Origin of the sequence: Pseudomonas sp. RV120224-01b (genome assembly GCF_003208145.1) — a bacterium.
GTDB lineage: Bacteria > Pseudomonadota > Gammaproteobacteria > Pseudomonadales > Pseudomonadaceae > Aquipseudomonas > Aquipseudomonas monteilii.
In genome coordinates, this window is sequence record NZ_QKMQ01000011.1 from 113,608 (window position 1) to 195,804 (window position 82,197).

Here is an 82,197-nt window from a genome sequence, read left to right on the forward strand (position 1 = left end):
CACCGACATGCAGGCTGCCTGCGCGTTGGCACAGATGGACCGGGTGGATGATTTCATCGCTGCACGCAAACGTAACTTTGCCTGGCTCAGCGAGCGTTTGTCCGGGTGTGTAGACCAACTGATCCTGCCACACGCTACGCCCAACAGCGACCCGTCCTGGTTTGGTTTCCCGCTGACACTGCGTGATGGTTGTGGTGTGGAGCGGCTGGATCTTTTGCGTCATCTCGATGCGCAGAAGGTGGGTACTCGCCTGCTGTTCGCCGGCAACCTCACCCGACAGCCCTACATGAAAGACCAGCAATACCGCGTAGCCAGTGACCTGACGGTGACCGACAAGATCATGAAGGACACCTTCTGGGTCGGCCTGTGGCCCGGGCTTGGCGAAGACCACCTTGAGCATGTGGCCGGCAGCATCGAAGCCTATGTGCGGAGGCTGCGCTGATGAGCGCCTTCGCGTGTGAACGAATTGCCGGGCGCGGCCACAGGTTGTTCGCCCGAGCCAGCGGCGCACGCCCGTCCATGCCACATCCAGGATGCAGCTCGTGAGCACTCAGCACTATCCGCCATTGCACGTTGCGTCGCCGCGCCCGTATTACATCGTTGCGCCCGCCTACCGGCATAACTCAGCCGGTATCCGGGTGATGCACATGTTGTGTCACCTGTTGAACCGGTGCGGCCAGGACGCCTACCTGTACAGCTCCACGACCAACCCGATGTGGCACACGCCCCTGCTCACCAATGAGTTGAAGCAACAGCATGAGCAGGCTGGGCGCCAGCCTATCGTGGTGTACCCGGAGGTGGTGTCAGGTAACCCGACCAACGCACGCTCGGTAGTGCGCTACCTGCTCAACGTACCGGGGTTGATCGCAGGGGATACGGAGTTTGCCGATTCGGAAATGATCTTTGCCTACGGTGAGCATCTGCTACCCAAGGGCGCGGGGGCTGAGCGCATACTGTTTCTGCCGCCGATCGACACATCGTTGTTCAACAACCTTGACAACCCCCATGACGGCCATCGCAAAGGTTGGCTGATCTACCCGGGGCGCCATACCCACGCGCTTCAGGAGCACCCCGAGCTGGCGGCGAGGTGCACGCTGATTACCAACGAATGGCCAGCTACCCCTCGGGAAATGGCAGAGCTGTTCCGGCGCAGTGAAGGTATCTACTGCTTTTCTTCCACCGCAACTGGTATGGAAGCGATGTTGTGTGGTTGCCCGGTCGTAGTGCTCAGATCCCCCTTTTTTGATGGGACGCCGCTAAATGTTGGCGAATTCGGCACGTATGGGTTGGCCTTCGAAGACTCGCTCGAGGCAATTGAGCATGCCAGGAGCGGCTTGGCCATCGTCCAGCAAAAGTATGCTGATTTACAGGTCCGGTTCTGGGAACAATTGGCCAGCTTCATCGAGCAGACCCAGGCCATGCCTTGCACCGACCTGCAAGCAGACACTATGCAGGGGGCTACAGGTCGGCCGGATGCACAGGTTGCCCAGTGGTTGCGCTCCCGTCGCCCTAGTGATGCGCAGGCCGCGTTGATCGCCCAGCGTCTGGAAGACAGGCGCATGGACTTGCCCAGGTTCGATTTCGTCATCCTCCCGGACGGCCCGTCAGCTGCGGTCGAGGCCACGCGTAAAAGCCTGCAAGGGCAGATGTATCAGCAGGTCGCCGTCCATTTGCCGGCTGATTGCGCGCTAGCCACGCTTAACCAGCTGGTCCTGCAGCAAGGGACCGGGCAGTGGATCTGCTTTGTTCGTGCGGGTACCACGTTCACACCGTTCGGGTTGTTGATGCTCGCGCTGGAACTGCTCGAGGGCGACCAGGTGCGTGCGGTGTATGCCGATGAGCTGGTAACCACCCCGCAGAGCATCCAGCATGCGCTGCTGCGCCCCGACTTCAATCTGGACATGCTGCTGGCCAGCCCGGCCCAGCTAGCGCGGCATTGGTTCTACCGACGTGAGGTATTCATCGAGGCGGGCGGTTTCGACCTGGACTGCGCGGGGGCGGCCGAGCTCGCGTTGCTGTTGCACTTGATCGAAGATGCCGATGGCCTCGACGGGCTGGCTCACGTCAGCGAACCCGTGTGCATATCGCCCAGCGAAGCGCCTGTCCACAGCCCTCAGGAACAGGCGGTGCTGCTGCGCCATTTGCAGCGGCGCGGCTATACCCAGGCGCAGGTGCGCATGCATCGGCCAGGCATTCATCGTATCGATTATGGGCACGCCGAGCAGCCATTGGTTTCGTTGGTCGTGCCATGCAATGGGCGTCTCGATCACGTACAGCGCTGCGTGCATGCGTTGATTGAAAAGACCCGTTACCCCCACTTCGAGATTCTGCTGGTAAACGATGGCGGCAGTAGCCCAGCTACCCGTGCCTGGCTGGATGGCCTTGTGGCGCGGGAGCAAAACCGGGTCAGCGTACTGAGTGATGCGTCGGTACGTGACCATGCCACTGCCTGTAATCTGGCGGCCAGGCATGCGCAGGGCGAGTACCTGGTGCTGCTGCACGAGGATACCGTGATCGTGCACGATGACTGGCTGGACGCGTTGCTCAATCACGGGCAACGGCCGGAAGTAGGCATCGTCGGCGCGAGGTTGATGCACCCCAATGGCATGGTCGAACAGGCTGTGCAGGTGCTGGGCTTGAATGGCCCGGGCAGCTCGGCGTTTTCCGGGCTGCCGCAGGATGAGGGGTACATGCGCCGGCTTGAGCTGGATCAGAACCTGAGTGCCGTGTCTGGCGCTTGCCTGCTGATTCGCCGGGCGCTTTACCTGGATGTGGGTGGAATGGACGAAGGCCTGGCGCAGCGCACCGGTGCCAGTCTCGATCTTTGCCTCAAGGCGCGGCAGGCCGGTTATCTCACGGTGTGGACGCCCCATGCTGTGCTGGTGTGCGAAGGGCAGGGCGAGCTCGTGCCTGCCGAAGCGGTCGAAGCCGAACAGGACGCGTTGTATGGCAAATGGCTGCCTGTCATCGCCCGCGATCCGGCCTACAACCGCAACCTGTCTTTGCAGGGGGCTGGTTTTGAGCTTGAGACTGACCCGGGCCTGTCGTGGAACCCCTTGAGCTGGCGGCCGTTGCCTGTGCTGCTGAGCATGCCGGGCGAACTTGCCGGCGCTGCTCGCAGTCGGGTTGTCGACCCGGCGTTGTCCATGAGTATCGCCGGCCTGGCGGATGTCCGCCTGGCTTTGCGGCCTTATCTGCCCGCTGAGCTGGAGCGGCTGCAGCCCGACAGCTGGGTGATGCGGCGGCCGGCCAGCGAGGCCCAGATTGACGCGTTGCGTCGCAATGCCCGGTTCAGCCGCGCATTCAAGGTGGGCGACGTGAATGCCGACTTGCCTGGCCTGGCTGAAGACGATCTTGCAGGGGCGCTGCGGTGGTCTGTCGGCGTTGTGGACAGGCTGGTGGTGCCAACCCAGGCATTGGCCGAAGCGCTGCAAGGCTTCTGTTCCGATATTCGTGTCATGCCGGATCGTCTGCATCCGGCGCGTTGGGGGGCGTTGGCCACTCAACGGCAGCCGGGTAGTCGCCCTCGTGTCGGGTGGGTGGGTGATCAGTTCGATGCACGCGTTCAGCACCTGATGCTGGAGATTGTTCAGGCCTTGCGTGCCGATGTGGACTGGGTCTGCCTGGGTGAATGTCCGCCACAGCTACAGCCTTACCTGCGCGAGCTGCATGGCCCGGTGCCATACGATGAGTATCCGCAGAAACTCATGTCGCTGGGGCTCGATCTGGCGCTGGCTCCGCTTGGCGATGGCTGGCTTGATGCGTGTCGCAGCAATGTGCGGCTTCTGGAGTATGCCGCCTGCGGTTATCCGGTGGTGTGCAGTGACGTATTGCCCTACCAAGGGTTGCCCGTGACCAGGGTCAGGAACACGGCCGGCGACTGGGTCAGTGCTATCCAGGCGCACCTTGCCGAGCCTGCTGCCAGTGCAAAGGGTGCGCAAGCGTTGCGCGAGCAGGTGCTGGCACGGCACATGCTGGATGAAGGCTATGCACGCCAATGGCTTGACGCCTGGCTGCCAGGGTGAGGGCAGACCAGACACCGATAGCGAAGAGTCAACTATTCCAATAGCCGCCGGGTACGTCCCAGGGCGGCGTGCAATGCCGGCATAGCCGCACATAGAACACAGCATGCTTTGGCGCCACATCGACCCGGCGCATGGCAATCAGGGGAGTATCCGGTGAAAACCATTAGTCAGCGTGACAAAGATCTGTTTGAAAACCTGTTCGTACTGGAACTCGCCAACAATCATTGGGGCAAGCTGGAGCGCGGCCTGAAAATTGTCCGCGACCACGGCACGATTGCGCGTTACAACAACGTCAAGGCTGCCATCAAGCTGCAGTTCCGTGATGTCGACGAGTTCATCCATCCTGATTTCAAAGGTACTGCAGACCTTCGCTATGTGAAGAAGACCGAGGACACTCGCCTGACCAAGGCGGAGTTTGCCCGCATGGTGGAAGAAGTCCGCAACCTGAGCTGCATTCCTATGGCGACGCCGTTCGACGAAGCCTCGGTTGATCTGTGCGTCGAATTCGACATGCCGATCATCAAGATCGCCAGTTCCGACATGAACGACTGGCCGCTTATCGAGAAAATCGCGTCTACCCGCCGGCCGACCATCATTTCCACCGGTGGCGCATCGGAAAAAGACCTGGACGATATCGTTCGCTTTTTTGAAAAGCGTGATATCCCGTTGGCCATCAACCATTGCGTTTCGCTTTACCCCAGCGAGGACGACGAGCTGCAGCTCGACCAGATCGACTACCTGCGCAACCGTTACCCTGGGCATGTCATTGGTTTGTCGACCCATGAGTACCATGACTGGCACTCTTCCATGCTCATTTCCTACGGCAAAGGTGTACGTACCTGGGAAAGGCACATTGATATCCAGTACCAAGGTGTGCCGGTTTCCAACTATTGCTCGCTCCCGGAGCAGTGCGACGCCTGGTACAAGGCGTTCCACAAGGCCAAGGAAATGTGCGGGGGTGTCAGCGGCACTCGACGCATCATTTCGCGCAAGGAAACCGAGTACCTCAACGCACTCGTGCGCGGTGCCTACGCACGTCGGGACCTGTCGCCAGGCTACGTACTGAACCGGGACGAGTTCGAAAAGGACTTCTACCTTGCCATCCCGTTGCACAAAGGGCAGCTGTCCTGCCGGGAAGTGATGAACGGTGAAACGCTGCTGCGGCCGATCAAGGCAAACGAACGCCTGACCATCGACCACATTGACGGGCCATACAGTGAAACCCCGGCACTGAAAGAACTGATCCTGGGCCGAGGGCTGTGATGATGGCGACTGTATCTCAGCAAATTGCGCAGTGGCTGGTTCAGCAGGGGGTCGAGCAGGTTTTCACCGTTACCGGTGGCGGTGCCATGTTCCTCAACCAGGCCTTGGGTGGCCATGAGCAACTGCGTTGCACGTTCATGCACCATGAGCAGGCTTGTGCCATGGCTGCCGAAGGTTATGCGCGCATCACCGGCAAGCCGGCCGTGGTGATGTTGACGACCGGCCCGGGCTCTATCAACGCGCTCAATGGAGTGCATGGGGCGTTCACCGATTCCATTCCCATGATCGTGCTGTCTGGCCAGATCAAGCGCGAGACCTGTGTGTCTTTCCAGGATGTGCCTGGCCTGCGCCAACTGGGTGATCAGGAGGGGCCGACCATCGCCATGGCCAGCCCGGTCTGCAAGTATGCGCAGATCGTGCGTTCGGAGCAGGATGTGGAGGTCATGCTGCCCAAGGCCTTCGCCGAAGCAGTGGGCGGTCGGCCCGGGCCTGTCTGGCTCGATATTCCACTGGATATCCAGCAATCCAAAGCACCGCTCGATATCCCCGCGCCATCGCTGGTCCAGCCGCCTCGGGCCGAGGGTTTGCGCGCGGCTTGCCGTGATATCGTCGGCAAGCTGTTGCAATCGCACCGTCCTGTGGTACTGGGCGGCACTGGCGTACGCCTTTCGCGCACCGAGCAACGGCTGCTGGCGCTGGTGGAGCGCTACGGCATCCCCCTGGCGACCGCCTGGACCCATGATCTGATTGCGTCCGATCACCCATTGTTCGCCGGCCGTCCTGGCACTATCGGTACCCGTGCCGGCAACTTCTGCTTGCAGGCGGCTGACTTTGTGCTGGTGCTGGGGTCGCGCCTTAATGTTCGCCAGACCAGCTACAACTGGCAGGCGTTCGCCAAGCACGCCTGGGTGGCTCAGGTCGATATCGACGCCGCCGAGCTGAACAAGCCCACCGTGCGCCCGGACTTCGGCGTTGCTGCCGACCTGGCAGACTTCCTCGATGTCTTCGAGCAAGAGCTGGCAAAGGCTACCGTTCAGAGTTTTGCGCCGTGGGTGCAATGGTGCCAGCACATAGGGCGTACCTATCCTGCAGCGGCGGAGCACACGCAAAAAGCCGATGGGCCTTTGAACCCGTACCTGATGGTGCAGCGCATTTTTGCGCAGATGCGTGCGGATGACATCGTGGTGTGTGGCAACGCGTCAGCCTGCATCCTGCCATTCCAGATCGGCGCCTTGCAGAAGGGCCAGCGCCTGTTCAGTAACTCCGGCTCCGCGTCGATGGGCTATGACCTGCCAGCGGCCATTGGTGCGGCGACGGCAGCCAAAGCGGAAGGTGCACGCCGGGTGATCTGCTTTGCCGGCGACGGCAGCCTGCAGATGAACATTCAGGAACTGCAAACGCTCAAGACCCTCGGCGTCAACGTGATCGTGATCGTGCTCAACAATCGAGGTTACCTCTCGATCTGGCAAACACACGAAAACTTCTTTGGTCGGGTGATCGGCGCCACGCCTGAATCAGGCGTGGATTTCCCGGACTTCACTGCCGTGGCCAGTGCTTATGGCCTGCGCGCCGAAAGCATCGCTACGCAGGGCGACCTGGCGCGGCTCGATACGCTTCTGGAAAGTGATGGCCCGATGTTGATCGACCTGCATGTCGACCCGCGGCAGGAGTTCGTGCCGCGTATCAAGTCGCGGGTCGATGCCAACGGTGCGTTCGTCACCCCGGAGCTCGATGACATGCACCCGTTCCTGGAGCCGGAAACCATGGCGCGAATTCGTGCAGAAGCTGCAGCGCTGCGTGCTGTCCCTATCACCGACACGACTGGCGATTGACATGGCTGACACAACGTGGCGCTTCGAAGACTTCATGGCTCTGCGCGACCGGGCGAACGACGTGAAACCGGCGCACATTGATCCTCGTCGACCGCTGTGGATCTTTGGTGCGGGGAATTTCGGCCTTAGCCTGGCAACGGCGATGCAGCAGCAAGGCTTTGTCGTTGGGGGCTTTGTCGAGACGTCACCGCGATCTGACAGGGTTGCAGGGTTGCCGGTGGTGAACTGGCAACAGCTGTCGCAAGATGCCCCAACGGCCCAGGTCGCGCTCGGAATACTCAATCGTGATACGCCCTACGATGCGTTGCTAGGCATCGCTGCGAAAGCAGGTTTTGCCAACCTGTTGATGCCGTGGGATCTGTACGAGCAGTTCTCCGAGGCTTTGGGCTGGAGGTTCTGGTTGGGCGCTCGCGCCTCTCTGTTGGGTGCAATGGAGCGTATCGGGCGTGTTGCCGAAGGGCTGGCTGACGATGAGAGTCGCAAGATACTTTATCGGATATGCGCTTTCCGCCTTGGGCTCGATATGCAATACGCCAGCTTTTCTTCGGGCGAGGCGCAGTACATCAATGAGTTGACCGTGCCTGCCTTGACAGGGCGCGCGATCACCTTCGTCGACTGTGGTGCCTATGATGGCGATAGCTATGAGGCATTGCTGGCGCGGCCTGAGGTTTCCTGTGGGCAGGCGTTTCTGCTTGAGCCTGATCCTGGCAACTTCGTCCGGCTGGTCCAGCAGGTCTCGGCCAAGGGGCGCAATGCCGTCTGTTTGCCCCTGGCTGCCGCTGAGCGCCACAGCCTCTTGACCTTCAACGCTGGCCAGGGAGAAGCCTGCGCTATCAGTGATCAGGGTGACGGAATCTCGATTGCTGCGGTGGCGTTGGATCAAATGTTGCCCGCAGTTCCGGTAGACCTGATCAAGCTTGATGTGGAGGGTGCTGAGGCCGCTGTTTTACGCGGTGCTGCAGGTATCATTCGGCGAAATCGGCCGGTGCTCGCGGTGTCCCTCTACCATAATCAGCAGGATCTATGGGAGCTGCCAGAGCTGCTGTCAGCGCTGTGCCCGAGCTATCGGCTTCATATACGGCAGCATGCATCGAACACGTTCGAGTCTGTCCTGTATGCGGTTCCGGGCCAATGAAGGTGCTATTGACCGGTGGCACCGGTTTTTTTGGCAAGGCGTTGCTGCGGCACTGGATGGCGGCCGCCAATGCAGGTGCCGCTGTCCCTATGGTCACCGTCCTGAGCCGCTCTCCAGAAAGCTTTCTTGAGCGGTATCCAGAATTTGGCATCCATGACTGGATACGCCTGTATCGTGGCGACATCCTGGATCCTGAGTCTTTGCCAGAGGGCGGGGATTTCAGTCATGTACTGCATGCTGCGGCCGACTCGACTGCAGGGCCACAGCTGTCTCCGTTACAGCGCTACACCCAGATTGTCGATGGCACTCGAAATTTGCTGGACTATGCAGCCCGGCATTCTATCCCGCGCTTCCTGATGATCAGTTCCGGTGGTGTGTACGGCCCCCAGCCACAGGGGCTGGAGCAGATCCCCGAGGATTACCACGGGTTGCCCGACCCGCTGGAACCTGCCCATGCCTACAGCGTTGCCAAGCGCTGTGCCGAGCATCTGTGCATCCTGTACCAGCAGCAGTTTGGCCTGGAAGTGGTCATCGCCCGCTGTTTCGCGTTTGTCGGCAGGGACCTGCCGCGCGATGTGCACTTCGCGATAGGCAACTTCATCCGCGACGCGCTTGAGTCGCCTGCCATTCGCGTCAGTGGGGATGGAACGCCCGTGCGTTCCTACATGGACCAGCGTGATCTGGCTCACTGGCTGGATGTGATGTTGCGCCAAGGGCGTGCGGGCACTGCTTACAACGTCGGCTCGGATGAGGCGGTGACGATCGCTGAGCTCGCGCATCAGGTGCGTGACGTGCTGTCCCCCCAAAAAACGGTGCACATTGCAGCCGCTCAGGCTACTCCGGGGAGTTTCCGGAACCGGTATGTACCCTGCATCGACAAGGCGCGCTCGGAGCTCGGGTTGCAACTGCGCCATGGCTTGCAGCAGTCGATCAAGGACGCGGCGATTTAGCTGGCCGCTCGGTTGAGCTGGCCGAGGTGTAGTACTCTTTTTTGACTTGGGCTGCGGTAATGAGTCCTTTGGGCTGCGTGAACACCATGCAAAAGCAGCCCCGGCATTGCGGCATTCGCAGCTTTGGTCGTATAACCGTGACTTGGCAGTCGAAACGTGCATCTTTAATCTATCAAGTCAGCGGGCAGCCACGTCGATGGCCTGACGAGGCCAGTTTCAGGCCCGATCCCGCACTATCCGCCATGTCAACCGGGAAGCCACAATGATTGGCATTAAAAGCATCGCCAGTTACGTACCTGTGAATGGTGTAGACAACTACGCCCAAGGTGCGAAATTCGGCAAGGATCAAGAGTTCATTTTCGGCAAGATCGGCTCCACCTTCTTGCCGCGCAAGGATGCCAACCAGGAAACATCCGATCTTTGTGTCGAGGCAGCCCAAGCATTGTTTGCCGCCAACCAGTCGCTGGATCGTGCTGCCATCGATGCCGTGATCGTGGTCACCCAGAACGGCGATGCCGAAGGGCTGCCGCACACTGCGGCGATCGTTCAGCACAAGCTCGGGCTGTCCACCGCCGTCGCGGCCTTTGACATTTCCCTGGGCTGCTCGGGCTATGTGTATGGCTTGTATGCCATGAAGGGTTTCATGGAGGCCGCGGGCCTTAAAAACGGCCTGCTGATCACTGCCGACCCTTACTCGAAAATTGTCGACCCGGAAGATCGCAATACCACCATGCTGTTCGGTGACGCCGCTACCGCCACCTGGATGGGCGAGGGCGCTGCCTGGCAATTGGGCAAGTCGTTGTTCGGCAGCGATGGCGCTGGTGCCGAGCACCTGCGTACCACCGATGGCAAGTTCTTCATGAATGGTCGGCAGGTCTACAACTTTGCCTTGGTCAAGGTGCCGGCGCACTTGCAACAGCTGCTTGAGGCCAGCGCACTCCAGGCCGAGGATATCGACCTGTATTGCCTGCACCAGGGCAGCGCGGCGATCGTCGATGCCGTTTCGTCGCGCTTCGATGAAGGCGAGCACAAGCAGAAGTTCGTCAAGGATATGGTCGAGACGGGCAATACCGTGTCGTCCAGCATACCGTTGCTGCTGGAAAAGCACGTGCTTGGCTCCAGCTTCAAGCGCGTGGCGCTGAGTGGCTTCGGGGTGGGCTTGTCGTGGGGCTCGGCCATTATCGAGCGTTGTGACTGACCGTTCGTCGCCTCCACTAACGCCGTCATCATCTGACGGCGTTTTACTTTCTATCCTGCATCAATGTGGCGCCTGTAAATTGGCGTCAACTCCTTGATTTCATTGGGCTGGCACGGTGCCAGCAAATTTTTTTGAAATTACGCTAAAGCAAGCCGCCCTGACGACGATAACTATTACGAAGGTTCTCTGTGCCACCTCCGGCGAATTGCCAAGGCCGGAAGCCGTAGTACCCAATCCAACGAGGAATTCGTCATGGCTTTGACTGTAAACACCAACACCACCTCCCTGGGCGTTCAGAAGAACCTGAACCGGGCTTCCGATGCACTGGGCACCTCGATGACCCGTCTGTCTTCCGGCCTGAAAATCAACAGCGCCAAAGACGACGCTGCCGGCCTGCAGATCGCTACCCGCATGACTTCGCAGATCCGTGGCCAGACCATGGCGATCAAAAACGCCAACGACGCCATCTCCATCGCCCAGACTGCTGAAGGCGCGATGCAAGAGCAGACCAACATCCTGCAGCGTATGCGTGAACTGGCTGTTCAGTCGCGAAACGACAACAACAGCGAAGCAGACCGCGACGCACTGGATAAAGAATTCCAGTCGATGCTCAAAGAGATCGACCGTATCGCCGGTTCGACCCAGCTGAACGGCAAGAACCTGCTGGACGGTACCGCCAGCGACATGACCTTCCAGGTCGGTTCCAACACCGGTAGCGACAACCAGATCACCATCAGCCTGAGCGATGCCATGAACACCACTGGCGCGCTGAGCGGCCTGAGTGGCATGAGCATCACCGGTGCCGACAGCGCCGCTGCCGAAGCGACCTTCACCGCCGCCCTGAGCGCCATCGATGACGCACTGAACGCGATCAACAGCACCCGTGCCGACCTGGGTGCCGTTCAGAACCGTCTGACCAGCACCATCAACAACCTGCAGAACATCAACGAAAACGCCGAAGCCGCCCGTGGCCGTGTACAGGACACCGACTTCGCCGCTGAAACTGCCCAGCTGACCAAGCAGCAGACCCTGCAGCAAGCTTCCACTTCGATTCTGGCCCAGGCCAACCAACTGCCATCCGCCGTACTGAAGCTGCTTCAGTAATCGCTGATGGTGATCGGCGGGGGAGTGCATTCTAAGGCGCTTCCCCGCCTTTTCGTTATGAGGTGGTAGACATGGACATGAGCGTCAAGCTGAATCTGTCCTACCCGGCATCCCGCCCCGCTGAACAGGCTGGCGAAAAACCGGTTGCCCGCACCGAGCAAGCGTCGCGTAGCGGCAGTGACACGCTGGTACCCAATGCCATCAGTGCTGCCGAGCACAGCAATGATGCCGAAAAAGTGAAAAACGCTGTTTCGGAAATCGAAAAGTTTCTCAGCTCCACCCGACGCAACCTGGAATTCTCCACGGACGAAGAATCCGGAAAGATCGTCGTCAAGGTCATCGCCAGTGAAACCGGCGAGCTGATCCGCCAATTGCCTTCTGAAGAGGCTTTGCGGATTGCGCATAACCTGAGCGATGTAAACAGTATTTTGTTCGACGCCAAGGTCTGATCGGCGGAGAATGTGCTAAGGCAGGAATCACGTCGGGCTTGCAGGAGCAGGTGCTGACGGTCAACAAAGAGGGATAACTGTATGGCGAGCACCCTGGTTTCCAGTATCGGTCAAGGTACGGGGCTGAATATCACCGAAATGGTCGCGGCGTTGGTCAATGCCGACACGGCAGCCAAGAAGGCGCAGATCACTCGGCAGACCAGCAACAATACCGCGATGATTTCCGGTGTGGGCTCGCTGCGCAGTGCCCTGACGGCGTTTCAGGACGCCATGGCGAAGCTGAACAGCTCCACCAGCCCTGCGTTCAATGCATACGCCGCCAAGTCGGCCAATGAGTCAGTGGTCAAGGTGACGGCTGGCAACACGGCAGTGGCCGGCAGCTACGACATTGTGGTCAACAAGCTGGCGACCGGCTCGAAAGTGGCCAGTGCCCCGATCGCTGGCGGTGCGGCTGCAACGGTGACGGGCGGTACGCTGACCATCGAGCAGAACGGCAACACCTATGAGCTCGAAGTTGAAGATGGCGCGTCGTTGCAGTCCGTGCGTGACCAGATCAACAAAGAGCTGGGTGTTCAGGGTATCTCTGCCAACATCGTGAACGGCAAGGACGGTGCGCGGCTGGTGTTCAGCTCCACCACCACCGGTGCCAAGACCGACCTGATGGTCAGTGGTGTCCCTGAGCTTGAGATCGACGGTACTCAGCAGATGTCGGACACCGGCGCCGGGTTCATTACCGCCAAGGCGCAGGATGCCGAGCTGACCATCGATGGCCTGGTGGTCACCAGCAAGAAGAACACCATCACCGACGCCATCAGTGGCATCACGCTGGAGCTGACGGGCGTCAGTGCCAATTCGGGCGCCGGCGGTGTCCCAACCAATGTTGCGGTGTCGCAGGACAATACAGGTCTGCAAAAGTCGATTCAGTCGTTCGTCGATGCCTACAACACGTTGCAGAAAACCATTACTGCGCTGACAACGTCCACGCGTGACGAAGATGACAACCTGTCGCTCGGCCCGTTGAGCAACGACCCGACCACCCGTTCGCTGGTCAACGATATTCGCAAGGTGCTGTCCGAGGTAGGGGCGGGCGACCAGCTGACGACCCTGAGCCAGCTGGGTATCAACACCACGAAAGATGGCACCCTCGAATTCAACTCGACCAAGTTCACCGCGGCGATGAACGACAAGAAGCTGGGCTCCGAAGTTCAGGAGTTGTTCACCGGCTCCAATGGGTTGATCGAGCGCATGAACAAGGCCATCGATCCGTACAACTCCACGGACGGCAGCCTGGCCACGCGCAAAAGCAACCTGGACAAGGTGGCGAAGAACCTGGCAGACCAGCAGACCGCGCTGGATCGTCGCACCGAGGCTTTGACCGAGTCGCTGACCAAGAAGTGGGTGGCAATGGACACCGCTGTGGCCAAGTTGAATGCCCAGGCCGACCAGATCAAATCGGTTTTCGACGCTATCAACGCGCAGGCCAAGAACTCCTGATCGTTCTCGCCTTTTGCCACGTAAAAAGCCCGGCAGCGCCTCGTGTCGCTCCGGGCTTTTTGCGTTGGCACTAAAGTTTTTTGACGCTCAGGCGATACACAGGTACAAGCAACCTTTTCGCTGCAACGAGGTAGATCCATGAACCCGATGTTGGCCCTTCGTCAATACCAGAAAGTCAACGGCGTGGCGCAGACGTCCGAAGCCAGTCCACACCGCCTGGTACAGATGCTCATGCAGGGCGGCCTTGATCGTATGGCCCAGGCCAAAGGTGCCATCGCGCGTAATGACATCGCGCAGCGCGGTATTCTGCTCGGCAAGGCCATCGACATCATCGGCGGGCTGCGTGAAGGGCTGGACCTGGAAAACCATGCTGACAACCTGGCTGAGCTGGATAGCCTGTATGTCTACATGAGCCGCCGCCTGACCGAAGCCAATCTCAAGGGCGACCCGGCCATCATCGACGAGGTCGCGCGCCTGCTGATCACTGTGAAGGAAGGTTGGGACGCAATCGGCGATCAGTCGTCGGCTTCCTGATAAAGGAGCATGACATGAGCGAAGTAATCGCCCGCATCGAACAGACCCGCGACATGCTGCTGGCGGCGCTGGCCGAACGCGACTGGGAAGCGGTGGGGGAGCTGGACCTGGAATGCCGCTTGCGCATTGGTGACATGGTGTCCGAAGCCAAAGGCAATGAGGCGGATGTCAGTGCCAGCCTTGAGCAATTGTTGGCCGTTTACCGCCAGCTAATCGAGGTTGCAAGTGGCGAGCGTCAATCCTTGGTCGACGAAATGACGAAAATCCGTCAGGCGAAGAACGCGGCAAAGGTATACCATTTGTTCACCTGACCACCGATGTTGCAAAAAGCCGTGCGCCATTAATTTGACTGACCGGTGTTTTTTGACTTTACTAGTGGCTGTTTTCGAATTTCAGACGTCCGAACACTGACCATTCAGTCGGAATGATGTCGAGCACGCCCACAGGGCGCCGATATGACTAGGGAAGTTGCTATTGCATGTGGCGTGAAACCAAGATTCTGCTGATCGACGACGACAGCGCACGCCGCCGTGACCTGGCGGTGGTGCTCAATTTCCTCGGCGAAGAAAACCTCGCTTGCTCAAGCCAGGACTGGCAGCAAGTCGTCGAGCCGTTGTCTTCCAGTCGCGAAGTGTTATGTGTGCTCATTGGCACCGTGAACGCATCGGGCAATCTCCTTGGGCTGCTTAAGACAGTGGCTGCCTGGGATGAGTTCCTTCCGGTTCTGCTTTTAGGTGAAATTTCTTCGGCCGAGCTGCCGGAAGAGCTTCGCCGCCGTGTGCTTTCCAACCTGGAAATGCCGCCAAGCTACAGCCAGCTGCTGGATTCGCTGCACCGTGCCCAGGTCTACCGTGAAATGTACGATCAGGCGCGCGAGCGCGGCCGCCAGCGCGAGCCCAATCTGTTCCGCAGCCTGGTCGGCACCAGCCGTGCCATCCAGCATGTGCGGCAGATGATGCAGCAAGTGGCCGACACCGATGCCAGCGTGTTGATCCTGGGCGAGTCGGGTACGGGCAAAGAGGTGGTGGCGCGTAACCTGCACTACCACTCCAAGCGCCGCGAAGCGCCGTTCGTGCCGGTCAACTGTGGCGCGATCCCGGCCGAGTTGCTGGAAAGCGAGCTGTTCGGCCACGAGAAGGGTGCCTTTACCGGTGCGATCACCAGCCGTGCCGGGCGTTTCGAGTTGGCCAACGGCGGTACCTTGTTCCTTGATGAAATTGGCGACATGCCGTTGCCGATGCAGGTCAAGCTGCTGCGTGTGCTGCAGGAGCGCACCTTCGAGCGCGTGGGTAGCAACAAGACCCAGAGCATCGATGTGCGCATCATCGCCGCGACGCACAAGAACCTCGAGACCATGATCGAGGACGGCACCTTCCGTGAAGACCTGTATTACCGCCTGAACGTGTTCCCCATCGAGATGGCGCCGCTGCGTGAGCGGGTGGAAGATATCCCGCTGCTGATGAACGAGCTGATCTCGCGCATGGAGCATGAGAAGCGCGGTTCCATCCGCTTCAACTCTGCCTCGATCATGTCGCTGTGCCGCCACGGCTGGCCGGGTAACGTGCGTGAGCTGGCCAACCTGGTCGAGCGCATGGCGATCATGCACCCGTACGGTGTGATTGGCGTGTCCGAGTTGCCGAAGAAGTTCCGCTACGTCGACGATGAAGATGAGCAGATGGTCGACAGCCTGCGCAGCGACCTGGAAGAGCGCGTGGCGATCAATGGCCATACGCCGAACTTCAGCAACCATGCCATGCTGCCGCCAGAAGGGCTCGACCTGAAAGACTACCTCGGTAGCCTGGAGCAGGGCCTGATCCAGCAGGCGCTGGATGATGCCAACGGTATCGTTGCGCGCGCGGCTGAACGTTTGCGCATTCGCCGGACCACCCTGGTCGAGAAGATGCGCAAGTACGGCATGAGCCGCCAGGGCGGCGAGGACCAGGCAGAGGACTGATGTCGCCTGATCCGGCCTCTTCGCGGGTAAACCCGCTCCCACAGGTACTGCACAAGGCTTAAGGCCTGCGCTGTCCCTGTGGGAGCGGGTTTGCCCGCGGAGAGGCCCCACAGGCAACTCAATTCCCTATCTCCGGCACGGCTATTGCTACACCGCTGGGAACATACCGTTTTTATGACGGTCAGCCACGCGAGAGAGCACGATGCCCCAGGCCGCCCACGTATCCCTAGCCCCCGACCAGCAGGGGCAAACCCCGGTGGAACAGGAAAGCCGCCAGGGTGTCGAGCAAGCCTTCGCCTTGTTCAATCAGGTGTCCAGCCAGTTGAGCCAGTCCTACAGCCTGCTCGAAGCCCGGGTCAGTGAGCTCAAGGGTGAGCTGGCCGTGGTCAGCGCCCAGCGCATCGCCGAACTCAGCGAGAAGGAGCGCCTGGCCAACCGTCTGCAAAACCTGCTGGATCTGCTACCCGGCGGGGTGATCGTGATCGACGGCCAGGGCCTGGTGCGTGAAGCCAACCCGGCTGCCTGCGAGTTGCTCGGTGAGCCGCTGATCGGCCAGCTGTGGCGCCAGGTGATTGCCCGCAGCTTTGCCCCGCGCAAGGACGATGGCCACGAAGTCTCGTTGCGCGACGGCCGTCGCCTGTCGATCGCCACCCGTTCGCTGGACGCCGAGCCCGGCCAGCTGGTGCTGCTCAATGACCTGACTGAAACCCGTCGCCTGCAAGACCAGCTGGCGCGCCACGAGCGGTTGTCGTCGCTTGGGCGCATGGTCGCTTCGCTGGCGCATCAAATCCGTACGCCGCTGTCGGCAGCCATGCTGTACGCCAGTCATCTGGCCGATAGCGAGCAACAGCTGAGCGCGGAAACCCGCCAGCGCTTTGCCGGCACCCTGAAGGAACGCCTGCACGAACTGGAGCACCAGGTGCGCGACATGCTGGTGTTCGCCCGTGGCGAGCTGCCGCTGGGTGATCGGGTTACTCCGAAAGCCTTGTTCCAGGCGCTGCAGCAGGCGGCCCAGGTGCATGTGCAGGGGCATGCCGTGCGCTGGCAGTGTGACAGCCACCTGGGTGAGCTGCTGTGCAACCGCGACACCCTGGTGGGGGCCTTGCTCAACCTGGTCGAAAATGCCCTGCAGGCCAGCGACGGGCCGGCACGGCTGAAGGTGCACGTGTACCGCCGTGAACACACCTTGCACCTGTGCGTCAGCGATGCTGGCTGCGGTATCGATGCCGATTTGCTCGGCCGCCTGGGTGAGCCGTTCCTGACCACCAAGGCCACCGGTACCGGTTTGGGCCTGGCCGTGGTCAAGGCCGTGGTGCGTGCGCACCAGGGCAGGATCAACCTGCGCTCGAAAGTGGGCCGTGGTACTTGCGTGCGGGTAGAGCTGCCCTTGATCGACGGGCAATTGGCGGAGGGGGTGTGATGGCAATCAAGGTGCTGCTGGTCGAGGACGACCGCGTATTGCGCCAGGCGCTGGGCGATACCCTGGAAATCGGCGGTTTCGCCTACCAGGCGGTGGGCAGTGCCGAAGAAGCGCTGGACGCCGTGCTGGATGACGCCTTCAGCCTGGTGGTCAGTGACGTGAACATGCCCGGCATGGACGGGCACCAGTTGCTCAGCCAGCTGCGCCGCCAGCAACCGCAGTTGCCGGTGTTGCTGATGACCGCGCACGCCGCCGTCGAGCGTGCGGTCGAGGCGATGCGCCAGGGCGCTGCCGACTACCTGGTCAAGCCGTTCGAGCCCAAGGCGCTGCTCAGCCTGGTCGAACGGCATGCCGCCGGGCGCGTGACCGGCGAAGAAGGGCCGGTGGCCTGCGAGCCGGCCAGCCGCCAGTTGCTGGAGCTGGCCGCCCGGGTGGCGCGCAGTGACTCGACCGTGCTGATTTCCGGCGAGTCCGGTACTGGCAAGGAAGTGCTGGCGCGCTACATTCACCAGCAGTCGCCCCGTGCCGCGCAGCCCTTCGTCGCGATCAACTGCGCGGCGATCCCCGACAATATGCTTGAGGCTACTCTGTTCGGTCACGAGAAGGGCGCCTTCACTGGCGCTATCGCTGCCCAGGCCGGCAAGTTCGAACAGGCCGAAGGTGGCACGTTGCTGCTCGACGAAATCTCGGAAATGCCCATGGCCTTGCAGGCCAAGCTGCTGCGTGTGCTGCAGGAACGCGAGGTGGAGCGGGTAGGCGGGCGCAAGCCGATCAGCCTCGACATTCGTGTGCTGGCCACCACCAACCGTGACCTGGCAGGCGAGGTGGCGGCCGGGCGCTTCCGCGAAGACCTGTACTACCGCCTGTCGGTGTTTCCGCTGGCCTGGCGCCCGCTGCGCGAGCGCCCAGGCGACATCCTGCAACTGGCTGAGCGCCTGTTGGCGCGGCATGTGGCCAAGATGAAGCATGCCCCGGTGCGCCTCTCGCCCGCGGCCCGGGCCTGCCTGCAGGCGCACGCATGGCCAGGCAACGTGCGTGAACTGGACAACGCCCTGCAGCGGGCGCTGATCCTGCAGCAGGGTGGGGTGATCGAGGCGGCGGATTTTTGTCTGGCAGGCGCCATTCCATTGTCGGCCGGCACCGAGCCCTCGCCTGAGGTGATTGTTGAGGCAAGTGGGCTGGGTGATGACATGCGTCGCCACGAGTACCAGATGATCATCGACACCCTGCGCGCCGAGCGCGGCCGCCGCAAGGAGGCAGCCGAGCGCCTCGGGATCAGCCCGCGCACCTTGCGTTACAAGCTGGCGCAGATGCGTGACGCCGGATTCGATGTAGAAGCCAGGCTGTTCGGCTGAAGAGCAACTTTTCCGCAGTTGGCGCGGCCCCCTGTGGGAGCGGCCTTGTGTCGCGATAGGGCCGCAAGGCGGCCCCGGCGATCTTTGCGGCGAAGCTGAATAACTGGGGCCGCTTCGCGCCCCTATCGCGACACAAGGCCGCTCCCACAGGAATTGTGCGACCTCTGGGGAAATCAGTCGCAAAGGCTGGCACCTTTGTTGCTTTAGGTAGGCTATCCGCCGCATGAACGTCAAAAAAATGCGGCTGCAGGGAGAGAGAAGGGTCATGAGCCAAGGTGTTGAATTCAATCGTCTGATGTTGGACATGCGGGCCATGCAGGCTGATGCCATGTCGTTGCCGAAGGTCGCTGCCGCACCAGAGCTGGCGCCGGGGCAAAGTACCTTTGCCGACATGCTCGGCCAGGCCATCGGCAAGGTGCATGAGACGCAGCAGGCCTCGACCCAGCTGGCCAATGCCTTCGAAATCGGCAAGAGCGGCGTCGACCTGACGGACGTGATGATCGCTTCGCAAAAGGCCAGCGTGTCGATGCAGGCCCTGACCCAGGTACGCAACAAGGTGGTCCAGTCGTACCAGGACATCATGCAGATGCCGGTTTGAGGACGGATGTAAACCATGGCTGAAGCAGTCGTCGACAACCCCCCTGCCAAGACTGGCGCGCCAGCGGCCAAGCGGCCGCTGCCCGGTATGTCGTTCCTGGAAAACATCGCACAGATGCCCATGCTGCGGCAGATCGGCCTCATGGTCGGCCTGGCGGCCAGCGTGGCGATCGGCTTTGCCGTGGTGCTGTGGTCGCAACAACCCGATTATCGTCCGTTGTACGGCAGCCTGTCGGGCATGGACACCAAGCAGGTCATGGACACCCTGGCCGCTGCTGATATCCCTTATAACGTGGAACCCAACTCGGGTGCTCTGCTGGTCAAAGCCGACGATCTCTCCCGTGCGCGCCTGAAGCTGGCCGCCGCCGGGGTGGCGCCGAGCGACGGCAACGTGGGTTTCGAGCTGCTCGACAAGGAGCAGGGCCTGGGCACCAGCCAGTTCATGGAGGCCACCCGCTACCGCCGCAGCCTGGAAGGTGAGCTGGCGCGTACTGTTTCCAGCCTGAACAATGTCAAGGGTGCACGCGTGCACCTGGCCATCCCGAAAAGCTCGGTATTCGTGCGCGATGAACGCAAGCCCAGCGCCTCGGTGCTGGTCGAGCTGTACCCGGGCCGTGCCCTGGAAGCCGGACAGGTGATGGCCATCGTCAACCTGGTCGCCACCAGCGTGCCAGAGCTGGACAAATCACAGGTCACCGTGGTCGACCAGAAGGGCAACCTGCTGTCCGAACAGATCCAGGACTCCGCGCTCACCCAGGCCGGCAAGCAGTTCGACTACAGCCGCCGGGTGGAAAGCATGCTCACCCAGCGTGTGCACAACATCCTGCAGCCAGTGCTGGGCAACGACCGCTACAAGGCCGAAGTGTCGGCGGACCTGGACTTCAGTGCGGTGGAGTCCACCTCCGAGCAGTTCAACCCCGACCAGCCAGCGCTGCGCAGCGAGCAATCGGTCGATGAACAACGCGCCAGCAGTCAAGGCCCGCAAGGTGTGCCCGGCGCACTGAGCAACCAGCCACCCGGCGCGGCCTCGGCCCCGCAAACCACCGGTGGCGCTGCCACCCCGGCTGCGGCCATTCAGCCTGGCCAGCCGCTGGTGGATGCCAACGGCCAGCAGATCATGGACCCGGCCACCGGCCAGCCGATGCTCGCGCCGTACCCGTCGGACAAGCGCCAGCAAAGCACCAAGAACTTCGAACTGGACCGTTCCATCAGCCACACCCGCCAGCAACAAGGGCGTATGACCCGTCTGTCGGTGGCCGTGGTGGTGGACGATCAGGTCAAGATCGACCCGGCCACTGGCGACAGCACGCGCGCGCCGTGGGGCGCCGAGGACCTGGCGCGCTTTACCCGCCTGGTGCAGGACGCCGTGGGCTTCGATGCCAGCCGTGGCGACAGCGTGACAGTGATCAACGTGCCGTTCGCCGCCGACCGTGGCGAAGAAATTGCCGACATCGCCTTCTATCAGCAGCCGTGGTTCTGGGACATCGTCAAGCAGGTACTGGGCGTGGTGTTCATCCTGGTGCTGGTATTCGGTGTACTGCGGCCAGTGCTGAACAACATCACAGGGGGCGGCAAGCAGGCTGCCTCGGATAGCGACATGGAGCTGGGCGGCATGGTGGGGTTGGATGGCGAACTGGCCAACGACCGCGTCAGCCTGGGTGGCCCGACAAGCATTCTGCTGCCTAGCCCGAGCGAGGGTTACGAGGCACAGCTCAACGCAATCAAAGGCCTGGTGGCCGAAGACCCGGGCCGTGTCGCCCAGGTCGTGAAAGACTGGATCAACGCCGATGAGTGATAACCGAGCCGTTACCGCCAAGCTGAGCCGCGTCGACAAGGCGGCGATCCTTCTGCTCTCGCTGGGCGAGACCGATGCGGCCCAGGTGCTGCGGCACATGGGCCCCAAGGAGGTGCAGCGGGTAGGTGTGGCCATGGCGCAGATGGGCAATGTGCACCGTGACCAGGTGGAACAGGTGATGAGCGAGTTCGTCGACATCGTCGGCGACCAGACCAGCTTGGGCGTGGGGTCCGATGCCTACATCCGCAAGATGCTCAACCAGGCCTTGGGCGAGGACAAGGCCAATGGCCTGGTCGACCGCATCCTGCTCGGTGGCAACACCAGTGGCCTGGACAGCCTGAAGTGGATGGAGCCGCGTGCTGTCGCCGACGTGATCCGCTACGAGCACCCGCAGATCCAGGCCATCGTGGTGGCGTACCTCGACCCGGACCAGGCCGGTGAAGTGCTGAGCAACTTCGACCACAAGGTGCGCCTGGACATCGTCCTGCGCGTGTCGTCGCTGAACACCGTGCAGCCAGCAGCATTGAAGGAACTGAACCAGATCCTCGAGAAGCAGTTCTCGGGCAACTCCAATGCGGCGCGTACCACCTTGGGCGGCATCAAGCGTGCTGCCGACATCATGAACTTCCTCGATAGCTCGGTGGAAGGTGCACTGATGGACGCGATCCGCGAAATCGACAGCGACCTGTCGGAGCAGATCGAAGACCTGATGTTTGTCTTCAACAACCTGGCCGACGTCGACGATCGCGGTATCCAGGCGCTGTTGCGCGAAGTGTCGTCCGACGTGCTGGTGGTGTCGCTCAAGGGCGCCGACGAGCGGGTCAAGGACAAGATCTTCAAGAACATGTCCAAACGTGCTTCGGAGCTGCTGCGCGACGACCTGGAGGCCAAGGGGCCGGTACGGGTCAGCGACGTGGAAACGGCACAGAAGGAAATCCTTACCATTGCCCGACGTATGGCCGAGGCCGGCGAGATCGTGCTCGGCGGCAAAGGCGCCGAGGAAATGATCTAGGTTTTTCGCGATCTACCCGCCTACGCAGTCCCCTGTGGGAGCGGGTTTACCCGCGAAGGCGTCAGGCCAGGAGATAGAGGTTGTCGCTGCCGACGCATTCGCGGGTAAACCCGCTCCCACAGGGATTGCGACGGCTGCGCATGGTTTTGAGTACCTGAAAACATGTCCAGCAAAGAACATCACCCCAGCGACCTGATCCGCGCCCGCGACCTTGAGGGCGTAGACGTGTGGGCGCTGCCCAGCTTCGACCCGGAACCGGAGCCCGAACCGGAGCCTGAACCTGAACCCGAGGTCATCGAGGAAGTCGAGGAAGTGCCGCTGGAAGAAGTCCAGCCGCTGACCCTGGAAGAACTCGAAGCGATCCGGCAAGAGGCCTACAACGAGGGCTTTGCCACCGGTGAGCGCGAAGGTTTTCACAGCACCCAGCTCAAGGTCCGACAGGAGGCCGAAGAGGCTCTGAAGGCCAAGCTGGAAAGCCTTGACCGGCTGATGGCCAACCTGATGGAGCCGATCGCCGAGCAGGACACGCAGATCGAGAAAACACTGGTGCATCTGGTGGCCCACATGACTCGCCAGGTGATCGGCCGCGAGCTGCGCAGCGACTCCAGCCAGATCACCCAAGTGCTGCGCGAAGCGCTCAAGCTGCTGCCCATGGGTGCAGACAATATCCGCATCCACCTCAACCCGCAGGATTTCGAGCTGGCCAAGGCCCTGCGCGAACGCCATGAGGAAAGCTGGCGGCTGTTGGAAGACAGTGCACTGCTGCCAGGTGGTTGCCGGATCGAGACGCTTCACAGCCGTATCGATGCAACCATGGAAACGCGCATCGAAAAAGCCGTGGCACAACTGTTCGACCAATTGCACGACCACGCACTGCACCCGGCAGCGCCGGATATGGCGGTAGATCTGGCCAGCCCGGTGGATACCCCTGATGCGCCTTGAACGCACCAGCTTCGGCAAGCGCCTGGGCAGTTATGCTGAGGCCATCGAGCTGCCGGCCCAGCCCGTCGTCGAAGGCCGCCTGCTGCGCATGGTCGGGCTCACCCTGGAGGCCGAAGGCCTGCGCGCCGCAGTGGGCAGCCGTTGCCTGGTGATCAACGACGACAGTTACCACCCGGTGCAGGTCGAGGCCGAAGTCATGGGCTTTGCCGGGCCCAAGGTGTTCCTTATGCCGGTGGGCAGCATCGTCGGTATTGCGCCGGGCGCACGGGTGGTGCCGCTGGATGACAGTGGCCGCCTGCCCATGGGCATGAGCATGCTCGGTCGGGTGCTGGATGGCGCCGGCCGCGCGCTGGATGGCAAGGGTGGGATGAAGGCCGAGGACTGGGTGCCTATGGACGGCCCGGTGATCAACCCGCTCAACCGCGACCCCATCAGCAAGCCGCTGGACGTGGGTATTCGCAGCATCAATGGTTTGCTTACCGTTGGCCGTGGTCAGCGGCTGGGCCTGTTTGCCGGTACCGGTGTGGGTAAATCGGTGCTGCTGGGCATGATGACCCGCTTCACCGAAGCCGAAATCATCGTGGTCGGGCTGATCGGTGAGCGGGGCCGCGAAGTGAAGGAGTTCATCGAGCATATCCTCGGCGAAGAGGGCCTCAAGCGCTCGGTGGTGGTGGCGTCGCCGGCCGACGATGCGCCGCTGATGCGTCTGCGCGCGGCCATGTACTGCACGCGCATCGCCGAATACTTCCGCGACAAGGGCAAGAATGTGCTGCTGCTGATGGACTCCTTGACCCGTTTCGCCCAGGCCCAGCGGGAAATCGCCCTGGCCATCGGCGAGCCGCCGGCCACTCGCGGTTACCCGCCATCGGTGTTCGCCAAGCTGCCCAAGCTGGTGGAGCGGGCGGGCAATGGCGAGCCGGGCGGTGGATCGATCACGGCGTTCTATACCGTGCTGTCAGAGGGCGACGACCAGCAGGACCCTATCGCCGACTCGGCGCGGGGCGTGCTCGACGGTCACTTTGTGTTGTCGCGTCGGTTGGCCGAGGAAGGCCATTACCCGGCCATCGACATCGAAGCGTCGATCAGCCGGGTCATGCCCCAGGTGGTCGATGCCGACCACTTGCGCCAGGCGCAGAAGTTCAAGCAGCTGTGGTCGCGCCTGTCGCAAAGCCGCGACCTGATTAGCGTGGGTGCCTACGTGGCCGGCGGCGATCCTGAAACCGACCTGGCCATTGCCTTGCAATCGAAGCTGGTGGAATTCTTGCGCCAAGGGCTGAGCGAAAACGTGGGCATGGCACAGAGCCGCGAACAGCTGGGGGCGATTTTCACGCCCCCGGCAGGCTGATAGGCCATGGCGCTGCCCGGACGCGCCGCGCGCTTGGCGCCGGTGGTGGACATGGCCGAAGAGGCCGAGCGCAAGGCTGCTCAGCGCGTTGGGCACTTCCAGCAGCAGGTGACCACGGCCCAGGCCAAGTTGGCCGAACTGGAGCGTTTTCGCGAAGACTACCAGCTGCAGTGGATCAACCGTGGCGGGCAGGGCGTGAATGGCAGCTGGCTGGTCAACTACCAGCGTTTTCTGGGGCAGCTGGAAACGGCCATGACCCAGCAGCGCCAGAGCCTGGTGTGGCACCAGAACAACCTCAACAACGCCCGTGGTACCTGGCAGCAGGCCTATGCCCGGGTGGAGGGATTGCGCAAGCTGGTGCAGCGTTACATGGACGAAGCCCGGCGAGCCGAGGACAAGCGTGAGCAGCGGTTGCTGGATGAGCTGTCCCAGCGCTTGCCCCGCCAAAACCATCTTTAGCCTGTACCGGCCCTATCGCCGGCAAGCCAGCTCCCACAGGTACTGCGCAGGATTCAGGCCCTGTGCAGTACCTGTGGGAGCTGGCTTGCCGGCGATAGGGCCGGTACAGGTATGACCTTGCCACCCATGCCATCGCCTGCTAAACCTTAATGGAGTTGCATCCGCCATCATCGAAGGAATCGCTAGCATGGCAGTCGAGACTGACTTTTCGCAGGACGGGAAAAAGCTGACGATCAAGATCAAGGGGCGCTTCGATTTCGGCAAACATCAGGAATTTCGAGACGCCTACGAACGTCAGCCCGATCGCCCCGATTCGGTGATCGTCGACCTGAAAGACACCACCTACCTCGACAGTTCCGCGCTCGGCATGCTGCTGTTGCTGCGCGACCACGCGGGTGGCGATGAGTCGGACGTGCGGGTGGTGCATGCCAGCTCCGACGTGCGCAAGATACTCGCCATCTCCAATTTCGAAAAACTCTTCGATATCAGTTGAGCGCCGACATGCCGGCCGAACAGCCGTTGACCGTGCTGGTCGCCGAGGACGGTGCCGCCGACCGCCTGCTGCTGGCGCAGATCGTCCGTCGCCAGGGCCACCAGGTATTCACCGCGGAAAACGGCGAGCAGGCAGTGGCCCTGTTTCAGGAGCGGTGCCCACAGCTGGTGTTGCTGGACGCGCTGATGCCGGTAATGGACGGCTTCGAGGCAGCGCGACAGATCAAGGCCTTGGCCGGCGAGGCACTGGTGCCGATCATTTTCCTGACGTCGTTGAACGAAGAGGAAGGCTTGGTGCGCTGCCTGGAAGCGGGTGGCGATGACTTCATGGCCAAGCCCTACAGCGCGGTGATCCTCGCTGCCAAGATCCGCGCCATGGACCGGTTGCGTCGGTTGCAAGCCACTGTGCTGGAGCAACGTGACCAGATCACCCGGCACCATCACCACCTGCTCAACGAGCAGCGAGTGGCCAAGGCCGTTTTCGACAAGGTGGCCCACTCCGGTTGCCTTTCTGCGCCCAACATCCGCTACCTGCAGTCGCCGTATGCGCTGTTCAACGGTGACCTGATGCTGGCTGCGTTCACTCCGTCCGGTGACATGCGCGTGCTGCTGGGCGACTTTACCGGTCATGGCCTGCCAGCGGCGGTTGGCGCCATGCCGCTGGCCGAGGTGTTTTACGGCATGACCGCCAAGGGTTACGGCATGGCGCCGATCCTGCGCGAGATGAACGCCAAGCTCAAACGCATCCTGCCGGTGGACATGTTCTGTTGCGCGATACTGCTCAACCTCAGTGTGCAGCGCGGTTCGGTGGAAGTGTGGAATGGCGGTATGCCCGATGGCTATCGGCTGTCGGTGGATGGCCAGGTGCTGTCAGCGCTGAGCTCGCGGCATCTACCGCTCGGTATTCTGGCGGCCGAGCGTTTTGATGACAGCGCCGAGGTGCTTCCGTTGGCGCCGGGTGAGCGCCTGTTGCTGCTGTCGGACGGCGTGCTCGACACGGCTGATGATCAGGAGCGTCTGTTCGGTGTGCAGCGCCTGCTGGCGGTGCTGGCCGACAACCGCGACCCGGTGCGGTTGTTCGACGAAGTGATGCAGGCCCTGGAGCGCTTTGGCGGGCACCCGCGCGACGACATCAGTTTGTGTGATATTCGCATGTTCGGCGCCGAGGAGCGGGTGCCGGCGCCGATGATCTACGCTGATAGCGGTCGTTTCAGCCCGCAGGACTGGTCGCTGGGCTTCGAAGTGCGCGGCGAGAGCCTGAAGTGCTTTAACCCGATCCCTTACCTGGTGCAGTTGTTGCAGGAGATTCATGGGCTTCGTGCGCGTACCGGCAGTCTGCACAGCGTCCTCAGCGAGTTGTATTCCAATGCCCTGGAGCATGGTGTGCTAGGGCTGGACTCGCGGCTCAAGCGCGATGTGCAGGGTTTTGCCGACTATTATCAGGAGCGTGCCCGGCGCCTGGGCGTGCTGACAGACGGCTTTGTACGCATCGATTTCAAGGTTGAACCGCTTGCCGATGGCGGGCGTCTGAGTATCGAGGTTCGCGACAGCGGTGCGGGTTTCGATGTGCAGCGGGTGCTGTCGCGGCCTTCGCTGGACCAGGGGCTGAGCGGGCGTGGCCTGAACCTGGTGCGGCGGTTGGCCAGCGATGCGCGCTGGAGTGAAGGCGGGCGTTGCGCGCATGTGGCGTTCGTATGGTGAGCCACTGGCTGGCTCGGGCATAATCTGGCTTGATCAAGGAGTGAACAAGTGACTGACATGCATATTGACCACAAGGTGCTCAGTGACCTGCGTGAGGTCATGGAGGATGGCTACCTGCAGTTGGTGCAGACGTTTCTCGACGATTCCGAGCGGCGGCTGGGCCAGTTGCACGCGGCCAAAAGCGCCGAAGAGCTGGGTGCGGCCGCCCACAGCTTCAAGGGTAGCAGCAGCAACATGGGGGCTGTTGCCCTGGCCGGCCTGTGCCAGCAGCTGGAGGAGCGCGCACGGCGGCCTCCGCTGTACGGTATTGAAGACTTGATCAGTCGCATCGACCAGGAGTTCGTCGAGGTGCAGCGCTTCTACCGTGGTGAGCAGCAACGTATTTCAGCAGGCTGATACACAACTTGGCGCGAGTCTTGCCTGTCTCTGAGCGGATTATTTTTTTGTTTCTGGCGCGGAGACCGCTCGATGCCTGTCGCACCCAACCCTTTGTTGCAAGCCAACGCCATTGCCAGTGCCTCGCGCTCTGCCACCGCACAGGCGGACAAACCGCTGCAGGCGCTGGGCGACAAGGGCGACGGCTTTGGCCAGGTGATGGCACGGCAGGGGCGTGACAAGGCAGCCTGGCAGGATGACAAGGTCGCCCAGGCCAAGCCCAAGGACAAACCTGAGGCGCCAGCGCACGGCAAGAAAGACCCGGCTGACAAAACGGCTGTTGCCGATGACGGCAACAAATTGCCAGCAGACGATGCGTCCCAGGCCGATACCGGGGTGCGTGATGCCAACCTGGTGGCCGGCCAGGTCACCGACGCCCAGCCCGGTGCGCAACTGATCCAGGCCCAGGCCGAGGCGATGGCGCCGGTGCTGCAGGCCGCCACGGCGCAGGTTGGCGCGCTGCCCGAGGAGCCTTCCGCCGAAGAGGCTTTCGACCCGGATGCAGACCCTCTGGCCAACCTGCCGACCTTGCGCCTGGCGCTGGAGCAGAGTGCGCAAGCCAAGGGGGCTACGTCGGCCCATGCCCTTGACCCTTCCCAGGCGCAGGGCGAGGAGGGCCAGGCCGCCGTCAATACCTTGGCGAATCTGATCGAGAGTGCCGAGGGTGAGGCGGGAGAATCTGGCGACAAGGCCTTTGGTGCCTTGCTTGAGGATGGCCTGAAGGACACCAAGAGCGCCAGCAGCGACACCCGTGTCGATGATTTCGCCAACCGCCTGGCCAGCCTGACCCAGGCTGCCACGGCCAAGACCGCCAGCGCCGTGCCGGCCAACGCCAGCCCGTTGCACCAGCCGTTGCCGATGAACCAGGGGGCGTGGGCGGAAGGCTTGGTCAACCGGGTCATGTACCTGTCCAGCCAGAACCTGAAATCTGCAGACATCCAGCTGGAACCCGCAGAGCTGGGCCGCCTGGACATTCGCGTCAATGTTGCGGCGGACCAGTCGACCCAGGTCACCTTCATCAGTGGCCACGCCGGTGTGCGTGACGCCCTCGACAGTCAGGTGCACCGCCTGCGCGAGCTGTTTGCCCAGCAGGGGCTGGCCCAGCCGGACGTCAACGTGGCCGACCAGTCGCGCGGGCAGCAACAGCAGCAGGGGCAGGCGCAGGGCAGCAACCTGTCCGGCGTGGCCGCGCGGCGGGCGGAGCAGGGTGGGGGTGAGGTTGTAGACAGCGCCAGGCCTGTGGAGCAACAGGTCGTTATTGGTGACAGTGCGGTCGATTACTACGCGTAGATCTCGATTGGCCGCACTGGCTTCTTCGCGGGCGTGCCTGCGAAGAAGCCAACACTGCAAATCCTGCTGAAACCCATCCTGTGCAAATTCTGGCATAACACTTGCTCAAGCCAAGCCATCCTCCCTTGAACCCCCGATGGACGACGGATTATTGGCATGGCGAAGAGCGAAGCAGTCAAAGACCCCGCCACTAAAGGCAAACTCAAGCTGATCCTGCTGGCTGTCGTCGGCCTGTTGCTGGCGATCGGCCTTTCGGTGGGCGCTACCTGGTTCATCATGCACAAGAGCGAGCCGGCCCCGGCCGCCGAGCCTGCGGCCAGCAACGTCAAGCCTGCGGCCATCTACGAGGCGCTGACCCCGGCCTTCGTGGTCAATTTCAACCAGAACGGCCGCCAGCGCTACATGCAGTTGAGCATCACCCTGCAGGCGCGCAACCAGGCCGACCTGGATGCGCTGAAGGTGCACATGCCGGTGATTCGCAACAACCTGGTGATGATGTTCTCCGGGCAAGGCTTCGACACCCTGGCCAGCAGCCCGGTCGGGCAGGAGATGCTGCGTCAGAAGGCCACTGCGGTGGTGCAGGAAGTGGCCCAGAAGGAAGTCGGCAAGCCGGTCATCGACCAGTTGCTGTTCACCAATTTCGTATTGCAGTAGGAGTCCGCAATGGCCGTACAGGACCTGCTGTCCCAGGATGAAATCGATGCCCTGTTGCACGGCGTCGACGACGGGCTGGTGCAGACCGAGAGTGCATCCGAGCCTGGCAGTATCAAAAGCTACGACCTGACCAGTCAGGACCGTATCGTACGGGGTCGCATGCCGACCCTTGAAATGATCAACGAGCGCTTCGCCCGTTACACCCGTATCAGCATGTTCAACCTGCTGCGCCGTTCTGCCGACGTGGCCGTGGGCGGTGTGCAGGTGATGAAGTTCGGCGAATACGTGCACTCGCTGTACGTGCCCACCAGCCTCAACCTGGTCAAGATCAAGCCGCTGCGTGGCACCTCGCTGTTCATCCTCGACGCCAAGCTGGTGTTCAAGCTGGTGGACAATTTCTTCGGCGGCGATGGCCGCCACGCCAAGATCGAAGGCCGTGAATTCACGCCTACCGAGCTGCGCGTGGTGCGCATGGTGCTGGACCAGTGCTTTGTCGACCTCAAGGAAGCCTGGCAGGCGATCATGCCGGTCACCTTCGAGTACATGAACTCCGAGGTCAACCCGGCCATGGCCAACATTGTCGGCCCCAGCGAGGCGGTGGTGGTGTCCACCTTCCACATCGAGCTGGACGGCGGCGGCGGCGACCTGCACGTAACCATGCCGTACTCGATGATCGAGCCCGTGCGCGAAATGCTCGACGCCGGTTTCCAGTCCGACCTGGACGACCAGGACGAGCGCTGGGTCAAGGCCCTGCGCGAAGACGTGCTGGACGTGGCTGTGCCCATGACCGCCACGGTCGCCCGGCGCCAGTTGAAATTGCGCGACATCCTGCACATGCAGCCTGGCGACGTGATCCCGGTGGAGCTGCCCGAGCACCTGGTGTTGCGCGCCAATGGTGTGCCGGCGTTCAAGGCGCGGCTGGGTTCGCACAAGGGCAACTTGGCCCTGCAGATCATCGACCCGATCGAACGCCGCTGACGGCGTGCCGGTCGCTCATAACGAATTGAATGCCTGTCGAGGAAACCATGGCTAACGAAAACGAGATCACCTCCCCAGAGGACCAGGCGCTGGCCGATGAGTGGGCCGCGGCCCTGGAAGAAACCGGCGCGGCCGGCCAGGCCGATATCGATGCACTGCTGGGCGGTGACACCGGCAGCGCCAGCGGCCCGGGCCGCCTGCCGATGGAAGAGTTTGCCAGCTCGCCGAAGCCGAACGAAAACGTCAGCCTCGAAGGCCCGAATCTGGACGTGATCCTGGACATCCCGGTGAACATTTCCATGGAAGTGGGCAGCACCGAGATCAACATCCGTAACCTGTTGCAGCTGAACCAGGGTTCGGTAATCGAGCTCGACCGCCTGGCCGGCGAGCCACTCGACGTGCTGGTCAACGGCACGCTGATCGCCCATGGCGAAGTGGTGGTGGTCAACGAGAAGTTCGGCATCCGCCTGACCGACGTGATCAGCCCCAGCGAACGTATCAAGAAGCTGCGCTGAGTGAAGGGCACGATGCGCGCCCTTGCGGCGTTGGCGGTGCTGCTGGCCAGTAGCGTGTGCCTGGCCGCGGCCACGCCGGCCGCTACCCCGGCGACACCGCCTGGCAGCCTCGGCGGGCAGCTGGCGCAGATGGTCTTCGGCCTGCTGCTGGTCGTGGGCCTGATCTTCTTTCTGGCCTGGATGCTGCGGCGCCTGCAGAGCACGGCGGTGAAGGGCGGGCAGGTGATCGAGATTGTCGGCAGCCGGGCCATTGGCCCGCGTGACCGCCTGTTGCTGGTGCAGGTGGGCAAGGAGCAGATCCTGATCGGCCATACCCCGGGCAGCATCGAGGCCCTGCATGTCATGGCCGAACCCGTGGATGTGCCGGACGGCGCTCGTCAGGCGACGCCGGAGTTTGCTCAGCGGCTGATGGAGCTGATGGGCAAAAACCCTAAGGACAACAAGTGATGAGCGGCGCGCTGCGTACGTTGTTGACTCTGGCGCTGCTGCTGGCTGCGCCGCTGGCCCTGGCTGCCGACCCGCTGTCGATCCCGGCCATTACCCTGTCCAATACCCCGGACGGGCAGCAGGAGTATTCGGTCAGCCTGCAAATCCTGCTGATCATGACTGCGCTGAGCTTCATCCCGGCGTTCGTCATCCTGATGACCAGCTTTACCCGCATCATCATTGTGTTCTCGATCCTGCGTCAGGCTCTGGGCCTGCAGCAGACGCCCTCGAACCAGTTGCTCAACGGCATGGCGCTGTTCCTGACCATGTTCATCATGGCGCCGGTGTTCGACCGCGTGAACCAGGATGCCCTGCAGCCGTACCTGAAGGAGCAGATGACTGCCCAGCAGGCCATCGAAAAAGCCCAGGGGCCGCTCAAGGACTTCATGCTGGCGCAAACCCGGCAAAGCGACCTCGACCTGTTCATGCGCCTGTCCAAGCGTACCGACATTGCCGGCCCCGATCAGGTGCCGCTGACCATCCTGGTGCCGGCGTTCGTCACCTCCGAGTTGAAGACCGCGTTCCAGATCGGCTTCATGATCTTCATCCCGTTCCTGATCATCGACATGGTGGTGGCCAGTGTGCTGATGGCCATGGGTATGATGATGCTGTCGCCGCTGATCATCTCGCTGCCGTTCAAGATCATGCTGTTCGTGCTGGTGGATGGCTGGGCGCTGATCATGGGCACCCTGGCCAGCAGTTTCGGCGGCGTCTGACGCCGTCAAGGAGAGCCGCCGATGACACCTGAAGTTGCTGTCGACCTGTTCCGTGATGCCCTGTGGCTGACCACCCTGCTGGTCGCCGTGCTGGTGGTGCCGAGCCTGTTGGTGGGCCTGATGGTGGCGATGTTCCAGGCCGCCACGCAGATCAACGAGCAGACCCTGAGCTTTCTGCCGCGCCTGCTGGTAATGCTGATCACGCTGATCATTGCCGGGCCGTGGCTGGTGCAGAAGTTCATGGAGTACATCACCAGCCTTTACACCAGCATCCCGCAGCTGATTGGTTGACGTGGCGATGCTGGAACTGACCGATACGCAGATCGGCACCTGGGTCGCCACCTTCATTCTGCCGTTGTTCAGGGTAACTGCGGTGCTGATGACCATGCCGATTTTCGGCACCCGCATGTTGCCGGCGCGGGTGCGCCTGTATGTGGCGGTGGCGATTACCGTGGTGATCGTGCCGGCATTGCCACCGCTGCCCGAATTCGACCCGCTGAGCCTGCGCGGTATGCTGCTGTGCGTCGAGCAGATCATCGTTGGCGCGCTGTTTGGGCTGGCCTTGCAGTTGCTGTTCCAGGCCTTCGTGATCGCTGGTCAGATCGTCGCGGTGCAGATGGGCATGGCTTTCGCCTCGATGGTCGATCCTGCCAACGGCGTAAACGTCACGGTAATCAGCCAGTTCATGACCATGCTGGTGAGTGTGCTGTTCCTGTTGATGAACGGGCACCTGGTGGTGTTCGAGGTGCTGACCGAGAGTTTTACCACCTTGCCGGTGGGGAGTGCGCTGGTGGTCAATCACTTCTGGGAGCTGGCCGGGCGCATGGGCTGGGTGTTCGGTGCCGGTCTGTTGTTGATCCTGCCAGTGATCGCTGCGCTGCTGGTGGTGAACATCGCCTTTGGCGTGATGACCCGTGCGGCGCCGCAGTTGAATATCTTCTCGATCGGCTTTCCGTTGACCTTGGTCATGGGCATGGCCATTTTCTGGGTCGGCCTGGCCGATATCCTCTCCCACTATCAGGCATTGGCCAGCGAAGCGCTGCAATGGCTGCGTGAATTGGCGAGGGCGCGCTGAGCATGGCGGAAAGCGAGAGCGGTCAGGACAAGACAGAAGAACCCACCGAAAAGCGCAAGCGCACAGCCCGCGAGAAGGGCGAGATCGCGCGCTCCAAAGAGTTGAATACCGTGGCGGTGACCTTGGCCGGTGCGGGTGGCTTGCTGGCGTTTGGTGGGCATCTGGCCGAGACCCTGCTGGCCATGATGCGCATGACCTTCAGCCTGACCCGCGACATCATCGTCGACGAGCGCGCCATGGGTGCCTTTCTTCTGGCTTCGGGCAAGATGGCCATCTGGGCGGTACAGCCGATACTGATCCTGTTGTTCGTGATCGCGTTTGTCGCACCCATTGCCCTGGGTGGTTTCCTGTTTTCCGGCAGCCTGTTGCAGCCGAAATTCAGCCGCATGAACCCGTTGTCGGGGATCAAGCGCATGTTCTCGGTGAATGCCCTGACCGAGCTGTTGAAGGCGCTCGCAAAGTTTTTCGTGATTCTGGTGGTGGCGGTAGTGGTGTTGGTCAACGACCGCCAGGCGTTGCTCTCCATTGCCAACGAGCCTTTGGAGCAAGCGATCATTCACAGTGTTCAGGTGGTCGGCTGGAGTGCGCTGTGGATGGCGGCCGGGTTGTTGCTGATTGCGGCGGCGGATGTGCCGTTCCAGTTGTGGCAGGCGCACAACAAGCTGAAGATGACCAAGCAGGAAGTGCGCGACGAATACAAGGACACCGAAGGCAAGCCCGAGGTCAAACAGCGTATTCGCCAGTTGCAGCGCGAGGCTTCGCAGCGGCGCATGATGGCGGCAGTGCCGGATGCGGACGTGATCATCACCAACCCGACGCACTACGCGGTGGCCTTGCAATACGACCCGGAGAAGGGCGGGGTGGCGCCACTGTTGCTGGCCAAGGGTACCGATTTCATTGCCTTGAAAATCCGCGAGATTGGCGTGGAGCACAAGGTCCAGATCCTCGAATCGCCAGCGCTGGCGCGGGCGATTTATTACTCCACCGAAATCGAGCAGGAAATCCCCGCAGGCCTTTACCTGGCGGTGGCGCAGGTGCTGGCCTATGTGTTCCAGATCCGCCAGTACCGTGCGGGCAAGGGCAAGCGGCCAGAGCCGCTGAAAGACGACCTGCCGATCCCGCCGGACCTGCGGCGCGACAGTTGACCGGCTGATCTGAGTGCGCCACTGATATTTCTGCCAGTTGCTGCTGATGGGAAGGGAGGGTGAACATAGTTGCTTGTTCAATAGGGAGGTTTCTCCATGACCGAGCGTCGAAGCGAGCCTGCGGCTTTGTTAGCGGTTGTTCAGTCGAATTCTCTTCACCGCGCCGATCATTCTGGTGGGCGGCAAACTTTCGCATTTACGCCGTACGGTTTCGAATGGGGTGTGCCTGTTGCGCATTTGTCGTTGGCACTCAATGGTCAGTTACCAGATGCGCTAACGGGGTTGTACTTATTGGGTGCGGGCCACCGGGCTTATAGTCCGGTTCTGATGAGGTTTATTAGCGTGGATCAGGCTAGCCCGTTTGGTGCAGGAGGCATCAATGCTTTCGCATATTGTGAAGGCGATCCTGTTAACTACAATGACAACTCCGGGCGTACCCGAGGCGGGAACCCACCTCCACTTCCACGTGCGCAGTGGATGAGTCGCCGTTTCGTGGAGGGCGGGCTTCAAAACAGCGGTAGGCCAGAGGCCAGGCCTTATCGGCTCGACCAGCGCCGTCATTCGTTTAATGGATTTGATCGACCGGCATCGAAATCGATCGTCGGCTATCATGCAGCGAAAACCGAGTATGCGCAGGCGCTGACTGGAACATTATCCGGTCGGAAGGACGTGCTGAAGACGCCGCTTGGCCAACATAAGAGATTCGGCGTCGATCCGTATTACTTCAAGGCTGATAACGAGTTTGGAGCAGCCCATTACGGTGGTGAATTATCCGTTGCTGAATTTTATGCAGGCAAGCGGAGTGTTCAGAGCCAGGCTTCTACCACCATATTTACCGTCTTTGTGGACAATGCTGAAGGTTTGCTGCCTGGCTTGGACTATCATGCGGGGCTGCTGAAACATCCAGCGAAACCGCCCTATCCTGAAACGCCTTACTTTTTTCAGTTCGGATTGTTGCCAAGGGTGATATCGCGCGTCTCGCTTCAAGTGAAAAGTGCGCGTGATACTGCCGTTCAGCCGCTGCGGTCTGCCGAAGTGTGAGGCTGTCAGGGTAGCCGTGCGGTGTTAAAGGTGGCCTGCCAATTCCGCCAGGCCTGCGACGCGAAACCTGGCCTTGCGCTGGGGCGTCTGGCCCTTTCGCGTCTAAACCCGCTCTCGCAGAACAAAACTCATTGCTTTAACAGGGTCTCTGCAGGAGCGGGTTTACCCGCGAAGAGGCCGGCACAGGCAACATAAATTCCCCGCCGAGCAAAGTTGGAAAGCTTCTTGCAAAGCCACGCCCAGGCGCCCCCTGTGCGTCAAAGTTTTGCATCAAGAGGACTCCCGGTGGATCGCACTCAGTTAATCAGCAACGCCCGTAACAACCTGGCCGGGCTCGGCCGGGGCAACCTGGGTGTGCCGCTGTTGCTGCTGGTGATGTTGGCAATGATGATGTTGCCGATTCCGCCGTTCCTGCTCGACGTGTTCTTCACCTTCAACATCGCATTGTCGATCGTCGTGCTGCTGGTGTGCGTGTACGCCCTGCGCCCGCTCGACTTCGCCGCATTCCCGACCATCCTGCTGGTGGCCACGCTGTTGCGTCTGGCCCTGAACGTGGCCTCCACGCGTGTGGTCATGTTGCACGGCCAGGAGGGCCATGGCGCCGCCGGTAAAGTGATTCAGGCCTTCGGTGAGGTGGTGATCGGCGGCAACTACGTGGTCGGTGCCGTGGTGTTCGCCATCCTCATGATCATCAACTTCGTGGTGGTGACCAAGGGTGCCGGGCGTATCTCGGAGGTGAGTGCGCGTTTCACCCTCGACGCCATGCCCGGCAAGCAGATGGCCATCGATGCCGACCTCAACGCCGGCCTGATCGACCAGGCCCAGGCCAAGCACCGCCGTGCCGAGGTGGCGCAAGAGGCCGAGTTCTACGGTTCGATGGACGGTGCCAGCAAATTCGTCCGTGGCGACGCCATCGCCGGCCTGTTGATCCTGTTCATCAACCTGATCGGCGGCATGCTCATCGGCATGCTGCAACACGGCATGAGCTTCGGCGACGCCGGCAAGGTGTACGCCCTGTTGACCATCGGTGACGGTTTGGTGGCGCAATTGCCATCACTGCTGCTGTCCACCGCCGCCGCGATCATGGTCACCCGTGCCTCGGGCTCCGAGGACATGGGCAAGCTGATCAACCGGCAGATGTTCGATTCGCCCAAGGCGCTGGCCGTGTCGGGCGCGCTGATGATCGTCATGGGCCTGGTGCCGGGCATGCCGCATGTGGCATTCCTCAGTCTCGGCTTGCTGGCCGGTGGTGGCGCCTACCTGGTGTGGAAGAAACAACAGAAGACCAAGCTGCAGGCGCAGCAGGAAGCGCAGCGCCAGCAGGACCTGCTGCCCTCGCCACAGCGTGCGCTGGAGACCAAGGAGCTGGGCTGGGACGACGTCACGCCGATCGACATGATCGGCCTGGAAGTCGGCTACCGGCTGATTCCGCTGGTCGACCGCAACCAGGGCGGCCAGTTGCTGGCACGGATCAAGGGGGTACGCAAGAAGCTGTCGCAGGACCTGGGCTTCCTCATGCCGACCGTGCACATTCGTGACAACCTCGACCTGCAACCCAGCGCCTATCGCCTGACCCTGATGGGGGTGATCCTGGCCGAGGCGGAGATCTACCCGGACCGCGAGCTGGCGATCAACCCGGGGCAGGTCTTCGGCACCCTCAACGGTATTGCTGCGCGCGACCCGGCGTTTGGCCTTGAAGCGGTGTGGATCGACGTTGGCCAGCGCTCGCAAGCGCAGTCGCTGGGGTATACCGTGGTCGACGCCAGCACGGTGGTGGCCACCCACCTCAACCAGATCCTGCAGAAGCACTGCCACGAGCTGATCGGCCACGAAGAGGTCCAGCAATTGCTGCAGGTGCTGGGCAAGGCATCGCCTAAACTGGCAGAAGAGCTGGTGCCGGGTGTCATTTCCTTGTCGGGCCTGCTCAAGGTGCTGCAAGCGCTGTTGTCGGAACAGGTGCCAGTGCGCGATATTCGCAGTATTGCCGAAGCCATCGCGAACAACGCTGGCAAGAGTCAAGATACCGCCGCGCTGGTAGCGGCAGTGCGCGTCGGATTGTGTCGCGCCATCGTGCAAAGCATTGTCGGCGTTGAGTCGGAGCTACCAGTGATTACCCTGGAGCCAAGGTTGGAACAGATTTTGCTCAATAGTCTGCAAAGGGCCGGGCAGGGTCAGGAAGAGGGTGTTCTTCTGGAGCCTAGCATGGCCGAGAAGCTGCAACGTTCGCTGATCGAAGCGGCCCAGCGCCAGGAAATGCAGGGCCAGCCGGCCATTCTTCTGGTCGCCGGCCCGATCCGCGCCATGCTGTCGCGTTTCGGTCGCCTGGCTGTACCGAATTTGCATGTTCTGGCGTATCAGGAAATACCGGACAACAAGCAAGTCACCATCGTTGCCACCGTGGGCCCTAACGGCTGAGGTAGTGGATAATGCAAGTTAAGCGATTTTTCGCCGCCGATATGCGTCAGGCCATGAAACTGGTCCGTGATGAGCTGGGCGCCGATGCCGCGATCATTGGCAACCGCCGTATTGCCGGTGGTGTCGAACTGACGGCCGCGCTGGACTACAAGCTGTCCGCCCTGGCCCCACGCGTGCCCAACGCCGAGCTGGAAGAAGAGCTGCGCAAGACGCACACGCGCATCGCCACGGCCCAGGCCGAGCTGGACCACCGCCAGGACAGCAGTGACAACAACCGCCAATTGTTCGCCGGGCAGTCGCTGACCGCCGCCGAGCCATTGATCGAGCCGCACGTCGATGCCCCTGAGGCCGCTGCTGCCCCGGCCGCTGCGCCAGTAGACCCGCGCCTGTTCGATGCCATGCGCTCCGAGCTGTCGGGCCTGCGCGAGTTGCTGGAAGTGCAGCTCGGCTCGCTGGCCTGGACCCAGTTGCAGGGCAGCAAGCCGCAGCAGGCCAACCTGTGGCGGCGCCTGCAGCGCATCGGCCTGTCCGGCCCGATTGCCCGCGAGCTGCTGGACCTCACCACCGAGATCGAAGAGCCACGCCAGGCCTGGCGCATGCTGCTGGCGCACCTGGCGCGCATGATCGAAATTCCGGAAATCGAGCCGATCGAAGAGGGCGGGGTGATCGCCATGGTCGGCCCGGCCGGCATGGGCAAAACCACGACCCTGGCCAAACTGGCCGCCCGCTACGTGCTCAAGTACGGCGCGCAGAACCTGGCGCTGGTGAGCATGGACAGCTTCCGCATCGGCGCCCAGGAGCAGCTCAAGACCTTGGGCCGCATCCTCAACGTGCCGGTGACCTACGTCGACCCGGGGCAGTCGCTGGCAGCCGCACTGGAACCGTTGCTGCGCAAGCGCGTGGTGCTGATCGATACCGCCGGCCTGCAGGCCAGCGACCCGGCGCTGCGCATGCAGCTGGAAACCCTGGCCGGGCGTGGCATTGCTGCGAAGAACTACCTGGTGCTGGCCACCACCAGCCAGAAGCAGGTGCTGACCGCCGCCTACCACAGTTACAAGCGCTGTGGCCTGGCCGGCTGCATCCTGACCAAACTTGATGAAACGGCAAGCCTCGGTGATGTGCTGAGCCTTGCCATCAGTCATGAACTGCCTGTGGCCTACCTCACCGATGGCCCGCGCATTCCTGACGACCTGCACCTGCCGCGTGGCCACCAGCTGGTCTCCCGCGCAGTCAATGTGCAGCAGCAGGACGAGCCCAGCGAAGAGGCCATGGCCGACATGTTCGCTGATCTCTACCACAACCCACGGCGAGCGGGTTGACCATGAAGCGTGTGCAAAGTAGCTATGCCAAGGGGTACGCAGAATTGCCCCGCGTGTGGCCTGAGTCCCAGCGAGACAAGGTAAAGAACAGACATGGGTAGCATGCATCCCGTACAGGTGATCGCCGTGACCGGTGGCAAAGGTGGCGTCGGCAAGACTAACGTTTCAGTGAACTTGTCCCTGGCGCTGGCCGAGCTTGGCCGCAGGGTCATGCTGCTTGACGCCGACTTGGGCCTGGCCAACGTCGACGTGTTGCTGGGCCTTACCCCCAAACGTACCTTGGCCGATGTCATCGAAGGGCGCTGCGAGCTGCGTGACGTGATGCTGCAAGGCCCTGGCGGTGTGCGTATCGTGCCGGCGGCCTCGGGCACCCAGAGCATGGTGCACCTGGCCCCGGCCCAGCATGCGGGCCTGATCCAGGCGTTCAGCGAAATCGGCGACAACCTCGACGTGCTGGTAATCGACACGGCTGCGGGTATCGGTGACTCGGTGGTCAGCTTCGTTCGCGCTGCCCAGGAAGTGCTGCTGGTGGTGTGCGACGAACCCACCTCGATCACCGACGCCTATGCCCTGATCAAACTGCTGAACCGCGATTACGGCATGAATCGTTTCCGCGTGCTGGCCAACATGGCGCAGAGCCCGCAGGAAGGGCGCAACCTGTTCGCCAAGCTGACCAAGGTCACCGACCGCTTCCTTGACGTTGCCCTGCAGTACGTAGGCGCCGTGCCGTACGACGAGTGCGTGCGCAAGGCGGTGCAAAAGCAGCGTGCCGTCTACGAAGCCTTCCCTCGCTCCAAGTGCGCGCTGGCCTTCAAGGCGATTGCCCAGAAGGTCGACAGCTGGCCGTTGCCGGCCAACCCGCGCGGCCATCTGGAGTTCTTCGTCGAGCGCCTGGTGCAGCCCACCAGCGCGGGACCTGTGCTATGAACGCCAGCGGCTTCAAGATGTACAGCCGGGCGGCCAAAGACGCCCAATACGAGCTGATCGAGCGTTATGCGCCGCTGGTCAAGCGTATTGCCTACCACTTGCTGGCGCGGTTGCCAGCCAATGTGCAGGTCGAGGATCTGATCCAGGCCGGCATGATCGGCCTGCTGGAAGTGGCCAGCAAGTATGACGCCAGCAAGGGCGCCAGCTTTGAAACCTACGCCGGCATCCGCATTCGCGGGGCCATGCTGGATGAGGTTCGCAAAGGCGACTGGGCACCGCGTTCGGTGCACCGCAATACCCGTATGGTCAGTGACGCGATGCGTGCCGTAGAGGCCAGAACGGGCCGGGACGCTAAAGATCATGAAGTTGCTGCCGAACTCCAGTTGAGTCTCGATGATTACTACGGGATCTTGAACGACACCCTGGGCAGCCGACTGTTCAGCTTTGACGACCTGTTGCAGGACGGCGAGCACGAAGGGCTTCACGAGGATGGTGCCAGTGGCCACGTCGAACCTGCGCGTGGCCTGGAGGACGAGCGCTTCCAGGCTGCGCTGACCGAAGCCATTGCCAACCTGCCGGAGCGTGAGCGCCTGGTGCTGGCGCTGTACTACGACGAAGAGCTGAACCTCAAGGAAATCGGTGAGGTGCTGGGTGTCAGCGAATCGCGGGTCAGCCAGTTGCACAGCCAGTGTGCCGCGCGTCTGCGCAGCCGCCTGGGGGAATGGCGGGCACGTTGAGCCCGCTGCCGTTGCAGTCGTTTTCCACATGCGTTTTCCATGTTGCACCGATTTGATTGAATGCGTGCTCGCAGCCGAGCGCGTTTGAGACTGCTTGGAGGTCTACTTGAACAAAGACATGAAAATCCTCATCGTTGACGACTTTTCGACGATGCGGCGGATCATCAAGAACCTGTTGCGTGACCTGGGCTTCACCAACACTGACGAAGCCGATGACGGCACCACGGCGCTGCCGATGCTGGAAAACGGCCACTATGACTTCCTGGTGACCGACTGGAACATGCCGGGCATGTCCGGCATCGACCTGCTGCGTAAAGTGCGTGCCAGCGACAAGCTGAAAAGCATGCCGGTACTGATGGTGACCGCTGAAGCCAAGCGCGACCAGATCATCGAAGCGGCCCAGGCCGGCGTCAACGGTTACGTGGTCAAGCCGTTCACCGCCCAGGTGCTCAAAGAAAAGATCGAGAAGATCTTCGAACGCGTCAACGGCTGAGTCACGTCAGGGGGCGCGCCATGGATTCATCACAAACCTCTTTGGGCGAGTTCGAATCGACCCTGAAGAAACACGCCCAGGAGTTGGTCGAAAGCCTGGAGCGCGGCCGCTTCGGCGAGGCGGTGCAGCTGATTCACGAGCTGAACCAGACCCGCGACCGTGGCCTGTACCAGGAAGTCGGCAAACTGACCCGCGAACTGCACAGCGCCATCGTCAGTTTCCAGATCGACCCGACCATGCCGCAAGCCGAGGAGGTGTCGCAGATTACCGACGCCACCGAGCGCCTGTCTTACGTGGTCAAGCTGACCGAGGGCGCGGCCAACCGCACCATGGACCTGGTCGAGGAAAGCACCCCGGTGCTGAACGACCTGGCCAGCGAGGCCAAGGCCCTGAGCACCGACTGGCAGCGCTTCATGCGCCGCGAAGTGGCTGCGCCGGAATTCCGTGACCTGGTCAAGCGCGTCGACAGTTTCCTGACGCACAGCGCCGAAGGTAACCGCAAGGTCGCCGGCCACCTCAATGACATTCTGCTGGCTCAGGACTATCAGGACCTGACCGGTCAGGTGATCAAACGCGTCACCACATTGGTGACCGAAGTCGAAAGCAACTTGCTCAAGCTGGTGCTGATGGCCAGCCAGGTCGACCGGTTTGCCGGCATAAAACATGACCACGATCAACTGCGCGCAGAAAAAGATGCAGAAAAACATCCGACTCGGGGTGAAGGTCCGCAGATTCATGCCGATAAGCGTGAAGACGTCGTGTCCGGTCAGGACGATGTCGATGATCTGCTGTCCAGCCTGGGTTTTTAAGGAGCACGTTTGATGAGCTTCGGCGCCGATGAAGAAATCCTCCAGGATTTCCTGGTAGAAGCCGGCGAAATTCTTGAGCAACTGTCCGAGCAACTGGTCGAGCTGGAAAGCCGGCCCGACGATGCCGACCTGCTCAATGCGATCTTTCGCGGTTTCCACACTGTTAAAGGGGGCGCCGGCTTCCTTCAGCTGAACGAGCTGGTGGAGTGCTGCCATATTGCCGAGAACGTGTTCGACGTCCTGCGCAAGGGTGAGCGCCGGGTCGATGCGGAACTGATGGACGTGGTGCTCGAGGCACTGGATACGGTCAACAGCATGTTTGGCCAGGTGCGCGAGCGCGCCGAAGTGACCCCGGCCACCCCCGAGCTGCTGGCGGCGTTGTCACGCCTGGCCGAGCCCGGTGGCGCCGAAGTGGTTGCGCCGTCTGTTGCTGTGCCCGAGCCGGTTGCGGAGGCGCCCGCCGCAGCCCCGGTCGAGGACCAGGACATCACCGACAGCGAGTTTGAACAGTTGCTCGACTCGCTCGATGCGGTCAAGGCGCAAGCGGCGGCCGACGAGCAGATGCAGGGCGAGACCGTCAGCGGCGAGGGTGACGAAATCACCGATGCCGAGTTCGAGTCGCTGCTTGACCAGTTGCACGGCAAAGGCCAGTTCAGCACCGAGGTGGCAGCCGCGCCGGTAGCCGCATCTGCCGAACCGGTCAGCGATGAAATCACCGACGCCGAGTTCGAATCGCTGCTCGACCAGTTGCATGGCAAGGGCACCTTCCAGGCGGATGCCTTGCCAGCCGCCAAGGCGCCGGCGCCCGCCGTGGAGGGTAACCCCGCAGCGACCAGCGACGAAATCAGCGAGCATGAGTTCGAGGCGTTGCTGGACCAGCTGCATGGCAAGGGCAAGTTCGGCGGTGACGTTGCCGCAGTCGAAGCGCCTGCTGCAGCCAAGGTGCAAGCACCCGTCGCAGCCAAGGCCGACAGCCAGCCGGTTGCCAAGCCTGCCCCTGCAGCGCCGGCCAGCAAGCCGGCGGCGGCACCCCGTGCGCCGGCCCCGGCCGCCGACAAGCATGCTGTCAGCGAAGCGGAAACCACCGTGCGTGTGGACACTGCGCGCCTGGACGAGATCATGAACATGGTGGGCGAACTGGTGCTGGTGCGTAACCGCCTGGTGCGCCTGGGCCTGAACAGCGGCGACGAGGCCATGTCCAAGGCCGTGTCCAACCTCGATGTGGTCACTGCCGACCTGCAGACAGCGGTGATGAAAACCCGCATGCAGCCGATCAAGAAAGTGTTCGGCCGCTTCCCTCGGCTGGTGCGCGACTTGGCTCGCCAGCTGAAAAAAGAGATCAACCTGGAGCTGGTCGGCGAAGAGACCGACCTGGACAAGAACCTGGTCGAAGCACTGGCCGACCCGCTGGTGCACCTGGTGCGTAACGCTGTCGACCATGGTGTCGAGATGCCTGATGAGCGTGAAGCGTCTGGCAAGGCGCGTACGGGCCGCGTGGTGCTGTCTGCCGAGCAGGAGGGTGACCACATCCTGCTGTCGATTTCTGACGACGGCAAGGGCATGGACCCTAACATCCTGCGTGCCAAGGCCGTGGAAAAGGGCCTGATGGACAAGGACGCCGCCGAGCGCTTGAGCGAGTCGGACTGCTACAACCTGATCTTCGCGCCAGGGTTCTCGACCAAGACCGAGATTTCCGACGTGTCCGGGCGTGGCGTGGGCATGGACGTGGTGAAGACCAAGATCTCCCAGCTCAACGGTTCGATCAACATCTACTCGGCCAAGGGCCAGGGCTCGAAGATCGTCATCAAGGTACCGCTGACCCTGGCGATCATGCCCACCCTGATGGTGATGCTGGGCAACCAGGCGTTCGCCTTCCCGCTGGTCAACGTCAACGAGATCTTCCACCTCGACCTGTCGCGCACCAATGTGGTCGACGGCCAGGAAGTGGTGATCGTGCGCGACAAGGCGCTACCGCTGTTCTACCTCAAGCGCTGGCTGGTCCAGGGCCAGGTGCACGAAGAGCAGCACGAGGGCCATGTGGTGATCCTGTCGGTCGGCACCCAGCGCATCGGCTTTGTCGTCGATCAACTGGTAGGCCAGGAAGAAGTGGTCATCAAGCCGCTGGGCAAGATGCTGCAGGGCACCCCGGGCATGTCCGGGGCCACCATCACCGGTGACGGGCGCATTGCGTTGATTCTCGACGTCCCGAGCATGCTCAAGCGTTACGCCGCGCGGCGTATTTGATTTCGGTGGCGCACCCTGGCGGGTTGCGCCGCCTAATGGAGTGTTTATGGCAGTCAAGGTCCTGGTGGTGGATGATTCCGGTTTCTTCCGCCGCCGCGTCTCGGAAATCCTCTCGGCGGATCCGACGATCCAGGTAGTGGGTACCGCGACCAACGGCAAGGAAGCAATCGACCAGGCGCTGGCGCTCAAGCCCGATGTCATCACCATGGACTACGAAATGCCCATGATGGATGGCATCACCGCAGTGCGGCACATCATGCAGCGCTGCCCGACGCCCGTGTTGATGTTCTCCTCGCTGACCCACGAAGGTGCCCGTGTCACCCTCGATGCCCTGGATGCGGGGGCGGTGGATTACCTGCCGAAAAACTTCGAAGACATCTCGCGCAACCCCGAAAAGGTCAAGCAGATGCTGTGTGAGAAGGTGCACACCATTTCGCGCAGCAACCGTCGCCTTGGCAGCTATGCCCGCACCGCGCCGGTCGCTGCGCCTGCGCCAGCCAGCAGCCCTGTGCCGACAAGCAGCTTTGCCAGCCCGACGCCAGCCCGCGCTGCGGCGCCTGCCCGAGCGGCGGCCCCGGCCCCTGGCCCGGCGGCATCGCACTCGCCTGCCCCCAAGCGCAAGCCATACAAACTGGTAGCCATCGGCACCTCCACAGGCGGCCCGGTGGCTTTGCAGCGGGTGCTGACCCAGTTGCCGGCCAATTTCCCGGCGCCGATCGTGCTGATCCAGCACATGCCGGCGGCGTTCACCAAGGCCTTTGCCGAACGCCTCGACAAACTGTGCCGCATCAGCGTCAAGGAGGCCGAGGACGGCGACATGCTGCGCCCGGGCCTGGCCCTGCTGGCCCCGGGTGGCAAGCAGATGATGATCGATGGCCGTGGCACGGTGAAGATCCTGCCTGGTGACGAGCGCCTGAACTACAAGCCGTGCGTGGACATCACCTTCGGTTCGGCGGCCAAGTCGTATGGCGACAAAGTGCTGTCGGTGGTGCTCACCGGCATGGGCGCCGATGGCCGCGAGGGTGCGCGCCTGCTCAAGCAGGGTGGCAGCACGGTGTGGGCCCAGGATGAGGCCAGCTGCGTGATCTATGGCATGCCCATGGCCATCGTCAAGGCCAACCTGGCCGACGCGGTGTACAGCCTGGACGAAATCGGCAAACACCTGGTGGAGGCCTGCGTCTGATGGACGTCCTCAGCCTGATCGGCCTGATCCTCGCCTTTGTCGCCATCGTCGGTGGCAACTTCCTCGAAGGCGGCCATGTCGGTGCCCTGATCAATGGCCCGGCGGGGCTGATTGTGCTGGGCGGTACCCTGGCGGCCGCCTTGTTGCAGTCGCCGCTGTCGTCGTTCAAGCGTGCCTTGCAGATTTTGCGCTGGATCCTGTTCCCGCCACGGGTCGACCTGGCGGGCGGCATCGACCGCGTGGTGAACTGGAGCCTGACCGCACGCAAGGAAGGCTTGCTGGGCCTGGAAGGGGTGGCCGACAGCGAGCCCGACCCGTATGCGCGCAAGGGCCTGCAACTGCTGGTGGACGGCGCCGAGCCGGAAGCCATCCGCAGCATCCTTGAAGTCGACTTTTTGACCCAGGAAAGCCGTGACATCCAGGCCGCCAAGGTGTTCGAAAGCATGGGCGGCTATGCGCCGACCATCGGCATCATCGGTGCGGTAATGGGCCTGATCCACGTCATGGGCAACCTGGCCGACCCGTCGCAGTTGGGCAACGGTATTGCCGTGGCCTTCGTTGCAACCATCTATGGTGTGGCCAGTGCCAACCTGATCCTGCTGCCGGTCGCCAACAAGCTCAAGGCCATTGTCATGCGCCAGTCGCGCTACCGCGAAATGCTGCTCGAAGGCCTGCTGTCGATTGCCGAGGGTGAGAACCCGCGCTCGATCGAGCTGAAGCTGCAAGGCTTCATGGAGTAACCCATGCGTCGCCGTCGTCATACCGAGGAACACGAAAACCACGAACGCTGGCTGGTGTCGTACGCCGACTTCATCACCTTGCTATTCGCCTTTTTCGTGGTGATGTACTCGATTTCCTCGATCAACGAGGGCAAGTACAAGGTCATTTCCCAGGCCTTGCTGGGGGTGTTCAACGACCCTGAGCGCAGCATGAAGCCGATCCCCATCGGCGATGAGCAGCCGTTGAGCGTGCGCCCGGCAGAGCCGCTGGTGAAGGACAGCGAGCAGACCGAGGCGGGCCTGGCGGCAACCAACGTCGACCCGCTGAAAACCATCAGCGATGATGTGCGGGATGCCTTTGGCGACCTGATCAACAGCAACCAGATGACCGTGCGCGGCAACGAGTTGTGGATCGAGATCGAGCTGAACTCGTCGCTGCTGTTCGGCAGCGGCGATGCCATGCCCAGTGACAAGGCGTTCGCCATCATCGAAAAGGTGGCCAACATTCTCAAGCCGTTCGCCAACCCGGTGCACGTCGAGGGCTTTACCGACAACCTGCCAATCCGCACCGCGCAGTACCCGACCAACTGGGAGCTGTCGTCGGCACGGGCGGCGAGCATCGTGCGGCTGCTGGCCATGGAAGGGGTCAACCCGGCGCGCATGGCTTCGGTGGGCTATGGCGAGTACCAGCCGGTGGCCAGCAACGACACCGCCGACGGCCGCGCGCGCAACCGCCGTGTGGTGCTGGTGATATCGCGCAACCTTGAAGTGCGCCGTAGCCTGACCGGCTCGGGCAGTGCCAATGCTACGCCGGATGCCGCATTGCGCCGGGCTGGCACACAAAGTGCACCGGCAACGTCAGCAACGGTGGCGGGGCAGTGATCCGTCAATTCCCCGACACTGTGGCACGTACCCTTGTGGGAGCGGGCGAGCCCGCGAATCAGGCGACGCGGTGAATGGCACCGGCTTCGCCGGTGTTCGCGGGCTCGCCCGCTCCCACAGGGATCGTGCAAGCTTGTAAATTTCGAGTCAGGCAGTTGTGTTAGCCGTGTCCCTGCCAAATCAATAGATAGAGTTTGCTTGATGAGAGTCTGGGCAGTAGCCAATCAAAAAGGTGGCGTCGGCAAGACCACCACGACCATCGCCCTGGCCGGCCTGCTGGCAGAGGCCGGCAAGCGCGTGGTCGTCGTTGACCTCGACCCGCACGGTTCGATGACCAGCTACTTCGGGCACAACCCCGATGCCCTGGAGCACAGCTGCTACGACCTGTTCCTGCACAAGGGCGCGGTACCCGAGGGCTTGCCTGGGCAATTGCTGCTGCCCACCAGTGACGAGCGCATCTCGCTGTTGCCATCGAGCACCGCGCTGGCCGTGCTGGAGCGCCAGTCGCCGGGGCAGAACGGCCTGGGCCTGGTAATCGCCAAGAGTCTGGCGCAGCTATGGCAGGATTTCGACTTTGCCCTGATCGACAGCCCACCCTTGCTCGGCGTGCTGATGGTCAATGCCCTGGCCGCCAGCCAGCAGTTGGTCATCCCGGTGCAAACCGAGTTTCTCGCAGTCAAGGGCCTGGAGCGCATGGTCGGCACCCTGGCCATGGTCAATCGCTCGCGCAAGCAGGCGCTGCCATATCAGATCGTGCCAACCCTGTTCGACCGCCGTACCCAGGCCTCGCTGGGCACGCTCAAGCAGTTGCGTGACAGTTACGGCCAGCAGGTGTGGCAAGGCTACATCCCGGTGGACACGCGCCTGCGCGATGCCAGCCGCAAGGGTGTTACGCCCTCGCAGTTCGACAGCAAGAGCCGTGGGCTGATTGCCTACCGGGCGCTGCTCAAGCACCTGCTGACTTACAAGACTGCGGCGCAGGTGGCCTGATGACCCAGATACAGAAAACCGGCACCCGGCCGCAATTGGCCCTGCAGTCGTACCTCGATGGCCTGCTGCAGGAGGCTACCGAGGCCGAAGGCCTGTTCGAGCAGCCGGTTGTAGCGGACGATTTCGCCGAAGCGGTGCGTGAGGAACAGGCGCGTGATGCCCGGCAACCGGCCGTGCCGGTGCCGGCTGAAGCCGCCGCTAGCTTCCCGCCGCGACCTTTTGCCGAACCAAAGCTGGCGGTGCTGCCTGCCGTCATGCCGGTGGAAGCCCCTGTGGTGACGGTGGTCGAACAAGCGGTGGTAGCCGAGGCCAGTATTCCGGTACTGGTTGAGGAGCAGGCCGTGGAGCTGGCGGTTCCGCTGGTGGATGTGCATTTGCCGGCACCGGATCTGCCGGTGCCGCCAGCCAGCGTCGACGGCCGTCCGGTGTGGGCCGCCGAGCCGTTCGAATGCTTGCTGTTCGACGTGGCTGGCTTGACCCTGGCGGTGCCGTTGGTGTGCCTGGGGTCGATCTACAACCTGGCCGGCCAGGAGCTGACGCCGCTGTTCGGCCAGCCCGATTGGTTTCTCGGCATCCTGACCTGCCAGGCGGGTAACCTGAAGGTGCTGGACACTGCGCGTTGGGTGATGCCCGACCGTTACCGGGATGATTTTCGCCAAGGCCTGAATTACGTGATTTCCGTGCAGGGCTACGAATGGGGGTTGGCCGTGCACCAGGTCAGCCGCTCGCTGCGCCTGGACCCGTCAGAAATCAAATGGCGCAGCCAGCGTGGCCAGCGCCCGTGGCTGGCCGGCACCGTAATCGAACACATGTGTGCACTGCTCGACGTCGCCGCGTTGGCCGAGCTGATCGCCAGCGGCGCGGTCAAGCAGATGCACGCTAGACAAAAATGACACCGAACACACCGCCAATGGCGGATTTTGAGGGCTAGGGGAATGAAAAAGTCGTCTGCACAAGGTTCCGAAGATCCGATCCTGCAGTGGGTTACCTTCCGTCTGGACAACGAGTCCTACGGCATCAATGTGATGCAGGTACAGGAAGTGTTGCGCTACACCGAGATCGCCCCGGTGCCGGGTGCGCCAAGCTATGTGCTGGGCATCATCAACCTGCGCGGCAACGTGGTGACGGTGATCGACACCCGCCAGCGTTTCGGCCTGATGCCGACCGAAGTCACCGACAACACCCGTATCGTCATCATCGAGGCTGACAAGCAAGTGGTCGGCATTCTGGTCGACAGCGTGGCCGAGGTGGTGTACCTGCGCCAGTCCGAAATCGAGACCGCGCCAAACGTGGGTAACGAAGAGTCGGCCAAGTTCATCCAGGGCGTGTGCAACAAGAATGGCGAACTGCTGATTCTGGTTGAGCTGGACAAGATGATGACCGAGGAAGAGTGGTCCGAGCTGGAGAATATCTGAGTTGATCCTACAGGTTGCTGTCATCTTCCTGGCGCTGGTGTGGGCGCTGAGCCTGTGGTTTTTCCTCAACTACAGCAAGCGCCAGCGCGAGCTGGCCGCGCAGCAGGCCGAAGGCGATGCGCTGCGTGACCAGCGCATCAAGGACCTGGCCAAACGCCTGGACGACTACCAGAACGGTACCGTGCGCATGGGCGAGGCGCTGCACGAGCTGAGCGTGGCGGTGGCGCCACTGCCCGACAAGATTCAGCAGCTGGAACAGCGTGACCCCAACAACGTCACCTTCACCCAGGCCGCCAAACTGGTGGGCATGGGCGCCAGCGTGGCCGAATTGACCGAAAGCTGCGGCTTAACCCAGGCCGAGGCGGAGTTGATGAGCAAGCTGCACCGCAGCGGGTGAAGGCAGGAAGGCGACCATGATGTCGCCTTTCTTTCAGGTGCTTCAGGTTGTGGCCCAGGAATGCATGCCACCCACTCTGGCCACGCGGGACAGTGGCAGGCGCTGGAGCTGTAGCGCCTTGAAAACGTCCAGGTCGACGTAGAGGAAGCTGTTGATGCGCGGCATCATGTACAGGTTGTGAAGCTGACGCAGGCAATAGAGATCTGGCAGCACCCGGTCTACCACGGCATTGAACATTCCCGGGCCGGTCAGTTCACTGAGCCGGTTGGCGTAGCGATAGAAGCCAGCGGGGTCATCTGCCAGCGTGGGACGTACCTGGTAGAAATCCGCATTGGCCAGATAGCGGGCATGCATTTCTTCGGAAATGGCCAGCAGCGTCGGGTTGCCGGCTTGGCTGCCGATCATGCTGGTGTTGAACTGCGTGTTCATTCCCAGCTTTTCGTTTTGCATGGGTGGGTGTAACAGCAGCCCGTCATCGGTGGCGAGCAATTCTACGGTATCGATAGCCGCAGTGTTATGAGCGGCACTCGCCGCCGCATCCAGCAGTTGGTCATCGACATCCATGTATATCCCGCCTTCAGCATGCAGCATCGGGTAGCGCAATACATCCGATGCTGAGGAGAAGTTGGTGGCTACACCGCCGTTGCCGTCGATTGCTGCTTGGTACTGGGCAAAGTACTGGCTTTGTTCGAAGGCGGTGAAGAAAGGCTGGTCTTCCAGTGTTAATACCTGCATATCGGGCACTCTTGCCTCTAGCATGCGCAGGTTTTCCGCAAAGGCCTCGGGGTTTGCTTTTGACAGGAATAGCCGATATCGATACGCACTGTCGCGTAGTTTTAGTGCGTTGGCAGCCAGTGTGCCAAGCAGCTCGTCGCTGAGCGTTTTATTGCCGACCCAAAGCGATGAAATCAGCTTGGGGATCGGGTGAGCACCTGGCGGGACGGGCGCTGGTAAATGTACGGGAAGCTGCACATCGATACCCAGCGCTCGCAGGGATGACATGCGCATCTGGTTTGTTACCTGGCGCCCTTCGGGGTTGACGATGCGCAAGTTACCGGTTTCGGGCTCGGCTTCATAGTAAACCGGTTCTACCTCATTGGTGCCTTCCTCGGTGATGAACAGATCGGCTTCCATGTCGTAGACCAGGTCGAGCACTTCTGCGTAGTCGGGCACTTCTTCGTAGTAGCCGATCAGTTGGTCCACATCGCCGTTGTACCGAGGAAAGCGCCTTACCGAGTTGGCAACGACGGCATCAGCGTCCGGCAGGGGCGCTATGCGCGCCGGGCGGTGAAAATAGGGGGCTACTTCCACCTCCGGCAAATGGGGCGGGCTTACGGGGCTCAGGGGGTATCCCCATTGATCATTGATTTTGCGCGGGAGAACGAAGCCGTCTTCCTGATAGCGAAACAGCGCAGTGCTTTTGATCACGGCCTCAGCGGCCAAGGGGGTTGAATTCAAAAGACCATAAGCGATATCGCCCAGCCCTTGCTGTTTTTCGCGCAGGGTTTTCCCGTTGATGGCCTGGTCAAGGCCAAGCGCAAGCTGCGCTATACCGCCTAGCGCAAGCAGCGGGGCCAGGCCCGGCACCACGAATGTCAGCGGTGCCACAAGCGTGAGGGTGCTGTTCAGGTAGCTGGCCCATCTGGATTTTGTTATTTGCGCATTGCTGGTAATGAGGAAATCGGCATCGTCGTAACAGCGTTGGCGCTGACGCTCGGCCATGGCCTGGAACAGATCGCCGGTAAGGCGTGGGTTGTACTTGCCGGGGCGGTAGTTGACGTACGTACGCGGTGGCCATGTACCGTCGTCGTTGAAAAAGCCATGCTCCGGTGGCAAGCGGTGGTTGTGCGGATAAACGCCCAGGCCTTCCAGGGCGGTGTCCAGGCCGCTGAAGTCGATGCCCTGTGGGCCGTCGGCCAGGCGGAAGTGTTGCTTGAGTGCCTGGCGCGTGTCGGCGCCTTTGCACTGTTGGCCAACCCAGTCTTTCAACAGGTCTTCGCTGGCGAACTCCAGTAGCGGTGAACTGTTGCCGGGGGCGTAGAGCAGGATCAGGTCGGTCTTGGTGTCGTTGATGTACAGCAGGTCGGTGGCGGCATAGCCGTAGATGCTCAGCGTGCTCAGGCGTAAACCTTCGCCGCGCGGGATCAGTTCGGCTGCCCGCCAGGCCAGCTTGCGTGCGGCGTCGCTCAGGCTGCCTTCTGCGACCTGTTTGTTGCAGGCAGCGATGAAGTTGAGTTTGCAGCACAGTCGGTAGTCTGAATGGTGTTGATGCCAGTAAGTGTCGAGTGATGCCGTGTAACCTGCGTGAAAGTCCATTGCTTCTATATGGCTTTGCAAGGCTTCGGCGCGGATGTCGAGCAGTGTGGAATGATCGTAACGGGCGGGTGTGCTGCGCTTGAACAGGCCATTGAACACCTCGTACCAGGCGCCGTTGTCGTAAATGGGCTGTGGGGGGAAGTGATCGACCAGTGTGATCGGGCCATCGTCCGGCAACGTGCCGGCCCAGGGTTGCCTGAACAGCCCGCCGAAGAAGTCGTTGTTGGATTCGCCTTGCCAGTTCATCAGCACCGCTTGGGTGAGGCTGACCCGCTGTACGACTTTGGCCTGGTAACTGGCGATGCCATCAGGGTGAACATGCAGCGTGACGACATCGATCAGGTCTGGGTCCTGGTGTACCCCTTGGGTGGCAAGCCAGGCAGCAATTGCGCGCTTGGCCTCGCGGTCGGGGCGGGGAAGGGTGGCGAGGTGGTCGCGTACGAACTGCACGCCAGCCGCATTGATGTGCGTGGTGGCCATGTCGGTCTCCGTGGTTTGGGAAAACCACAGCATCGACCGGCTGATTGGCAGGGGAGTGGTAAATAGTGCTGGCCCTGAGGCTCAGCCTGGCGGGCCAGGCAGGCGCGCAAGCACCTCTGTCACGTCGCGTTCGTCTATCGGTGAATCATCGAAGCCATACGGGACTTTACCGCGCAGTTGCCAGGCAAACGCGATGATTTCGGCGATGGTCAGGTACAAAGCTTCCGGGATCTGCTCGCCCAGCTCCAGGCGCGCCAGCAGGCGCACCAGCTCGGCATTTTCGTAGATTGGCACCTCGTGTTCGCGGGCCAGGGCCAGGATAGCTTCGGCCAAGGCATCGTCACCCTTGGCGCTGAGGGTGGGGGCCTGCTGGCCGTCGTAGCTCAGGGCAATGGCCTGGCGTGTGTGCTTCTGGCTCATGCGTTTTCATCCACCCAACGTTGTTCTACCCGCGTGCGCGGGCCTTGTGGCGGCGTGCCAGGGTGGCACTCCAGGTCACCGACGTCCAGGCCACGTGCCAGCAGGCGCTCGCGCAGGGCGCCGAGCTGGGTGTCGATCAGCCTGGCGGTTTGCTCACGCTCTGCCCACAGTTGCCCGCTCAGGCGGCCTTGGCTCAGTTGTGCCTGTACCTGCACGGGGCCGAGTGGCGACAGGTCGAAGGCCAGTTCGATGCGCCAAAGGGCCTGCAGCGGGTCTTGTGCTTCATGCTGGCGGTCGGCTTGCTGCTGCGGGGTTTCTTCGCGCTGCAGTTTGACCTGCAACGGGATGAATTCCTGGCCGTGGCGGATCGGCACTTCGGTTTGCCAGGTGGTCTGCAGGTTGCCGTTTTCCAGCGTTCCGGTCTGTTGCAGGCTGCTCATGGCATGGCTTTGCAGGCGCGAAATTGCCGCAGCGGCAAGGCGCAGCAGTTGTTGCAGGTCGCCTTCGTCTTCCAGGGCCTTGAGCAGGCGCGAGGGCAGCGGGAACGCCCCCGGCTGCGGCCTGGGGCTGACCCGTTCGAGCATGCCCAGCGCACTGCGGGCCAGTGCCGGCATGGTCACGGCCAGGCTGGCTGGTGCAAGGTTGGCCGTGCCGGGCGGCGTGGTCGAAGCCTGGGCGACCAGCCGCAATAAATGCGCCTTCAGATCGGTGGCGACGCTGGCAGGAAAGCCACCTAGCAGTTTCGCTTCAAGGAAAGCGCCACTGTTGTTCAAGGCCTGGGCAACCGCTTTCGCATCGCCCAGCTGACGCGCGTCTGGCAGGCTGACCAACAGGCGTTCGGCGCTGGCGCGCAGGTCGCCATCGATGCCAGGGTCTCGGGTCATCTGCTGCAGGGCGTTGAGCAGGCCGGGCAACGAGGCTTGGCGGTTTTGCTGGGTTAGCAGCTGCTGGGCGATGTTGAGCTGGTCCTGCCTGCCGCTGAGTGGCACGAAACGCAGTGACTGGTCACCCTGCACCAGCGCGCTGAGCAGGCTGCCGATAGCCAGAGGGCGTGGGCTGTCCACCGTCAGGGTGGCGCCGGCCTGGGCGCTGTTGAGCAGGCTGATCAGTGCCCGGTAGGCCGCAGGTTGGCCAGCGGCCTGGGGCAATAGCTGGTTGGTCATGACCTTGCCTTGCAGCAGGGTGCCGACGGGCACCTTGCTGGTGTCCAGGCGGGTGAGGGTGGCGACCTGGCTGGCGCTGGCCTGCTGCAGCATGATCGCCAGATGATTGCTTTCGGTCTGGCTGACGGTGATCTGGCTACCTTGAGGCAGGGGCTGGCTGGCACTGGCTTGCAGTTGGGTCTGAAGGCCGTTGGCCTGCATCAGCCGTAGCACCAGCTGAAAGTCGCTACCCACCTGCCGCATCGCAACCACTTCGGCCTGTGCGGTCTCGCCAGGGGCCATCAAGCCAGGCTGCGGTTGCGTCAGGCGCAGCAGTTCGCCGGTCATACCGGCCTTCATGGCTTGGGTATTGACAGCGGTTTGTGCAGCGAGACTATTGATTTCAGTCATGATTGTATACAACCTGTCGAGCCCGGCCTCTTGGCAGCGCGGCGGCGCATGTAATAATGCCGAGCGCCCGTGGTTGCCAGTATAACGGCAGCGCTGGGGGCGACTTGAGACACAGGGCTTCAGGCGACGCCGCACTGAAGCCCTACAAAGATAAGGCGAAACCGTGACCCTTCACCTCCAAGCCGCAGGCCTGGCCTGCGAGCGCGACTGGCGCCTGTTGTTCGAGCAGCTCGATTTCGAGTTGGGTGCCGGCGACATGCTGCAGATCAGCGGCCCCAACGGCAGCGGCAAGACCAGCCTGCTGCGTCTGCTGGCCGGGCTGATGCAGCCGACTGCCGGGCAGATCCTGCTGGGCGGTAAGCCACTGGCCGAGCAGCGCCATGCCCTGGCCAGCATCCTGTTGTGGATCGGCCACGCCGCTGGCATCAAGGACCTGCTCACCGCTGAAGAAAACCTCACCTGGCTGTGCGCCTTGCACCAGCCGGCCAGCCGCGAGGCGATCTGGGCCGCGCTGGAGGCCGTCGGCCTGCGGGGTTTCGAAGACGTACCCTGCCATACCCTGTCAGCCGGCCAGCAGCGGCGCGTGGCCTTGGCCCGGTTGCACCTGGCCTGCCCGCCGCTGTGGATTCTTGACGAGCCGTTCACGGCCCTGGACAAGCAGGGCGTGGCACAGCTGGAAGCACACCTGGCGGCCCATTGCGAACAGGGTGGCACGGTGGTGCTGACCACCCACCACATGCTGGAACGCAAGCCCTCCGGTTACCGTGAACTGAACCTGGGGCAATGGGCGGCATGAGCGTATTCGTCTTGTTGTTGCGCCGCGAAGCGCGCCTGCTGTTCCGCCGTCCGGCCGAGCTGGCCAACCCGCTGGTGTTCTTCGCCATCGTCGTGGCGTTGTTCCCTTTGGCGGTCGGCCCGGAAAGCCAATTGTTGCAAACCTTGTCGCCTGGGCTTGTCTGGGTGGCGGCATTGCTGGCGGTGCTGTTGTCGCTGGACGGCCTGTTCCGCAGCGATTTCGAGGACGGCTCGCTGGAACAGTGGGTGCTGTCGCCGCACCCGCTGGCGCTGCTGGTGCTGGCCAAGGTGCTGGCGCACTGGATCTTTTCCGGGCTGGCGCTGGTATTGTTGGCGCCGCTGCTGGCGCTGATGCTGGGGCTGCCGAGCCATTGCCTGCCGGTGCTGCTTGGCTCGTTGCTGCTGGGTACGCCGGTACTGAGCCTGCTGGGTGCGGTGGGTGCGGCGCTGACGGTTGGCCTCAAGCGCGGTGGTTTGTTACTGGCGTTGCTGATTCTGCCGTTGTATATCCCTGTATTGATCCTGGGCAGTGGTGCGTTGCAAGCGGCGTTGCAAAATATGCCGGCAACCGGCCACCTGCTCTGGCTTGCCAGCCTCACGGCCCTGGCCGTGACCCTGGCACCCTTTGCGATAGCGGCCGGCCTGAAAATCAGCGTTGGCGAATAACGAGTCCCGGGCTTTCAAGCCCGGCCAATACCCTGGATGTACCCTGATGAAAATAAGCTGGACGTGGTTCCACAAGCTGGGCTCCCCCAAATGGTTCTATGCCATCAGCGGCCGCATGCTGCCATGGCTGGCCGGTGCTGCCGTGCTCCTGCTGCTGGTCGGCATCACCTGGGGCCTGGCCTTCGCCCCACAGGACTACCAGCAGGGCAACAGCTTCCGCATCATCTACATTCATGTGCCGGCGGCAATGCTGGCGCAGTCCTGCTACGTGCTGCTGGCGGTGGCCGGGGTGGTGGGGCTGGTGTGGAAAATGAAAATCGCCGATGTCGCCTTGCAATGCGCCGCGCCGATCGGCGCCTGGATGACCGCCGTGGCGCTGGTCACTGGCGCCATCTGGGGCAAGCCGACCTGGGGCAGCTGGTGGGTGTGGGATGCCCGCCTTACGTCCATGCTTATCCTGCTGTTCCTGTACTTCGGCATTATTGCGTTGGGCCAGGCGATCAGTAATCGTGACAGTGCGGCCAAGGCCTGCGCGGTGCTGGCGATTGTCGGCGTGGTGAACATCCCGATCATCAAGTACTCGGTGGAGTGGTGGAACACCCTGCACCAGGGCGCCACCTTCACCCTTACCGAAAAACCGGCGATGCCCGCAGAAATGTGGCTGCCATTGCTGTGCACGGCGCTGGGTTTCTACTGCTTCTTCGGTGCCGTGCTGCTGTTGCGCATGCGCCTTGAAGTGCTCAAGCGCGAGGCGCGCGCCAGTTGGGTCAAGGACGAAGTGTTGAACAGCCTGGGGCGGAGGGCCGCACAATGAGCTTTGCCACCTTTGGCGACTTTCTCGCCATGGGCCACCATGGCCTGTACGTGTGGTCGGCCTATGGCATCTGCCTGGCCGTGCTGGCGCTGAACGTTGCTGCGCCGCTGCTGGCCCGCCGTCGCTACCTGCAAGAAGAGGCGCGCCGTTTGCGCCGGGAGAACAACCAGTGAATCCGCAGCGCAAGAAACGCCTGTTGCTCATCGTCGGCCTGCTGGTCGGCGTCGGGGTTGCCGTCGGCTTTGCCTTGAGCGCACTGCAGCAGAACATCAACCTGTTCTATACCCCCACCCAGATCGCCAATGGCGAAGCACCGCTGGACACCCGCATCCGCGCAGGCGGCATGGTCGAGAAAGGCTCGGTGCAGCGTTCGTCCGACTCGCTGGATGTGCGCTTCGTGGTCACCGACTTCAACAAGTCGGTACCGATCACCTACCGTGGCATCCTGCCTGACCTGTTCCGCGAAGGGCAGGGCATTGTCGCCCTGGGCAAGGTCAACGCCGACGGTGTGGTGGTGGCCGACGAAGTGCTGGCCAAGCACGATGAGAAGTACATGCCGCCCGAGGTCACCAAGGCCCTGAAGGAAAGCGGCCAGGCCGCCACGGGCGGGGAGGCCAAGCCATGAACGCGGCGCTGGTAATCCCCGAACTGGGCCAGCTGGCGATGATCCTGGCCATCTGCTTCGCCGCTGTACAGGCCAGTGTGCCGCTGCTCGGCGCCTGGCGGGGCGACAGCCTGTGGATGAGCCTGGCACGGCCGGCGGCGTGGGGGCAGTTCGCCTTCCTGGCCTTCGCCTTCGCGTGTTTGACCCATGCCTTCATGACCGACAATTTCTCGGTTGCCTACGTAGCCAGCAACTCCAACAGCGCCTTGCCCTGGTACTACAAGTTCAGCGCTGTATGGGGCGCCCACGAAGGTTCGTTGCTGCTCTGGGCGCTGATCCTGGGCGGCTGGACCTTTGCCGTGTCGGTGTTCTCGCGCCAGTTGCCGCAGGTGATGCTGGCCCGTGTGCTGGCGGTGATGGGCATGATCAGCGTGGGCTTCCTGAGCTTCCTGATCATTACCTCCAACCCGTTCCAGCGCTTGCTGCCGCAGGTGCCGACCGATGGTCGCGACCTCAACCCGCTGCTGCAGGACTTTGGCCTGATCGTTCACCCGCCGATGTTGTATATGGGTTACGTGGGCTTCTCGGTGGCCTTCGCCTTCGCCATCGCTGCCTTGCTCGGCGGCCGCCTGGACGCTGCCTGGGCGCGCTGGTCGCGGCCGTGGACCATCGTTGCCTGGGCCTTCCTTGGCGTGGGCATCACCCTGGGCTCGTGGTGGGCCTACTATGAGCTGGGCTGGGGTGGCTGGTGGTTCTGGGACCCGGTGGAAAACGCCTCGTTCATGCCCTGGCTGGTAGGCACGGCGCTGATTCACTCGCTGGCAGTGACCGAAAAACGCGGGGTGTTCAAGAGCTGGACCGTGCTGCTGGCCATTGCCGCGTTCTCGCTGAGCCTGCTGGGGACTTTCCTGGTGCGTTCCGGTGTGCTGACTTCGGTGCATGCCTTTGCCGCCGACCCGTCGCGGGGCATTTTCATCCTGATCTTCCTCCTGTTCGTGGTCGGTGGTTCGCTCACCCTGTTCGCCCTGCGGGCCCCGGTGGTCAAGAGCCAGGTCGGCTTCGCCCTGTGGTCGCGCGAGACGCTGCTGCTGGCCAACAACCTGGTGCTGGTGGTGGCCGCGTCGATGATTCTGCTCGGTACCTTGTACCCGCTGGTGCTCGATGCCCTCACCGGGGCCAAGCTGTCGGTCGGCCCGCCGTACTTCGATGCCTTGTTCCTGCCGCTGATGGCGCTGTTGATGGTGGTGCTGAGCGTGGGGGTGGTGGTGCGCTGGAAGGACACCCCGGGCAAATGGCTGGCCAGCATGATGACCCCGGTGCTGATCGGCAGCGCCATCCTGGCCCCGGTGGCCGGCTTTGTCGTCGATGACTTCGACTGGCCGACCCTGACCGCCTTCGCTCTGGCCGCCTGGGTGGTGCTCGGCGGGCTGCGCGACATCCTCGACAAGACCCGCCACAAAGGCCTGCTCAAGGGCCTGCCCGGCCTGGGCCGCAGCTACTGGGGCATGCAGCTGGCCCACCTGGGCCTGGCGGTGTGTGCGCTGGGCGTGGTGCTGTCGAGCAACAACAGCGCCGAACGCGACCTGCGCATGGCCCCGGGCGAAAGCGTGGAACTGGGTGGTTACCACTTCCTGTTCCAGGGCGCCAAGCACTTCGAAGGGCCGAACTTCATCTCCGACAAGGGCACCGTGGTGGTCAGCCGTGATGGCCGTGAAATCACCACCCTGCACCCGGAAAAGCGCCTGTACACCGTGCAGCAGTCGATGATGACCGAAGCCGGCATCGATGCAGGCTTTACCCGCGACCTGTACGTCGCCCTGGGCGAGCCGCTGGAGAACGGCGCGTGGGCCGTGCGCGTACATATCAAGCCTTACGTTCGCTGGATCTGGCTGGGCGGTCTGCTGACTGGCCTGGGTGGGTTGCTGGCGGCCCTCGACCGGCGTTACCGCGTCAAGGTCAAGACCCGGGTGCGTGATGCCCTGGGCGTGTCTGGAGCAGCTGCATGAAGCGTTGGATCATGGTAGTCCCCTTGGCAGTGTTCCTGCTGGTGGCGGTGTTCCTCTACAAAGGGCTGTTCCTCAAGCCCGACGAGCTGCCTTCGGCAATGATCGGCAAACCGTTCCCGGCGTTTTCGCTGGCCTCGACCCAGGGCGACCGCACCCTGACCCAGGCCGACTTGCAGGGCCGCCCGGCGCTGGTCAACGTGTGGGCCACCTGGTGCCCGTCCTGCAAGGTCGAGCACCCGTACCTTAACCAGCTGGCCCAGCAGGGCGTGGTGATTCACGGGGTCAACTACAAGGACGACAATGCCGCCGCGCAAAAATGGCTGGCCGAGTTCCACAACCCTTATCAGCTGGATATCCGCGACGAGCAGGGCAGCCTGGGCCTGGACCTGGGCGTGTACGGTGCGCCGGAAACCTTCCTGATCGATGCCAAGGGCATCATTCGCTACAAACACGTGGGCATTGTCGATGCCACGGTGTGGCGCGAACAGCTGGCCCCGCTTTACCAGGGCCTGGTCGATGAGGCCAAACCATGAGGCGTTGGCTGGCGGCTGCCGTGCTGGGCATGAGCCTGGCCGGCGTGGCCAAGGCGGCCATCGACACCTACCAGTTCCGCGACGAGGCCGAGCGCGAGCGCTATCAGCAACTGACCAAGGAACTGCGCTGCCCCAAGTGCCAGAACCAGGACATTGCCGATTCCAACGCACCGATTGCCGCCGACCTGCGCCGGGAAATCTTCCGCATGCTGGGCGAGGGCAAGAGCAACCAGCAGATCGTCGACTTCATGGTCGACCGCTATGGTGACTTCGTGCGCTACAAGCCGGCGCTCAGCGGGCGCACCTGGCTGTTGTGGTTCGGCCCGGGGATTCTGCTGGCCGGCGGTTTCGTGGTGTTGGCGGTGATCGTGCGCCGGCGCCGCGGTACGGCTGTGCAGGGCGGCAATGAATTGTCTGCCGAAGAACGCGAGCGTCTCGCCAAACTGCTGGAAAAAGAACAGACCCATGATTGAATTCTGGCTTAGCGCGGGCCTGCTGCTGCTCGCTGCCCTCAGCTTTTTGCTGATCCCTATCCTGCGTGGCCGTCGTCGTCAGCAGGAAGAAGACCGCACCGCCCTGAACGTGGCCCTGTACCAGGAGCGTGTTGCCGAACTGGCCGCCCAGCAGGCTGCTGGCGTGCTTGACGAGGCGCAGATGACCAAGGGCCGTGACGAGGCTGCCCGCGAATTGCTGGCCGATACCGAAGGCGCCGAGGCACCGCGCCAGGGCCACTTGGGCAAGGTTTTGCCGCTGCTGGCGGCTGTGCTGGTACCGCTGATGGCGCTTGGGCTGTACCTGCATTTTGGTGCGGCCGACAAGGTGGCCCTGACCCAGGAGTTCGCCGAGGCGCCCAAGTCGATGGAAGAAATGACCACGCGTCTGGAGCGCGTGGTGGAGGCCCAGCCGGATTCGGCCGAGGCCATGTACTTCCTGGGGCGCGCCTACATGGCCGAGCAACGCCCGGCTGATGCGGCGCGCACCTTCGAGCGGGCCGTGGCCCTGGCAGGCCGCCAGCCCGAGCTGCTGGGGCAATGGGCTCAGGCCCTGTATTTTGCTGCTGACAAACAGTGGAGCCCGCAGTTGCAGGCGCTGACTGACGAAGCCTTGAAGGCCGACCCCAACGAAGTGACCAGCCTGGGCCTGCGCGGCATCGCGGCCTTCGAAGGTGAGCGTTACCAGGAAGCCATCGACTACTGGAAGCGCCTGCTGGCGCAGCTGCCGGAAGGTGACGCATCGCGTGACGCCCTGCAGGGCGGTATCGACCGCGCCGTCGAGCGCCTGGGTGGGGCTGTGGCGGAAGCTCCACCCGCACCTGCGGCGGCCCGCCTGAAAGTGCGGGTGGAGCTGGCAGCGGCGCTGAAAGACAAGGTCAAGCCGGACGACACCGTGTTCATCTTTGCCCGCGCCAGCAATGGCCCGCCCATGCCGCTGGCGGCCAAGCGGGTGACGGTGGCGCAGTTGCCGATCGAGGTGGAGTTGTCGGATGCTGACGCGATGATGCCGCAGATGAAACTGTCGCAATTTGCCGAAGTCCAACTGGTTGCACGTGTATCGCGCGCTGGCCAGCCTACCCACGGCGAATGGATTGGCCAGGGTGCGCCACTGCCCAGCGCCACCCAGGCTACCCAGCGCCTGACCATCGACAGCCCCGACCAGTAAGAGAGCAATGCCATGCACAGCACCGTCCGCCTGACCCTGATTACCCTGGCCCTGGGTTTGTCTGCGTGTACGGTGCATCAGCCGTATGAGCAGCCTGAACCCCCGATTGAACGCGTGCCGCCACAGGGGCCGGTGGTCAAGCCGTTGCCGGGCGGGCAGCCATCGACCCAACCGAGCAAGCCGGCGGCGATTCCCAAACCGATGCCGCGTACCTCGGCCAGCTTTGCGCCACCGCCTGGCGGGGCCAGCCATTGGGACCCGAAGCTGGGTGTTTATGTGTTGGAGAAACAGCCCAATACCTTCTACCGGCAGCGTACTTATTACCGGTTCGACAACGGCTGGAGCTGGTCGCTGAGCCCGAATGGGCCTTGGCAGGAAACTGACAGTAGCGGTGTGCCGGGTGGCTTAGGTCGCGCATTCGCCCAGTAACGCGAAAAGCGAAAAGCGAAACAGTGCTGGTTCTTATATCGCGCAAAGTCCATTTGCTTTGGCGACGCTGACTCACCTATTCGCCCTTACTGCGAGTCACTTTTTGTCAAACGCGACAAAAAGTAACCAAAAAACGCTGCGCTCCCATCATCCGGCCCCTACGCTGCGCTCCGGGGTTCCCTCACTCCGGCCTTGCTCCCGGGAGGACCGCGCTGCAGGCCCCATCCTGGGGCCCAGCGCTTGACGGGCATCCATGCCCGTCACCTCCCTCCGCAAGGCCTGCGTTCGGCCTCCTGAAGTCGCGAAGATCAAGATCAAGAGCGGGGCTTTGTGTGGCGGTACAGTACAGTTTTACCTTGATATTTCGGTTGACTGTACTGGTCGATCACTCCGCATAATGACACCTCGAATTGACCCGCAGGTGGCTTGCGCAAAATTGCGCCTTCGCCGAGGGCTATCTGGTGAAGATCGGCCATGCCAGCGCGGTCGACACTGATGCGTGCGTCACTGTACTGCCGCAAGGTACCTAAGTAACCCTTTCAGCCATCTGCCTGGCAACACCCGGGCAACAAGGAGTGTGTGCATGCAACTCGAAATCTTCCAGGTCGATGCCTTTTCCGCCGAACCGTTCGGTGGCAACCCGGCCGCCGTGATTCCGCTGCAAAGCTGGCTGCCGGACGATGTGCTGCAGCGCATCGCCGAAGAGAACAACCTGTCGGAAACCGCCTATTTCGTGCGCAATGGTGAAACCTACGACCTGCGCTGGTTCACCCCGACCGTGGAAGTTGACCTGTGCGGCCACGCCACCCTGGCGTCCGCCTATGTGCTGTTCGAGCAACTGGGCGAGCAGGCAAAGGTGCTGCGCTTCAACACCCGCAGTGGCGAACTGCGCGTCAGCCGTGGCGCTGACGGGTTGCTGGCGATGGATTTCCCGGCCAAGCAGCCGGTTGCAGTGGATATCCCGGCAGGGTTGCTGCAAGCGCTGGGTTTGAACCAGGCACAGGCGTTGTACCAAAGCGACGACTATGTGGTGGTGATCGACGATGCGTTGATCCTCGACACCCTGAAGCCGGACTTCGTTGCGTTGAACACGTTCGACGTGCGTGGTATTGCCGTGACGGCAGCAGGGCGTGGTTTTGATTTCGTCACCCGCTGGTTCGGCCCGCGGGTAGGCGTGAATGAAGACCCGGTAACCGGTTCGGCCCACACCTCGCTGGCACCGGTGTGGGCGGAGCGCCTGGGCAAGCGGGTACTGAGCTGTGAGCAGGGCGGGGCGCGCAAAGGGCAGCTGCAGTGCGAAGTGCCGGGCAATGGCCGGGTAATCATCAGCGGGCGGGCGGCGTTGTACCTGCGCGGTACCGTCTACTTCTGAGGCCCGTTCAGGCATCTATACTGGCTGGCTCTTTCCCTGTTCAAGGAGCCAGCCATGGCCCTGGAAAAACAAGGCACTTGCCTGTGTCGCGCCACCACGCTCAAGGTCACTGTAGACAACACCCATGTCAGTGCCTGCCATTGCAGCATGTGCCGCAAATGGACTGGCGGCCCGCTGCTGGTTGTGGAGTGCAGCCGGCCCCCGGTGATCGAAGGGCGTGTGCCCTCGGTGTATGAGTCGTCTGACTGGGCTCAGCGCGCGTTTTGCGGCCAGTGCGGCACGCACCTGTATTACCGGCTCAAGGCCAACGACTTCCATGCCGTGCCGGTCGGCCTGCTCGACGGTGACCAGGCGTGGGATTTCAACCTGCAGATTTTCGTGGAAGAAAAACCCGCCTGGTACTGCTTCGCCAACCAGACCAAGGAACTGACTGGCCAAGAGGTGTTCGAGCAGAACAGCTGATTGCTCAGCGCGGCCCGGTTTGAAGCGGCGGCATGAAACACCGCGCAAACTTGCAAAACCGGTGCATTCCTGAGAAAAGGGCAGCTTTGTTTTCCCGCGTTGGAGCGTGCCCATGAGCCAAGAACTGCAGATCATCGACCTGGTGGAGGGTGATGGCAAAGCCGCCGTCAAAGGCGCCCTGATCACCACCCAGTACACCGGCTGGCTGGCCGACGGCAGCGAGTTCGATTCGTCCTGGTCACGCGGCAAGCCGTTCCAGTGCGTGATCGGCACCGGCCGGGTGATCAAAGGCTGGGATCAAGGCCTGATGGGCATGCGTGTGGGTGGCAAGCGCAAGCTGCAGGTTCCAGCACACCTGGGCTATGGCGAGCGCAGCGTGGGGGCGATCCCGCCGAATTCGGACCTGACCTTCGAGATCGAATTGCTGGAAGTGCTGACGCGGGATGATTGAGGAAAAGGACTACACGCTCTGTCGATCGATGCCTGATTGAGGTGCTATTTAGGGTCGGCTAACCTTGCAGGCTTAGTGAGCGTACAGGGTAGTCCTCTATGAAATCGCATTTTTCATCTCGAGTGGTTCGCGAAGCCAATGCGTTGCTGGTGGCATCAGGCGCGCGAATGGAAATCTCGTTGCCGCGTGAACTGGCGAGTGTGGTTACAAACACCCGAAAAACACGCTCTGAATTGAAGGCAGCCTTCGCGGCTGCGTACTGCCGATTACGCAAGGGGTAATAGCCTGATGGCTGACGGCTGTTACAACCACATCTACTCGGTGCTTGTGGAGAATGAGCAAGATACGCTCGGTATCATTGCCTATTCGCTTTACAAGAGGCAAAAAATCGAGTTTATCCAGGCTTTCAAGGAAAAGCATGACCGGGAACCGCGGGATGAAGACCTGGCGCCTTTCCACTATGTCAGTAACAGCCCCTCGCAGATAGAGGGTTACCGTAATCAGGCCAGCCAGCTTGCTCAGGGATTTCTTGATGCCTCGATCGCGGCGCAGGCTGTGGAGCTTGAGCAGTACTATTCCGACAAGGCAAGCAGCGAGATCAGGGAGGCCAAGCCCGGATTCTGGTTGGGCGTGGCGCAGAGTCTCGTGGGCTCAATCCTCTTCGTATTCTTGCTGGGCTTTCTGGTGTTCTTCACGTGGAGTTTGAATCAAGGCCCGAAGCAGGTCATTGAACAGGTGTTCGATGTAACCATTATCGATTCAGACTCTCGGGGTGAAACGGCTGGAATGCCGTAGCGGTCAGCGGTGGAAGTGACAAGGTACGAACGGACACAATTCAGAAACACCCATCCCCTAACCTAGGCCTTGCCTAGGGAACGGCATCTACCTTCAGGGAGGAACCAAACGGGTTCAGGGCACTCTGACCCTCACTCGTTGCCAAGGATGGCATTCACTACAAGGGCGCCCTGCAGCTGATGGGGCGATGTGGCGGGTTGACCCGATTTTCTTTGCCACACGAGCCTGCCTTGATGAAGTTGCCAACATTCTTCCGCCGTCGCCGTCACTTGCTGCTGAGCCTGGTGCTTACAGCTGTCGCCGTACCGCTGGCGCTGGAGGCTGTCGAAAGCCGTGCGCAACCGGTGGATGGCACCCAGACCCTGGTGTTTCTGCGCCATGCCGAGAAGCCGGGCGAGGGGCTGGGCCAGTTGAACTGCCAAGGCCTGAACCGTGCGCTGGACCTGGCTACTGTGCTGCCCGAGCGCTTTGGCAAGGCCGATTACGTGTTTGCTGCCAATCCTTCGCGGCATGTCGAGGAAGGCAGCAAGGACGAAAGCTACAGCTACATCCGCCCGCTGATGACCATTACTCCCAGCGCCATCCGTCTGGGCCTGCCGGTGAACATCGACTATGGCGCCAACGACACCGACGAACTGGCTGACGAGCTGCTGAGCGACAAGTACCGCAATGCAACCATCTACACCGCCTGGTCGCATGGTTACCTCCCGGAGTTGATCAATACCGTGGCCGGCAAGGCGCTGGGTGAAGAGCGGGTGATTACCGATGACTGGAACGGCGATGACTTCGATACCCTCTATGTACTGACCCTGACCTGGCACGACGGCAAGGCCAGCCTGCTCAGCCGCAATGTGCGCCAGGGTTTGAATGACGGTGCGCATAGCTGCCCGACATGAGGTTTTAGCGTGACGGGTAATTTACCTTGGCCCGCGGCAGTGCAGAGTGCTTGACCCGGGTGATGGTTTGACCTGTACCGGCCCTATCGCCGGCAAGCCAGCTCCCACAGGGACCGCACACATGTTGAAGCCTGTGCAACACCTGTGGGAGCTGGCTCCGGCGATAGGGCCGGAGCAGGTTAAATACCTTTAACGGCCAAACCGCATAGGCCAACCCACCACTTTCTTCGCCCGTGGCGTGGCATAGGTGCGCACCTTGGAGGTACTCAACCCCATGCGCACCAGCGATTCGGCAATGGTCACCGCCGCGCTCACCCCATCCACCACCGGCACGCCGGTGCGTTGGCGGATCTGCTCGTCCAGCCCGGCCATGCCGCCGCAACCCAGGCAGATCACCTCGGCCTTGTCATCACGCACGGCTCGCTCGGCTTGCGCCACGATGGCTTCCACCGCACGCTGCGGGTCTTCTTCCAGTTCCAGCACGGCCAGCCCGCTGGCCCTTACCGAGGCACAGCGGTCGTACAGCCCGGAGAGCTTCAAACGGTCCTCGATCAGCGGCACGGTGCGGTCCAGGGTGGTCACCACCGAGTAGGCATGACCCAGGTACATCGCCGTGCTGGCGGCTGCATCGGTAATGTCCACTACCGGTACGTTCAGCAGCTCCTGCAAGCCTTCACGGCCGTGTTCGCCATAGCCGGCCTGGATCACGGCGTCGTAGGGGCCTTCATAGGCCAGCACCCGGTCCATCACGGCGATGGCAGCCAGGTAACTCTCGAAATTGCCTTCCACCGACTCGGCGCCAAACCAGGGGGTGAGGCCAATGATCTCGGTGCCGGGGGTGGCGACACTGCGCGCTTGTTCGGCAATGGCCTCGGTGATGGCTTCGGTGGTGTTGACGTTGGCAATCAGAATACGCATGGGCAGGCTTCCTTGATCAATGGCTGCTGTGGTCGACAGCGATGCACTCGCCGCTGACGTCGTGGTAGTGGCGGTTGCGAGGCGCGATCAGCAGGTACAGGGCGGCGGCGATGCCGGCACCGATCAGCCAGGAGAACGGCGCCACATGCTGGAAGTGGGGTACCAGCGCCAGGACGATGGCCAGCAGTGCGGCCGGCACGAAGGCTGCCACGGCGCGCAGGTTGATGCCCTTGGTGTAGTGGTAGGCACCGGCCGGGTCTTCGCTGTAGAGCTGCGGCACGTTGATGCAGCCTTTGCGCAGCAACCAGTAGTCAGACATGATCACCCCGTACAGCGGGCCGAGCAGGGCGCCCAGGCCCGACAGGAAGTACACGATCACCAATGGGCTGTTGTACAGGTTCCACGGCAGGATCAGCACTGCCACGGTGGCACTGATCAACCCGGCGCGGCGGAAGTTGAGGTGACGCGGCGCCAGGTTGCTGAGCACGAAGGCCGGGGCGACGAAGTTGGCCATGATGTTCACCGCCACGGTGACGATCAGGAAGGCCAGGCAGCCAAGTACCAGGAAGGGTGTGCTCGGGATGGCCGCGACGATCTGCGTCGGGCTGTCGATAATCTGGCCGTTGATCTGGAACTGTGCGCCGCTCAGCACCACGGTGATGATGGCAAATACCAGGATGTTCACCGGCAGGCCCCAGAAGTTGCCCACGCGAATGGTCTTGCGGCACGGCGAGGAGCGGGCGAAGTCACAGAAGTTCAGCACCAGGGTGCCGTAAATCGCCAACCACAGCGCACCGCCGGCAAAGATGTTGCGCCACATCTCGTAGCCAGTCAGCGGCTCGGCCACCGACCAGGCGATGCGCGTGTCGGCCTGGAAGTACATGAACACCGCCAGGGCCGAGACGGTCAGCAGGATCACCGGGCCGGCGAAACCCTCGTAGCGGCGCACCATCTCCATGCCGTAGGCCAGGATTACCAGCTGCACCAGCCAGATCGATACGAAGCACACCCAGCCCAGGCTTGAAAGGCCGAGGATGCTGTCATGGTCGTAGGCTGCCATGTGCGGCCACACGGCGGTCAGTAGCACGCGCAGCACCACGGAGGCGAGGTAGGTCTGGATGCCGAACCAGGCAATGGCGATGACGGCGCGGATCAGCGCCGGAATCTGCGCGCCGTGGATGCCGAAGGCGATGCGGCTGATGACCGGGAAGGGAACGCCGGTTTTCTGCCCCATGTAGCCGGACAGGTTCATGAAGAAGTACACCAGCGCCGCGCCAATCGCCAGCGACAGCAGGATTTGCCAGCCACCCAGGCCAAGGGCGAACAAGCCCATGGCGAACGAATAGTTGGCGATATTGTGCACATCGTTTGTCCACAACGCGAAGATGCTGTAGCCACCCCAGCGGCGGCCTTCGATACGGGTAGGTGCAAGGTCGCGGTTATGCAGGCGCGGGCTCAGGGCCAGCGCTGGCTGGCTGCCGTCAAGTGTGGAAGCAGGGTGGGTGCTGGCGACGGATAGTTCAGGGGCAAGGTCGAGGCTGCTACTCATTCCGGCGGGCTCCTGATGCACATGGACTGCGATGAGCGGGCATGCGCACGGGCTCGCCATCTCGTCGGTGCAGCTTGGCATCACAGGGTTCTGGGCGCGGCGGCCGGGATTGGACCGGCGTCGCGGGTTCTTGTGTATTTATGTTTTGTTTGGTTTGTATACAAAACACGAGGACACAAAAGCGAGTTCCATGCCAAGGAAAGAGCAAGCGTTAAAGGGCTGTCATTTCGAATCTAGGGCTTCGAAAGATAAGTTCATGAAATTCAGGAACTATAAGTTGACCAAATAAACAGGTTTAAATTTTTAGGCAGATAATTAGTTGGTCGAATGGTCAAAATTAGTTGCAGGGTAGTGTGTAACGTATTGGGGCGTTACCGGAGAAAGTGCACACAAAAATGGCACTTAAGGTGACATTTTTGTGCACAAAAAATAGTCAGGTTTTGCTGTGCCGCCTCTCAATCCATCGGCGGCAACCGCCGCTTCACCGGGCTCTTCTTGATGATTGCGGTGTTGGTCTCGGCCAGCACGTTGATGCGGTCGAGCAGGGTGTCCAGTTGCTCCATCGAGCGCACATGCAGCCGGGCAATGAAGCAGTCTTCGCCAGTAACCTTGTCGCACTCGGTGAACTCAGGTATTGCAATGATCTGCCGCTCCACCTCCTGCAACTGCCCCGGCAGCGGGCGGATACGCACGATGGCCTGCAACTGGTAGCCAAACGCGCGCGGGTCGACCTCCACGGTGTAGCCGCGCAGCACGCCACGCTCCTCCAGCCGGCGCAGGCGCTCGCTGACGCTGGGTGCGGACAGCCCGCTCACCTGCGCCAGGGCCTTCAGCGAGCGGCGCGAGTCCTCCATCAGTGCATTGATCAGGAGTTGGTCGATGGCGTCAGTCATGGTCACCTCAATAGGTAATTCGCGTTATTTACCTTGATAGTAAAGGCAGGTATGCCAATCTGCCTTCGTTATCCGCTGGATGGCACACCGGTATCCTTTGCATACTGTTGCCATCGTCAACGGGAGGTGTGAGATGGACAGTTCATTGCGCCGTGGCTCGCTGGAAATGGTCGCTGCCATGCTGATTTCCGGGACCATCGGCTGGTTCGTGCTGGTGTCCGGCCAGCCCGTGCTTGAGGTGGTGTTCTGGCGCTGCGTGTTCGGCGCCGTGACCTTGCTGGTGATCTGCGCCGCGTTTGGCTTTCTGCGGCCGGGAGTGATCAGCCGCACGGCGTTCTTGCTGGCGATTGCCAGTGGGGTGGCGATTGTCGGCAACTGGTTACTGTTGTTTGCCTCGTACTCGCGGGCGTCGATTGCCATTGGCACGGCGGTGTACAACGTGCAGCCGTTTCTGCTGGTGGGGCTGGCGGCGCTGTTCCTGGGCGAGAAAATCACCTTGGCCAAAGTGACCTGGCTGAGTGTCGCCTTCCTCGGCATGTTGGCCATCGTCAGTGCCCATGGTGCGGGGCAGGGCGGCGGTGAGGATTATTTGCTGGGAATTGCCTTGGCGCTGGGGGCGGCGTTCTTGTACGCAATCGCTGCACTGATCATCAAGCGCCTGAGTGGCACGCCGCCTCACCTGATTGCATTGATCCAGGTAACCACCGGGGTGCTGATGCTGGCACCCTGGGTCAGGCCTGGCGGGTTGCCTGGAGAAGTGCCGGCGTTGGCCAGCTTGTTGGCACTGGGCATGGTGCACACCGGCCTGATGTATGTGCTGCTTTACAGTGCCATCCAGCGTCTGCCCACGGCGTTGACCGGGGCGCTGTCGTTCATCTACCCGATTGCGGCGATTCTGGTGGACTGGGTGGCGTTCGGGCATCGGCTGGCGCCGCTGCAGTGGCTGGGCGTGGGGTTGATTCTGGTGGCGGCGGCGGGGATGCAGCAGGGCTGGTGGTTCCGTTCTGCACAAGTGGCGGTCAAGGGGTAGAATGGCGGCCTTTTCATTTGTTTGCGACCCACCATGACTTCGCCGATCCACACCCTTGAGCAACACCTGCTCGCCGCGTTCGACCCTGCCCCGCAGGAAACCCGCCGACTGTTTCACGGCCGTGGCCGCTGCTGGGTGGGCCTGGAGCAAGTGACGGTCGACTGGTTGCAGGGTGTGCTGTCGGTCGCCTTGTTCCGCGAGCCACCCGAAGGCCAGCTGGCTGAACTGGAAGCCATGTTGCGTGCTTTTGCCGAACGCCCGCAGTGGTCTGGCCAGGCGATCCTCATTCAGCACCGCTACCTGCCCGACAGCCCGGGCCAGTGGCTGCTGGGCGAGCCGTGCCAGCAGCGTGAGGTGGTCGAGGATGGCCTGACCTACCTGCTGGACCTGGGCGTGCGGCAGAACAATGGCCTGTTCCTTGACATGCGCTACGGCCGGCGCTGGGTGCGCGAGCAGGCAGCGGGCAAGCGTGTGTTGAACCTGTTCGCCTACACCTGCGGTTTTTCGGTGGCGGCGATTGCCGGTGGCGCCGAGCAGGTGGTGAACCTGGACATGGCCAAGTCGGCGTTGTCCCGTGGCCGTGATAACCACCGCCTGAATGGCCACGATGCATCGCGGGTGGCCTACCTGGGGCATGAGCTGTTCAAATCGTGGGGCAAGGTGCGCAAGTACGGGCCTTATGACCTGATCATCATCGACCCGCCCACGTTCCAGCGTGGCAGTTTTGTGCTGACCCAGGATTACGCGAAGATCCTGCGGCGGTTGCCGGAGTTGCTGAATGCGGGTGGTACAGTGCTGGCGTGCGTGAACGACCCGGGGATCGGGCCGGAATTTCTGATCGAGGGGATGGCGGAGCAGGCGCCGACGTTGGCGTTTGTCGAGCGGTTGGAGAACCCGCCGGAGTTTCCCGATGTGGACCCGGCGGGGGGCTTGAAGGCTTTGGTATTCCGTCAGACCTGAGTTTGCCAGTACCGGCCCTATCGCCGGCAAGCCAGCTCCCACAGGTACTGCGCGCGGCTTGGGCATTGTGCAGTACCTGTGGGAGCTGGCTTGCCGGCGATAGGGCCGGGCCTGCCTACATCATTTACTGACCGCTATAAATCTGGTCAAACACGCCACCGTCATTGAAGTGGGTCTTCTGCACGGTGCGCCAGTCACCAAAGGTTTTCTCCACCGACAGGAAGTCCACTTTCGGGAAACGGTCGGTGTACTTGGCCAGTACCGTCGCATCCCGTGGGCGCAGGTAGTTGTTGGCGGCGATCTCCTGGGCTTCTGGCGACCACAGGTACTTCAGGTATTCCTCGGCCACGGCCTGGGTACCCTTCTTGGCCACCACCTTGTCCACCACGCTCACCGGTGGCTCGGCCTCGGCCGACACGCTTGGGTAAACCACTTCGAACTGGTCGCGACCGAACTCGCGGGCGATCATTTCGGCTTCGTTCTCGAAGGTGACCAGCACGTCGCCGATCTGGTTGGTCATGAACGTGGTGGTAGCAGCACGGCCACCGGTATCCAGCACCGGCGCTTGCTTGAACAGCTTGCCGACGAAGTCACGGGCCTTGGCCTCGTCGCCGCCTTGCTTGAGTACATAACCCCAGGCGGACAGGTAGGTGTAGCGGCCGTTACCCGAGGTTTTCGGGTTGGGCACGATCACCTGCACACCGTCCTTCAGCAGATCGGGCCAGTCTTTCAGGGCTTTCGGGTTGCCCTTGCGCACAATGAACACGGTAGCCGAAGTGAACGGCGCGCTGTTGTTCGGCAGGCGGGTTACCCAGTTGTCCGGCACCAGCTTGCCGTGGTCGGCCAGGGCGTTGATGTCGGTGGCCATGTTCATGGTGATGACGTCGGCCGGCAGGCCATCAATCACTGCACGCGCCTGCTTGCTGGAGCCGCCGAAGGACATCTGCACGTTGACCTTCTCTTTGTGCTCGGCTTCCCAGTGCTTCTGGAAGGCCGGGTTGTAGTCCTTGTAGAAGTCGCGCATCACGTCGTAGGAAACGTTCAGCAGGGTAGGGGCGGCCTGGGCGAGGTTGCCCAGGGCCAGGCCTGCGGCGAGCAGCGAGGCGGTGAAGAGTTTTTTCACGTTGCTTCCTTGTTATCGTTCAAATGTTTGGCAGTAAGCCCGCGACTATAGCGTTTGGTTCTTGGGGCTTTAAAGACGAAATGGCTCTTTGCTTATTCAGTTTTCGGGAACAGCACATTCCCACACCGGGAACAGAACGCCGCGCCATGCTCATGGGACTTCTTGCGGCAAGTCGGGCAATCATGCTGCAACTGCTCCCCACGCATGGCATTGGCCAGTTCGGCGGTAAAGATGCCGGTCGGTACGGCAATGATCGAATAACCGGTAATCATCACCAGCGACGACAGCACCTGGCCCAGGGGTGTCTTCGGCACGATATCGCCAAAGCCCACGGTGGTGAGGGTGACGATGGCCCAGTAGATGCCCTTGGGGATGCTGGTAAAGCCATGCACCGGCCCTTCGATCACATACATCAAGGTGCCGAACACGGTTACCAGGGTCGAGACCGTGACCAGAAACACGATGATCTTCTGCTTGCTGCCGCGCAGTGCCTCCATCAGGTAATGGGCCTGCTTGAGGTACGGGCTGAGCTTGAGCACGCGGAAGATCCGCAGCATCCGTATCACACGGATGATCAGCAGGTACTGGGCATCGCTGTAGTACAGCGCGATGATCCCCGGCACGATCGCCAGCAAATCGACAAGGCCATAGAAACTAAACGCATAGCGCAAGGGCTTGGGCGAGCAGTACAGGCGGGTGATGTATTCGGCCAGGAAGATCGCGGTAAAGCCCCATTCGATGGCTGCCAGCAGGCCGGCGTAGCCTTGGTGTATTTCGTCGATGCTGTCGAGGATCACCGTGACCAGGCTGGCGAGGATGATCAGCAGGAGGATTTTGTCGAAGCGTCTTCCAGCCACGGTGTCGGTCTGGAAGACGATAACGAAGAGCCGTTCACGCAGGCTCGCAGGGTTGTTCATTGGCTCGGTCCACAAAAGCGATGGGCTGAGCCTAGGGGTTGCGTTTCAGCTGTGCAAGCGGCTGGCATTGCGCTGTCTGGGCTGAGCCAGATGGTTGCCCGCATGCATCAGCCAGCAGGCGGCGACAAAGGGCGCAGTCAGGCCTGCCACAGGCAGCAGCGTGAACACCGGTTGCAGCAGCAGGGCCAAGGCAATTGCCAGCATTGTCACCCACGGTTTCTCACCCTGCCTGCTGAAGGCCAATGCCGCCAGTGCCGCATTGAAACCGTACAGGCCCAACCACGCAGCCTGCGCCTGGTCGGCCAGCAATGCCACACCGCCACCAATGGCTGAGCCGATCACTGCCCACATCGCGGCATAAGGATTGGCGATGAACATGCCGACCATGATCAGCAATCCGGCCAAAGGTTGGTCGAGCAGGAAAATCTGGCCCACACCCCGCGCCAAAGCATACAGCGGGTCGGCCTCGACGAAGCCGCTGGGCGAAGGGCTGGCGAACAGCAGCGTGCCCCAGCCCAGCAACACGAACGGCGCCGTGTAGGCGATCAGCAGCTTGCCGCCGCGTTTGCGCCACTGGTGGGTGATGATGCTGGACAGGCCGCCTGCAGCAATGATCAGCGGTGGCAGCATGACCGACCACGGCAGCACGGCGCTGATCAGCAGACCAATCAGCACACCGTTGTAGCAGTACAGCCCGGCCTGGCGGTCGGCGCGGTCGTAACCACGGGCCTGGGCGGTGATCAGGCCGGCCAGGGCACCGAGCAGGGCACCGCCGACCAGGTCGGGGGCGGTCAGCAGGATGGCCAGCAGGCAACACAGGCCGCACAGGGGGTTGCGCAGCAGCAGCACCTGGCTGAAGCCGTTGAGTAACGCCGTGGCCCAGTCGGGGCACGGGTTGACGAAATTTTTGGTGTACATGGGGCAGTCAGTGAGGTTGAAGGGAAGCGGTGGGCCTCTTTGGGCCTCGGGTTTTCCGCTGTTGTGTGCAACACCTCCCCAGTGGGAGCGGGCAAGCCCGCTCCCACTGGGGAGGTGTGGTTGCTTAGATCAAGGTCTCGATCCGCAGCGTGTTAGTCGACCCCGGCTTGCCAAAAGGCACACCGGCCGTGATCAGCAGCGTGTCGCCACGGCTGGCCATGCCTTGCGCCTGGGCAATCTCCAACGCAGTCGACACAACCTCATCCACCTGGCGCAGGCGGTCGTTGACCACCGAATGCACGCCCCACGCCACGCTCAGACGGCGAGCGGTGTTCAGGTTCGGCGTCAGGTTGAGGATCGGTGCCCGTGGCCGCTCGCGCGCAGCACGCAGGGTAGAGGCGCCCGACTCGCTGTAGTTGACCAGCACCGCCACCGGCAGGATGCCGCTGATACGGCGGATGGCGCAGCTGATGGCGTCCGATACCGTGGCTTCGGCTTTCGGCCGGCCAACGTCGAGCTGGGCCTGGTAGTCCGGGCCGTTTTCCACCTGGCGGATGATCTTGCTCATCATCTGCACGGCTTCCAGCGGGTAGTCGCCCGAGGCGGTCTCTGCCGACAGCATCACAGCGTCCGCACCTTCGGCCACGGCGTTGGCCACGTCGGTGACTTCGGCGCGGGTCGGTGCCGGCGAGAAGCGCATGGATTCGAGCATCTGCGTGGCCACTACTACTGGCTTGCCCAGTTGGCGGCAGGTGCCGATGATGCGTTTCTGGATCTGCGGCACGCTTTCGGCGGGCACTTCCACACCCAGGTCACCACGGGCCACCATGATCGCGTCTGCCAGTTCGGCGATGGCTTGCAGCTGTTCGACGGCCGATGGTTTTTCGATCTTGGCCATCAGGTAGGCGCGGTCGCCAATCAGCTGGCGGGCTTCGACGATGTCTTCCGGGCGCTGCACGAACGACAGGGCCACCCAGTCCACGCCCAGTTCCAGGCCAAAGGCCAGGTCGCGGCGGTCTTTTTCGGTAAGCGGGGAGAGGTCGAGTACCGCTTGCGGCACGTTCACGCCCTTGCGGTCAGACAGCTCACCGCCGTTCAGCACGGTCGTGTCGATGGCATCGGCGTGCTTGGCAGTCACCCGCAGGCGCAGGCGGCCATCGTCCACCAGCAGGTCCATGCCCGGCTCCAGCGCAGCGATGATTTCCGGATGGGGCAGGTTGACCCGCTCGCTGTTGCCTGGCGTCGTGTCCAGGTCCAGGCGCAATGACTGGCCACGCTGCAGTTGCACCTTGCCTTCGGCCAGGCGGCCAACACGCAGCTTGGGCCCTTGCAGGTCCATGAGGATGCCCAGCGGGTAGTTGAGCTGCTGCTCGACTTCGCGGATCCACTGGTAGCGCAAGGCGTGGTCAGCGTGTTCGCCGTGGCTGAAGTTGAGGCGGAAGATGTTCACCCCGGCCTCGACCAGCTGGCGGATGTCGTCTTTGCCTTTGATCGCAGGGCCGAGGGTGGCGAGGATCTTTACTTTTTTATCAGGCGTCATGATTGGGCAGTCTCAAGGATCAGGATGGCGCGGAAATCGTTGACGTTGGTGCGGGTTGGTTCGGTGACGATCAGCGCATCCAGCGCGGCGAAATAGCCGTAGCCGTTGTTGTTGTCCAGCTCGTCGCTGGCCGAAAGGCCCAGGGCCTCGGCGCGGGCGTAACTGCCTGGGGTCATGAAGGCACCGGCATTTTCTTCCGAGCCATCGATGCCGTCGGTATCACCGGCCAGGGCGTACACACCCGGCAGGCCTTTCAGGCTTTCGGTAAGGCTGAGCAGGAACTCGGCGTTGCGCCCGCCACGGCCATTGCCGCGCACGGTCACGGTGGTTTCGCCGCCGGACAGGATCACGCAGGGGGCTTTCAGCGGCTGGCCGTGCAGCACGATCTGCCGGGCGATACCGGCGTGTACCTTGGCCACTTCGCGCGATTCGCCTTCCAGGTCACCGAGGATCAGCGGGCTGAAACCGGCCTGACGGGCTTTCACGGCGGCGGCTTCAAGCGACTGCTGGGGCTTGGCGATCAGCTGGAAGTGGCTGCGGGCCAGGGCCGGGTCGTCGGCTTTGACGGTTTCCGAGGCTGGGTTGTTCAGCCAGTCGATGACCGCTTGCGGCGCTTCGATGCTGTAGCGCTTGAGGATGGCCAGGGCATCGGTCGAGGTGCTCGGGTCGGCCACGGTGGGGCCGGAGGCGATGACCGTTGCCAGGTCGCCCGGTACGTCGGAAATCGCATAGGTGTAAACGGTGGCAGGCCAGCAGGCCTTGGCCAGGCGGCCGCCTTTGATCGCCGAGAGGTGCTTGCGCACGCAGTTCATCTCGCCGATGGTGGCGCCGGATTTGAGCAGTGCCTTGTTGATCTGCTGCTTGTCGGCCAGGGTCAGGCCCTCGGCCGGCAGCGCCAGCAGGGCGGAACCACCGCCAGACAGCAGGAAGATGACGCGGTCGTCTTCGTTGAGGTTGCTGACCAGGTCCAGCACGCGCTTGGCGACGGCCAGGCCGGCGGCGTCGGGGACCGGGTGGGCGGCTTCGACCACTTCGATTTTTTGGCAATTGGCGCCGTGGCCGTAGCGGGTGACGACCAGGCCAGAGACTTCGCCCTGCCAGCTTTTCTCGACCACTTCGGCCATGGCGGCTGCGGCCTTGCCGGCGCCGATGACAATCACCCGGCCGCTACGGTCGACGGGCAGGTAGGGTTCGAGGACTTGACGGGGGTGGGCGGCAGCGATGGCTGTGTCGAACAGCTCGCGGAGAGTTTTTTGCGGATCGACCGACATGGCAGGCTCCCAATTATTGTTGTTCTGCAGAATCAAAAACGCCCCTGGAACTGCCTCCGTGCAGGCCGAACCAGGGGCGGGTGTTGCTCGGTGTCACTGGCTACCCCGTGGTCGCAGGTCAGCCAGTGTGTGTTGCTTATTTCTCGTCGCGGATCGAGAAGTTGGCCATGTGCTCCAGGCCTTTGATCAGCGCCGAGTGGTCCCAGTTGCCGCCGCCCAGGGCCTGGCAGGTGTTGAACACTTGCTGGGCATTGGAGGTGTTGGGCAGGTTGATGCCCAGTTCCTTGGCGCCTTGCAGGGCCAGGTTCAGGTCTTTCTGGTGCAGGTTGATGCGGAAGCCCGGGTCGAAGGTGCCTTTGATCATGCGCTCGGCATGCACTTCAAGGATTTTCGACGAAGCGAAGCCGCCCATCAGGGCTTCACGCACCTTGGCCGGGTCGGCGCCGTTTTTGGCAGCGAACAGCAGGGCCTCGGCAACAGCCTGGATGTTCAGGGCAACGATGATCTGGTTGGCCACCTTGGCAGTCTGGCCGTCGCCGTTGCCACCGACGCGGGTGATGTTCTTGCCCATGGCCTCGAACAGCGGCAGGGCGCGCTCGAAGGCTTTCGGGCAGCCACCGACCATGATGCTCAGGGTCGCGGCTTTGGCACCGACTTCACCGCCGGATACCGGAGCGTCCAGGTAGGCGGCGCCGGTAGCCTTGATTTTTTCGGCGAAGGCTTTGGTGGCGGTAGGGGAGATCGAGCTCATGTCGATCACCACCTTGTTCGGGCCCACACCTTCGGCCACGCCGTTTTCACCGAACAGGACGCTTTCGACCTGCGGGGTGTCCGGGACCATGACGATGATGAATTCGGCTTCCTGGGCCACTTCCTTCGGGTTGGCCAGGGCCACTGCACCGGCGGCGATCAGCTCGGCTGGCGCGGCGTCGTGATGGGTGGAAACGAACAGGCTGTGACCTGCTTTCTGCAGGTTCTGGGCCATGGGCTTGCCCATGATGCCGGTGCCGATGAAACCGATTTTAGCCATGACAATGTGCCTCTTTGTATTTGTGATATCTCAAGCAAGCCTTGGCCCCCTGTGGGAGCGGGCTTGCCCGCGAAGCAGACAACTCGGTGGATGGCACCGGCTTCGCCGGTGTTCGCGGGCGAGCCCGCTCCCACAGGGTTCCGAGTTGTTTCTTAGATTGCGTTGTGCGTTTTCAGCCAGCCCAGGCCTGCTTCGGTGGTGGTCTTGGGCTTGTATTCCGCGCCCACCCAGCCCTGGTAGCCAATGCGGTCCAGGTGCTCGAACAGGAAGCGATAGTTGATCTCGCCGGTACCTGGCTCGTGACGGCCGGGGTTGTCGGCCAGCTGGACGTGGTTGATCAGTGGCAGGTTGGCTTCCAGGGTGCGCGCCAGGTCACCTTCCATGATCTGCATGTGATAGATGTCGTACTGCAGGAACAGGTTGTCGCTGCCCACCTCGGCCTGGATTTCCAGCGCCTGTTGAGTGGTGTTCAGGTAGAAACCCGGGATGTCGCGGGTGTTGATCATTTCCATGACCAGGCGAATACCGGCGGCTTTGAGCTTGTCGGCGGCGTAGCGCAGGTTTTCCACGAAGGTCTTGCGCACGGTGGCGCAGTCCGGGCCTTGCGGGCGGATGCCGGCCAGGGCGTTGACCTGGGTGTTGCCCAGCACCTTGGCGTACTCGATGGCCTTGTCGACACCGGCACGGAATTCTTCAATGCGGTCGGGGTGGCAGGTGATGCCACGCTCACCTTTGGCCCAGTCGCCAGCAGGCAGGTTGAACAGCACCTGGGTCAGGCCGTTGGCCTCCAGCTGCTGCTTGATTTCGGCAGCACTGAAGTCGTACGGGAACAGGTATTCGACACCGCTGAAACCAGCGTCGGCGGCAGCCTTGAAGCGGGCCAGGAAGTCCTGTTCGGTGAACAGCATGGACAGGTTGGCAGCGAAGCGAGGCATGGGTTGTCTCCTTGCGTTGAAGGCCCCCAGGTAGGCCTGGGGGCGTCAGGCGATCAGTCCAGCAGCGAGATGGCGGTTGGCGCGTCGTTGCCGACCAGGGCCAGGTCTTCGAACTCGTTGACCGCGTTGATCTCGGTGCCCATGGAAATGTTGGTTACACGCTCGAGAATCACTTCGACCACCACCGGCACGCGGAACTCTTCGGCCATTTTCTGTGCCTTGATCAGGGCAGGGGCGATTTCTGCCGGCTCGAACACACGAATGGCCTTGCAACCCAGGCCTTCGACCACGGCGACGTGGTCGACACCGTAGGTGGCAGCGTCGGTGGAGTTGATGTTCTCGAACGCCAGTTGTACACAGTAATCCATGTCGAAGCCACGCTGCGCCTGACGGATCAGGCCCAGGTAGGCGTTGTTCACCAGTACGTGTACGTACGGCAGGTTGAACTGCGCGCCCACGGCCAGCTCTTCGATCATGAACTGGAAGTCGTAGTCACCCGACAGCGCAACGACTTTGCGTTTCGGGTCGGCCTTGACCACGCCGAGGGCGGCAGGGATGGTCCAGCCCAGCGGGCCGGCCTGGCCGCAGTTGATCCAGTGGCGTGGCTTGTACACATGCAGGAACTGCGCGCCGGCAATCTGCGACAGGCCGATGGTGCTGACGTAGGTGGTGTCCTTGCCGAACACCTGGTTCATTTCTTCGTATACGCGCTGCGGCTTGACCGGCACGTTGTCGAAGTGGGTCTTGCGCTGCAGGGTCGCCTTACGCTCCTGGCAGTCTGCCAGCCAGGCCTTGCGGCACTGCAGTTTGCCGGCGGCTTTCCACTCGCGGGCCACTTCCAGGAACACGTCCAGCGCCTTGCCGGCGTCGGAAACGATACCCAGGTCCGGCGTGAACACACGGCCGATCTGGGTCGGTTCGATGTCCACGTGCACGAACTTGCGGCCTTCGGTGTAGACGTCGACCGAGCCGGTGTGACGGTTGGCCCAGCGGTTACCGATACCGAACACCAGGTCGGATTTGAGCAGGGTGGCGTTGCCGTAGCGGTGCGAAGTCTGCAGGCCGACCATGCCGACCATTTGTGCGTGGTCGTCCGGGATGGTGCCCCAGCCCATCAGGGTCGGGATGACCGGCACGCCGGTCAGTTCGGCGAACTCGACCAGCTTGTCGCTGGCGTCGGCGTTGATGATGCCGCCACCGGCCACCAGCAGTGGGCGCTCGGCGTCATTGAGCAGGGCCAGGGCTTTTTCGGCCTGAACGCGGGTGGCGGACGGCTTGTTGATGGCCAGCGGTTCGTAGGCGTCGATGTCGAATTCGATTTCGGCCATCTGCACGTCGAACGGCAGGTCGATCAGCACTGGGCCTGGGCGGCCAGTGCGCATTTCGTAGAAGGCCTTCTGGAAGGCGTAAGGCACCTGGCCTGGTTCCAGAACGGTAGTTGCCCACTTGGTCACCGGCTTGACAATGCTGGTGATGTCGACGGCCTGGAAGTCTTCCTTGTGCAGGCGTGCACGCGGGGCCTGGCCGGTAATGCAGAGAATCGGAATGGAGTCGGCCGAGGCACTGTACAGGCCGGTGACCATGTCGGTGCCGGCCGGGCCGGAAGTGCCGATGCACACGCCGATGTTGCCCGGGTTGGCACGGGTGTAGCCCTCGGCCATGTGCGAGGCACCTTCGACGTGACGAGCGAGGACGTGATCGATGCCACCGACTTTCTTCAGGGCCGAGTACAACGGGTTGATGGCAGCCCCCGGGATGCCGAACGCGGTATCTACACCTTCACGGCGCATGACCAGAACGGCTGCATCGATTGCTCTCATTTTGCTCATGGTTTGTGCCTCATCGATTTTGTAATTGTATACAACTTGCGTTGCGACAGAGTGTATTCACGGCTGGCGCCTCAGGTCAATGGGTTTTCATCGGCTAAGCTGGCTTTCGCCAGAGCGCCCGTGAAAACGGCGATTTGCGCCATCGCATACGATCGTTTCAAAATATTGTATACAAAAATACATCTCGTTGTGTTCTATTTGCTCTATCGGTTTTCAACTGCCCTCAGGGCTTCTCACAACAAGAAGAGGACCTTTTCATGAACGCTTTGAACCTGAACGTTGCTGTCAGCCTGGTGAATGCCGCACTGGCAGCGGGCCGCAAGATCAACGCGGCGCCGTTGACCGTGGCGGTGCTGGATGCCGGCGGGCACTTGCTGGCGCTGCAGCGTGAGGATGGCGCTAGCCTGATCCGCCCTGAGGTGGCCACGGGCAAGGCCTGGGGCGCGATTGCGCTGGGTAAGGGGTCGCGTTTGCTGGCGCTGGATGCACAGCAGCGGCCGGCGTTTTTTGCGGCGCTGAACGGGATGGGCGAACGGCCGGTGGTGCCGGCGCCGGGTGGGGTGCTGATTCGTGATCAGGCTGGCAAGGTGCTGGGTGCTGTCGGGATCAGCGGGGATACGTCGGACATTGACGAGCAGTGTGCGATCAGTGCGATTGAGGAAGTGGGGTTGCGGGCAGATGCGGGTGTAGCTGCCTAAATCTCTATTGCCTGTTCTGGCCCAATCGCCGGCAAGCCAGCTCCCACAGGTTTTTCACAGTGCTCAAGAGCTGTGGAGACCTTGGACTGCCCCCAAGAAGTTGGACACCAATCCAACCCTTGGGGGATTTATGGGCAAATACTCAGAGCAGTTCAAGCTCACGGCGATCACGGCCTATCTGGAAGGCAGCAACGGCTTTCGCAAAGTGGCCCGACACTTGGGCATCGATTTCAGTTTGCTTCGGCGCTGGGTTGCCAGTTACCGATCCACCGCCAGCCTCAGTCCCCGCCCACATGGCCAGCGCTACACTGAGGACTTCAAACGGCAGGTACTCAAGCACATGCTTGAGCATCGACTCTCGCTGCGCCAAACAGCAGCGCACTTTGATCTTGGACAGTCCTCACAGATAGGCAT

81 protein-coding genes (1 of these 81 only partly in view) are annotated in these 82,197 nt (G+C 62.2%); 67 read left to right on the forward strand and 14 right to left on the reverse strand.

Going from position 1 to position 82,197, the window contains the following annotated elements:
- The 48 genes from rfbH to N436_RS18145 all read left to right on the forward strand — a co-directional run.
- A protein-coding gene (rfbH, locus tag N436_RS17910) for a lipopolysaccharide biosynthesis protein RfbH (protein WP_027615304.1) crosses the window boundary here: on the forward strand, window positions 1–442 show its final stretch. It extends 881 nt beyond the left edge of the window; only the last 442 of its 1,323 coding nucleotides appear in the window; the start codon falls outside the window, past its left edge; its stop codon occupies window positions 440–442.
- Window positions 443–533: 91 nt separating this feature from the next.
- Window positions 534–4,025 carry a glycosyltransferase gene (locus N436_RS17915; RefSeq protein WP_110741648.1) on the forward strand — a complete coding sequence of 1,164 codons (3,492 nt, stop codon included), beginning with the start codon at window positions 534–536 and terminating at the stop codon, window positions 4,023–4,025.
- Window positions 4,026–4,178: 153 nt separating this feature from the next.
- The gene (locus tag N436_RS17920; protein WP_105946080.1) at window positions 4,179–5,288 is read left to right on the forward strand and encodes an N-acetylneuraminate synthase family protein; all 1,110 of its coding nucleotides are present in this window, start codon (window positions 4,179–4,181) and stop codon (window positions 5,286–5,288) included.
- Between the two features lie 2 nt (window positions 5,289–5,290).
- Window positions 5,291–7,120 carry a thiamine pyrophosphate-binding protein gene (locus tag N436_RS17925; protein ID WP_256589984.1) on the forward strand — a complete coding sequence of 610 codons (1,830 nt, stop codon included), beginning with the start codon at window positions 5,291–5,293 and terminating at the stop codon, window positions 7,118–7,120.
- A 1-nt stretch (window position 7,121) separates the two neighbouring features.
- Window positions 7,122–8,255, forward strand: a complete 1,134-nt coding sequence (locus N436_RS28850; RefSeq protein ID WP_105946082.1) for an FkbM family methyltransferase — start codon at window positions 7,122–7,124, stop codon at window positions 8,253–8,255.
- On the forward strand, window positions 8,252–9,205 hold the full coding sequence (locus N436_RS17935) for an NAD(P)-dependent oxidoreductase (RefSeq protein ID WP_105946083.1): 954 nt from the start codon (window positions 8,252–8,254) through the stop codon (window positions 9,203–9,205). The genes N436_RS28850 and N436_RS17935 overlap by 4 nt, the downstream gene beginning before the upstream one ends.
- A gap of 262 nt (window positions 9,206–9,467) precedes the next feature.
- Entirely contained in the window at window positions 9,468–10,403 is a 936-nt protein-coding gene (locus N436_RS17940; protein WP_105946084.1) for a ketoacyl-ACP synthase III, read from the forward strand.
- A 252-nt stretch (window positions 10,404–10,655) separates the two neighbouring features.
- On the forward strand, window positions 10,656–11,507 hold the full coding sequence (locus tag N436_RS17945) for a flagellin domain-containing protein (RefSeq protein WP_027615299.1): 852 nt from the start codon (window positions 10,656–10,658) through the stop codon (window positions 11,505–11,507).
- Window positions 11,508–11,578: 71 nt separating this feature from the next.
- Window positions 11,579–11,956 (forward strand): flagellar protein FlaG, encoded by a 378-nt coding sequence (locus tag N436_RS17950; protein ID WP_105946085.1) that lies wholly within the window; start codon window positions 11,579–11,581, stop codon window positions 11,954–11,956.
- An 81-nt stretch (window positions 11,957–12,037) separates the two neighbouring features.
- On the forward strand, window positions 12,038–13,450 hold the full coding sequence (gene fliD / locus N436_RS17955) for a flagellar filament capping protein FliD (RefSeq protein WP_110741649.1): 1,413 nt from the start codon (window positions 12,038–12,040) through the stop codon (window positions 13,448–13,450).
- A gap of 138 nt (window positions 13,451–13,588) precedes the next feature.
- A complete protein-coding gene (gene fliS / locus N436_RS17960) occupies window positions 13,589–13,984 on the forward strand; it encodes a flagellar export chaperone FliS (protein ID WP_016711797.1) in 396 nt (131 codons plus the stop codon).
- A gap of 14 nt (window positions 13,985–13,998) precedes the next feature.
- Complete coding sequence (locus N436_RS17965; RefSeq protein ID WP_110741650.1) at window positions 13,999–14,295, forward strand: flagellar protein FliT; 297 nt, start codon at window positions 13,999–14,001, stop codon at window positions 14,293–14,295.
- A gap of 167 nt (window positions 14,296–14,462) precedes the next feature.
- Window positions 14,463–15,938, forward strand: coding sequence for a transcriptional regulator FleQ (fleQ, locus tag N436_RS17970; RefSeq protein ID WP_110741651.1), 1,476 nt, complete (start codon window positions 14,463–14,465; stop codon window positions 15,936–15,938).
- Between the two features lie 202 nt (window positions 15,939–16,140).
- Window positions 16,141–17,358 (forward strand): PAS domain-containing sensor histidine kinase, encoded by a 1,218-nt coding sequence (locus tag N436_RS17975; protein ID WP_105946089.1) that lies wholly within the window; start codon window positions 16,141–16,143, stop codon window positions 17,356–17,358.
- Window positions 17,358–18,713, forward strand: a complete 1,356-nt coding sequence (locus N436_RS17980; protein WP_110741652.1) for a sigma-54 dependent transcriptional regulator — start codon at window positions 17,358–17,360, stop codon at window positions 18,711–18,713. Before N436_RS17975 ends, N436_RS17980 begins: the two co-directional genes overlap by 1 nt.
- 265 nt (window positions 18,714–18,978) lie before the next feature.
- On the forward strand, window positions 18,979–19,311 hold the full coding sequence (gene fliE / locus N436_RS17985) for a flagellar hook-basal body complex protein FliE (protein ID WP_105946091.1): 333 nt from the start codon (window positions 18,979–18,981) through the stop codon (window positions 19,309–19,311).
- A gap of 15 nt (window positions 19,312–19,326) precedes the next feature.
- Window positions 19,327–21,105, forward strand: coding sequence for a flagellar basal-body MS-ring/collar protein FliF (gene fliF, locus N436_RS17990; protein ID WP_105946092.1), 1,779 nt, complete (start codon window positions 19,327–19,329; stop codon window positions 21,103–21,105).
- Window positions 21,098–22,117 carry a flagellar motor switch protein FliG gene (gene fliG, locus N436_RS17995; protein WP_003254434.1) on the forward strand — a complete coding sequence of 340 codons (1,020 nt, stop codon included), beginning with the start codon at window positions 21,098–21,100 and terminating at the stop codon, window positions 22,115–22,117. Before fliF ends, fliG begins: the two co-directional genes overlap by 8 nt.
- A 162-nt stretch (window positions 22,118–22,279) precedes the next feature.
- Window positions 22,280–23,059 carry a flagellar assembly protein FliH gene (gene fliH, locus N436_RS18000; RefSeq protein ID WP_105946093.1) on the forward strand — a complete coding sequence of 260 codons (780 nt, stop codon included), beginning with the start codon at window positions 22,280–22,282 and terminating at the stop codon, window positions 23,057–23,059.
- On the forward strand, window positions 23,049–24,404 hold the full coding sequence (fliI, locus tag N436_RS18005; RefSeq protein WP_110741653.1) for a flagellar protein export ATPase FliI: 1,356 nt from the start codon (window positions 23,049–23,051) through the stop codon (window positions 24,402–24,404). Before fliH ends, fliI begins: the two co-directional genes overlap by 11 nt.
- A 6-nt stretch (window positions 24,405–24,410) precedes the next feature.
- Window positions 24,411–24,863, forward strand: a complete 453-nt coding sequence (gene fliJ / locus N436_RS18010; protein WP_105946095.1) for a flagellar export protein FliJ — start codon at window positions 24,411–24,413, stop codon at window positions 24,861–24,863.
- Window positions 24,864–25,050: 187 nt separating this feature from the next.
- Complete coding sequence (locus tag N436_RS18015) at window positions 25,051–25,356, forward strand: STAS domain-containing protein (RefSeq protein WP_016711787.1); 306 nt, start codon at window positions 25,051–25,053, stop codon at window positions 25,354–25,356.
- Between the two features lie 8 nt (window positions 25,357–25,364).
- The gene (locus N436_RS18020; protein ID WP_105946096.1) at window positions 25,365–27,056 is read left to right on the forward strand and encodes a fused response regulator/phosphatase; all 1,692 of its coding nucleotides are present in this window, start codon (window positions 25,365–25,367) and stop codon (window positions 27,054–27,056) included.
- Between the two features lie 48 nt (window positions 27,057–27,104).
- Window positions 27,105–27,452 carry an Hpt domain-containing protein gene (locus N436_RS18025; protein WP_016711785.1) on the forward strand — a complete coding sequence of 116 codons (348 nt, stop codon included), beginning with the start codon at window positions 27,105–27,107 and terminating at the stop codon, window positions 27,450–27,452.
- A gap of 72 nt (window positions 27,453–27,524) precedes the next feature.
- Window positions 27,525–28,781, forward strand: coding sequence for a flagellar hook-length control protein FliK (locus N436_RS18030; protein ID WP_105946097.1), 1,257 nt, complete (start codon window positions 27,525–27,527; stop codon window positions 28,779–28,781).
- Window positions 28,782–28,937: 156 nt separating this feature from the next.
- Entirely contained in the window at window positions 28,938–29,435 is a 498-nt protein-coding gene (gene fliL, locus N436_RS18035) for a flagellar basal body-associated protein FliL (protein WP_105946098.1), read from the forward strand.
- Window positions 29,436–29,444: 9 nt separating this feature from the next.
- The gene (fliM, locus tag N436_RS18040) at window positions 29,445–30,413 is read left to right on the forward strand and encodes a flagellar motor switch protein FliM (RefSeq protein ID WP_012273501.1); all 969 of its coding nucleotides are present in this window, start codon (window positions 29,445–29,447) and stop codon (window positions 30,411–30,413) included.
- Between the two features lie 47 nt (window positions 30,414–30,460).
- Complete coding sequence (gene fliN, locus N436_RS18045; RefSeq protein ID WP_105946115.1) at window positions 30,461–30,928, forward strand: flagellar motor switch protein FliN; 468 nt, start codon at window positions 30,461–30,463, stop codon at window positions 30,926–30,928.
- A 12-nt stretch (window positions 30,929–30,940) separates the two neighbouring features.
- Window positions 30,941–31,375, forward strand: a complete 435-nt coding sequence (gene fliO / locus N436_RS18050) for a flagellar biosynthetic protein FliO (protein ID WP_105946116.1) — start codon at window positions 30,941–30,943, stop codon at window positions 31,373–31,375.
- A complete protein-coding gene (gene fliP, locus N436_RS18055; protein ID WP_105946099.1) occupies window positions 31,375–32,130 on the forward strand; it encodes a flagellar type III secretion system pore protein FliP in 756 nt (251 codons plus the stop codon). Before fliO ends, fliP begins: the two co-directional genes overlap by 1 nt.
- Before the next feature lie 21 nt (window positions 32,131–32,151).
- On the forward strand, window positions 32,152–32,421 hold the full coding sequence (gene fliQ, locus N436_RS18060) for a flagellar biosynthesis protein FliQ (RefSeq protein WP_016711779.1): 270 nt from the start codon (window positions 32,152–32,154) through the stop codon (window positions 32,419–32,421).
- 7 nt (window positions 32,422–32,428) lie between these two features.
- Window positions 32,429–33,205, forward strand: a complete 777-nt coding sequence (gene fliR / locus N436_RS18065) for a flagellar biosynthetic protein FliR (RefSeq protein WP_060499595.1) — start codon at window positions 32,429–32,431, stop codon at window positions 33,203–33,205.
- A gap of 2 nt (window positions 33,206–33,207) precedes the next feature.
- A complete protein-coding gene (gene flhB, locus N436_RS18070; protein ID WP_110741654.1) occupies window positions 33,208–34,350 on the forward strand; it encodes a flagellar biosynthesis protein FlhB in 1,143 nt (380 codons plus the stop codon).
- 96 nt (window positions 34,351–34,446) lie between these two features.
- Window positions 34,447–35,391: an RHS repeat-associated core domain-containing protein gene (locus N436_RS18075; RefSeq protein WP_105946101.1), complete on the forward strand. Its 945-nt coding sequence runs from the start codon at window positions 34,447–34,449 to the stop codon at window positions 35,389–35,391.
- 285 nt (window positions 35,392–35,676) lie between these two features.
- A complete protein-coding gene (gene flhA / locus N436_RS18080; RefSeq protein WP_105946102.1) occupies window positions 35,677–37,806 on the forward strand; it encodes a flagellar biosynthesis protein FlhA in 2,130 nt (709 codons plus the stop codon).
- A gap of 11 nt (window positions 37,807–37,817) precedes the next feature.
- Window positions 37,818–39,125 (forward strand): flagellar biosynthesis protein FlhF, encoded by a 1,308-nt coding sequence (gene flhF / locus N436_RS18085; RefSeq protein WP_105946103.1) that lies wholly within the window; start codon window positions 37,818–37,820, stop codon window positions 39,123–39,125.
- A 93-nt stretch (window positions 39,126–39,218) separates the two neighbouring features.
- Window positions 39,219–40,052 carry a flagellar synthesis regulator FleN gene (fleN, locus tag N436_RS18090; RefSeq protein ID WP_003254408.1) on the forward strand — a complete coding sequence of 278 codons (834 nt, stop codon included), beginning with the start codon at window positions 39,219–39,221 and terminating at the stop codon, window positions 40,050–40,052.
- A complete protein-coding gene (gene fliA / locus N436_RS18095; RefSeq protein WP_105946104.1) occupies window positions 40,049–40,789 on the forward strand; it encodes an RNA polymerase sigma factor FliA in 741 nt (246 codons plus the stop codon). Before fleN ends, fliA begins: the two co-directional genes overlap by 4 nt.
- A 118-nt stretch (window positions 40,790–40,907) precedes the next feature.
- On the forward strand, window positions 40,908–41,282 hold the full coding sequence (locus tag N436_RS18100) for a chemotaxis response regulator CheY (protein WP_010955070.1): 375 nt from the start codon (window positions 40,908–40,910) through the stop codon (window positions 41,280–41,282).
- Window positions 41,283–41,302: 20 nt separating this feature from the next.
- The gene (locus tag N436_RS18105) at window positions 41,303–42,091 is read left to right on the forward strand and encodes a protein phosphatase CheZ (protein WP_016711773.1); all 789 of its coding nucleotides are present in this window, start codon (window positions 41,303–41,305) and stop codon (window positions 42,089–42,091) included.
- 12 nt (window positions 42,092–42,103) lie between these two features.
- Window positions 42,104–44,335 (forward strand): chemotaxis protein CheA, encoded by a 2,232-nt coding sequence (locus tag N436_RS18110; RefSeq protein ID WP_110741655.1) that lies wholly within the window; start codon window positions 42,104–42,106, stop codon window positions 44,333–44,335.
- Between the two features lie 46 nt (window positions 44,336–44,381).
- Window positions 44,382–45,518, forward strand: coding sequence for a chemotaxis response regulator protein-glutamate methylesterase (locus N436_RS18115; protein ID WP_105946106.1), 1,137 nt, complete (start codon window positions 44,382–44,384; stop codon window positions 45,516–45,518).
- Complete coding sequence (locus N436_RS18120) at window positions 45,518–46,258, forward strand: flagellar motor protein (RefSeq protein ID WP_016711770.1); 741 nt, start codon at window positions 45,518–45,520, stop codon at window positions 46,256–46,258. Before N436_RS18115 ends, N436_RS18120 begins: the two co-directional genes overlap by 1 nt.
- A 3-nt stretch (window positions 46,259–46,261) precedes the next feature.
- Window positions 46,262–47,119 carry a flagellar motor protein MotD gene (gene motD, locus N436_RS18125; RefSeq protein ID WP_110741656.1) on the forward strand — a complete coding sequence of 286 codons (858 nt, stop codon included), beginning with the start codon at window positions 46,262–46,264 and terminating at the stop codon, window positions 47,117–47,119.
- A 201-nt stretch (window positions 47,120–47,320) separates the two neighbouring features.
- Window positions 47,321–48,109, forward strand: a complete 789-nt coding sequence (locus N436_RS18130) for a ParA family protein (protein WP_110741657.1) — start codon at window positions 47,321–47,323, stop codon at window positions 48,107–48,109.
- On the forward strand, window positions 48,109–49,002 hold the full coding sequence (locus tag N436_RS18135) for a CheW domain-containing protein (protein WP_105946117.1): 894 nt from the start codon (window positions 48,109–48,111) through the stop codon (window positions 49,000–49,002). The genes N436_RS18130 and N436_RS18135 overlap by 1 nt, the downstream gene beginning before the upstream one ends.
- Before the next feature lie 42 nt (window positions 49,003–49,044).
- Window positions 49,045–49,524, forward strand: coding sequence for a chemotaxis protein CheW (locus N436_RS18140; protein WP_003254393.1), 480 nt, complete (start codon window positions 49,045–49,047; stop codon window positions 49,522–49,524).
- A gap of 1 nt (window position 49,525) precedes the next feature.
- Window positions 49,526–49,921 carry a DUF2802 domain-containing protein gene (locus N436_RS18145; protein WP_060499607.1) on the forward strand — a complete coding sequence of 132 codons (396 nt, stop codon included), beginning with the start codon at window positions 49,526–49,528 and terminating at the stop codon, window positions 49,919–49,921.
- Between the two features lie 42 nt (window positions 49,922–49,963).
- On the opposite strand, the gene N436_RS18150 is transcribed toward N436_RS18145, so the two are convergent.
- From N436_RS18150 to N436_RS18160, 3 genes are all read right to left on the reverse strand, one after another.
- Window positions 49,964–52,717, reverse strand: a complete 2,754-nt coding sequence (locus tag N436_RS18150; protein ID WP_110741658.1) for a dermonecrotic toxin domain-containing protein — start codon at window positions 52,715–52,717, stop codon at window positions 49,964–49,966.
- A gap of 81 nt (window positions 52,718–52,798) precedes the next feature.
- On the reverse strand, window positions 52,799–53,137 hold the full coding sequence (locus N436_RS18155) for an EscU/YscU/HrcU family type III secretion system export apparatus switch protein (protein WP_105946119.1): 339 nt from the start codon (window positions 53,135–53,137) through the stop codon (window positions 52,799–52,801).
- Window positions 53,134–54,690 (reverse strand): flagellar hook-length control protein FliK, encoded by a 1,557-nt coding sequence (locus N436_RS18160; RefSeq protein WP_110741659.1) that lies wholly within the window; start codon window positions 54,688–54,690, stop codon window positions 53,134–53,136. The genes N436_RS18155 and N436_RS18160 overlap by 4 nt, the downstream gene beginning before the upstream one ends.
- Window positions 54,691–54,853: 163 nt before the next feature.
- On the opposite strand from N436_RS18160, the gene ccmA reads away from it, so the two are divergent.
- The 15 genes from ccmA to N436_RS18240 all read left to right on the forward strand — a co-directional run bounded on the left by ccmA (window position 54,854) and on the right by N436_RS18240 (window position 66,172).
- Window positions 54,854–55,486, forward strand: coding sequence for a cytochrome c biogenesis heme-transporting ATPase CcmA (gene ccmA / locus N436_RS18165; protein WP_105946121.1), 633 nt, complete (start codon window positions 54,854–54,856; stop codon window positions 55,484–55,486).
- Complete coding sequence (gene ccmB / locus N436_RS18170) at window positions 55,474–56,151, forward strand: heme exporter protein CcmB (RefSeq protein ID WP_016711760.1); 678 nt, start codon at window positions 55,474–55,476, stop codon at window positions 56,149–56,151. Before ccmA ends, ccmB begins: the two co-directional genes overlap by 13 nt.
- 46 nt (window positions 56,152–56,197) lie before the next feature.
- Window positions 56,198–56,965: a heme ABC transporter permease gene (locus N436_RS18175; protein WP_016711759.1), complete on the forward strand. Its 768-nt coding sequence runs from the start codon at window positions 56,198–56,200 to the stop codon at window positions 56,963–56,965.
- Complete coding sequence (gene ccmD / locus N436_RS18180; protein WP_012273475.1) at window positions 56,962–57,138, forward strand: heme exporter protein CcmD; 177 nt, start codon at window positions 56,962–56,964, stop codon at window positions 57,136–57,138. The genes N436_RS18175 and ccmD overlap by 4 nt, the downstream gene beginning before the upstream one ends.
- Window positions 57,135–57,590 (forward strand): cytochrome c maturation protein CcmE, encoded by a 456-nt coding sequence (ccmE, locus tag N436_RS18185; protein ID WP_016711758.1) that lies wholly within the window; start codon window positions 57,135–57,137, stop codon window positions 57,588–57,590. The genes ccmD and ccmE overlap by 4 nt, the downstream gene beginning before the upstream one ends.
- The gene (locus N436_RS18190; protein WP_110741660.1) at window positions 57,587–59,575 is read left to right on the forward strand and encodes a heme lyase CcmF/NrfE family subunit; all 1,989 of its coding nucleotides are present in this window, start codon (window positions 57,587–57,589) and stop codon (window positions 59,573–59,575) included. Before ccmE ends, N436_RS18190 begins: the two co-directional genes overlap by 4 nt.
- The gene (locus N436_RS18195) at window positions 59,572–60,108 is read left to right on the forward strand and encodes a DsbE family thiol:disulfide interchange protein (RefSeq protein ID WP_027615291.1); all 537 of its coding nucleotides are present in this window, start codon (window positions 59,572–59,574) and stop codon (window positions 60,106–60,108) included. Before N436_RS18190 ends, N436_RS18195 begins: the two co-directional genes overlap by 4 nt.
- Complete coding sequence (locus N436_RS18200) at window positions 60,105–60,581, forward strand: cytochrome c-type biogenesis protein (RefSeq protein WP_104834242.1); 477 nt, start codon at window positions 60,105–60,107, stop codon at window positions 60,579–60,581. The genes N436_RS18195 and N436_RS18200 overlap by 4 nt, the downstream gene beginning before the upstream one ends.
- Window positions 60,574–61,767 (forward strand): c-type cytochrome biogenesis protein CcmI, encoded by a 1,194-nt coding sequence (gene ccmI / locus N436_RS18205; RefSeq protein WP_105946125.1) that lies wholly within the window; start codon window positions 60,574–60,576, stop codon window positions 61,765–61,767. Before N436_RS18200 ends, ccmI begins: the two co-directional genes overlap by 8 nt.
- A gap of 12 nt (window positions 61,768–61,779) precedes the next feature.
- Window positions 61,780–62,196 (forward strand): hypothetical protein, encoded by a 417-nt coding sequence (locus tag N436_RS18210; RefSeq protein ID WP_016711753.1) that lies wholly within the window; start codon window positions 61,780–61,782, stop codon window positions 62,194–62,196.
- 583 nt (window positions 62,197–62,779) lie between these two features.
- Window positions 62,780–63,568: a PhzF family phenazine biosynthesis protein gene (locus N436_RS18220; RefSeq protein WP_105946127.1), complete on the forward strand. Its 789-nt coding sequence runs from the start codon at window positions 62,780–62,782 to the stop codon at window positions 63,566–63,568.
- Between the two features lie 54 nt (window positions 63,569–63,622).
- A complete protein-coding gene (locus N436_RS18225; RefSeq protein ID WP_105946128.1) occupies window positions 63,623–64,030 on the forward strand; it encodes a GFA family protein in 408 nt (135 codons plus the stop codon).
- 112 nt (window positions 64,031–64,142) lie between these two features.
- On the forward strand, window positions 64,143–64,481 hold the full coding sequence (locus tag N436_RS18230; protein WP_019099528.1) for an FKBP-type peptidyl-prolyl cis-trans isomerase: 339 nt from the start codon (window positions 64,143–64,145) through the stop codon (window positions 64,479–64,481).
- Window positions 64,482–64,769: 288 nt separating this feature from the next.
- Window positions 64,770–65,276 (forward strand): hypothetical protein, encoded by a 507-nt coding sequence (locus N436_RS18235; protein WP_110741661.1) that lies wholly within the window; start codon window positions 64,770–64,772, stop codon window positions 65,274–65,276.
- A 233-nt stretch (window positions 65,277–65,509) separates the two neighbouring features.
- A complete protein-coding gene (locus N436_RS18240; protein ID WP_105946130.1) occupies window positions 65,510–66,172 on the forward strand; it encodes a histidine phosphatase family protein in 663 nt (220 codons plus the stop codon).
- 189 nt (window positions 66,173–66,361) lie between these two features.
- On the opposite strand, the gene N436_RS18245 is transcribed toward N436_RS18240, so the two are convergent.
- From N436_RS18245 to N436_RS18260, 3 genes are all read right to left on the reverse strand, one after another.
- Complete coding sequence (locus N436_RS18245; protein WP_110741662.1) at window positions 66,362–67,090, reverse strand: aspartate/glutamate racemase family protein; 729 nt, start codon at window positions 67,088–67,090, stop codon at window positions 66,362–66,364.
- A gap of 16 nt (window positions 67,091–67,106) precedes the next feature.
- Window positions 67,107–68,639: an NCS1 family nucleobase:cation symporter-1 gene (locus tag N436_RS18250; protein ID WP_105946132.1), complete on the reverse strand. Its 1,533-nt coding sequence runs from the start codon at window positions 68,637–68,639 to the stop codon at window positions 67,107–67,109.
- A gap of 455 nt (window positions 68,640–69,094) precedes the next feature.
- Window positions 69,095–69,532 (reverse strand): Lrp/AsnC family transcriptional regulator, encoded by a 438-nt coding sequence (locus tag N436_RS18260; RefSeq protein ID WP_043197208.1) that lies wholly within the window; start codon window positions 69,530–69,532, stop codon window positions 69,095–69,097.
- A 133-nt stretch (window positions 69,533–69,665) separates the two neighbouring features.
- On the opposite strand from N436_RS18260, the gene N436_RS18265 reads away from it, so the two are divergent.
- Window positions 69,666–70,562, forward strand: a complete 897-nt coding sequence (locus tag N436_RS18265) for a DMT family transporter (RefSeq protein WP_105946134.1) — start codon at window positions 69,666–69,668, stop codon at window positions 70,560–70,562.
- 33 nt (window positions 70,563–70,595) lie between these two features.
- Complete coding sequence (locus tag N436_RS18270; protein ID WP_110741663.1) at window positions 70,596–71,522, forward strand: class I SAM-dependent methyltransferase; 927 nt, start codon at window positions 70,596–70,598, stop codon at window positions 71,520–71,522.
- 124 nt (window positions 71,523–71,646) lie between these two features.
- Here N436_RS18270 and N436_RS18275 read toward each other — a convergent pair whose 3' ends face one another.
- The 8 genes from N436_RS18275 to gcl all read right to left on the reverse strand — a co-directional run bounded on the left by N436_RS18275 (window position 71,647) and on the right by gcl (window position 81,085).
- Window positions 71,647–72,645, reverse strand: coding sequence for a sulfate ABC transporter substrate-binding protein (locus N436_RS18275; protein WP_110741664.1), 999 nt, complete (start codon window positions 72,643–72,645; stop codon window positions 71,647–71,649).
- Between the two features lie 92 nt (window positions 72,646–72,737).
- Complete coding sequence (locus N436_RS18280) at window positions 72,738–73,562, reverse strand: ion transporter (RefSeq protein ID WP_110741665.1); 825 nt, start codon at window positions 73,560–73,562, stop codon at window positions 72,738–72,740.
- A gap of 45 nt (window positions 73,563–73,607) precedes the next feature.
- The gene (locus tag N436_RS18285; RefSeq protein ID WP_110741666.1) at window positions 73,608–74,480 is read right to left on the reverse strand and encodes an urea transporter; all 873 of its coding nucleotides are present in this window, start codon (window positions 74,478–74,480) and stop codon (window positions 73,608–73,610) included.
- 124 nt (window positions 74,481–74,604) lie between these two features.
- Window positions 74,605–76,020, reverse strand: coding sequence for a pyruvate kinase (pyk, locus tag N436_RS18290; RefSeq protein WP_016711741.1), 1,416 nt, complete (start codon window positions 76,018–76,020; stop codon window positions 74,605–74,607).
- Window positions 76,017–77,291 (reverse strand): glycerate kinase, encoded by a 1,275-nt coding sequence (locus N436_RS18295; RefSeq protein WP_110741667.1) that lies wholly within the window; start codon window positions 77,289–77,291, stop codon window positions 76,017–76,019. Before N436_RS18295 ends, pyk begins: the two co-directional genes overlap by 4 nt.
- A 136-nt stretch (window positions 77,292–77,427) precedes the next feature.
- Window positions 77,428–78,321: a 2-hydroxy-3-oxopropionate reductase gene (locus N436_RS18300; RefSeq protein WP_105946138.1), complete on the reverse strand. Its 894-nt coding sequence runs from the start codon at window positions 78,319–78,321 to the stop codon at window positions 77,428–77,430.
- Between the two features lie 152 nt (window positions 78,322–78,473).
- Window positions 78,474–79,256 carry a hydroxypyruvate isomerase gene (gene hyi / locus N436_RS18305; RefSeq protein ID WP_016711738.1) on the reverse strand — a complete coding sequence of 261 codons (783 nt, stop codon included), beginning with the start codon at window positions 79,254–79,256 and terminating at the stop codon, window positions 78,474–78,476.
- Window positions 79,257–79,309: 53 nt separating this feature from the next.
- Window positions 79,310–81,085, reverse strand: coding sequence for a glyoxylate carboligase (gene gcl / locus N436_RS18310; RefSeq protein WP_105946139.1), 1,776 nt, complete (start codon window positions 81,083–81,085; stop codon window positions 79,310–79,312).
- A 257-nt stretch (window positions 81,086–81,342) separates the two neighbouring features.
- Between gcl and N436_RS18315 the strand changes: the two genes are divergently transcribed.
- Entirely contained in the window at window positions 81,343–81,783 is a 441-nt protein-coding gene (locus tag N436_RS18315) for a heme-binding protein (RefSeq protein WP_028699366.1), read from the forward strand.
- A gap of 130 nt (window positions 81,784–81,913) precedes the next feature.
- The coding region (locus N436_RS18320; RefSeq protein ID WP_256589985.1) for a transposase at window positions 81,914–82,197 on the forward strand (284 nt) is incomplete at its 3' end.

Bases quoted from the DNA above. Each gene is read 5' to 3' on its own strand.
- hyi (WP_016711738.1), bottom strand. From the start codon at position 79,256: ATGCCTCGCTTCGCTGCCAACCTGTCCATGCTGTTCACCGAACAGGAC.
- N436_RS17950 (WP_105946085.1), top strand. From the start codon at position 11,579: ATGGACATGAGCGTCAAGCTGAATCTGTCCTACCCGGCATCCCGCCCC.
- motD (WP_110741656.1), top strand. From the start codon at position 46,262: ATGCGTCGCCGTCGTCATACCGAGGAACACGAAAACCACGAACGCTGG.
- N436_RS17925 (WP_256589984.1), top strand. From the start codon at position 5,291: ATGGCGACTGTATCTCAGCAAATTGCGCAGTGGCTGGTTCAGCAGGGG.
- N436_RS18110 (WP_110741655.1), top strand. From the start codon at position 42,104: ATGAGCTTCGGCGCCGATGAAGAAATCCTCCAGGATTTCCTGGTAGAA.
- N436_RS18020 (WP_105946096.1), top strand. From the start codon at position 25,365: ATGCCGGCCGAACAGCCGTTGACCGTGCTGGTCGCCGAGGACGGTGCC.
- N436_RS18140 (WP_003254393.1), top strand. From the start codon at position 49,045: ATGAAAAAGTCGTCTGCACAAGGTTCCGAAGATCCGATCCTGCAGTGG.
- flhF (WP_105946103.1), top strand. From the start codon at position 37,818: ATGCAAGTTAAGCGATTTTTCGCCGCCGATATGCGTCAGGCCATGAAA.
- ccmI (WP_105946125.1), top strand. From the start codon at position 60,574: ATGATTGAATTCTGGCTTAGCGCGGGCCTGCTGCTGCTCGCTGCCCTC.
- N436_RS17915 (WP_110741648.1), top strand. From the start codon at position 534: ATGCAGCTCGTGAGCACTCAGCACTATCCGCCATTGCACGTTGCGTCG.
- fliP (WP_105946099.1), top strand. From the start codon at position 31,375: ATGAGCGGCGCGCTGCGTACGTTGTTGACTCTGGCGCTGCTGCTGGCT.
- N436_RS18120 (WP_016711770.1), top strand. From the start codon at position 45,518: ATGGACGTCCTCAGCCTGATCGGCCTGATCCTCGCCTTTGTCGCCATC.
- fliH (WP_105946093.1), top strand. From the start codon at position 22,280: ATGTCCAGCAAAGAACATCACCCCAGCGACCTGATCCGCGCCCGCGAC.
- fliM (WP_012273501.1), top strand. From the start codon at position 29,445: ATGGCCGTACAGGACCTGCTGTCCCAGGATGAAATCGATGCCCTGTTG.
- N436_RS18160 (WP_110741659.1), bottom strand. From the start codon at position 54,690: ATGACTGAAATCAATAGTCTCGCTGCACAAACCGCTGTCAATACCCAA.
- N436_RS18300 (WP_105946138.1), bottom strand. From the start codon at position 78,321: ATGGCTAAAATCGGTTTCATCGGCACCGGCATCATGGGCAAGCCCATG.
- N436_RS18235 (WP_110741661.1), top strand. From the start codon at position 64,770: ATGGCTGACGGCTGTTACAACCACATCTACTCGGTGCTTGTGGAGAAT.
- N436_RS18175 (WP_016711759.1), top strand. From the start codon at position 56,198: ATGAAAATAAGCTGGACGTGGTTCCACAAGCTGGGCTCCCCCAAATGG.
- fliO (WP_105946116.1), top strand. From the start codon at position 30,941: ATGCGCGCCCTTGCGGCGTTGGCGGTGCTGCTGGCCAGTAGCGTGTGC.
- N436_RS18250 (WP_105946132.1), bottom strand. From the start codon at position 68,639: ATGAGTAGCAGCCTCGACCTTGCCCCTGAACTATCCGTCGCCAGCACC.
- N436_RS18135 (WP_105946117.1), top strand. From the start codon at position 48,109: ATGACCCAGATACAGAAAACCGGCACCCGGCCGCAATTGGCCCTGCAG.
- ccmB (WP_016711760.1), top strand. From the start codon at position 55,474: ATGGGCGGCATGAGCGTATTCGTCTTGTTGTTGCGCCGCGAAGCGCGC.
- N436_RS18285 (WP_110741666.1), bottom strand. From the start codon at position 74,480: ATGTACACCAAAAATTTCGTCAACCCGTGCCCCGACTGGGCCACGGCG.
- N436_RS18315 (WP_028699366.1), top strand. From the start codon at position 81,343: ATGAACGCTTTGAACCTGAACGTTGCTGTCAGCCTGGTGAATGCCGCA.
- N436_RS17980 (WP_110741652.1), top strand. From the start codon at position 17,358: ATGGCAATCAAGGTGCTGCTGGTCGAGGACGACCGCGTATTGCGCCAG.
- N436_RS18030 (WP_105946097.1), top strand. From the start codon at position 27,525: ATGCCTGTCGCACCCAACCCTTTGTTGCAAGCCAACGCCATTGCCAGT.
- ccmD (WP_012273475.1), top strand. From the start codon at position 56,962: ATGAGCTTTGCCACCTTTGGCGACTTTCTCGCCATGGGCCACCATGGC.
- N436_RS18210 (WP_016711753.1), top strand. From the start codon at position 61,780: ATGCACAGCACCGTCCGCCTGACCCTGATTACCCTGGCCCTGGGTTTG.
- N436_RS18270 (WP_110741663.1), top strand. From the start codon at position 70,596: ATGACTTCGCCGATCCACACCCTTGAGCAACACCTGCTCGCCGCGTTC.
- N436_RS18190 (WP_110741660.1), top strand. From the start codon at position 57,587: ATGAACGCGGCGCTGGTAATCCCCGAACTGGGCCAGCTGGCGATGATC.
- N436_RS18150 (WP_110741658.1), bottom strand. From the start codon at position 52,717: ATGGCCACCACGCACATCAATGCGGCTGGCGTGCAGTTCGTACGCGAC.
- fleN (WP_003254408.1), top strand. From the start codon at position 39,219: ATGGGTAGCATGCATCCCGTACAGGTGATCGCCGTGACCGGTGGCAAA.
- fliN (WP_105946115.1), top strand. From the start codon at position 30,461: ATGGCTAACGAAAACGAGATCACCTCCCCAGAGGACCAGGCGCTGGCC.
- N436_RS18265 (WP_105946134.1), top strand. From the start codon at position 69,666: ATGGACAGTTCATTGCGCCGTGGCTCGCTGGAAATGGTCGCTGCCATG.
- flhB (WP_110741654.1), top strand. From the start codon at position 33,208: ATGGCGGAAAGCGAGAGCGGTCAGGACAAGACAGAAGAACCCACCGAA.
- fliG (WP_003254434.1), top strand. From the start codon at position 21,098: ATGAGTGATAACCGAGCCGTTACCGCCAAGCTGAGCCGCGTCGACAAG.
- N436_RS18130 (WP_110741657.1), top strand. From the start codon at position 47,321: ATGAGAGTCTGGGCAGTAGCCAATCAAAAAGGTGGCGTCGGCAAGACC.
- N436_RS18105 (WP_016711773.1), top strand. From the start codon at position 41,303: ATGGATTCATCACAAACCTCTTTGGGCGAGTTCGAATCGACCCTGAAG.
- N436_RS17945 (WP_027615299.1), top strand. From the start codon at position 10,656: ATGGCTTTGACTGTAAACACCAACACCACCTCCCTGGGCGTTCAGAAG.
- fliE (WP_105946091.1), top strand. From the start codon at position 18,979: ATGAGCCAAGGTGTTGAATTCAATCGTCTGATGTTGGACATGCGGGCC.
- fliQ (WP_016711779.1), top strand. From the start codon at position 32,152: ATGACACCTGAAGTTGCTGTCGACCTGTTCCGTGATGCCCTGTGGCTG.
- N436_RS18015 (WP_016711787.1), top strand. From the start codon at position 25,051: ATGGCAGTCGAGACTGACTTTTCGCAGGACGGGAAAAAGCTGACGATC.
- fliS (WP_016711797.1), top strand. From the start codon at position 13,589: ATGAACCCGATGTTGGCCCTTCGTCAATACCAGAAAGTCAACGGCGTG.
- N436_RS18200 (WP_104834242.1), top strand. From the start codon at position 60,105: ATGAGGCGTTGGCTGGCGGCTGCCGTGCTGGGCATGAGCCTGGCCGGC.
- fliI (WP_110741653.1), top strand. From the start codon at position 23,049: ATGCGCCTTGAACGCACCAGCTTCGGCAAGCGCCTGGGCAGTTATGCT.
- N436_RS18225 (WP_105946128.1), top strand. From the start codon at position 63,623: ATGGCCCTGGAAAAACAAGGCACTTGCCTGTGTCGCGCCACCACGCTC.
- N436_RS18195 (WP_027615291.1), top strand. From the start codon at position 59,572: ATGAAGCGTTGGATCATGGTAGTCCCCTTGGCAGTGTTCCTGCTGGTG.
- N436_RS18230 (WP_019099528.1), top strand. From the start codon at position 64,143: ATGAGCCAAGAACTGCAGATCATCGACCTGGTGGAGGGTGATGGCAAA.
- N436_RS18280 (WP_110741665.1), bottom strand. From the start codon at position 73,562: ATGAACAACCCTGCGAGCCTGCGTGAACGGCTCTTCGTTATCGTCTTC.
- fliL (WP_105946098.1), top strand. From the start codon at position 28,938: ATGGCGAAGAGCGAAGCAGTCAAAGACCCCGCCACTAAAGGCAAACTC.
- N436_RS17975 (WP_105946089.1), top strand. From the start codon at position 16,141: ATGCCCCAGGCCGCCCACGTATCCCTAGCCCCCGACCAGCAGGGGCAA.
- fliD (WP_110741649.1), top strand. From the start codon at position 12,038: ATGGCGAGCACCCTGGTTTCCAGTATCGGTCAAGGTACGGGGCTGAAT.
- fliF (WP_105946092.1), top strand. From the start codon at position 19,327: ATGGCTGAAGCAGTCGTCGACAACCCCCCTGCCAAGACTGGCGCGCCA.
- N436_RS18075 (WP_105946101.1), top strand. From the start codon at position 34,447: ATGACCGAGCGTCGAAGCGAGCCTGCGGCTTTGTTAGCGGTTGTTCAG.
- N436_RS17940 (WP_105946084.1), top strand. From the start codon at position 9,468: ATGATTGGCATTAAAAGCATCGCCAGTTACGTACCTGTGAATGGTGTA.
- N436_RS18115 (WP_105946106.1), top strand. From the start codon at position 44,382: ATGGCAGTCAAGGTCCTGGTGGTGGATGATTCCGGTTTCTTCCGCCGC.
- gcl (WP_105946139.1), bottom strand. From the start codon at position 81,085: ATGAGCAAAATGAGAGCAATCGATGCAGCCGTTCTGGTCATGCGCCGT.
- fliA (WP_105946104.1), top strand. From the start codon at position 40,049: ATGAACGCCAGCGGCTTCAAGATGTACAGCCGGGCGGCCAAAGACGCC.
- N436_RS18100 (WP_010955070.1), top strand. From the start codon at position 40,908: ATGAAAATCCTCATCGTTGACGACTTTTCGACGATGCGGCGGATCATC.
- N436_RS18155 (WP_105946119.1), bottom strand. From the start codon at position 53,137: ATGAGCCAGAAGCACACACGCCAGGCCATTGCCCTGAGCTACGACGGC.
- fleQ (WP_110741651.1), top strand. From the start codon at position 14,463: ATGTGGCGTGAAACCAAGATTCTGCTGATCGACGACGACAGCGCACGC.
- N436_RS28850 (WP_105946082.1), top strand. From the start codon at position 7,122: ATGGCTGACACAACGTGGCGCTTCGAAGACTTCATGGCTCTGCGCGAC.
- N436_RS18220 (WP_105946127.1), top strand. From the start codon at position 62,780: ATGCAACTCGAAATCTTCCAGGTCGATGCCTTTTCCGCCGAACCGTTC.
- pyk (WP_016711741.1), bottom strand. From the start codon at position 76,020: ATGACGCCTGATAAAAAAGTAAAGATCCTCGCCACCCTCGGCCCTGCG.
- N436_RS18240 (WP_105946130.1), top strand. From the start codon at position 65,510: ATGAAGTTGCCAACATTCTTCCGCCGTCGCCGTCACTTGCTGCTGAGC.
- N436_RS18295 (WP_110741667.1), bottom strand. From the start codon at position 77,291: ATGTCGGTCGATCCGCAAAAAACTCTCCGCGAGCTGTTCGACACAGCC.
- fliJ (WP_105946095.1), top strand. From the start codon at position 24,411: ATGGCGCTGCCCGGACGCGCCGCGCGCTTGGCGCCGGTGGTGGACATG.
- N436_RS17935 (WP_105946083.1), top strand. From the start codon at position 8,252: ATGAAGGTGCTATTGACCGGTGGCACCGGTTTTTTTGGCAAGGCGTTG.
- fliR (WP_060499595.1), top strand. From the start codon at position 32,429: ATGCTGGAACTGACCGATACGCAGATCGGCACCTGGGTCGCCACCTTC.
- N436_RS17965 (WP_110741650.1), top strand. From the start codon at position 13,999: ATGAGCGAAGTAATCGCCCGCATCGAACAGACCCGCGACATGCTGCTG.
- N436_RS18260 (WP_043197208.1), bottom strand. From the start codon at position 69,532: ATGACTGACGCCATCGACCAACTCCTGATCAATGCACTGATGGAGGAC.
- N436_RS18245 (WP_110741662.1), bottom strand. From the start codon at position 67,090: ATGCGTATTCTGATTGCCAACGTCAACACCACCGAAGCCATCACCGAG.